This window comes from Nonomuraea sp. NPDC049625 (assembly GCF_040675285.1).
Taxonomy (GTDB): domain Bacteria; phylum Actinomycetota; class Actinomycetes; order Streptosporangiales; family Streptosporangiaceae; genus Nonomuraea; species Nonomuraea angiospora_A.
Genome location: NZ_JBFAOQ010000029.1, coordinates 1 through 107,835 on the forward strand (window position 1 = coordinate 1; position 107,835 = coordinate 107,835).

Sequence of the window (107,835 nt, forward strand, 5' to 3'; positions counted from 1 at the left end):
GGGGCCCGCCGCCGTCCGTTTGAGGCCCAGGTCGTAGGCCCACACCGCACCGGCCAGCAGACCGGCGACGGTGAGGCCGCGGCGTCCACCGGCGACGGCGGCGACGGCCAGGCCCGCACCGGTGAGGGCGGCGGCGACCCCGAGCGCGGCGCCCGGGCGGACCCTGCCGGACGGGATCGGGCGCTCGGGCCGCTCGATGGCGTCGGCCTCGCGGTCGGCCCAATCGTTGAGCGCCATTCCCGACCAGTACATGAGCACCGACGCCACGGCCAGCCCCGGGTTCGGGCTACGTCCAGCGGCGACCGCACCCGCCATGGTGTCGCCGGGCACCGACAGCGCGGCCGGCGCGCGGACCAGCTCCAGCAGCGCCCTCACGACAGCTCCCCGGCGAAGGCGAGCAGGCGGGCGTACTGGGCGGCCAGGGCGTGTTCGCCGGTGCCCAAGGGGTTCTTGAAGAAGTAGCCGAGCTCGGGGAGCACCCCGCTGCGTCCCTTCTCATGCGCCCGCGCAACCAGCCGGGCCAGGTCCAGGACGAGCGGGGCCGCCAGCGCCGAATCGCAGCCCTGCCAGGTGAACTGCAACGCCATCCGCACGCCGAGAAAGCCCTCGAAGGTCACATGGTCCCAGGCGGTCTTCCACTCTCCCAGGTCAGCGACGTAGTCGATGTGCGTCCGCCCCTCGACGGGCTCTCCCACGACCCCGGCGACGACCTGGTCCTTGGAGAGCTCCTTGCTCGACCTGGCAGCCGGATCGGCGAGCGTCGCCCCATCCCCTCCGCCGAGCAGATTGAGCCCTGACCAGGAGCGCACCCGTAACGCCCGATCGGCGAACATGGGCGCGAGCGCGCTCTTGACCAGGGTCTCGCCGGTCTTCCCATCGCGTCCCGCGTACGGCACGCCCCGCCGGGCGGCGAGTTCCGCCAGCGCCGGCAGGGTCGGCCCGGGGGAAGGCGTGAACTCCACATAGCCGCACCCGGCCTGGAACGCCGCATAGGCGTACAGCGAACTCGGCGGCAGGACGTCATCCCCCGTCGCAAGCCGCTCCTCCAGATCGGCCAGCCTCTCGAACTCAGGACGCGGGCCGACGGGAGGCTCGGTCGACGACACGTTGACGACGACCACCCGGGCCAGCCCGTGCCGGGCGCGGAAGCCGGCGATGTCCCCGCTCAGGCGGGCCGCGGCCGCGGCCTGCCCGCCGTCGCCGGGGACGTGGCCGCGCCGGATCTCGGCGTCGGCGGCGTCCAGGTCCGCGGCGATCAGCCGTGGCAGGTCCGGCGGGATCACCCCCGCCCTGCTCAGCTGTTCGGCGCGTTTGCGTAAGGAGACCTCGCTGATGTCGTGGCCGCCGAAGACCAGGCCGGCGAACGGGACGAGCCTCGCGGGAAATCCCGGGGACTCGGTCACGCATCCCTGCGGGGGCGCGAGCCCTGCCCTGATCGCCGCGGCACCGGCGGTCGCGGTGGTCGCCGCGGATCCCCGTGCCCCAATGAGCCACACCCCGACCTTGTCCATACAAGCTCCTACGTGTCGGGCTCCATGCCGGACGAGAAATACGTCCGATATGTCACTAGCCGCGATGCTAAGAGCGACTTTTACCGATGGTCAAGCAGAAGATGACCGGCTCGTGCCCTATCGCCACGTCGATCGGATGCGACCGACACACCCGGCGGGTCGCCACGTAGAGGATCGCGCAGACCTTTGGCCAGATTCTGGCGAAAGTCTTGACATTTGGTCAAAAAAGGCGCGTACTTCCATCGGCGGTCACCCTAACTACCACCCTCGACCCTCTGTGATTCCCACTCTTACACGCTCGCTCCCGAACCACACGAGCAGCCGCATCCCAGCCCTCACGCGAGTGGGGCGCCGTCACCGATTGGGGAACCATGACCGAGGTAGGCAGAGGCATGGCGAAAAGCCTGTTCTCCCGGCGTGCCTTCACCGCCTCCGCGGCGTTCGCCGCGGTCGCACCGTTAGTGGCATCCAGCCAGGCAGAAGCAACGATCGACAAGCCCGCGGACAAGCCCGGCAAGGGCAACGTCCGCCGCATGACCCTCTACGCCGAGCGACTGCCGGACGGCCGGCTGGGCTACGGCCTGGAGCCCGGCAAGCCCACGATCCCCGGCCCTCTCATCGAAATGGTCGAGGGCGACACCCTCGAGATCGAGATGGTCAACAACCTGGACGTGCCGGCCAGCCTGCACGTGCACGGGGTCGACTACGACGCGGCCAGCGACGGCACCCGACTGAACGACAGCGTGGTGGAACCGGGCGGCCGGCGTACCTACACCTGGCGCACCCACGCCCCCGGCCGGCGCCCGGGCGGCAGCATCGAGCCCGGCAGCGCCGGCTACTGGCATTACCACGACCACGTCGTGGGAACCGATCATGGCACAGGGGGGATCCGGCAGGGGCTCTACGGGCCGCTGGTGGTCCGTCGTAGGGGCGACATCAGGCCGGACAAGCAGTTCACCGTCGTCTTCAACGACATGTCGATCAACAACCAGCCGGCCCACCAGGCGCCCGAGTTCGTCGCGAAGCTCGGCGAGCGGGTGGAGTGGATCGTGATCACGCACGGCGAGTTCTACCACACGTTCCACATCCACGGGCACCGCTGGGCCGACAACCGCACCGGCCTGCTGGAACACCCGCAGGACCAGAGCCGGATCATCGACACCAAGATCACCGGACCGGCCGAGTCGTTCGGCTTCCAGGTGATCGCCGGGGAACGCGTCGGCCCGGGAGCGTGGATGTACCACTGCCACGTCCAGAGCCACTCCGACATGGGGATGGCCGGGATCTTCACGGTCACCGACGCGGACGGGAACGTCCCCGATCACTCGGGTGACGGCCATGCGGGCCCCACGACGAGCCCCACGACGAGCCCCACGACGGGCGCGCATCACTGACGCGGCCCAGGACCCGGCCGCGGCAGAACCCTCAGCTCTTCCCCAGCAGGTCCCGAATCACCCTCAACCCGAAGGAGCGAACGATGGGCCGAAAAGCCCTCTTACCGCCCCGACCGACCGCTTGGCGCCGCTTACTGATCACGATGTCGAGCGCCGTCCTGATCCTCGGGCTGGCGACCCCCGCCGCCGTACCCGCCCAGGCACAGGCCGCCGCCCCGAAGCCGCCGGAACACGGCCCCGGAAAGGGCCCTGTCAGCGTGCTGGTCTTCCACGGCCCCGCCGACAAGCAGGACGACCCGGTCAAGCAGGCCACGGCGGCGATCAAGGAACTGGGCGGGAAGAACGGCTTCTCCGTCGACGCCTCGCAGGATCCGGCGGTCTTCACCACCGACAACCTGGCGCGCTACCGCGGCGTGGTGTTCCTGTCCGCCAAGGGCGCGGAGCTGAACGACGGCCAGCTGGCCGCCTTCCAGGCGTACATCAGGGACGGCGGCGGGTTCGTCGGAGTCCACGACGCCGCGCGCGCCCAGGCGGACTCGGCCTGGTTCACCGAACTGATCGGCACCCGCCCCGCCGGCGCCCTGCCCCCTCCGGAGAAGGTGGTGGAGAGCGCCGCCAGCGCTGAGAACCCGCCGAACGAGACGAAGGACAAGCTGTTCGACGGGAGCAACGACACCAAGTGGCTGGCCCGGACGCCGACCGGATGGATCCAGGGGAAGCTCGAGAAGCCGGTCGCGATCGCGCACTACGCGTTGACGTCCGCCAACGACTTCCCCGGGCGTGACCCGAAGGACTGGGCCCTACAAGGCTCCCAGAACGGGACGGACTGGACCGACCTCGACAAGCGGAGCGGGGAGAGCTTTTCCCAGCGGTTCCAGACCAAGGAATACACGTTCGCCAACAGCACGGCGTACCAGTACTACCGGCTCAACATCACCGCGAACAGCGGCGAGCCCCTGATCCAGCTCGCCGAGCTGCGGCTGTTCGGCCCCACCGCCGGAGAGCCGCCGGAGAGCAAGCCGCAGGAGGCCGTCGTCGACCTCGTCGACCGCCAGCACCCGGCGAACAAGGGGCTGCCCTTCACCGTGAAGCGCACCGACACGTGGATGAACTGGAGCCCCAACCCGCTGGGCAAGGTCCACACGGTCGCGCAGGTCGGCGAGCACACGTACGACCAGGGCCTGAACGGCAACGGCGCGTTCCATCCGATCTCGTGGTGCCGCGACTACGACGGTGGCCGGTCGTTCTACACCGGCATGGGCGGCACCAAGGCCGGCTACACCGGCGACGAGCAGTTCCAGAGCCACCTCGGCGGCGCCATCCGGTGGGCGGCCGGCCTGGTGCGCGGTGACTGCCAGGCGACGATCGCCTCGAACTACACCGTCGAGCGGCTGACCGCGCAGAACAAGCCGGGCCAGCTCGACCAGATCGGCGAGCCCCACGGTCTGACCATCGCCCCGGACGGCAAGGTCTTCTACATCGGCAAGGCGGCCTGCACGACCGGCCCGATCGCCGACTGGAACGACCCCAAGGTCGGCCTCGGCTGCGGCACCATCCACCAGTGGGACCCGAAGACCAAGCAGGTCAAGCTCCTGACCACGCTCGCCGTCATGGGCAACCGCGGCAGCGGCGACGAACTGGTCAAGAACGAGGAAGGCCTGATCGGCATCACGCTCGACCCCAAGTTCGAGCAGAACGGCTGGGTCTACGTCTACTGGATGCCGCACGAGTCGATCGACAGGGACAAGCGGATCGGCAAGCGGACGGTCTCCCGGCTCACCTACGACGCCGCCAACCAGACCATGGACCAGGCCACCCGCAAGGACCTGCTGCAGTGGGACACCCAGATCCACAGCTGCTGCCACGCGGGTGGCGGCATGGCCTTCGACAAGGACGGCAACCTCTACGTCGGCAGCGGTGACAGCAACTCCTCCGGCGGCTCGGGCGGCTACTCCGGCAACAACTGGACCGCGGACTACAAGGGCGTCTCATTCCAGGACGCCCGCCGTACCGCGGGCAACACCAACGACCTCAACGGCAAGATCCTCCGTATCCACCCGGAGCCCGACGGCACCTACACCATCCCCAAGGGCAACCTGTTCACCGGCAAGGAGGAGGGCGGCGGCAAGACCCGCCCGGAGATCTGGGTGATGGGCGTCCGCAACATCGCGCGCATCGCCTGGGACAACGTGAACGACTGGCTGACCGCCGGATGGGTCGGTCCCGACGCCGGCGGCCCCAGCGAGACCTGGGGTCCCGCCAAGTACGAGACCGCGACAATCCTCAGGTCCGCCGGCAACCAGGGCTGGCCGTACTGCATGGGCGACAAGCAGCCCTACCGTGACCGCAGCAACGTCGACGCCACCCAGCCCGCCGACTGGTACGACTGCGACCACCTGAAGAACACCTCACCGCGCAACACCGGCCTCGTCGACATCCCGCCGGCGCGCTCCAACATGATCTGGTACTCGCCGCAGGGCGGCGGCCCCGTCTACCCGAAGCGGACCGACGGCAGCGGCCTGCCCACGTACAAGCCGGGCGAGGAGACCCTCACCATTCCCTACCTCAAGGGCGGCGGCCAGGCGGTCATGTCGGGGCCGACCTACCATCGCTCCCAGGTCGACACCGACAGCGGTGTGGCGTGGCCGGCGTACTGGGAGAACAAGTGGTTCATCGGTGACGAGTCCAACGGCAACAACCGCGTCGCCGTGACCGTCGACCCGAAGACCGTGCCCGAGGCGGGCCGGCCCGTGTTCGGCGAGGACCTGCGCCAGATCATCCCGGGCGGCGGCGGCAACACCCAGATGCAGTCGTGGATGGACGCCAAGTTCGGGCCGGACGGCGCGCTCTACATGCTCGACTACGCCGGCGGGTTCTTCAGCCTCCACCCCAACCAGAAGCTGATCCGCGTCGCCTACAAGGGTGGTCCGGCGACGCCGAACCCGAGTTTGGCCGTGGCGCGTCCCGTCCGGCAGAGCGACCCCAGGACGATGGCGTTCTCCAGCACGAAGGCCGGCGGCGTGTCGTGGGAGTGGAACTTCGGCGACGGCGGCAGGCCGTCGAAGGAGGCGAACCCCACGCACTCCTACAAGGACTTCGGCACCTACAAGGCGACGCTGAAGGTCACCTACGCCGACGGCACGACAGCCACCGGCACGATCGACGTCAAGGTCGAATGCACCGCCCCCGACGCCCGGCCGACGGTCCGGCTGCTCGACACCGACACCGGCGTGGCCAACCGCGTGGCCGGCGGCGGCTGCACGCTGAACGACCTGATCGACGACGAGCGCGACTGGAAGAACCACGGCGAGTTCATGAGCCACCTCAACGACGTGGTGAACAAGGCCCGCAAGGACGGCGTCATCGACGACCGCGAGGCGTCCGCGCTCAAGAAGGCGGCCGCCGAGTCCCAGATCGGCAAGACGAACGGATACGAGACCCTCTTCGACGGGACGGCGCAGTCGCTCCAGGGATGGACGCAGGCCCCGTCAGGACAGTTCAACCTGCAGCCGGACGGCACGATCCGCGCTTCCGGCGGTCTCGGAATGCTGTGGTACTCCAAGAAGGCGTACGCCGACTTCTCGCTGAGGCTGCAGTTCCGTGACGTCGCGCCCGACGCGCTCCGCGCCAACAGCGGGGTCTTCGTACGGTTCCCCGACCCGAGAACGCCGCTGGAGCAACGTCCGGCGGGAAGCTGCGGAACGACCGGCTCGGCCCGTACATCGCCCGCCTGGGTCGCGATCTTCTGCGGTCACGAGATCCAGATCTACGACGGCGACACGGGCGAGCCGCAAAAGACCGGCTCCGTCTACAACTTCGCCGCCATGGGCCTGGACAAGGCCGGGGTCACCCCGAAGGGCACGTGGAACGACTACGAGGTCCGGGCGGTCGGGCAGCACTACACGATCACCCGCAACGGCAAGGTGATCAACGAGTTCGACAACACGCCGGGCAAGACGTCGTCCCGCGCCGGCGACCCGCCCACGGACCTGCGCCAGTTCATCAGCGGGTTCGTCGGGTTGCAGAACCACAGCAACAACGACGCGATCGAATTCCGCAACATCCGGGTGCGCGAACTCTAGGCCGGTCCATCGGCCGGGTGCCGGGCCGGGGCGCTAACCCCGCCCGGCACCCCACCCCAGCCGCGCAGACTTTGAGAGGTGCATCGATCCCATGCATGTCCGATTGATCCATGCCTTACGCAGGACGTTCAAAGCCGCTGCCACGGCGCCGGGCCTGGCCGTGGTGCTGCTGGCCGTGGGGCTTCCCGCGCTCTTCCTGTCGTCGGTCCAGGCCGGCGCGCAGCCCCCCATGCGGCTGACGGCCCAGGCGGACCAGGTGCTCACCTGGAACGCCGACAACAGCATGACCGCGTACAAGTCGACGCCGGACACCGCCACCGCGGGGCCCACCACCATCGTCTTCGAGAACAGTGCGGCGACCGGCAACACCACCGGCATGACGCACACCCTGACCTTCGACGTCTCCACCCCCGGCTACAACCACGATGTCAGCCTCAACATCATCGCCAGCCCCTTCGACGCGAACGGCGGCCGGCACCAGGCGCAGGTGAACCTCACTCCGGGCAAGTACCGCTTCTTCTGCGCGATTCCCGGTCACGGCCAGATGGTCGGCGAACTGGTGGTCACCGACGGCGGCGGCACGGACACCACCGCGCCGCAGGTGTCGGCGCAGGTGGCGGGCGACCGGAACGACGACGGCAACTACATCGGCTCCGCGACCGTGACCCTCACGGCGACCGACACCGAGTCGGGGGTGGAAACGGTGGAGTACGCGCTCGACGGCGGGACGTTCACGGCGTACTCGGCTCCGGTGACGGTCAACGAGGTGAGTGCGCACACTGTGCGTTACCGCGCCACCGACAAGGCCGGCAACACCTCCGAGCCGGGCACGACGACGTTCACCGTGGTGGCCCCTCCAGGCCAGGACACCACTCCCCCGCAGGTGACCGCCCAGGTGGCGGGCGACCGGAACGATGACGGCAACTACATCGGCTCCGCGACCGTCACCCTCTCCGCGACCGACGCCGGGTCCGGGGTCGGCACGGTGGAGTACTCCCTCGACGGCCAGCCGTACGCGGTGTACGCGCAGCCTCTCGCCGTCACCCAGCCGGGCGCCCACACCGTGGCCTACCGGGCCACCGACAAGGCGGGCAACACCTCCGACCCGGGCACGACGACGTTCACGGTGGTGGCGGAGCAGGAGAAGGACACCACTCCCCCGCAGGTGACCGCCCAGGTGACCGGTGACCGGAACGACGACGGCAACTACATCGGCTCCGCGACCGTCACCCTCACGGCGACCGACACCCAGTCCGGGGTCGACACCGTGGAGCACTCCCTGGACAACGGCGCCTTCACAGCGTACTCGGCTCCGGTGTCGGTCAACCGGGCGGGCGCGCACATCGTGCGTTACCGGGCCACCGACAAGGCCGGCAACACCTCGCCGGTGGGCTCGGTGACGTTCACCGTGGCGGCTCCTCCGGGAGAGGACACCACCGCGCCGCAGGTGACGGCGCAGATCACCGGCAACATGGACTGGGCCTGGAACTACGTGGGCTCCGCCACGGTGACGCTCACCGCGACCGACGCCGGGTCCGGGGTCGACACGGTGGAGTACTCTCTCGACGGCCAGCCGTACGCGGTGTACGCGAAGCCGCTCGCCGTCACCCAGCCGGGCGCCCACACCGTGACCTACCGGGCCACCGACAAGGCCGGCAACACCTCGGCTGTCGGCACGGCCAGGTTCATGCTGGTCAAGTCCACACCGGGCCCGGGATGCCCGAAGCCGGGCAAGGGCTGCAAGGACACGTGACCCCGGCCGGCGGGCGGCCTCCCTCTTGAACGCCGCCCGCCGGTCTCGGCGCATATCCCTCCCAGACCGTCCTCACAGACCGCCCTCACAGCTTGGTGATACTCGTTGATCGGTCCAGCACCGGGTCCTTCGGCGAGCCAGTCGGTCGCCCCCGCCGCCCACTTGCGGGGAAGCTGTCTTCGCACGACCGCGCAGCGCGCGCTCAGACGAACCCAGGCCCCACGGCCACTGGCAGCCCTGGAAGCAGGCGCCACCTCATCGCTGCGTTGTGTTTCCGGAAGTCACTCCCGGAGACTGCTTCCGGCCGGAAGTAGAGCAGGGTCGGTTACGCCTCCGCACGGCGGTTGACCTCAACTGCGGTTGAGAGATCGGACCCGGGCCGCAGGGCCCCGATGCCTGATCGCCCGATCCCTCCCGGCGGGCGGCTGCACGCCGCCGGGTGGGCCGAACTCGCTCCATCAACCACGATCACCGTGCGGGACGCTCATGAAGCTTGAGATATACGCCGATGTGCTGTGCCCCTGGTGCTACATCGGCAAAAGACGCCTGACGGCCACCTTGGCCCAGCACACCGGCCGCGACAGCATCGCGATCATCTGGCGCGGCTACGAACTCGCACCGGACGAAGGCCGAACCCCCGGCCCGACCGCCGCAGAGGCCATGGCCGGCTGGTGGGGCGAGCAGGCGCCCGCCCGCATCGCCCGGATCCGGTCGCTGGGCGCGGCCGAAGGCCGGGAGCTGAACCTGCAGCTGGCCCGCCCGGTGAACACCTTCGACGCGCACCGGCTGGTCAAGCTCGCCGCTGACCGCGGCCGGGCCGACCAGACGCTGGAGCTGCTGCTGCATGCGTACCACACCGAAGGGCTCAACGTGGCCGACCTGCAGGTCCTGCGGCGCCTGGGCGGCGAGGCCGGGCTGAACGCCGGAGAGGTGCGCGCTGTCCTGGACGGCGACGGTTACGCCGACGAGGTCCACGCCGACCGGCGCCGCGCGACCGAGCACGGCGTCACCGGCGTGCCCAGCCTCGTGATCAACGGCCGCCCGCCGGTCTCCGGAGTCCTGCCCGTCGCCGATCTCCAAGCGCTCCTGCGGTACGACCCGACCGGCTCACACGGCCTCCCGATCAAGCCCGACCAGCCACGCTGACGGGCGATCCGGTCACGCTGGATCGGCTCACCGCAGTCACGGCGTCCAACGGCCCGTGGGCCCGCGACCGGCCGCACCGGGCGGGCCCGCCTTGCTGTTCGGCGGCAACGCGAAGGCGACCCCGCGCCGCATCGCCTCCCACGGAACGGGATGGATCGCCGGTGACGCAACCGTACTTCGCCCCCCCGAATCGAGGACACACGTCGTCGGGTCCTTGAGAGGTCGCGCCGGGCGTCACCGAGGGCGAGCTGGTCCGGCCGCCGCGCGCCGACGCTGCCGAGCGGGTGGCCGGCACGAGGCCGCCCAGCTGACGCTCCCCCGCGTCGGCCGGCTTATGGTCACCGATGCCAGTACCTGATCCGAACCGCCACCCGGTACGCCGCTGATGTGCGGTGGCGCGGTGGGTGCTGGGAGGGCGGTTGGGGGTGGTGGGAAGAAGAAGTGGGCCTGCGACGAAGGATGGATGAAAGCAATGATCACCGTCCGGAAGGCACACTCATGATGGAGACGGGCACGTGACCGCCGACGTGGGCGAGCAGGTGACCGACGCCGACCTCGTCGCCGGTTATCGGCGGAACCCCGAGCTGTTCACCGCCGTGCATGACCGCTATTTCCGCGACATCTACCTGTACGTGGCGGGCCGCCTGGACACGCAGGTGGCCGAGGACATCGCGGCGGAGACGTTCCTGCTGGCGTTCGATCGGCGGGATCGGTTCGACCCGGAGCTGGGGGGATTACGGCCTTGGCTGTTCGGGTTCGCCACGAACCTGGTGGCCAGGCATCGCCGTAAGGAGGCCCGCCACTACAAGGCGCTGGCCCGGCTGGACCCCGCACCGGTCGTGGAAGGGCACGAGAACCGGGTCGTCGCTTCGGTATCCGCCCAGCGCATGCAGCCACAGTTGGCCATGGCGCTCGCCTCGCTGAACGGTGGCGAGCGTGACGTGCTGCTGCTCCTGGCGCTGGGAGGGCTGAGCTACGACGAGATCGCCCAGGCCCTCGGCATCTCCATCGGCACGGTGGGTTCGCGGCTCAGCCGGGCCCGCGCCAAGATCCACGCCCGGATCGACGGCGCCTTTATCGACAGCGCACTCAAAGGCAAGGAGACCCCATGAATGACCTGGAGGAAGTGGCCAGCCTGCTGGCCAAGCCGGAGCCGTCCGAGGAGGTGGCCGCGCGCAGCCGAAGCAGGCTCCAGCACAGGACGCGGGGCCACAGGACGCTGGGCCGGGGGCGCGTCAGGTGGTTCGTACCGAGCGTGGCGCTGGTCGCCGCCGGGGCGGCCGCCGCGGTCGTGATCGCTACGGGGGCGGTCACGAACGGCGGCGCACCGGTGCAGGTGATCGCCGCGGCTCCGGTCTCGGGCAAGGAGGTCCTGCTCATGGCTGCCGTCAGCGCGGAACGTATGCCGCAAAGCTCCGGGACCTACTGGCACGTCACCGCCACGGTGTCACAGAGCGACATTCCCCCCATGGAGAGCTGGACCTCGCGCGACGGCAGGCGCTGGACGAGGAACGGGCCGGGCGACCCTCCGGGCGACGTCGTATCGACCCCGGTCTCGCTCGCGCTCAAGGGCGCCGACGTGAGCTTCGCCGACCTCGAGAAGCTGCCGACGGATCCGGAGGCGCTGAAGGCGTGGATCGTCCAGCGCAAGGGCAACCCGAACGACATGTCCGCGTCCGAGATCCAGGGGGACCCCACCCTCACCCTGCTCGCGCTGATCACGGAGCTGCCCGTGCCCACGGAGGTCCGTTCGGCGGCGTTCCGGGCGCTCGCCGCGACGCCGGGAGTCGAGAACACGGGCGCGGTCGAAGGCGGCCAGGCCCTGCGGATGCCCGACCCCGACGGCGAGGGGAAGCCGATCGAGCTGGTCGTCGATCCCGAGAGCGCCCGGGTCGTCCGTGCCAACCTCCTCCTCGCCGGTGACGGAGGCGTGGCGCGGACCGACGGGTACATCACCGTGACCACCGACTGGACGGACGAGCTCCCCGAGACGCCGGAGGGCCGCCCGTGACCAGAGGCGAGGCATTACTCGCCGCCGTCCTGGTGACGGCGGCGACCACGGGCGCGACGCCGGCCCCCACTCAGCAAGCCACCCAGCAGCCTACCCAGCGGCCGGACAGCGTGACCCTGATCACCGGGGACCGCGTCACGGTCACCGGCCAGAGGTATCGCGTGCAGCCCGGTCCCGGCCGTGAGGTCTCCTTCACGCGGCAGGTCCGGGAAGGCCATCTGTACGTGATCCCGTCCGACGCCCTGCCGCTGCTCGCCCAGGACGTACTGGACCGGCGCCTGTTCGACGTCACCCAGCTCCTCCAGTGGCGCTACGGCGACGCCGACACCCCCGACATCCCCATCATCTCGCAGGGGTTCACCAGCTCCCAGGGCCAGGTACGGCGGCTGTCGGCCCTCGGCATGAGCGCGGCCCGCCTGCCCAAGGCGAACGCCGCCCGGACCTGGCACGACCTCACCCGAGCCCGCACTCTGACGGCCGGCCGTACCAAACTCTGGCTGGACGGCCGCAAGGAGTTCACGCTGGACGAGAGCGTCAAGCAGATCGGCGCTCCGCGGGCGTGGGAGCAGGGGTTCACGGGCAAGGGCGTCACGGTCGCGGTCCTGGACTCGGGGTACGACCCCGACCATCCGGATTTGAAGGGCGCGGTCGCCCAGGAACGGAACTTCACCACCGACCCCGACATCCGCGACGAGAACGGCCACGGCACCCATGTCGCCTCGATCGTGGCGAGCCGCGATGAGAAGTACCGGGGGGTGGCGCCGGAGGCGAACCTGGCCATCGGGAAGGTGGGCGGCCGGAGCGGCATGACGGACTCGACCGTCCTGGCCGGCATGGAATGGGCCGCCACCGAGGTCAAGGCCAAGGTGGTGAACATGAGCCTCGGCGCCCCCGACGGCCCCGACCTGGACCCGATGGAACAGGCGGTGAACACGCTGTCGGAGCGTACGGGCACGCTGTTCGTCGTGGCGGCGGGCAACGACCGGCCCATGGTCTTCACTCCCGGCAGCGCCGACGCGGCGCTCACTGTGGGTGCGGTGGACAAGCAGGGCCGGCTCGCCGACTTCTCCGGTTCGGGCCCGCGAGCGGGCGACCACGCGATCAAACCCGACGTCACCGCGCCTGGCGTGGGCATCATGGCCGCCGTTCCCGGGGGCGGTCACGAGTCGAAGGGCGGCACCTCGATGGCCGCCCCCCACGTGGCGGGGGCGGCGGCGATCCTGGCCCAGCGCCATCCCGACTGGACGGGCGCGCGTCTCAAGGCCGCGCTGATCGGCAGCGCCGCGCCGGTCCAGGGGGCGACGCTCTACCGGCAGGGCGCCGGGCTGATCGACCTGGTACGCGTGCTGCGCCAGGACGTCGTGGCCCAGCAGGCCAACGTGTGGGCGGCGTTCCCGTACAACGGCTCGGACGAGCGTACGGCGACCAGGACGATCACGTACGCCAACGCCGGCGAGACCCCCGTCACCCTGGCCCTGGAGGCGGACGGTGAGACGCTGAAGCTGCCGGCCGGCCAGATCACGGTCCCGGCCGGGGGCGAGGCGTCGCTCACGCTCACGATCGACGCCGCGGGGAAGGCGCCCGGCGACTATCCGGGCACGGTGACCGCCAGGTCGGGCGAGACCGTGATCCGCACGCTGGCCGGCGCGTACGTCGAGCCGGAGTCGTACGACGTCACCGTCAACGTCGTCGGCAGGCAGGGCGCCCCGGTCGACCCCTTGATCTGCGAGATCTACGACGCGAGGACCGGCACCATCCACGCCCTGTTCTTCCAGGACGGCGCGGCCAAGGCCCGGCTGCCCAAGGGCGACTGGAACGTCTACGCCTACATGTACGAGAAGATCAACGGCAAGACCGTCGTGACGATGTCCGACAGCCCGCTGAGGGTGGACGGCGACCAGCGGTTCACGGTGGACGCGCGTCAGGGCCGTCCGGTCAAGATCACAGTGGACGATCCGAGCGCGGAGCTCCAGCCGGGGTTCGACGAGGAAGTGGTCCACGGGGCCTGGAGCAACGGCGGAAGCCAGAGCCGGATAGACGCCAACAGCCAGCTCTTCGTCGTCCCGAGTTCCCAGGCCGGGCTGACGTACTCGCTGAGGACCACCTGGCTCAGCAAGGACCGGACGCCCAGCCCGTACGTCTACGATCTCGTCGACCGGCGTAACGGCGGCCTTCCCGAGGATCCTTCGCGCGCCTTCAGGCAGCGGGACCTGGCCAAGGTGACCGCGACCTACCGGGGTTCGGGGGAGTCGGGCACGCCTATGCTCGGGCTGAGCTCCCCTTACTCGCCCGGCTCGACCCTCAGCGGGCCGGTCGGCGAGATCCCGCTACCGGGGACGCTGGTCCAGTACCTGACGCCCGGGCTGGTGTACGAGAGCGGGCTCCAGGTCGGCGACGCGCTGATGTTCGGCGGAAGCAGAATGGCGAAGCGCGGTGAGAGCCGCAGCGAGGTCTGGAACGCCGCGGTCGTCGGGCCGTCGTTCCTGCTGCCAGCCGGTACGCGTACCGGCGACGAGCTGGTCTTCGCGGGGACGGGAATGTTCGCGGACGGGTTCGAGCGCAGGACGGGCTCGGACACCGCCGCCACCGGCACCGCCACGCTGACCAGGGACGGGGCGGAGGTGGCGCGGGCGGAGTTGTCCACCTGCGACGCCTTCGATCCGGGACGGTGTGAGCTGCGGGCCGCCTTGGCCGCCGGGACGGGCGCGTACACGCTCACCGCGTCGATGCGGCGGTCGTCGTCGGCGCTGTCCACGGCGGTGGAGTCGGTGTGGACGTTCCGCTCCGGGACCACCGCGAAGGAGCAGGCGCTGCCGCTGATGGCGGTCCGCTTCCGGCCCGAGGGCCTGGACGACGCCAACCGCGCCGCCGGCGGGAGCGTGACCCGGCTGCCGCTGTGGATCGAGCGTGACCCCGGCTCGGGGCCGGCGGACGTACGGTCGCTCCGGCTGGAGATGTCCGCCGATGATGGGGCTCACTGGCGGGCGGTTCCGGTGGTCCGGAAGGGGTCCGGCTGGACGGCGGCAGTGCCGAACCCCCGTACCGCCGGGTTCGTCTCCCTCCGAGCAGTCGCGACCGACATGTCGGGCAGCGCGGTGACCCAGACCATCACCCGCGCGTACGCCGTGCGCTGATCGGCTGACGCCTGGCGACACGGAGACCTGTCGCCAGGCATCAGCCCAGGTCGCGGTTGCTCACGCCCCGCACCGACCAGGCATGATCACGGGCGCGGTCGAGATCGCCCAGCTTGCGACAGCGCTCACTCAAGTTCAGGTGCCACGGCCGGCCGCTGAAGCGTCTCCCCAGCTTGGGCCGTACGGCGCGGGCCCGTCCTCATCGGTGGAGCAGCGGCTTGTCAGCCAGGCAGCCTGTGGCCATCGCCGGTGCCGAGCATGACCTTGCCGCGGTTGGCGCGGGACTCCAAGCGCCGGTGTGCTTCCGCTGCGTCCTGCAGGGCGAAGACGGAATCCACCGGCACGCGCAGCTCGCCGCCGGCCACCTTCGCGACCAACTGCTCGAGGTCGGCACGCGGGTCGTATCCGAGCTCGACGAGGTTGGCGGACTGGTAGCCGTGGATACTCACGTTCTTCGGATAGAAGTCGCGTGTGTCGATCACGCTCGGCGCCAGGGCGACGTTGGCCAAGGCCACGACCCGCCCGCCCGGCGCGGCGGCTTTGAGGCTCAGCGGGAAGACGTCGCCGCCGACCGTGTCGAGCACCACCTCGGCCCCGCGTCCGCCTGTCAAGGCTTTGACGTGGTCGAGGAGGTCGTCGCCGGACAACTGCCGGGAGTCGAGCACCTCGTGCGCGCCGAGTTCGGCCACCCACGTGGTCTTCTCCTTGGTGCCGGCCGCCGCGATCACCCGCGCCCCGGCCGCCGCGGCGATCTGCACCGCCGCGCTCCCCACGCCACTGGCCGCCGCGTGGATCAGCACCGTCTGGCCGGGTTGGATCTGTCCGAGGGTGGTGAGGCAGTACCAGGCTGTCAGCCACGCGACCGGCAGCGCCGCCGCGTGGAACGGATCCACGCCGTCCGGCAGCGCCAGCACCCGCTCGGTCGAGATCGCAGCCTGCTCGGCGTAGAAACCAGGTGCGTTGGGCTCCCCCCTCATCAGGACCTTCTGCCCGACGCGGAAGCCGTGCGTGCGCTCGCCCAAGGCGCTGATCGTCCCGGCCGCCTCCAGGCCGAGGATCACGGGTGGCGGGTCGGCCCGGTGGTAACGGCCCGATCGGAGGAGCGCGTCGGCCCGGTTCACTCCCACGGCTTCGATCTGAACCAGCACCTGGCCGGGGCCGGGTGACGGATCGGGCACCTCGACGACGTTGAGGACCTCCGGACCTCCGAATGCCTGCACCACCACAGCGCGCATGACTCTCCTTCGTGACACCGTTTGAACAGGTGTCAGCCTGCAACACTGGTTCAACCGGTGTCAACTGGTAGGGTGCTGCCATGAACCCGCGAACGTCCGAGGCCGAGCCGCTTCCCGCCTTCGTCTTCGTCGGCGGCCGACCGTGCCTGGACCTGGTGGACACGCTCGGCAAGCGCGGCACACTCGACATCGAGCGCCTGCCCACGCCCGAGCGCCTCGGCAGGTGGCTGCGCGAGGTCGGTCTCGCCAACAAGCCACCACTGGTCTCCGAGGACGAGCTGGACCAGGCCCGCAAGCTGCGCGAGGCCATTTACCGGCTGGTGCGCTGCGTGCTCGACGGGACGCGCCCGGACCGGCACGCGCTGGCGGTGATCAACCGGATGGCAGCCGTCGCCGATCTTGCGCCGCGACTGGAGGTCGCCACCGCTTCAGGGACGAGCCCCCTCACCGCGCGATGGCCGACCCCCACGCCGGTCGGCGCGGCGCTGTCCACCCTCGCGCGGGACGGGATCGACCTGCTCAGCGGGCCTCTTGCCGCGAGGGTGAAAGAGTGCGAGAGCCCTGACTGCACGCTGGTGTTCCTCGACGACTCCCAGGCGCGCCGCCGTCGCTGGTGTTCGATGGACCGCTGCGGCAACCTTGCCAAGATCGCCAAGTACCGCTCGCGCGGGCGCGACGCCACCTCGTCCGATGGTGCGGCCGATCGATAAGCGGGTGCCGCGATAGCGCAGGTCATTTGTGCTGTATGGATCTTTGGAGCGCCACTGATGAGCACCGTCGTTGTCGTGCTGTCGATCCTGCTCGGTCTGCTGTTCCTCGGGACCGGCGGGGTCAAGGTGCTGAGTCTGCCGCAGTCGCTGGCGATCCGCGATCATCTCGGACTCCGGCCGAGGTTGTGGCAATTGATCGGCGTGTGCGAGTCAGCCGGGGGTCTGGGGCTGCTCGCCGGGCTCGCGGTGCCGTTGCTCGGCGTGGCCGCGTCGATCGGACTGGTCATGTTGATGGCCGGTGCAGTCATCAGCCGGATCCGGGTGTCCGACTCGGCGGCGACGGTATCCGTCGATGTCCTGGTGCTGGCGTTGGTGGTGGTTCTCGTGGTCGTACGCGCGTCGGCGTGACGGGCAGAACAGCCCAGGTTCCGCCTCCGGCTCAAACAGACGACGACCTGTCACACCGGTGCCCCGACTCGGCCTGCTGACGACGGGCGCCGCCACCGTGCTCCATGGTCTCGAACACCAGCGGCCGCGACCGTCATTTCGGGCCGTGACCCTTTATCTTGATCTTCTTCGTCTTGATCTTCTTAGCCTGTCCATGCGGGACGCCGGCCACGTCGGTGGAGAGGGGTGGTTCCGTACGAGCATGCTCCGGTTCGCTCCTCGCGACCCGGCGCTGGCCCGAGATGAGATGGGCCGGCAGCGCCGTATCCGGCTCGATCGCGGTGGGCGGCGGAGTGGCCTCCGTCAGGGGTGGCGAATGGTGCGTGCTCGGCTCGACGCGCCACCACGAGGTGGTCGCCATGACGCTGACGATCAGGGCCGCGATGACGGCCGCCTGCCGCCAATGCTCGACGGCCCACTGCCGGTACGGCGTCCGTTCCCCAAGCGGGCGGCCGACGGGCGAGCCGCTGATCTGCCCGCTGTCACCGTCAACGGTCGGAGGGTCCGAAGAGATCGGAATGACCGGTTGCTCACACAGGGTGGACAGTTGCTCGTGAAGGCGAGCCGCGTCCGTACGCCGGGCCGGATCCTTGTCCAGCAGCCCGGCGATGATCGAGGTGAGCGGCCCTGCGTGCTCCAACGGCAAGGGGTCCGAGGCCATCACCGCGGACAGGGTGGCCAGCTCACTGCTGAACCCGAACGGGGCACGGCCCTCGACCGCCGCGTACAAGGTGGCGCCCAGCGACCACAGATCGGCCTGCGGCGTGGCGGGGCCACCGCGGGCGCGTTCGGGGGCGATGTAGGCGGGGGTGCCGACGACGACGCTCTCCCGGGTGCGGCGCGCCTGGTCATCCAGGGTGCTGGCCAGCCCGAAGTCGGTGAGGATGGCGTGCTCGTCGTCGGTGATGAGGATGTTGGCGGGCTTGATGTCGCGGTGCACGATGCCGCCGGCGTGGGCGGCGCGCAGGGCGTCCAGCACTTCGAGCCCGATTCGAGCGACCGCGGACGAGGGCAGCGGTCCCCGTTCGTTGATCACCTGGGCGAGGCTGGGGGCGGGGACGAGCTGAAGTACGATCCACGGCCGTTCGTCGGCGACCACGACGTCGTACACGGCTGCTATGCGCGGGTGGCTCAGCCGCGCGGTCAGGCGAGCCTCGCGCAGGGTCCGCCTGAGCAGCGCCTCGCGCTCTGGCCCCGGCTGGTGCGGGATGCGGATCTCCTTGACCGCCACCTGCCGATCCAGCAGCTCGTCATGAGCGCGCCAGACCCTGCCCATGGCCCCTCGGCCCAGCTCGGCCAGTAACCTGTACCGAGCCCCTAATAACCATCCTTCATAGCCTGTAACGGGCATGACGACATGAGTACCCGATCATCGTCCGTACATGCACACCCGCGATCTTCGACTGTTGGTTCCCGGAGAATGTCGGTTTGTCCGGCCGTTCTCGCCGAGGAAGAAGCAGTGCTTCGCATACGGCCGACCGGTTGGCCGCCTGCCGGAACGCCTGAGACACCGGCCCGGCGATCACCGAAGCGATGGCCTCCTCGCCGCAGTGGCCAGGCAGGAGGCCGGCAGCGGGAACCAGCGCAGCCGCTCGAAGTCGTCCGGCAGGCCGGGCGGGCGCAGGTCGATCTCGTCGGGGCGGGCCGCCAGGATGGCCCGCGCCTCCTCCAGGTAGCCGGGCAGGGCGTCCTCGCCGGCCCGGACATGTGGGGCGGGCGGCGCGCCGGGGTCGTCAAAGCGCAAGTCGGAAAGGTGCAGTGGCGGCTCGGCGGAGTCGCGGTGGTGCCGCCACAGCCCGGTACGGGGCTCGAAGCGGTAATCGGGCAACAACCGGTGGCCGTACCGGGCGACCAGTTCGACGGCCTCGATGAGGTAGTCGCAGACCGCGTCCGAGACGAAGTAGTTGAAGTTGATGCGTACCCAGCCCGGTTTGATGCCCTGGCAGCCATGCCCGATCTCCTCCTCGAAGGCCCGCGAGCGCGCGGCGTCGATGGCCAGCAGGCGGTGGCCGTAGGGGCCGGCGCAGGAGCAGCCGCCGCGCGCCTGGATGCCGAGCAGGTCGTTCAGCACCGCCACCACGTAGTTGTGGTGCAGGAACAGCTCCCCGGACCGGATGCGTACCGACACGATGGACAGCCGCCGAGAGTGCCGGTCGCCGAGGATCTCGATGTTCGGGTTGCTCTCCCATCGACGCAGGGCCCGTTGCCAGAAGCGTTCCTCACGAGCCTGGATGAGGTCGGTGCCGATGGCCTGCTTGAGCCGGAAGACCAGCCCGGCGCGGATCGACTCGACGATGGCCGGTGTGCCGCCCTCCTCGCGGGCGACCGCGTCGTCGAGATAGCGGTGCCCGGTGGGGTCCACGAACAGCACGGTGCCGCCGCCCGGCGCGGTGGGCACCCGGTTGCGGACCAGTTCGCGCCTCACCACCAGGGCACCGGGCGTCTGCGGCCCGCCGATGAACTTGTGCGGCGACAGGAAGATCGCATCCTTGTGGTCGTTCGCCCCGGGCGCGCTGGCGGCCATCCGGATCGGCACGTACGGCCCGGCCGCCGCGTAGTCCCAGAACGACAGCGCGCCGTGCTCGTGGAGCAGCGCCGCGATGCGCTCGGTGTCGGACAGGATGCCGGTCACGTTCGAGGCGGCCGAGAAGCTGCCGATCAGCAGCGGCCGGCCGGCGTGGCGCGCCAGCTGGACACGCAGGTCGTCGCAGTCGATGTGGCCGTCGCGGTCCTCGCCGATGGCGACGGTGTCGGCGATGGACTCGCGCCAGGGCAACTCGTTCGAGTGGTGCTCGTACGGACCGACGAACACCACCGGCCGGTCCTCCTCCGGGACCATCGGCGCGTACCGGCCGGGGACCCGCAGCTCCAGGATGCCGACGAGCTTGTTGATCGCCGCGGTCGCGCCCGAACCGCAGAAGATCACCACGTCGTCCGGGCCACCGCCGACGGCGTCGTGGACGGCGCCGCGGGCCTCCTCGCGTAATCGGCTGGTCTGCAGCCCGGTTCCGGAGCTCTCGGTGTGGGTGTTGGCGTAGCGCGGCAGGACGTGGTCGCGGACGAAGTCCTCGATGAAGCCGAGCGACCGGCCCGAGGCGGTGTAGTCGGCGTAGATGATGCGGCGCGGTCCGTACGGGCCCCGCAGCACCTCGTCGTCGCCGATGACGGCGGCGCGGATGCGCTCCAGCAGCGGCGAGGTCGGCGGTTCGGAGGCGGATCGTCGTGTCTGCACGCATCCAGGATCCCCCGCTCGCCGGCCCGGGCAACAGGCCGCCGCGGGGATGCTCGCCCGCACCTGGCCGGCCTTCCGCTGTCTGGAATCCACCTGGTCACAGGCTCCCACCGAACTACGTCCTGTTCCCGTTCATCACGGGATCAGGGCTGTCGGTGCTTCATGTCGCTTGCTTCCTGCTGACGGAGTCGAAGCCCGGGGCCGCAGGAAGGTCACGCCCGCGCATATCGCGGCCAGCAGGAGAATGCAGGCCCACGCGAACCAGTCGCCGAACCTGGTGTACAGGGTCCGCACCGCACGGTCCGGCAGGTCCGCGGTCACCGACACGAAGGAGTCGTCCGTGGTGCGGGCCTCGGCCAGCAGGCGACCGTTGGGGTCGCTCACGGTCAGGGCGCCCTGCCGGGACGCTCGTGCCACCGTCAGGCCGTTCTCGATCCCGCGCGTGATCGCCATCCGGCTGTGCAGCCAGGCGTCGTCGCCGAAATCCCAGGCCGGTACGAACAGCGCGGTCGCCCCGTCGCGCCGGTAGTCGCGGACCAGGTCGGGGAAGTCGAGATCGAAGCAGATCGCGATCGCCCATCGCCCGCCGGACCCGGGTACGAACGCCTGCGCCGTTCCTGCCTGGAACTCGCTCTCCAGGCCCGGGACGAGGTGGCGCTTGACGTACTCGACGGGCCGGCCGCCGTGGGAGGGGAAGTCGATGGCCGCGTTGTACTCGCGGCCGTCCCTGGTGAGGATCAGCCCGACGATGATGTCGAGGCGATGGTCGGAGGCGAGCCGGGACAACGGTCCGGCGAGCGACGGCAGGTCCGCCTCATCCACCCGGAACGCCTTCTCGGGAAGTACGACGACGTCGGCGCCACGCTCGGCCAGGGCCGGGATGCGGCTCATGTAGCCGGCCAGCAGGGTTCGCCCTTCGGGACCGGTCACCGCCGCCGGGTCGATCGACCGGTCGGTGGCCAGCATCGCCGCCTTGACCGCCGTTCCCGCTTCGGCCGGCCGTAGCTGCCAGAATCCGTATCCCGCCGCCACGGCCGCGACCAGCGCGGCGGCCACGGCCACCCGCACCCGGCCGACCGCAGCGTGCGTCAGCAGGGCGGCGGCCGCGGCCGGGGCTCCCATCAGCAGGAACGTCACTCCCCATGGCCCGGTGGCCGAGGCGAGCTGGATGACGGGAAGGACGTCGGCCTGGGTGTAGGCCAGGCTCCACCAGGCGCCGTTCGGTGTGATCAGCGACAGCGCGTACTCGATGACGGCCCACGCCGCCGGGACGACGCCGACGGCCATCAGCGGGCGTCCGCGCAACGTCAGGCCCCGGTAGGCGATCACCACCAGGCCGAACAGCAGCGCCGAACCGACGAGCAGGAGGACGACCATCACCGGCGGTATCTGCACCGTGTTCAGGAAATATCCCCACATGGGGGTCTGGCCTGCGAGCCAGGCGACGGACGCGCTGGCGAGTGCCGCACGCGCCGAGTAGCGCGGCACCAGGACGAGGATCGGGATCGGCGCGATCCACGTACACCAGGGCACCGGCCGCAAGCCGGTTCCGAACCAGAACAGCGTGGCCGACAGCACCGCCGCGGCGATCAGCCACCATCGTTGTGATCTCATCGAGCAGACTCCTCCACCTGGGAACTGCCTCGATACTCCGCACCGGAGCCCTGCCGCCACATCGGCGGGAAGAGTGATCTCCGCACTCCCCCTCACGGACGCTCAGGCGCCACCGGCGACGATGAGTCCCGACTCGTAGGCGAACACGACCGCCTGTACCCGATCGCGCAGTCCCAGTTTCGTCAGGATTCGGCTGACATGGCTCTTGACCGTGTACTCGCTGACGACCATCTCGCCGGCGATCTCCGCGTTGGACAGCCCCCGGGCCACCAGCCGCAGCGTCTCGGCCTCACGGCTGGTCAGCTCGGTGAGGCGGGCGGCCAGCCGGGGCGCCACCCCATGATTCGGCCGCAGGACCAGGTCCTCGATGAGACGTCTGGTCACCGTGGGCGCCAGCAGGGACTCTCCCGCCGCCACCACGCGCACCGCCGCGACCAGTTCGTCGCGACGGATGTCCTTCAGCAGGAATCCGCTGGCCCCCGCGCGCAGCGCGTCGTAGACGTACTCGTCCAGATCGAACATGGTCAACACCAGCACCTTGGCGGACGTCGCCGAGCAGATCCGCTCAGTCGCCTCGATCCCGCCCATGCCGGGCATCCTGATGTCCATCAGCACGACGTCCGGGCGCAGCTCGGTGGCTGCCTGAACGGCCTCGGCGCCGTCGGCCGCCTCGCCGACGACGGTGATGTCGGCCTGAGCGTTCAGGATCATGGCGAAGCCGCCCCGGAACAGATCCTGATCGTCGGCCACGAGCACGCGGAGCATACGCCTATCCAACCGGAAGCGTGGCCACCACCACGAAGCCCTTGTCCCCCGGACCGGCGTGCAGCGTCCCCCCGCAAGCGGTGGCCCGTTCGCGCATCCCGATCAGGCCATGCCCTCCGGGGGCGCCGTCCACGCCGCTGCCGTCGTCGGTCACCTCGACCCGCAGCGCGCTCGGCGTCCAGCACAGTCGTACCCGCGCGGTGCGCGCGTGCGCGTGGCGCAGCACGTTCGTCAGCGCCTCCTGCACGATCCGGTACGCCGCCACGTCTACCTCCGCGGGGATCGGCCGCGACGGGCCGTCGCTGGTCAAGGTCACCCGCAGCCCGGTACGGCCGGTCCGCTCGACCAGGTCCGGCAGGGCCGCGAGCCCGGGTTGCGGCTCCCGGTGACCGTCCTGGCCCGAGCGCATCGCGCCGAGCAGGGCCCGCAGCTGGGCGATCGCGCCCCGGCCGGTGTCGGCGATCGCGTCGAAGGCGGCCTCCGCACGTTCGGGATCGGCCCGGAGCATCAGCGGCCCGGCCTCAGCCTGGACGACGATGAGGCCGACCGAGTGGGTGAGGATGTCATGCATGTCCCGGGCGATGCGAGCCCGCTCGTGAGCTGCGGCGATGGCGCGCTCCCGCTCCATCCGCAGGGCGCGTTCGGCCAGCTCGGCGGCTCGGGCGCGGCGGGCGCGGGTACTGGTGCCCAGCGCGTACGCCGCGACGAACGCCGTACCCACCACCCGATAAGAATCCAGATCTTCCTGCGGCAGGACGAGCGAGACGTACACTCCGGCGCCGATGACCGGGACGGCCACCAGCCGCAGCAGCGGCGGGCTCAGCGCGGCGATGGTGTAGGTGCCGACCAGCGGCCCGTACGGCAGCATCGGCTTCTCCCACATCACCAGCGCCGTCATCGCCAGCCCGACCACACCGGTCACCACGAGTGGCGCCGTCCGCCGCCACAGCACCGGCACCGAAGCCAGCACGGCCAGCGTGACCACCCACCACGGCTGCGGGAAGGGGACCAGCGCGGGACCGACGGTGGCGGCCGACACGACGACAGTGATCGCGATGTCGACCACGCGTGGGGGTACGTTCTGGAACCGGGTGCGCAGCCGCTCAGTGAGTCCGGGCATCTCGCCCAGTATCAGGATTCATGCCGCCCGGCGCATCCCTCTCACGACGGACAGCGTCCCTCACTCTCAGGAGTGGTCCTGGTGCCCGCGTCGCCGAAGAACGCGTCCGCCATCCGCTCAGCGCCCATTGGAGAACATTCTACGTTCACCGTCTATTTAACATGGGACGTTGGACGTAGGATGTCCCCTCGTAACCTTCTCCTGTCAGGAAGGGCGTGGACATGCACGATGGCCATCCCCCGGAGGGCCGTGCCGGACGTCGATCCCGGCGCCGACGGGCGGGCGCCGTAGTGGTGCTCGCCGGCTTACTCGTCAGCGCGTTCGCCGGGCCGGCGACCGCGGCACCGGCACCGGCACCGGCACCGGCACCGGCACCGGCGGAAACGTTCGAGGCCGGCGCGACCGCCGAAGCCGCACCGTTCGTGGACGAGCAGGTGCTCTACAAACAGGGCGACTTCGGATACGGCTGCTTCCGGATCCCCGCCGTGGTGCGGGCCACGAACGGCATGCTCCTGGCGTTCGCCGAGGGACGGGTGAAGGACTGCGGCGACGACGAGGACATCGACCTCGTGGTGCGCCGTTCCGCCGACAGCGGCCGGACCTGGGGCCCGCTGCAGGTGATCTCGGAGGGCAACGGCACGACCCACGGCAACCCGGTGCCGATCGTCGACGAGCGCACCGGGCGGATCGTGCTGGTGAGCACCCACAACGGTCCGGAGCCGTGCCCGAACGGCTGTGACCGCGACCCCTGGGTGCAGTTCAGCGACGATCACGGGGCGACCTGGTCGGCCGCCAGGGAGATGACCGAGGGCAAGCGTCCGGAGTGGAACTTCTGGTACGCCACCGGCCCGATGCACGGCATCCAGCTCAAGCGGGGCCCGCACGCCGGGCGGCTGGTCGTCGGGGCGAGTTTCGAGAGCTGGGACCGGGTCGGCAAGCACGTCTACGGCACACACCTGCTCTACAGCGACGACAGCGGGGCGACGTGGAACATCGGCGCCGAGACGTCCCGCGATGACGGCACGGTCATCGCCCAGGAGGTCACCGTCGTCGAGCTGACCGACGGGCGGATCTACGCCTCGGCCCGTGAGCGCGGCACCGACGAGGGCAGCCGGGCGTACGCGACCAGCAGCGACAGCGGCCAGACGTGGGACGCCCCGTTCCGCACCGTGCCGGCGCTGGCGACGACCGACGTCCAGGCGTCGCTGCTGCGGTTCAGCGACGGGCGCATCCTCTTCTCCTCGCCGATGCACCCGGGCGCCCGGGAAGCGATGGGGATCCGGTCGTCCTACGACGAGGGGCGCCGCTTCGAGACCTGGGACGAGGGCAAGGTCTTCTACTGGGGGCCGACGGCGTACTCGGACATGGTGCGTCTGGACGGCGACGAAGCGGCCCTGATGTACGAGGCCGGCACCATCACGCCGTACGAGCAGATCCGCTTCGCACGGTTCAACGAGGCGTACCTGGAGACGCCGAACGGCACCCCGCCCGGCATCCCCGGCCCTCCGGCGCCCGGCCCGACGACGCCGGACAAGTCGCCGTACCGCAACCAGGCGTATGTCCGCGGCGGCGCTCAGACCACCGACGGGCGGTTCGGCAACGGGCTGGCTCTGGACCGGGTGGACGACCGGGTGGAGGTGCCGTTCAACGACTCCATCGACCTCGGCGCGAAGGACTTCACGCTGACCTCCTGGATCCGGTACTCGGAGCAGACCGGCTCGCACGCGATCCTCTGGTTCCATCGGGTGAACAGGGGCACCAACCCGCCGGCGCTGTGGCTGCGGGCCGAACCGGCCAGCAACCGTATCCGGGCGGTCCTCTCCGTCGGCCGGTTCAACGTGACCGTGCAGTCGCCGAGCGCGTACAACGACGGGCAGTGGCACTTCGTGGCGCTCCAGCGGGTACGTGGCGAGCTCCGGCTCCTGGTGGACGGCGTACAGGTCTCGTCTGCGGCGGCGCCGCCCGGCTCGCTGACCCTCGGCAAGGAGTTCGGGCTCGAGGGAATCCACATCGGGCAGCGGTTGGACGGCGTGGACCGCTTCCGTGGGTCGCTGGACGAGGTACGCGTCTACCGGCGTGCCGTCACCGACGCCGAGCTGGACCTGATCCGGCAGCGGAACCTCCCGGTGGGCGGTCAGCTCGGGCTGCGGCTGCTGTTCGACCACGTCAGCTGAAGCCGTTCGGCGATGGCGCTCGCCGGCCCCGGCGGGCGCCATCGCCGAACCTTGACGGCGAAGGACGTCCTACGTCCTGTGCTGATCGCCGGGGAAGAGCTCGGGCAGTTGTGCCCGGGCCAGTGGCCTGAGCCGTACGGCGAGCGAGGCGTCGACCGACTCGTACGGCCACCGGACTCGAGTGCCGATGTCGGCCCAGCCGCCGAGGTGGGCCAGGAACTTGTCCAGCGCGGGGTTGGCGTACCCGCTGTGCCGGAGCGGCTGGACATGCGCGGCGAAGAACTCGTGGATCCGTCGTTCCACGTCGAGCGCGGCATCGGGTCGCGCGACCATCATCCGCTGCCATGCCATGGCGCCGGCCGGGCTGAGGGCGGCGATGTTCGAGTAGGAGCCGGCGGCGCCGTGCCGCCGTCCGGTCGCCAGGTCGTGGCCGGCGACGAAGACGGCAAGGCCGGCCGCGTGGCGCCGCATCTCCGCGTACCAGCCCGCGTCGCCGCCGGCCACCTTGATCCCGATGACCGCGGGAACCTCACGGCGGATCACCGGGTACAGGTCGGCCGGCACCTGCGTCTTGGCGTGCGGCGGGTTGTACAGCACGAGCGGCACCGGGTCGGCGGCGGCCGCGACGCGGGCCAGGAAGCGCACCACCTCGCCGCGCGACAGCGGCAACCAGTCCGGCAGCGTCACCTGGATCGCACCGGGCCGGAGCACTCGCGCGCGGGCCACTCTGGCCAGGCAGGTCTGCGCGCTCATGTGGCCGGCGCCGATCTGGAACGGGAGCCCGTGCCGTTCGCACCGCTCGGCCATCAGCGCGTTGACGCGGTCGTACTCATCCTCACCGAGCGCGTGGAACTCGCCCGCGGTGCCGTGCGCGTACAGGCCGTCAAGCCCCGCGGCGACGAGCACGTCCAGCGCCGCCTCAAGGCGTGTCCAGTCGATCGACTCGTCGTCCCGGATGGGCAGCAGGACCGTGCCCCAGGTGCCGCCGAGCGACCCCGGCGTCAACGTCTCCACGGCACCCCGCCATCCGTTCGGTACACGTAGAACATCCTATGTCCCGTGATGAGCGCGCGAACAGGCCATGTCCGCCCGGGGGGTCATCTGTGTCGTCGGCGTAAACTTTCCCCTACCGGGCTGGCCTTCCGGGACCAAGAGGCGGGATGTTTGACGCAAGGCCTTCGACGAGCCTGGGGGTGGCATGCGTACACGTGACGATGCGTCACTTCAGGAGCGTATCGTCGCCCTGATTCACGAGCGCGGACTGGCCCCCGGGTCGCCGATGCCGACCGAAGTGCAGTTGATGGAGCTGCTCGGGGCGAGCCGCAACAGCGTCCGCGAGGCCGTGCGGGCGCTGCAGGCGTTGGGCATCGTCGAGATCCGGCACGGACATGGGACGTTCGTCGGGCACGCGTCGCTCGACGCGCTGACTCCGTCGTTCGCCTTCCGGGTGCGTTCGGGGCCGGGTGGGATCCGCGCGCTGCACGATCTGGTCGAGGTCCGCGAGCTGCTCGAGACCGGGCTGATCGGCCAGGTGGCTCGGAGCACCAGCGCCCCCCGGCTGGCCGCGTTGGAGGCCCTGGCCAATGGCATGGATCGGGACCGGGAAGCCGATCGGGCGTTCCACGCGCTGCTGTACGACTCGTGCGGCAACGAGCTGGTGCTGCAGCTGATCGGCCTGTTCTGGGACGTCTACCACGAGGTCGAGCCGACGCTCGGCCCGCCGGAGGAGCGGAGCGCCGAGATCGCGGTCAACCACCGCCGGATCGTGGCGGCGCTTCGCGCTCGGGACGCCGAGGCCGCACGGGAGGCGATGCGGCTGCACTTCCGCGACGTCAAGGCGCGCATCGAGCGGGCGGAGGCCCGGGCCGTACCCGCGCCGACCTGACCTCGGTCACACCCGTCCGACGGCAGTGAGGCCGGCCGTGACGCGCATTCGGCGCGCTTTGCCAGGAAGCCTTAAGGATCAATCGGTTGATCGCCGTATTGAGCGCTATTAGCCTGCATCCCACCCTCATCGTCGGACAATTGTAAAGAAGGCGGTCATGGCCATATCCCGACATATCCGCAGAGCTTTAGCGGTGGCCACCGCGCTTGTTCTCAGCCTGAGCCTGGTTTCGCAAGCAAGCGCGGGGACGGTGACGGTCGCCAAGCCCCAGCGGCCGAACATCATCTTCTTCCTCGTCGACGACATGTCCGCCGACCTGCTCGCGTACATGGACACCGTGCGCGGCCTGGCCGACGACGGCACGACGTTCAGCAACTACTACGTGTCCAACTCGCTGTGCTGCCCGTCACGCGCCTCGATGTTCACCGGCCAGTTCCCGCACAATACCGGCGTGGCCACGAACAAGAACTCCGATCGCGGTGGCTACAAGGCGTTCGCACCGCACGAGCCCAGGACCTACGCCGTCTCGCTGGAACAGGCCGGATACCGCACCGGCTACCTCGGCAAGTACATCAACGAGTATCCGGTGGACGCCGATTACCACGTCCCGCCCGGCTGGGACGAGTGGCATGTGGCGGCCGGCGGCGGTTACAGCGAGTTCAAGTACCAGCTCACCCGCTACGTCAAGGGGGAGGCTCCCGGCCTGGACACCTCCGACGGCACTTACCTGGTGGACGAGCTCGCCAAGCGGGCCACGGACTTCATCGAGCGCTCCCGCGAGCGCGCCCCGGACCGGCCGTTCTTCCTCCAGGTCTCGCCGTTCGCGCCGCACTCCAGGATCGGTGCCAAGCCGGGCGACAAGGAGCCGCGCTTCCCGCCCGCCCGCCGCGACCGGCCGAAGACCCAGTTCCCGGCCGGGGAGTTCCCGCACGGCGACTGCGGCGGGCCCGATTGCAACGACATCGACGTGAGCACGTTGCCGGCGTTCAACGAGGACACCGCCGACAAGCCCTCGTGGGTACGCCGCGCTCCGCTCGCCCCCGCGCTGGTCAAGGAGCTGCGCAAGGACTTCCGCGACCGGATCCGCATGGTGCAGTCGGTGGACGACATGGTGGCGCGTGTCCTTTCCACGCTGACGGACGCTGAAAAGCGCAACACGTACGTGGTGTTCACCAGCGACAACGGCTTCCATCTCGGCCAGCACCGCCTCGTACGCGGCAAGTCCACCGCCTACGACCACGACGTCCGGGTGCCGCTGCTGGTCAAACGTCCTGCGGCGGGACGGCACGGCGACCTGGTGACCGGCGCCATCGCCCAGAACGTCGACCTGTTCGCGACCTTCCTCGACATGGCCGGGGTCGCCGCGGCCACCCGTGACAGCCGCGACGGGCGCAGCCTGCTGCCGCTCATCCAGGGCCACAAGGTGAAGGACTGGCGGAAGACGGCGCTGATCGAGCACGTCAAGCCCAACCCGGCCGCGCCGGGCGAGCCGGACCCCGATGCCGAGCCGCTCGAGGCGGGGAACTCACAGCCGCCCAGCTACGCGGCGGTGCGCACTGCCGGAGAGCTGTACGTGGAGTACGAGGGCGAGGTGCAGCCCGAGTACTACAACACGGTGGCGGATCCGAACCAGGAGTCCAACGACCCCGGCAACGCGAGGACGTCCGACCTGGGCAAGATCCTCGACGCCATGGTGGGATGTGGGAAGCCTGGCGCGCCGGACTGCTGGACCGCGGCCCGACTCTGACTCACCTCACCCCGGTCAGACGCTCGGAGAGCACAGGCGTTGAGGAGCCTTGCCCAGGTCAGTCGTCCTCACCCGCCAGGATCCGCCGTACCTCCTCGGCCATGTAGGGGGCGTCGTCCGGCCAGGAAGCCGCAACGCCTTCCAGGAGTTCGCGGTGGGCGTCCAGCCGGTCGCCGTCGGTCGCCCGCCGCCTCAAGGTGCCCACCACCCACGACGGCGTGGACGGCCTGATCGCCATGGACGGCTTCGCCGACATCGACATCGTCTTCGACGCCACCTCCGCCAAGGCCTACCTCGCCGACGCCGCCAAGCTGGAGCCGTACGGCAAAACCCTCATCGCCCCCGATCGGCCCGTTCGTCGTCCTCCCGGTCAACCTCGACGCCCACCTCGGCGCGGGCAACCTCAACCTGGTCACCTGCGGCGGCCAGGCCACCATCCCCGTCGTGCACGCCGTCTCCTGCGTCGCCCCTGGTCGCATACACCGAGATCGTCGCCTCCATCGCCTCGAAGCCGGCCGGCCCCCTGTTCGCCCTGGACCAGCTCTCCTCTTCCGACCAGCCATACTCCGGTTCTCATCTGTCTCCTCGCTCGATCGTTCACCGGGACGGTGGGCGGCGGCCACTGTGCGGCCGCCGCCCGGCCTGGTGGGTCATTCGGAGGAGAAGGCGGCGTCGAAAGCGGCGGCCGGTGGGGTGATGGCGTTGAGCGAGCGGATGTAGGCGAGGGATTCCGGCGCGCCGTGCAGCCGGTCCATGCCCGCGTCCTCCCACTCGATGGAGATCGGGCCGTCGTAGCCGATGTGGTTGAGCGCGCGGAAGCACGCCTCCCACGGCACGTCGCCCCGGCCTGTGGACACGAAGTCCCAGCCACGCCGGGGGTCGGCCCACGCCAGGTGGGAGGCCAGACGGCCGCGCCGGCCGTCGCGGGTGGCCACCCGGGCGTCCTTGCAGTCCACGTGGTAGATCCGGTCGGCGAAGTCGAGGATGAAGTTCGCCGGGTCCAGGTCCTGCCACACCATGTGCGAGGGGTCCCAGTTCAGCCCGAAGGCCGGCCGGTGCCCGATGGCCTCCAGCGTCCGCACCGTGGTGTGGTAGTCGTAGGCGATCTCGCTCGGGTGCACCTCATGGGCGAAGCGCACCCCGACCTCGTCGAAGACGTCGAGGATCGGGTTCCACCGGTCGGCGAAGTCGGCGTACCCCGCCTCGATCATCGACGGGGGCACCGGCGGGAACATCGCCAGCGTGTGCCAGATTGACGACCCGGTGAAGCCGACGACGGTCGTCACGCCGAGCGCGGCCGCCGCGCGGGCGGTGTTCTTGATCTCTTCGGCGGCGCGCCGCCGTACGCCTTCGGGTTCGCCGTCGCCCCAGATGCGGGCGGGCAGGATGCCCTTGTGGCGCTCGTCGATGGGGTGGTCGCAGACCGCCTGGCCGACCAGGTGGTTGGAGATCGTCCACACACCGAGGTTGTACTTGGCCAGGGTCTCCTTCTTGCGTTCGATGTAGGAGTCGTCCGCGAGGGCCTTGTCGACCTCGAAGTGGTCGCCCCAGCAGGCGATCTCCAGGCCGTCGTAGCCCCACTCCGACGCCAGCCGGCAGACCTCCTCGAACGGCAGGTCCGCCCACTGCCCGGTGAACAACGTGACCGGCCTCGTCATGAACCCTCCACAGTGATGAAGCGGCTGTTCTCAGCCGCGCTCTGCTCGACGGCCGCCAGCACCCGCTGCACCCGCAGGCCGTCCTCGAAGGACGGTGTGGGGTCGGTGCCGGCGGCGATCGCCTCCAGGAAGTCCTTCGTCTCGTGGACGAAGGTGTGCTCGTACCCGAGGCCGTGGCCCGGCGGCCACCACGCCCCGGCGTACGGGTGGTCCGGCTCGGTCACCAGCACCCGCCGGAATCCGTGCTCGGCGCTGTCGATGGTGTGGTCGTGGAACCACAGGTCGTTCATCGACTCGAAGTCGAAGGCCAGGCTGCCCAGGGCGCCGTTGATCTCGATGCGCAGCGCGTTCTTACGCCCGGTCGCGAAGCGGGTGGCCTCGAAGGAGGCCAGCCCGCCGCCGCTGAGCCGTCCGATGAACAGCGCCGCGTCGTCCACGGTGACCGCGCCCCTCCCGGTGCCGCCGCCGGCCGAGAGCCCGGCCGAACTGGCCGCCAGGGGACGCTCCTTGACGAAGGTCTCGGTCAGCGCCGCCACCCCGGTCAGCCGCTCACCGGTGATGAACTCGGCGACGTCGATGATGTGAGCGCCGATGTCGCCGAGGGCCCCGGAGCCGGCCTTGTCCTTCTGGAGCCGCCAGACCAGGGGAAACTCGGGGTCGACGATCCAGTCCTGCAGATACTGCGCCCGTACGTGCCGGATCGCGCCGAGCATGCCCTCTTCGACGAACCGCCGGGCCAGCGCGACGGCGGGCACGCGGCGGTAGTTGAAGGCGACCATGCTGCGCACGCCGCGCGCCGCCGCCTCCTTCGCCACCGCGGCCATGGCCTCGGCCTCGGCGACGGTGTTGGCGAGCGGTTTCTCGCAGATCACGTGCTTGCCTGCCGCCAGCGCCGCGACGGCGATCTCGGCGTGCGAGTCGCCGGGCGTGCAGATGTCGACGATCTGCACGTCGTCGCGGTCGAGGAGGCGCTTCCAGTCGGGCTCCGCGCCGGCCCACCCCAGCTTCTCGGCGGCCTGCGCGGCCGCCTCGGCGGATCTGCCGGCCACGGCCACCATCGAGGGTCTGAACGGCAGGTCGAAGAACGCGTCCACGCTGCGCCACGCCTGGGAGTGGGTACGGCCCATGAACGCGTAGCCGACCATGCCGATCCCGATGACAGGCCTCATGACTCGAACCCGAGGGGCAGGTACTGGGCGGCGTTGTCCTTGGTGATGGTCTCCGAAGCCAGGGTGATCGACTGCGGCACCTGCTGCTCCAGCAGGTCGCTCATGCCCTTGCCCTGGGCGATCAGCCGGGCGATCTTGATCGCCGAGGCGGCCATGGTGGGGGGATAGGTGACGGTGGCCTTCAGCACGCCGCTGTCGGCCTGGATGTCACGCATCGCGTTGGCCGAGCCCGCGCCGCCGACCATGAAGAACTCGTTGCGACCGGCCTCCTTGATCGCCGCCAGCACGCCGATGCCCTGGTCGTCGTCGTGGTTCCAGATCGCGTCGATCTTCTTGTGCGCCTGGAGCAGGTTGGCGGCCACCTGCGTTCCGGACTCCACCGTGAACTTGGCGTCCTGTTGCGCGGTCACCTTGAAGCCGTACGTCTTCAGCGCGTCGGCGAAGCCCTTGCTGCGGTCCTGGGTCAGCGGCAGCGTGGCGATGCCCTGGATCTCCAGGATGACCGGGTTGGAGACGCCCTTGTCCTTCAGCGTCTTGCCGATGTGGTGTCCGGCGGCCACACCCATGCCGTAGTTGTCCCCTCCGATCCAGGCCCGGTACGACAGCTTGTCCGGGAAGACGCGGTCCACGTTGACCACCGGGATGCCCGCGTCCATGGCCTGCCGGGCGACCTGGTTGAGCTGCTGGCCGTCGTTCGGCAGGATCACCAGCACGTTGACCTTCGCCTGGATCAGCGACTCCACCGCCGAGATCTGCTGGTTGATGTCGTTGGTCGGCTCGACCGGCTTGAATTCGACGTCGGTGTACTGCTTGGCCGCGTCCGCCGCGTTCTTGCTGATGGCGGCGATCCAGCCGTGGTCGGCGGCCGGGGCCGAGAAGCCGATGACGACCTTGTCGCCAGGGGCGTCGTTGCCGTCCTTGGCCGCGGGAGCGGCGGCGGGCGCGCTCGCCTGCTGGGTGGCGACCGGCTCGTTGCTGGTGCAGGCGCTGATGAGGGCACCCGCGCCAAGGGCGGCGCCGCTGAAGAGGAAGCCGCGCCGGGCGACGTTCTTGTCCATGTCTTCTCTCCTTGCTGAAGCCGGAAGGCTTGCGATCCGGCCCTGGTGTCAGGTGTGTGTTTTGAGGCTTCGCCGCTGCAGCAGCACGGCGGCGACGATGATCGCGCCCTTGGCGATGAGCTGGTCGGCGGTGTTCAGGCCGTTCAAGATGAACAGGTTGGTGATCACAGTGAAGATCAGCAGACCGAGGATCGATCCGATGATCGTGCCCCGGCCGCCGCTCAGCAGCGTCCCGCCGATGATCACTGCGGCGATCGCGTCCAGCTCGTACAGGTCGCCGTGTGTGGACGATCCGGTCGTGGTCCTGGCCATGATCAGCACCGCGGCGATCCCGCAGCACAACCCCGACAGGGCGTACAACAGCAGCGTGTGCTTGCGCACGTCGATGCCGGCCAGGCGGGCGGCCTCGGGGTTGCCGCCGACCGCGTAGGTGCGCCGGCCGAACGTCGTGCGGTTGAGCACCAGCCAGCCGAACAGCACCACCAGCGCGAACACGTACACCAGCAGCGGCAGCCCGAGCACCCGCGTGGTCGACAGGCTCACGATCATCGAGTTGTCCTGCTGCACGAGCTGTGTGCGCTGGTTGGACATCCGCTGCGCCAGGCCGCGCCCGGCCACCATCATCGCCAGCGTCGCGATGAACGGCACCATCCGGCCGTAGGCGATCAAGATCCCGTTCAGCAGGCCCGCGCCGGTGCCCACCAGCACCGCGCACACGATCATCACGACCGGCCCGTAGGACTGGGTCGCCAGCGTGGTCGCCCATACCGACGCCAACGCCATCAGCGCGCCCACCGACAGATCGATGCCACCACCGATGATCACGAACGTCATGCCAACAGTGATCACCCCGATGGTCGAGGCCAGCGCCAGGATGCTCACCAAGTTGGAGGAGGTGGCGAAGTTCTCCGGCCTCGTCACCAATCCCACGATCGCCAGCAGTGTCAACGCCGCGACCAGCCCCAGATGCCGGACCTCACCCAGCCGGCCGAACGGCCCGCCCGGTCCCGCCGCCTTCAACCGCGGACCTGTCGGCGCGGCCCGATCGACCTCAGTCATGCGATGCTCCTTCGGTGGGAGGATTTGCCACATCGGATCCGGGCCTCTGTCCTGCGGAGACCATCACCAGGTCGAGCACCCGGTGCTCGTCCAGGTCCTCGGCCGGCGCCTCATGGACGATCCGGCCCTCGCGGATGACCAGCACGCGGTCGGCCAGGCCCAGCACCTCGGGCACCTCGCTGGACACCAGCAGCACACCGATGCCGTCGTCGGCCAGCTTGCGCACCAGCGCGTACAGCTCGGCCCGGGCACCGACGTCCACCCCACGCGTGGGCTCGTCCAGCAGCAGCAGCTTGCGGTCCTCGGCCAGCCAGCGTCCCAGCACCGCCTTCTGCTGGTTGCCGCCCGACAAGGTCCTGATCGGCCGGCGCGGATCGGGCGGACGGATGTCCAGCGCCTGCGACAGCCGTTCGGCCTCGGCGAACTCGGTCCGGCGGTCGAGCCAGCCCAGCCACCGCGGCCTGGTGTAGCGGCTCAGGCTCGCCAGCGTGATGTTCTGCGCGACGGGGTGGTCCAGCAGCAACGCCTGCGCCTTGCGCTCCTCGGGGGCCAGGCCCATGCCCATCCGCACCGCGCGGGTCGTGCTGCCCGGCCGCACCGTCCGCCCGTCGAGCACGACCCGGCCACCGGCCCGCCGCGCGCCGTAGATCGCCTCGATGATCTCGCTGCGGCCGGAGCCGACCAGGCCCGCCAGGCCGACGATCTCGCCGGTCCTGATGCTGAACGACACGTCCGCGAACCGGCCGGGCAGCGTCAGGTTCTCCACCCGCAGCACCTCGGGCCGGCCCTCGTGGGCTCCCCTGCCCGGCCGGGGCGGGAAGACGTACTCGACGTTGCGGCCGGTCATCAGCGCCACGATCTTCGAGGTCGCGGTGTCCTTGGCCGCCAGCCCCACCGCGACCGTGCGCCCGTCCTTGAGCACGGTGACCCGGTCGCCGATCTCGCGGATCTCCTCCAGCCGGTGGGAGATGTAGATCACCGCCACGCCCTGGGAGGTGAGGTCACGGATCACCCGGAACAGGTTGCCGACCTCGTCGTGGTCCAGCGCGGCCGACGGCTCGTCCATGATGATCACCCGGGCCGAGTGCGACAGCGCCCTGGCCATGCTGACGATCTGCTTGTGCGCCGGCGACAGCGAGCCCACCTCGGTGCGGGGACGGATCTCGCCGTGCCCCAGCCGATGGAGCAGCTCGGCCGTCGCCCGGTCGGCCTCGGCCCGGCGGGAGAACCCGAAGGTCGCCATCTCGTGGCCGAGGAAGATGTTCTCTGTCACGCTCAACCCGTCCACCAGATCGAGTTCCTGGTAGATGGTGGCGATTCCGTGGCCCATCGCCGCGGTCGGCGGCGCCAGCCGTACGGGCGAGCCGTCGAGCAGCACCTCACCCTCGTCGGGTTCGTGGGCACCGGACAGGATCTTGATGAGCGTGGACTTCCCGGCGCCGTTCTGGCCGAGCAGGCAGTGCACCTCTCCGGCTCTGACCTCAAGGTTCACGTCGTCCAAGGCGCGCACGCCCGGGAACTGCTTGACGATTCCTCGCATCACGAGCAGCGATGACGAGTCGGACGGTGACCGCGGCACAGGGCCTCCCTCGGTTACGGTGTGGCCGTGCCCGCCTGATGGCCCCGCCCGCCTGACGGCGCCGGTTGGCACCGCCGCGACGGCACCGAGGTCGGCGTCAACGGTGCCGGTGCGGCTTCGGGTGACCGATCAGGCAGGCGGGACGTTCTGGGTGGGGAAAGGGCACGGGGAAAAGGGCACAGGGGTTTCCGCCCGCCTGGCCGCATGCCCCATGGCCGCGGCACGCGAGATGGACGGGATGTGCCGAGGCGGTGCGGAACAGGACGGTCAGGCGGACGGGAGGTTCAGGGAGCGGGCGGTAGATCGGGACCGCGTGCCGGCACGCGGGTCAGGCTGACTGTGGCGATCAAGCCATCGGGGTTCCCTCGATAACCCCGATGGTTGGAGGCGTTCGGCTCGAGATGCTTGTGGGGTTGGACAGTGCTCGTTCGACGACGACTCCGGCCGCTCCGCGTGAGGCGGCGCCGAAGCCGAGGTCTGAGGCGACGAACCGGCAGCGCTCGACGGCGTCGCTCATGCCCAGGAGTGCCAGCGTCTGTTGCGCTGCGGGGATGATCAGGTCGGCGAGTCGCGCGAAGTACCCGCCCAGCACGATCACCCGTGGGTTGAAGAGGTTGACCAGCATGGCCGCCCCGATTCCGAGCCACCGGCCCACCTCCGCGGCGGCGGCGTCGACGCGGGGATCTCCTTCGGCCCGTCGGTGCTCGATCTCGGCCAGCCGCTCCTCCGGGTCACGGACGAGTTGCGGGCCCGTGCCGTACGCGCGGTCCGGTGTGGCCATACGGACCAGCGCGGCCAGCCCGACTTTGGTCTCCCAGCAACCGACCCGGCCGCAGCGGCACGACTCGCCGGAGGGATCGATCACGACGTGGCCGACCTCCCCCGCGAATCCGTCCGCTCCGCCCAGCAGCCGGCCGCCGGCGATGACGCCGCCGCCGATGCCCACCTCGCCTGTGAGGTAGACCAGGTCGGAGGTGCCCGCCGCGACGCCCGAGGTGTACTCGGCCAGGGCGGCGAGGTTGGCGTCGTTGTCCACCGCGACGGGGATGTCCGCGGCGATGTTCGCGTGGGACAGCCGCTCCGCCACCGCCACCCCGCGCCAGCCGAGGTTCGGGGCGACGACGACGGTGCCGGTGGTGGCGTCGATCAGGCCGGGGACGGCCACGATGATCCCGGCCGGCGTGATCCCGAGCCGGTCGAGGTCGGCGACGGTCCTCTCGGCCATGCGGGCCAGCTCGTCCAGCGAGCGTTCCGGGCTGGAGCCCATGGCGTCGAAACCGATGCGCCGGTCGATGATCACCCTGCCGGCCAGGTCGGTGGCGATCGCGGCGATGTAGTCGACGTTGACTTCCATGCCGAGGGCGCCGACCCGGGAGCCGTCCAGGGCGAGCGCGACACCCGGACGGCCGACGGAGCCGGCGTGCTGCGGCCCCATCTCCTTGACCAGTCCGCGCGCCTGCAGCTCGCTCACCAGACTGGTGACGGTCGCCTTGTTCAGCCCGGTCGCGGCGGCGACGGCCGATCGGGTGCACGGGCCGCACGCGCTGACGTGACGCAGCACGAGGGCGAGGTTGGAACGGCGCACGGTGGCCTGATCCGCGGGAGCTCCCGCGGACCCGCCGCGACTCATCGAGTCGGTCGCGTGGCCGTCGGCCCGGCTGTGATCCACGCTCCTCCTCGATTAGTTCGGATGGCTAGCCGAATTAAAGGCACGACTTCCGGCGGGCACAAGTATTAAATCGTTCGTAACTTGCGTAACGTTCCGATAACTAGAGCGAGAAACCTGGCCGAAGTGCACAGAAGCGAGCGATGCCAACTCGTTACGGACTTGAGGGGTGCGTGGTCCGACATCGCCGTGTTACAACCCTGATTAATTGATCTCGGAGACAAACAAAGGGGCAGGTGGTGCGGGTGACGTACAGAACGTCCCGCTCCCGCTCCCCTGGCGGCGCCGCGCCGACGGGTCCCGCCACGCTGCGCCGGGCGAACCTCTCGCTCGTGCTGCGCGAGCTGCGCGAGCACACATCCCTGTCCCGTGCCGAGATCGCGCAGGCGACCGGGCTGCACCGGGCCACCGTCTCCAATCTCATGGCCGAACTCCTGGAACGGCGGCTGGTGCGGGAGGTCGGTGTCGAGCACGTGGGCGCGATCGGGCGTCCCAGACGGGCGGTGGCGCTGCACGGCGCGCACGTCGGCGCCCTGGGCATGGAGATCAACGTCGACTACATCGCGGTCCACGGCACCGACCTGAGCGGCCGGAGCCTGGTCGAGCGCCGGGTGGTCCACGACGCGATGGGCAGCGGCCCGGACAGCGCCGTGCGCCGGCTCGGGCTCGTGGCCAAGGAGGCCGTGGAGGCGATGCGGCGGGCCGGATCGGTCCCGACCGGCATCGCGGTGGCCGTCCCCGGGCTCGTGGACGTGACACGCGGCGTCGTGACACTCGCGCCGAACCTCCACTGGCGCGACCTGCCCCTGGCCGAGCAGCTGAGCTCCATACTCGGCCCGCGGAGCGTGCCGGTGTGGGTGGACAACGACGCGAACCTCGCCGCCCTGGCCGAATACACCTCCGGCGTCGCCGCCGGCACGCCCCACCTGGTCTATCTCACCGGAGAGGTGGGCGTGGGCGGCGGCATCATCTCAGGCGGCGAACTTCTGCGCGGAGCGGACGGATTCTCCGGCGAGGTCGGGCATCTGCGGGTCGACCCCAACGGCGACCGATGCGGCTGTGGCCGCATCGGCTGCTGGGAGACCAAAGTCGGCCTGGCCGCGCTCGTACGCGCGGCCATGCCCGAACAGGCGTACGGGTTGCCCGGCATGCCGGTGCCCGATCCCGGCGAACGGGTGGCCGACATCGCCAGGGGCCTGGCCTCGGGCGACCGGCGGATGACGATGGCGGTGGCGCAGGTCGGCGAGTGGCTCGGGCTCGGCGGCTCGATCCTGGCCAACCTGTTCAACCCGCGGGTGATCGTCATCGGCGGCTACTTCGCCTCACTGGCCCAGTGGCTGCTGCCGCACGCACAAGAGCAGCTGCGACGGCTCGTGGTGGCCGCTCCCGCCGCCGAGTGCCGATTCGTCGCCTCCACGCTCGGCTTCGGCGCCGCCTCCCGGGGCGCCGCGAGCATGGTGGTCAACCACATCATCGACGATCCGACGACGATCTTGGATTCACTCCGCAGGCCGGCACCTTACTGACGGCCCCACAGACCTGGAGACGGCACCCTCCAGCAACCCGCACTATCCGCTACCACCAAGTGGCAACAGCGCGGCGGCGCGCGCCTTGCCTGACGTCCCCCCGGTCAGGAAGGGTTTTCCATGTCACCACGTCCTCGAACATGGGCAGAGAGGCTGCTCAACGCGGTCCTGCCAGAAGGCGGACGACGCCCGAGACGTCGAACCGCCACCACGATGGCCTTAGCCCTCGTCGCCCCTTTCCTCATTCCCCTTGCGGCGCCCGCGAGCGCCGAGGCCGCCACGGCGGCGGAGCCCGCCTTCAAGGTGCTCGTCTTCTCGAAGACGACCGGATTCCGGCACGACTCGATCCCCGAGGGCATCGCGGCCGTGCAGAAGCTCGGCCAGGACAACAACTTCGCGGTCGACACGACCGAGGACAGCGCCCTGTTCACGGACCAGAACCTGGCGCAGTACCAGGCCGTGGTCTTCATGTCCACGACCGGTGACCCGCTGGGCACGCAGGAGCAGAAGGACGCCTTCCAGCGCTACATCCAGGGCGGCGGCGGCTTCGTGGGCGTCCACGCCGCCGCCGACAGCGGCTACAACTGGGCCTGGTACGGCAAGCTGGTCGGGGCGTACTTCAAGCAGCACCCGGCGATCCAGCAGGCCACGGTCAAGGTCGAGGACCCGGCGCACCCGGCGACCAAGGATCTCCCGACGACCTGGACCCGTACCGACGAATGGTACGACTACCAGGCGAACCCGCGTGGCACGGTCCACGTGCTGACGTCGATGGACGAGAAGTCCTACACCGGCGCCACGATGGGCGCCGACCACCCGAACACGTGGTGCCAGGACTTCGACGGCGGCCGGTCGTGGTACACCGGGCTCGGCCACCTCAAGGAGAACTACAGCGAGCCCAACTTCCTGAAGCTGCTGCTCGGCGGCATCCAGACCGCCTCCGGCGCGGTCAAGGCCGACTGCTCGGCCTCGCAGAGCTCGAGCTTCGAGAAGGTCACCCTCGACGACAACACGTCGAACCCGATGATGGTGGACGTCGCCAAGGACGGCCGGGTCTTCTACATCGACCGGCTCGGCGAGGTAAAGATCATCAAGCCGGCCGGCGGCACGGTGACGGCGGCCAAGCTGAGCGTCTTCACCGCCAACGAGAGCGGCCTGCTCGGCATGGCGCTCGACCCCGGCTTCGACTCGAACCACTGGGTGTATCTCTACTACTCGCCCACCGGGACGAACGTCGACCGGCTGAGCAGGTTCACCGTCACCGGTGACACCCTGGACCTGTCGAGCGAGAAGAAGATCCTCGACGTCCCGGTGCAGCGGGCCGAGTGCTGCCACCACGGCGGCGGCATGGTGGTGGACCCCAAGACCGGCAATCTGTGGCTGGGCACGGGCGACAACACCAACCCGTTCGCCTCCGACGGCTACGCGCCGCTCGACGAGCAGTCCGGCCGCGCCAGCTGGGACTCCCAGCGCACTGCCGGCAACACCAACAGCCTGAGCGGCAAGCTGCTGCGGATCCACCCCGAGGCCGACGGCACCTACACCATCCCGTCCGGCAACCTGTTCGCGCCGGGCACGGCGAAGACCAAGCCGGAGATCTACGGCATGGGCCTGCGCAACCCGTTCCGCATGGGTCTCGACCCCAAGACGGGCAACATCATGCTCGGTGAGTACGGTCCCGACGCGAACGCGGCGAGCTCCACCCGGGGTCCGCAGAACACGGTCGAGTGGAACCTCATCACGAAGCCCGGCAACCTGGGCTGGCCGTACTGCATCGGCAACAACACCCCGTACGTCGACTACAACTTCGCCACCAAGCAGTCGGGGTCGCCGTTCAACTGTGCCGCGCCGGTCAACGACTCGCCGAACAACGACGGCCTGACCAGCCTGCCGCCGGTGATCCCGGCGACGATCTGGTACCACTACGCGGCCGACCCGCAGAACTTCCCGGAGCTGAGCGGTGGCGCGCCGATGGGCGGCCCGGTCTACCGTTCCGACCCGAACCTGCAGTCGGACGTGAAGTGGCCGGCGTACTGGGACGGCAAGGCCGTCTTCGGTGAGTGGAACAACGACAAGGTGTGGTCGTTCCAGCTCGACGAGAACGGCAGCAAGGTCGTCGAGATGAACCCGATCCTCGGCTCCCTGTCGTTCAAGAAGCCGATGGACATGAAGTTCGGTCCCGACGGCGCGCTGTACATGATCGAGTGGGGCTCCGGCTTCGGCGGCGACAACGCCGACTCCGGCATCTACCGCATCGAGTACACCAAGGGCACCCGACCGCCGATCGCCCGAGCCACGGCGGACAAGACCAACGGGCCCCTGCCGCTGGCGGTCACGTTCTCCAGCGAGGGCAGCCGGGACCCGGAGGGCAAGACGCTCACCTACGCCTGGGACCTCGACGGTGACGGGGACACCGACTCCACCGACCCCAACCCCACCTTCACCTACGAGAAGGGGGGCGATTACAGCGTGGTCCTGACCGTCAAGACCCCCGACGGCAAGACCGCCACCGCCAGCGTGTCGATCAGCGCGGGCAACACCCGTCCCACCGTCACGGTGGACGTTCCGCCGAACGGCGCCTTCTTCGAGTTCGGCGACCAGGTGAAGTTCAAGGTCACCGTCACCGACGCCGAGGACGGCACGATCGACTGCGACAAGGTCAAGATCCAGGCGATCCTCGGCCACGACAGCCACGGCCACCCGCTCGACCAGCTCAAGGGCTGTGAGGGCACCCTGCAGACCCAGCAGGCGGGCCACGGCGAGTACGACAACCTCTTCTACGCCATCGAGGCCAGCTACACCGACGGGGGCGCCAATGGCGCCGGACCGCTGACCGGGCGGGGCCAGATCATCCTGGAGCCCAAGCGCAAGCAGGCCGAGCACTTCGCGCAGACCGGCCGGGTGGCCGGCGGCAAGGGCACCGACGCCGCGGGCGTCCAGGCGGAGACCACGACCGACACCCAGGGCGGCAACCAGCACATCGCGTTCGTCCAGGACGGCGACTGGTGGTCGTTCGACCCGGTGAACCTGTCGAACGTCACCGCGATTCGGCTCCGGGCCTCCTCGGGCGGAGCCGGCGGAACCGTGCAGGTCCGGGCGGGCAACCCCGAGACCGGCGCTCTGGTCGGCTCGGTCGACGTGCCGCCCACCGGCGGCTGGCAGACGTTCACCGACGTCACACTCGACCTGACCAGCCCACCGGCCGAGAGCGGACCGCTGTACTTCGTCGTGCGCAAGCCGGCGAGCGCGGCCGACAACGCCTACCTGGCCAACTTCAACTGGGTCGACTTCGTCGGCAAGGGCGCCACGGACAACGAGCGTCCGGCCGTGACCGCGACGGCGACCCCGGCGACGGGCGTCGCCCCGCTGAAGGTCGGCTTCAAGGCGACGGCCACCGACCCCGAAGGCGACCCGATCACCTACAAGTGGAACTTCGGGGTGACCGGCGCGCCGGAGCCCACCACGGCCGAGGCGAGCTACACCTACACCGCGCCGGGCAACTACACGGTCGTGGTGACCGTGACCGACGACAAGGGCGCTTCGGCCACCGCCCAGGTCCCGGTCAAGGTGGACGCGGCGGCCACGGTGTGCTTCGCCGGCCGTTCCGACAACTTCCTGGGCAGCCAGCTCGACCGTGACCGCTGGTCGGTCATCCGGGAGAACCAGGACCTCGAGGTCGCGGACGGCAAGCTCGTGATCCCGACCTCGACCACCGACATCTACAGCACGGGCGGCAACACGCCGAACATCGTCGTGCAGCCGGCGCCATCGGGTGCGTGGACCGCCACCGCCAAGCTCACGCTGGACGCGCGTGACGCGTACCAGCAGGCGGGCCTGATCATCTACGGCGACGACGACAACTACGCCAAGATGGTGCTGCAGGCGCGGTCGACCTCGGGTTCCAACCACGCCAGCCGTATCTTCCAGTTCATCCGGGAGGAGAACGGCAGCCCGAACGAGGTGTCGCAGAGCAACACGGCCAACCTCGGGGACTCCTACCCCGACACGGTGTACGTGCGGTTCGTCAGCGACGGCACCAACATCACCGCCCACTACTCCTCGGACGGCACCACGTTCACCGCGATGCCGCAGACCAAGCCGCTCGCCGGGATCGCCAACCCCAAGATCGGCCTGATCTCGCTGGCCGGGGCCAACCACCCGGTGGTGGATGCGTCCTTCGACTGGTTCCACATCACGCCGGACGACAAGGCGACGGCGCCGGACCCGGACGACGAGTTCGAGGGCACCGCGCTCGACTCCTGCCGCTGGAACGCGGTCGTGCGCCCCGACGCCACGGCGGCGCGCGTCGGCAACGGCAAGCTGGAGCTCGACACCACGACCGGTGACATCTACGGGACCGGCAACAGCGGCCCGAAGAACTTCATCCTGCAGACGGCGCCGAGCGGCGACTGGACGCTGGAGACCAAGGTGGACGCCTCGGCGCTCACCGAGCAGTACCAGCAGGGCGGCCTCATGGTGTACACCGGCGACGACGACTACGTGAAGCTCGACTTCCTCACCACCAACTCGGCAGGCTCGACGGTGGCGCGGAGCATCGAACTGCGCAGCGAGGCCGGCGGCACCGTGCAGAACCCGCAGCCGCAGGTGAACAACCTCACCGGCGGCGTGTGGTGGCTGCGGCTGAAAAAGGCGGGCACCACCTACACCGGCTCCTACTCCTCCGACGGCCGGACCTGGACGGATCTCTCCGCGACGGTGGAGAACGCCGCGGTGGCCACCGGCGCGAAGGTCGGCGTGTACACCATCGGCACCAACCAGTCGGCGTCGAAGACGGTCACGTTCGACTACTTCCACCTGACCAAGGCAGGCTCGGACGAGGACAAGACCGCGCCCGTGACGACGGCGACGACCGATCCGGAGCAGCCGGCGGGCGGCACGTTCACCGGTCCGGTGTCGGTCACGCTGAAGGCCGCCGACGAGGACGGCGGCAGCGGGGTCGACAAGACCGAGTACCAGCTCGACGGCGGTGGCTGGACCGCCTACACCGGACCGGTCACCGTGACCGGCGACGGGCAGCACGCGCTGAAGTACCGCTCGGCCGACAAGGCGGGCAACGTCGAAGAGGCCAAGACGCTGACGCTGACGATCTCGGCGTCCGCGCCGCAGGTCAAGCTGACGGTCTCCGCCTCGTCCCGCTGCATCGGCACCTCGGCGTACGTGGCGGTCACGGCCGTCAACGGCTCGGACGTGCCGGCGACGGTGACGCTGACCACCCCGTTCGGTTCGAAGACCGTGGCCGACGTGGCCCCGGGCAAGCAGGCGTACCAGTCCTTCAACAGCCGGGCCGGGCAGATCGACGCGGGCACGGTGACCGTGAAGGGGACCGCGACGATCGGCGGCGGGCAGGTCACCTCGTCGTACGACGCCGCCTACCCGGCGCTCAGCTGCCGCTGAGCCCCGATAGCAGAACCCGGGCCGGCCGGCCGAGCGCCGACCGGCCCCACCCCCTCAATGGAGCGAACACATGAAAATGCACAGGACTACACAGATGCTCGCCGCGGCGATGCTCGGTGTCGCGCTCGCCGCCGCCGGCGCCGGCGCGGCCGGTCCCGCGGTGGCGGACGACGATCCCGACAACGGCATCGACGTGTCGGTGACGATCGAGCCGAACACCACTCCCGGTGAGGTGTCCATGACCGTCGCCGACAACGGCGGCGTGGCCCTTCAGGAGGACGGCTCCAACGCCGCCGCCCGCCAGTTCGTCGGCACCCTGCCGACGGTCACGGTGACCGACAGCCGCCGGCCCGAGGAGATCCCGGCCGGTGACTTCTGGGCGGTCGTCGGCCAGGCCAGCGAGTTCACCGCGACGAGCGGTTCGGCGCCGCCCATCGGCCCGCAGTACCTGGGCTGGCGGCCGCGCCTGCTGAGCGACTCCTCCTCCGGGGCGGTGGAGGCCGGTGAGCCCGTCTCCAGCGTCATCTCGGACGGCTCGGGAGCGCCCGCCGTCGGTCTGCAGGGGCAGGAGCTGCTGGTGTCGACGGCGAACTCCGCCGACGAGATCGGCACCTGGCAGGTCAACGCCGGCCTCGCGCTGCGCACTCCCGCCGACGTCGCCGCCGGCGAGTACCACTCGACTCTGACGCTCTCCCTCTTCAACCAGTCCTGAACCCGGAGGCAGGACGCCATCGCCCGCTCTGGGCGTCCGGGACCTGTGCCGGCCTGGCGCAGGTCCCGGACGGCCACGATGAGACTGGAGACACCTCTGTTGACCACAAGCCGTTCGCGAGACGCCCTCGCCCGCCTCGCCGTCTTACCCGCCGTCGGCGTTGCCCTGCTGGTCGCCGTCCTGGCCGCCACGGTCGCGTTCGCGACCCCGTCCGACGCCGACACCACCTGGTCGGTCGTTCCGGCCAACGCCGACGGCCCTGACGGCCGCAGCGTCATCGACCTCGAACTCGCCGGCGGGCAGCAGGTGGTCGAGCATGTGGCGGTCATCAACCGCTCCACTCAACCGGTCGACTTCGCGATCGACGCCAACGACGGCTACCTGACCTCCAAGGGCTACTTCGACATGCGGCCCTCTGACGCGAAACCGACCGACGGCGGCTCCTGGATCGCGGTTCCCGAGAAGGTGACCATCGCCGCGGGGGCCACCTCCGTCGTGCCGGTGACGGTGTCGATCCCCCAGAACGCAACGCCGGGCGATCACCCCGCAGGTGTGACCGCGTCCCTGGAGACCGTCTCCGGTCAGGTACGGGTCCAGAACCGGGTGGGCGTCCGCCTGAACATCCGCGTCACCGGCGACTATGTGGCCAAGGTGGCAGTAACCGACGTGCAAGCCGAGTACACGGGATCGTGGAATCCCTTCGCCGCCGGATCCGTCGAGGTGACCTACACCGTGGCCAACGCCGGCAACGTCCGGCTGGTCGCGGACAACCGGGTCCTGACGTCCACGTTCGTGGGCGAGAACAACTGGAGTGACCCGTCCGCGGCCAAGGCCAGGGAGCTCATGCCGGGCGGCAGCCGCACGTTCGTCGCACGGGTGCCCGGCGCCTGGCCGCTGGGTCCCATCGGCACGACGGTCACGGTGATCCCCTCGCCCGCGGGCCAGCCGATCCCGGGCGTCACCGCCCAGCGGATGGCGATCGACACCACGGTCTGGGCCCTGCCGTGGCCGCAGCTCTCCCTCCTCGTCCTCCTCATCCTCGCCCCCTTCGCCATCCGGCTGGTCGCCGCCTGGCGCCGCAAGCGCATCGAGAAGCTGATCATGCTCCACGGCAAAGGCACGCCTCAGGAGGCGTGAGCGTCATCGACATCCGTCCTCAGGAGGTGGCGACCATCAACCGACCCAGGCAACCGACCCAGGCGGCCGACCCAGGCGGCCCGCGCCGCCGCCATGGATCTGGCCGTACGGCAACGCGCCGACGCGCTCTTCACCTGCTCGATCGGAGCCACCGCTCCCGACGCCGTGAACATCGACGCGGGCCACAGCCACCGGCACGTGTTCCTACCGACATCACCCGGCGAAGGGGCGCTCACCCCCCGACACCGAACCCGAGGGGAGTCACGACTCGTGAACAAGGCACCGGCATACGTCCTCACCGTCCTGCTGGCCGGGCTCATGCTGGTGCTCGGCGCACCGGCGGCCTCCGCCCACGGCGGGCCGATCAAGCTGGAGGTGACGGGAGACGGCGCCGACAACGTCAACGTGCTGGTCACCTACAAAAAGGACGGCCATCCCGTAACGGAGATCGTCCAGGCCACGCTGAAGGCGACCTCGGCAGACGGCCGGTCCTTCGGGCCGGTCCCGCTCAGGTCGGCGCCCGAGGGCCAGAACCTCTACCACTCCGCCGAGCCGCTGCCGGGCGGCGAGTGGCGGGTCACCGTGACCGCGACCGAGCCCTCCAAGGCGAAAGCGACGGTGAAGGTGAAGGCGGGCGTTGTCGCCGCCTCCCCCGTGGCGGCGACGGGTCAGGCGACGGGTCAGGCGACGGCGCCCGCGCGGAACAAGGTCGCCGCGCCGGCGACCGTGATGGACGACCAGGGTGCGATGGGGACTCCCCTCAAGATCGGCATCATCGTCCTCGTGGCGCTCGTCGCCCTCGCGGCCTGGATCGCCCTCGCCTGGCGGCACCGCATGAGCGTCCGGCGCTGAAGTCGGCCGGCCGGGAATTGGCGAATACAACAGGATGGATGGCCCGCAGCGCGCGGCGCAGATCGCCGGCATCGCCGGGTCGGCTCGACCGCGACGACGTCGGCGCCCAGCGTGACCAGGACGGCGGTCAGTTTGCCGGTTCCGGCGCCAAGGCCGAGCACGCGAGGGCCGGGCTCGAGCGCCGAGCGCATCGCAGCGTGCGTGTAGGCCAGTCGGTGCTCGGCGTACACAGCGGTCCGCGGGTGAGGCTGCCGGCGGGGGCTGCCATTTCTGCCCCCTGCAAATTAAGATCCACCGTGGGAGAATAGGAGTGAGTCATGGCCCGAGTGCTTGTTCTGACCGGCGATGCGGCGGAAGAGCTGGACTCCATGTACCCCGTCTTCCGGCTCCGGGAAGGAGGCCATGAGGCGATCGTGGCCGCCCCCACCACGCGTGCGGTGAAGCTGGTGGTCCACGACTTCGAGCCCGGCTGGGACGCCTACACCGAGAGGCCCGGCCATCAACTGCCGGTGGATCTCGCATTCGCCGACGTGCGCCCCGAGGACTACCAGGCGCTGGTGATCCCGGGCGGCCGCGCGCCGGAGTACATCCGCACCGATCCCGACGTCGCCCGTATCGTGCACTACTTCTTCGAGCGCGGCCTGCCGGTGGGCACGATCTGCCACGGCCCGCAGGTGCCGGCGGCGCTTGGCCTGCTGCGCGGCCGTACCACGGCGGCGTTCCCGCCATTGAGGACCGACATGGAGATGGCGGGTGCGACCTTCGTGGACGCCCCCGACGTGGTGGACGGCGCGATGGTCTCCTGTCGTGGCTGGCCGGACCTGCCTGAATGGTCGCGTGCTTTCATGCGCGTGCTGGAGGGCGCGAACGTGTCGCTGTAGGTGGTTCGGTCGTACCCCTTCGCCTGGTCTTGTCCGGTGCCGCGCTCGTACTCGGCCAGGATCTGTCGCAGGTGCGCGTGCTGCCGCTGGTCGTGGAAGATGTGGCGGACGAAGGTGAGCTGGAGGAGCGGTTTGCCGCCTTGGCGCGCGAACTCGACCGCCCGGCGCCGGAACTCGTCGCCGCCGAGCGCGCCGATCTCGGCCTGCGCCTGCCGGAGGTGCTTACGGGAGCGGCCCCGGCCCGAGAGGCCGGGGCGCAGCGACGGCTATGTCGTCTCCAGCAGGACGCGTACATCCCATGGACCGAGACGTAGTTCCGCACCGGCCGCATGGTCAGCGCCGGCGAGCACATCACGCACTGCGGTCGGTGCCGTGACGGCGATCTCCTGCCAGGTCCAGTTGTGCAGGAAGCGCAGCCGCCGCCCGTCCGCCGTGACGGCGCCGGTCGAGGTGACGCCCGCCGGCATGCCGCCCCACGACCCGGCGTCGGGGACGAGCCAGCGGAACAGCGCCGTGGCCATGCCGGGGTTGGGGATGGTGCCGACGCAGGTGATGCGGCCCGCGCCGTACGGGCGGGTGGTCACGGCCGCCCACCGGCCGAAGTGCGGGTGCCGGTAGTCGGCGAGCACCTCGGCGTCCTGCGCGTGCACGCCGTCCGCCCATCGGGTGCCCGCGGCGTCGGACGGCAGCGTCAGCGGCGAGCCGGGCATGGCCCGCACGGGCAGGTCGGCCGGCAGGTTGCTGAACTCGTCGTACGACACGCCCGCGGGCTCGGCGAGCCGGGCCGGCTGGACCTCGCGGCGCGCGCGTGCCTCGTGGTCGGCGTAGGCGGTGCGCGGCCCGAGCACCAGGTGGCCGCCGGCCGAGGCGTAGGCCGCCAGCCAGTCCAGCGTGGCGTCGTCGGCCGCGTACAGTCCGGCGGCGACGAGGACGGGGTGCCGGGCGGCCAGCTCGCCCGGCTCGGCCGCCACCGCCTGAGCCGCGTGCAGCACCCGCACCTGGAGGCCCGCCTCGAACGCGCCACGGTAGAACGGGTCGAAGATGCCCTGGTAGGAATGCCGGTCCGGGCCGCCGTCCGGCAGCGCCAGAGCCGGCTGGGCGGTCAGCGCCCACTTGCTCGGCGTGGAGTAGAGCATCGCGACGTCGGCGTCCGGGGTCAGGCCCGCGACCAGCTCGCCGGCCGTCTCCAGCTCCGCGCCGATCTGGGCGATCTCCCGATAGACGCGGCCCGGGCGGCCGCTGTGCGGCAGGACGCCGCCCCAGTAGGTCTCGGTGCCGGAGACCAGGGTGCGCCACTGCCAGTACTCGATCATGTTCGCGCCCCGCGAGACGAGCGCCCAGGCGGCCTGCCGCCACTGACCGTCGTACGCGGGATGGTTCATCCACGACGGACCGATGGCCTGCGCGTTGGTCTCGGTGACCAGGAAGGGCTCCTGACGTGAGGAGAACATCCGGTCGGCGCCGAGGTAGAACGACCAGGTGTCGTGGGTGTCCCACAGCTGCGGGCCGCTCTGCCCGGCGGGCAGGGCGAGACCGTCCTGCATGGCGTAGTACGGGTTGCCGGCGGTGACGTCGAGACGCCGGGTCAGCTCGTCGTCGGCCACTCCAGGCCGTTCGTAGGAGACGCAGGTGGTGACGAACTGGTCCGGCCTGGCGTATTCGCGCACGATGTCCGCCTGCCAGGCGATGAACTCGGTGACCTGCTCGGCCTGAAAGCGACGCCAGGCCTGCTCGTACTGCGGTTGCGCGTTGCCGTCCGGCGTCCACAGGTCCGCCCAGGTCGACAGGCGATGCGACCAGTAGACCAGGCCCCACTCCTCGTTGAGCGTCTCCACGTCGCCGTAGCGGTCGCGCAAGTGATCAACGAAGCGCTGGAAGACGCCGTGGTTGTGCAGCAGCACCAGGCCGGGCTCGTTGTCCACCTGGAAGCCGATCACCGCCGGGTGGCCGGCGTACCGCTCCACGACGCGCCGGATGATCCGCTCGGCGTGGAAGCGGTAGGCCGGGTGGGTGAAGTCCATCTCCTGGCGGCCGCCCCACGGGATGCGCCGTCCCGCGCCCCGCTCGCCGGCGATCTCGGGGTACTGGCGGGCGAGCCAGGGCGGCACGGCATAGGTCGGGGTGCCGAGGATGACGCCGATGCCGCGCTCGTGCGCGCCGTCGAGCGTGGGCTGGAGCCAGTCCAGGTTGAAGCGCCCGTTCTCGGGCTCCCAGGTCGACCAGACGGACTCGCCGACCCTGATGACGGAGAAGCGCGCCTCGGCCATCAGGTCGAGGTCGGTCTTCAGCAGCTCGCTGGGGTGGTATTCGGGATAGTAGGCGGAGCCGAAGAGTACCCGGGGCACGTGTGTTTCCTTCGTTTCGTTCATTGCTTGACCCCGCCGGCGGTGAGGCCGTTCTGCCAGTAGCGCTGGAGCATCAGGAACGCCGCGACCAGCGGGATGATGGACAACAGCGAGCCGGTGACCACGAGGGGGATGACGTCGCCGGTGCCGCCGCCGCCCACCGACGCCCGCGCCGCCCAGTTGGCCAGGCCGACGGTGACGGGGTAGAGGGAAGGGTTGTTGAGCATGATCAGTGGCAGGAAGTAGTTGTTCCAGGTGGCGACGAGCGTGAAGAGCAGCACGGTGACGAAGCCCGGCGCGAGCAGGCGCAGCACCACCTGGCGGAAGATCCGGAACTCGCCGGCCCCGTCGATGCGGGCCGCTTCGAGGATGCTGTCGGGCACCGCCTCCTCGACGTACACCCGCATGAGGTAGAGCCCGAACGGGTTCGCCAGCGAGGGCAGGATGACCGCCCAGGGCGTGTTCACCAGCCCGGCATTCGAGAAGATCAGGTACGTGGGAATGACCAGGGCGGTGCTGGGCACCATGATCGCGCCGAGGACGGCTCCGAACAGCAGCCTGTTGCCGCGGAAGGCGAACTTGGCGAACCCGTAGCCGCCCAGGGCGGCCAGCAGCGCCGCGCCGCCCGCGCTCACCAGCGCGTACATCGCCGTGTTGAGCAGCCAGTGGACGTACACTCCGCCGTCGGCGGTGAAGACGTTCCGGACGTTGGCCGGCAGCGCGAAGTCCCCGCCGAACCAGAGCCCGAAGCTGGAGAACAGCGCGCCCGTGGTCTTCGTGGCCGCCACCACCAGCCAGAACAGCGGCAGCAGGAAGTAGACCAGGACGGCGAGCATCCCCAGCGTGAGCACCGGGCTACGACGCCGGACCACTGCGGCGGAATGGGCGGCGCCGGCCGCGGCCCGGGGCGGCGCCGTTGCGGTGACGGTCATGTTCTCCTCCGGGCGACGGCGAGCTGGACGGTGTACGACACCACGACGATGACGAGCCCGAGCAGGAAGGAGACGGCCGCCGCGTAGTTGACGTCCTGGCTGATGAAGGCCAGGGAGTAGGTGTACAGGTTGGGGGTGTAGGCGCTGTCGATGACGTTGGGGGCCAGGCGCTGCAGCAACGCCGGCTCGTTGAACAGCTGGAAGCTGCCGATCACCGAGAAGATCAATGCCATCAGAAGGGCGGGACGCAGAGCGGGGATCTTCACGCTCCAGGCGATCCGCCAGGCGCCGGCACCGTCCACGGCCGCGGCCTCGTACAGCTCGGTGGGGATGGCGCGCAGCGCGGCATACAGGATGATCATGTTGTACCCGGTGAACTCCCAGGTCACGATGTTGGCCACCGAGCCCAGCATCAGGTCGCCGCTGAGCAGGTTCGGCGCGGGCAGGCCCAGCGCCTCGACGAGCTGGGTGATCGGCCCGAACTGCGGGCCGTACAGGTAACTCCACATCAGCGCGGCGATCACGCCGGGCACCGCGTACGGGACGAAGATCCCCAGCCGGATCACCCGCGACAGCCACATCACGCCGCTGTCCAGGGCGAGGGCGAACAACAACGCCAGCCCCAGCATGATCGGCACCTGGACGAGGAAGAACCGGCTCACGCGCAGCACGCCGTCGAGCAGCCGCTCGTCGCTCAGCGCCTGGATGTAGTTGTCGAGACCGGAGAACGTGACACCGCCGATCAACTGCTCCCGGAACAGGCTCAGATATCCGGCGTACGCCAGCGGTGCCACGAGCATGGCGACGAACACGAGGAGGAACGGCGCGACGAAGAGGTAACCCACCCGGTTCCGGCGGGCGCTCGCCCGCCGGGACGGCGGCACTGTCATGACGCTCATGGCGCGACCTTGAAGCCCTGCTTCTCGGCGTAGGCGGTGATTGTCTGCTGCCACTTGTCCAACGCGGCGGCCGTGTCGGTCCTGTCGGCGAGCGACTTGCCCACCGTCTCGTTCCAGTCATTGTTGATCTGGTCCATGAACGGCAGCCAGGTGAAGTCGGTGGGGACCGTGCCGCTGATGTCGGCGAACACCTTGTTCACCTGCTGCCCGCCGTAGAAGTCCGATTTCTGCTCGACAAAGCCCGGGTCGCTCAGCAGCGCCTTGATCGGCGGATACAGGAACTGCAGGGTCGTCAGCATCTTGGCCGACTCGGGGTCGGTGTTGAGGAATTGGGCGAACATGGCCGCGGCGATCGGGTTCTTGGTCGTCTTGACGACGGCGCTGGTCGAGCCGCCCCAGTTGCCGGATTTCTGTTCACCGGCCGTCCACTGCGGCAACGGCGCGACACGCCACTTTCCGCGGGTCTCCTTGGCGCTGGTGGACAGGAAGAGCGGGCCCCAGGCGGCGGTCAGCCAGGTCGCGTACCTTCCCTTGTTGAGACCTTGGAACCACTGGTCGCTGAAGTCGGCGTCGGCCGACAGGACCCCCTCCTTGACCAGGCCGCTCCAGTAGGAGGCGAGCTTCTTCGGCGTCGCACCGGCGACGTCGACGGAGATTTGGTCGGCGCCCTTCATCTGGAACGGCTTGACGCCGGCCTGCCACATCAGGCCCGTCCAGATGGAGTTGTGGTTGGTGGGGAAGTTGGTCAGGTACACGCCGGGGTCGGCGGCGTGCAGCTTGCGGGCCGCGGCGGCGAACTCGTCCCAGGTCTTCGGCGGCTGGATGCCGTGCTTGTCGAAGATGTCCTTGCGGTAGAGCATCCCCATCGGCCCGGTGTCCTGGGGGATCGCCCAGACCTCGCCGTTCCTGCCGCTCACCTGCCCCCACGCCCAGTCGACGAACCGGTCCCCGAGCGCCTGCGCGCCGTACGGCCGCAGGTCCAGCAGACCGCCGGTGATGGCGAAGCCGGGAATGTGCTGGTACTCGATCTGCACGACGTCCGGGGCGCCGCTGCCGGCCTTGAGCGCCGTCCGCAGTTTCGTGTACTCCGCCTGGCTGTTACCTGCGTTGACCACCTTGACGCTGATGGCGGGATATTTCTTCTGGAACAGCGCCACTTCCTTCTCGATGTCGGGCAGCCAGGTCCAGAACGTGAGCTCGGTAGGCGTCTTCATCGCCTTGTCGATGTCGGCCTGGCTGATGGCGGCGGCGGGCTTGCCCCCGCCGCCGTCGGTGCTGCCGGTCGTGCCGCCGGCGCATCCGGCGAGGAACAGGGTGGCGGCGGCTCCCACGGCGAGCCGCCTCATCCTTGGCATGGTCATCTCTTACTCCTTGGGGGGGTGGTCGACCGGCGCAGCACGAGCTGCGCCGGCAAGTCGTCGACGGTCGCCGAGCCGGGGGCGTTCTCGATCTGGTGGAGGAGCAGGTCGAGCGCGTGTGCGGCGATCGCCTCGAAGTCCTGGCCGATGGTGGTGAGCGGTGGCGACAGGTACGCCGCGGCCGGGATGTCGTCCATCCCGACGACGCTCACCTCTTCGGGGACGGCACGGCCCGCCTCGGTCATGGCCCGCAGCAGGCCGATCGCCATCTCGTCGTTGGCCACGAACACCGCGGTGACCTCCGGGTCTGCGGCCAGTCGCCGGCCGGCCTCGTAACCCGAGGCGGGCGACCAGTCCCCTTCAATCGGCGGTGGCGCGGCGATCCCGGCGGAGTCGAGCGCGTGCCGCCAGCCGCGGGCCCGGTCGTGCGACGACGGCCACTGACCAGGTCCCGCGACATGCCAGACCGTCGCGTGCCCCAGGCCGAGCAGGTGCTCGGTGGCGACCCGGCCCGCATCGAAGCCGGATGTTCCGGTGACCACCATCCGGGGGCCGTCGAGACCAGGGAACCTGCCGAAGCTGAGCACGGGGATGTCCGGGTCGATGCGCAGCTCCTGCCCATCGTCTACCGGCTCGGACAGCACGATGCCGTCCACACCTTGGTCCAGCAGGGACTCCACCGCGCTCATGATGCTGTCCGGTCCGCCCTCGAACGTGTGGACGACGCTCAACGCGTAGCTCGTCTGCCTGGCCCGCCGCTCCAGCGCGACCAGCAGCGACGAGGGCCCGTACAGCGAGCTGCCGAGCGAGACCACCCCGATGCGCTGGAAGCGGCCCAGATTGAGCGCGCGGGCCGCGGTGTTGGGCCGATACCCGAGCTCGCGAGCCACCGCGAGAACCCGCTCCCGAACGTCGGCGCTGACGTACGGCTCTCCGTTCATGACACGCGAGACGGTCTTCTGCGAGACGCCGGCGCGCCGCGCGACGTCGATGCTGGTAGGGGCGCGGCGCCTGGCCTCCGGCATGAGAGCTCCTCGATACTGACTACGTAGTCATACACGGCGGATCTGTCGCCTGACTACGTAGTCAGACGGGGGATGCCCATTACTCTCGATTCCGGACACACCTCTTGTCAAGGGCTGGTTTCACGCTCGTTTCCCCCCGTGACCCCCCCACATGCGCCGGCCGCGCCGACTGGGGCGCTCACAGGCGGTGGCTTCTCCATGGAAAGCCGCTGCGGGCCACACCCGCGCAGCCGAACAACATCCCGGTGAAGAAGACCGGCCGTATCTCCCCGCACATGCTGCGGCGGTGGCGAGAAGCAGGCTCGCCTACAGCAAGGCGAGGACGGCGAGCCTCCCTTGCTGACTTCCTCGCCCTGCACCGGGTTCCGTCTGCCGACCGCACCGGCAACTACTCGAGCCGTCCCCATCAGTGGGGACATCACCCCGCACGCTCTCCGCCACACCATGATCACCATGCTCCGCGACGGCGGTGTCGCCCCCCGGCGTCATGCAACTCATCGCCGGAGCCCTGGTCGGTCCAGATCAACGCTCCCGTAGGTGACCGGCATGGTCGGCTAGCGTCCGGCCTCCGACGGACGGTCACCGGGCCGCCAACCCTTGGCGTACAGCTCCTTGACCGGCCCGAACTCGGTGAGGTCGCGGCGCGAACCCGCGATCAGCCAGCTCGTCACGAAGATTCCGACCGCGATCAGGACGGTGCCCAGGGCGATGGCGTCCATCAAGAACGCGACGACCGTAACCGCGGCCAAGGGTCCGATCAGCACGGACCCGGCGATTCTCCAGCCGCGCTTCCTCCTGCACCGGCGGCAGCGCGGCACGTGGACCGTAACCGTCCGCCAGGTTATCCGAGTCTGGTAATACGCGGTCTCGCGGTTGACGTCACCGTGCATAGGCAGTTTCAGCGCGCACGCCTTGTCGGCGTCCTGTCCGCAGAAGAAGCAGGAGGCATAGGAGAGGTTGTCGCGAATGATGTCGACGTTCTCCTGCACGCGGTCACGGACCGATTCCGTGTTCGCCAGGGCGAGAGCGGGCTGGAGAAGGTCCAAAGATCGCTGATACCCCTTGGCCGTGTTGACGTAGGCCACGACGCAGCCGAGAACGGTCAGGGCCATGTCGTCACCGGCGTCCCGCACCACCCGGTGATCGTCGGGCAGCACGCTGGTCACCACTCTGAGAAGGGGCTTGGCCTCATCGAGGAACCGCTCGGCCAGCTCGTCCCCACGCCCAGGGGCCGCTCTGATGGCCTGCCCCGCGTTCTCGCACAGCGTCTTGATCCTGGACTTCTCGTGCTCCACCGCGCCGTGCAGGGCCTCGTCGACCAGCTCGGACGCGAATCCGGACGCACGCATGCCGCTGATGTGCCCGCGTGAGTCCTTGAGCTGCCCGTCCCGTGCGGCTGCGACCGCCAGTTGGGCGTTGATCGCCAGCAGGGCAGCAGGCAGATCCTCACGTATCCGGCGGACCGTGCCCGCGGTCAGCCGCGGATCGTCGAGCTCCTTGGCCCGTGCCCGCATCAGGTCCCAGAAGGAGTCGTCGGCGATCACCTCGGCCCAGCACTTGTAAGCCCGCTTCCACAGCCGTATGGCGTCGGCGTCCAGCCTGTCCGCGTCAAGCGCCCAAACGTGTGACAACACCGCGATGTTGTGCACCGCGATGGCCTTGGCGGGCCGCTTCGTCGTGCGCTCCCACACGCGGAGCGCGTCGTACGGCTCGCCCTTGAGCAGGGCGGCCATGGCGGCGTCGGTCTCGCCGTCGGCCATCGGCCACAGCCAGAACAGCTCGTCCACCAGCCGGGACACCGGATCCCTGAGCCGCTGTGCGGCCCGTTGCCGCGCGTCCTCGTCAGGGGGTTGCGCGGGCGGCAGTATCCCCTCGCTCGCGCCGACCCTGCCGAGGCTCTCCATGAGGCGCAGTTTCTCTGTGTGCCTCCGGATGTCGCGTGTCGTCGCGCGCACCGGGAGCCCCGTGATCCGGAAGGCGTTCTCCCGGTACAGGTCCGGCCGCAGCCCCACCAGCTTCATCCGGCGGCTCCGGAGATCCGCAGGGTGACGGTACGATTCCGAGCGTCGTCGCGGTACGGCGGCATGACCCCGCCCAGGGACGACAGCGCGAACCTGGTCGTGGGGATCCGCGACGTGGTGCGGAGGATCTCGCGAACGTAGGTGGCCCTGGCCAGGCCGAGGTCGGTGTTGCTGACGTACTCGCCGCCCGGCAGGAGCGCGTCGCGGTCCGTGTGGCCGACGACGGCCACGTCTATCTCGTTGGCGTACGGGCGCAGGCGCCCGCCCAGGCCGTCGAGCACGGCCTGACCGCGGCGAGTCAGCTCGGTGCCCTGGCTGAACAGGGCCTCTTCGAAGACGATGGAGATCTCCCCCGGCGACCGCCTCACCCGGATTCCCGGCACATCGAGTCTCATGCGGGCGAGCACGTCGGGCTTCTCCGGCGGCGAGATCGTCACGACTGTCGGTGGGGCGGCGACCTCCCGGCCCGTCGGCAGGGCCGCGGGCTGCTGGGACATCCGCAGCCCGGCGGTCTCCAGGCGGATATCGACGAGCAGGACGAGCACCGCACCTGTGACCAGCACCGTGCACGTGGCGAGCAGGCCCTTGCCGAGCCCGCGTCGCCGGGCGGCGGGGCGCATGGCCGCGATCCGCCGCCGCCCGGCGGCGATCTCCGCCCCGCCTGGGGCCAGCCGCTCCGCCTCGGCCCAGCACTGGTCCGCCCGGTCGAGGTCGCCCTGCTGGGCGTGGATGCGAGCCAGCAGGTCCAGCACGGTCACGCTGGGCTTCTCCTGGAGATCTTCCAGCAGCTCCACGGCCTCGCCGTGGCGACCGCTCCGTGCCAGGGTCCTGGCCTGGGCCAGGACCAGCTCGCGGGTGATGGAAAGGGACATGGTCGCCTGCTTCATGACCCGCGTACGACGGTGCTGGACAGATCGAGCGGTGGCGGCGCGGGCAGCATGCTCTCCAGTTCGCGGTTCACGTCGCGTACCGTCCTCATGTCGCCCCGCTCCATCGCCTTCCTGCCCGTGTCGATGAGCTGGGCGGCCTCGTGCCCGTCACGCATGTCAGGCAGCAGGCTCCGGAGATGGTCGAACCGGATGCGGGGGAGCTCGTCCGTTCTCTCCAGCACTTCCGCCGCCAGTCCGTACAGGTCGTCGACACGTCTCCTGAGCAGGTCGGCGTCATGAGCGTTGATCGCCTCCCGCATCGCGGACTCGAGCGTGGTCAGGGTCCGCTGGTCGTTCAGGTCGCCCATGCTCAGCACGATGTCCCGGACGCCGGCCATCGTGTCCTTCGCCTCCTGGACCAGCTTGGGCCACTCCACCATCTCCTCGACCTCGTCGATGGCAACTTGGAGATCGAGCAGACGCTTGCCGCACTCCGTGGCGGCGTTCGGATCGGCGCGGGCCGCGTCGACAAGCCGGTCGAGGTCCTTGGCGGTCCCTTCCGCGTCGATCCTGGCGAGCAGCGTCTCGGCCCTGGCGTCGCCGAGGTCGCCGGCCTCCGTGCGCAGCTCGTGCAGCCGGTGCTTTTCCGCATGCACCTTCCTGTTCAGCTCGTCGTGCGTGGGAGTCGTCTCGGTACGCAGGTTGACGACGTGCTCGAACTCCTCGTCAAGGAGCGGGATGTAGGCACGGGCGACGACCAGCCGGGATTCGTCGACCACCACGGAGAACTCCACCTCGCTGCCCGCCGGCACGTCACGGGTGACCTGGCCAGGATCGATCTGCAACCGGCCGACCCGCCGGTTGCGGTCGGCGCGCGAATGCTCGCCCTCCACGATCGGGATGCGGATGTAGCCCTCGAGACGGCTCCGGCTGAGCGCGATCGTGGTGCGCAGCGTGTGCCTGCGCCTCGCCGGGAGCGGCGTCCCCCTCGGGAGCAGCCAGGCCACGCCTTGGTCCTCCAGCCATACGCCGATCGCGTTGGTGAGCGTGGGTTGGGAGTCGACGGCTCCGACGGTGTAGGTCAGCCGGTCGGGGGTCACCTTGCGCCGGGTTCCCGAGCCGTCGGTGAGCTCGACGCGGAACGTGTTGGCCCGCCCGCGCTCGGCCCACAGTGTGGTGGTGAACGTCCCGTCGGCGTCCAGCGCGATCTTGCCGCTCCGCCACTCCGGCCGGGCCTCCGGGTTGACCAGCTCGATCGCGAACCCCGCTGTGTCCGCCCCCGACACCCGGCCTCCGATGAGCGGCTCGGTGTCCGCCCCCACCGGCTGGTAGGCCAGATCCACTACGTACTCACCGGCGGGCGGGACGGACAGCGGCTCCATGGCGTCCAGGCGTTGGGTTCCGGCGAAGATGGCGGCGCCCGTGGCCACGGCCGTGATGGGGTCCTTGCTGTGGTCGAGCGGGATCCCGAGCCCCTCCCGGGCGTCGGCAAGCCGTTCCCGGAGGTACGGCGACAGTGTGGGGCCGCCCACCAGCAGGACCTTCTCGATGTCGGCCGCGCCGAGCCCGCGCTCCTCCAGGGCCTTCTTGCAGAGGTTCACCGAGCGCACGATGAGCGGCTCGGTGAGCCGCTCCAGCTCCGCCCGCCCCAGGTCGTAGAAGAAGTCGATATCGTCGCCACGGTCGTCCTTCAGCAAGAGGGAGATCGACGCGGAATCGCTCCGCGACAGCTCGATCTTTGCCTCTTCCGCGGCCCGCTTGAGCTGGCTGATGGTCGCGAGTGAGCTCGGGTTGCCCCGGCTGAGATCGGCGAACCGGTACTCCCTCGTCAGGGCCGGGACGAACAGCTCCTCGACGATCTTCCAGTCGACCAGCTTCCCGCCGAGGGTGTTGTCACCCCGGTGGTTGACGACGGTGAACTCGCCGTCCCTGATATTGACCACGGCCGCGTCGAACGTCCCGCCTCCCAGGTCGTACACCAGCCAGAAGGCGTTGTCAGCCGTGCTCTGGAACCCGTACGCCAGCGCGGCCGCGGTGGGCTCCTGCAGCAGCGGCGCGTGCTCCAGCCCGGCGAGCCTGGCGGCCTGCTTGGTCGCCTCGCAAGCGCTCAACTGGAAGGCCGCCGGCACCGTGATGACCGCCGCCCGCAGATCATCGCCGGTCCGCTGCGCCACGTCGCCCTTCAGTGACTTCAGCACTTCAGCGGACATCTCCTCCGGCGTCATCGACCGGCCGCCGTCGGCGAAGACCTTGGGCTGGTCTGTCATGCCCATCCTGGCCTTGAACTCGATGCAGGTGTTCTCGTGATCCAGCTCGCTGCGCTTCTTGGCGACGTCGCCGACGTGGAGCCGTTCCGCTCGGTCGATCCAGATGGCGGAAGGAGTGATCTCTGATTGGCGGTTGTTCTTGACCACCTCGACATCGACGCCGTTCAGCACGGCGATCGAGCTGTTGGTGGTACCGAGGTCGATCCCGTAGCCGATCGTGGTCCTGGTCACGGGGTGGCTTCCTTCGCGACGGGGTCGGGGGTTCCCACGATCACCTCTCCTCGCTGAATCACATGATCGTTCAGGTAAATGCTCGGCCGGATGGTCTCCACCACCCGGTCACGGTCGAGTCCGAGCGCGGGCTGGTAGGACAGCACCTCGATCGCGAGCCCCGGGTCGAACGGATCGTTCAAGTGCTCCTGGATCTTGATGCCGGCCTGGGCGAAGGCATCCCAGGCCATCTCCAGGTAGCGGGTCACGGCCCGCGTCTCCCCCGGGAGCCGCCGCACCCGGCGATCGAGCCGCCAGATACTCGTCACCACCTCGGCCACCGAGCGCCCTGGGAGAGTGTCGTCCGGAGTCTCCGTGGGCCGGTCCGTCACGAGGCGCTCGAACGCCACCAGGGCATCCTCAGGCCAGGCCGCAGCGTGGATGCGGAATTCCCTCGGGTGACGTAGCTGCCGTACCTGCGCCCTTATGGAACTCAGCAGTCCCACGTCCGCACGTCCCTTCCCGCTTGATCGCCGCTGTTCGACGCAAGGTAGCGCCACACATCCGGGACCGGTCCCGTCTTGTGTCCGACTCCTCGACCATGGACGTGTAGCGAAAGCCGTCAAAATGCAATTGAGCCTCTGCGTATCTCGCGCGCATGGTTGAGCTGGGGTTTCCCCGAGCGCACGTGACGCTCGCCATGGATCAGCATGCAGTCGGTTCACTCGACTCCCACCGTCCGGACCCAGCGCTCGGCATGGCAGTTCACCTCGACGTCCGCGGCGGCGTCTTCACCGCCGCGATGCCGGGGCGTCGGTGGCCGCTGTGGCGCAGTTGGTGCAGGTCGAGGCCGGCGTAGCAGTCTGGGCCGTACCGAGCTGACTTCGGGTGACATAGGCCGTCAAAACGGGTGACCAAGACGCTGTGTATTTCCCCGCTCACCCAGTAAATTCGAGGTTCCCGGTGATCGGCGAGGGGAGAACGGACGGTGCGCCAGGGCAGGACGGTCGGCGGGCGCTACCGCCAGGAGACCTGCCTTGTCAGCAGCCGCGCCACAGAGGTCTGGGTGGCCCGCGACCTGCTGCTCAACCGGGATGTCGTGCTCAAACGCATGCTCGTGGACAACGCCGGCTTCAGCCGTTTACAGGCCGAGGCCCGCGCCCTGGCCGCCTTCAACCACCCGCACGTGGTCACCCTGTACGACGCCGTGCAGGACGAGGACGAGGCGGCATCGTGGATGGTGATGGAGCACGTGCCCGGCGGAAGCCTCGACGAACACCCGCCCATGCCGCCGCAGCAGGCGGCTCGGCTCGGCGCGCAGATCGCCGGCGCGCTGACCGCCCTGCACGGCAAGGGCATCGTGCACCTGGACGTGAAGCCGGGCAACATCATCCTTACCGACGACGGTGTGACCAAGCTGGCCGACTTCGGCGCCGCGTACCGGGTCGGCGGCAGGGAGACGATCACGCCCAACGGCGCCATCAGCTACACCGTCGACTACGCCTCGCCCGAGGTGATCCTGGGGCGGCCGGAGCCGGCCTCGGATGTGTTCTCCCTCGGCGCCACCCTGTATGCGCTGGTCGCCGGGCGGCCGCGGCCGGGGGCGGACGAGGAGGAGTCCGACACGTACGTCACTGCGTGGGAGGCCGCGCGTGGCGCCGTCGATATGACGGCCGACGTCGGGCCGCTGGAAAGCCTGCTGGCGGACATGCTGCAGCGTGAGCCGGTGGAGCGGCCGAGCGCCGCTGAGGTCCGGCGGCGGCTGGAGAAGATCGCGGGATCCGCGGCGGCCCGTCCCCGGCGGTGGCCGTTCATCGTGGCGGGCGCGGCGTTGGTCGTCGTCGTCGCTTACGCGGTGTATCACACGGTGAGCGGGCCGCCGGGCAAAAGGAACCCAGACGCGCTCACAGCAAGCTCGGCCAGTTCGGCCAGGCCCTCAGCCGGCCCGGCAGGGCACCCGGCCGGCACGGTCGCTCCATCGGTCAGCCCATCGGCTTCCCTGATCGGTGACCCGCGCACCGCCGACCCGTGCGCCCTGACCGACCCCACCGCGCTCAGCCGGTTCGGCAGGACGGAGCTCGACGTCGGCTACGGCAACTTCGACCGGTGCGACGTCATCGTGCTCCCGCCCGCCAAGGGCGTCGTCGACGTCAAGGTGCTGCTCGACCGCGACCCGCCGCCCGAGCGGGCCCGGCCGGCCAGGACCGTGGGCCCGATCGAGATCGTCCACGACCCCGCCGAGAGCACGGTGTGCTCACGCACGCTCTTGCTGCCCGGCGTCCATGACACCGTCGTGAAGGTCTTCGCGGACATGGTGGAGGTCGGCGAAGCCGACCTGTGCGCCATCGCCGACGCCGCCACCACCACGGCGGCCCAGGTGCTCGCCGGCGGCCCGATCAAACGCCGCTCCCCGCCACCGCCCGCCGGCTCCCTGGCCCAGAAGGACGCCTGCGCGCTGCTGCGCGGCGACGCACACATCGACGCCGCCGGCCTCGATCCCGGGTTCGGTGGATGGCGGTGCTCCTGGGACAGCACCACCGACGACACGTCGGTGTATCTGCAGTTCGACCGCGAGCTTCTGCGAAACACCGAGGACGACGGGACGCCCACCCGCGTCAACGGCTACCGGGCCTTCGTCACGCCGAAGGGCGAGGGCGGCGGGACCTGCCTGCTCCAGGTGGTCTACCGGTCGTACACTGACCAGCGCGGCGAGACCGCCGTGGAGAAGGTGCGGATCGTGGTCGACGGCTCGCTCCCCACGGACCGGCTGTGCCGGATGGCCACCGACCTCGCTCGCTCCGCCGCTGCCCAGCTCCGCGGATCGTGACCTCTGGGACCGGTCCGGACGAACCCTGAGATCCTGCTTGTGCGCACATCCGACCAGCGCCGATGGAGGCGAAACGATGAGTGGCAGCCTCGCGCACGGCGTGGGCTCGGCCCTGCCCGGCACGCTGCACGCCCGTACGATCATGGGTGGTATCAGGGTACGACCTATCCCCGGTCGCAACGTGCGCTTCGGCCGCGCCGAACGCCCCGACGTCGACCTGAGCGTCGGCGTGGACGACCAGTCGGTGAGCCGCCTGCACGCCGAGGTGACCTACCGGGACGAACGGTGGTGGCTGCGTAACGTGGGCTGGCAGCTCCTGCGCCTGCCGCGCGGCCGGCTGGTGCATTCCTCGACCGACCCCATCCCGCTGGCCGACGGCTACACCCCACTGTTCATCAGGGGCTCCGGCTACCGGCAGCACCTGGTGGAGCTCTACGTCACCGGCGAGGACGGCGAGCCCCAGACGAACCGGCACCGGGCCGAGACCATCCCGCCCAGGATCTGGGATCTGAGCGACGCGGAACGCCTGCTCCTGGTCGTCCTGGGTGAGCACTATCTGCTGTACGAGGAGTCGCCCCGGCCGTTGACGTACAAGCAGGCCGCGGAGCGGCTGGCCTACCTCCGCCCGGAGGAGGGCTGGCGGACACGCACCATCGAGAACAGGATCGAGATCGTCCGCCACCGCCTCGACGCCGGCGGCTTCCCGTACCCGCTGCTCCACGACAAGGACGCCGGCCGGCCGTACGACAACCAGCTCCTGCACAACCTCCTCAGGGGCCTGGTGGAGTCGACGACCCTGGTTCCGCCGGACCTGAACCTCCTGGAATCCGACCTATGACTCTGCGCCTGCCGAAAACCACATCCATGCCCGGTCAAACAGGCTCTGCACCACTTTCGAAGCGACTACAAGTTCTGCTGGCAGCTCGCGTGTACACGATACGGCGCGGCATCCTCCGCCACTTCCCGACGCGATGACAGGGCCGGACCGTGTATCGCGGTAGATCGTTTAGGCGGCCATCGCCAACTCGGACCCCGGTGATGAGCAACAAAGATCCGCTGCTTCTCGCGGCGATCCTCTCGGTCCCGTTTACAGCACGGGCTAGGGATCGATCGGCTGCATCACGACAGCGCTGAGGACAAAGACGCAGGCCCGCCGAAGCAACGACGGGCCTGCTGGGTTCGGTGGTTCAGGTTGTGGCGTCGCCGGTGTGGTTCGGCAGGGTGATCAGCCGGGAGGTCTGGGCGACTGCGGCTGCGGTGTTGACGAGGGCGGCGGTGGATTCCGCGGCGGCGCGGGCCACCTCTGGGTAGACGCCGGTGCAGGCGTCACGGGTGAAGGTGGACGGGACATGGCGGAGGGGGCGTTCGGCATCGGGGAGTTCGACGACCGCGGCCGGTCACCGTGGGATTGAGGTCCTGGCGGGTGCCGGACCTTGCGCCGCACCTCCTCCACCGGACAGGGCTCCGCCGGACGCGCCCCAGCCCGTCGTGCCGCTCTCCATGTCGCCGTTGGCCAGCAGGTTCCCGCCGGCAGCAGTACCGCCGCTGAACTGCCACCAGTTGACGTTGAAGAGATTGCCGCTCCCGCCGGTGTACTTGAAGTACAGGTCATGAGTGCCCGTCGCGCCGTTCACCGGGCAGGTGACGGTCGTCCACGTCTGCCAGCCGCCGGTTCCCGGCACGGTGCAGGTCCCCACCAGCGTGCCGTTGACACCGTCGAGGTGGAGCTCGATCCGGCCGCCGCTGGTCGCGGAGGCCACCCGCGCGGTGAAGGACGTCGCGCCGGAGCCGAAGGCGACGCCCTTGACCTTGATGTGGTCGCCGTTCTCGATCCAGCCGACGTTCATGCCACCCTCGCTGGAGGGCTGGGTCTCCACGCCTGACTCCCCGGCGATCGTCTCGGCCTCCTGGCGGACGTAGGGGTTCAGCGTGGCCACCTGGGGTGCTCCGGTCGTGGTCATGTTGATCGTGGGGATGGTGCCGTCGGCGTTGTAGCTGAATTTCTCCACGGCGACCGAGCGGGTGAAGCCGCCGCCGCCCGGCAGGGCGCCGTTGTGGTAGAAGAAGTACGACCCGCCGTTGAAGTCGATGATTCCGGGGTGGTTGGTGAAGCTGCTGCCCTGCGTGGGCATGACCGTCCCGCGGTAGGTCCAGGGCCCGGTGGGGCCGGGGGCCGTCGAGTAACCGATGAACTCTGAGCAGCATTTCGCCGCGAAGACGTTGTAGTACAGGCCGTTGCGCTTGTAGACCCAGGGTCCCTCTTCGTACAGGGTCGGTCGGCTCGTGTTGCCGGTGCGGGTGCCGAAGCCCGCGGTGGTGAGGGGGATCTGCGTGGGACTGCCCGAGTACGAGATCATGTCCGGGTTGAGCCTGACGTACCACAGGTTGGGATTGCCCCAATACAGATAGGCCTGCCCGTTGTCGTCGATGAAGACGGTGGGGTCGATCTCACCGTTCCTGACCAGCGGGCGCCCGATGGCGTCGGTGAAAGGCCCGGTGGGGCTGTTCGAGACCCCGACGCCGATGGCCATCTGACCGCTCGCCCGGTCTTTCACCGGTACGTACCAGTAGAACTTGCCGTTTCTGTAGACGGCCTGGCCGGCCCACGCGTCCGCGCTCGCCCAGCTGAAGGTGGCGACGCTCATCGGCGAGCCGTGGTCGGTCCAGTTCACCATGTCCGCGGACGACCAGACCCGCCACTCCTTCATGGTGAAGTACGTCGAGCCGTCCTCGTCGTGTCCCGTGTAGAGATACACCCGGCCGTTGTGCACCAGCGGAGCGGGGTCGGCGGTGTAGATGGTCTGGACGATCGGGTTGTCCGCCCTGGCCGTGCCAGGGATCATCGTCACGAGGCAGAGCAGCGCCATGATCACAAGCGCGCCGCGCCCGGGTAAGACTTCGAACCGAAGTTTCATGATCACCTTCCGGATTGCGGACCGCGGTGCGTCAGGTACGGGTCCAGCGCTGGTTGACGCCGCCGTGGCAGGTGTAGAGCTGGAGCCGGGTGCCGTTCGCGGTGCCCTGCCCCACGGCGTCCAGGCACAGCCCGGACTGCACGCCGGTGATGGAGCCGTCGGAGTTCACGCGCCACTTCTGGTTGTCTCCGCCCCAGCAGGAGTAGATCTGGATCCTGGCACCGTTGCCGGTCCCGGCCGCGTCGAGGCACTTGTTGCCATAGACCCTGATCTCGCCGGCCGACGTGGCGGTCCATTTCTGGTTGTCCCGACCGTTGCAGTCCCACAACTGCACCGCGGTGCCATCCGCGGTGGCGGCGTTCGGAACGTCCAGGCAACGTCCGGAACCCACTCCCCTGATCGGCCCGGTGCCGTCACCGGGCACGGTGGGCGTCGACGTCGGAGTGGACGAGCCGCCGTCCAGCCCGAAGAAGCGGATGGCGTAGGCGGCCATCCCGGCGTGCGGCAGATCGTGGCCGGCGCCGGTGATGGTGTACGCCTCGACCTGCCCGGAGCCGAAGACTCGCCGAGTCCATCCGGATTGCGGGCTGTCAGTGGAAGCCGGAGTCTGGGTCAGTCCGTGCACGTTGGTCCACTGGTCGACCTCTTCCTGCAGCATCGTGTACGGCAGCACGGAGTCGGCGGTGCCGTGCCAGGCCATCACGCGCGGCCGGGGCCCGGTGTAGCCGGGGTAGGCGTTCCTGACCAGGTCGCCCCACTGCTGCGGCGTCTTGTCCCCGCATCCGGCGGGCCCGAGGCAGCCGTAAGGAACTCCGGAGAACGGCGCGCCGGCCTTGAACACGTCCGGATACGTGGCGAGCAGGTTGTTGGTCTCCATCGCGCCGGAGGAGAACCCGCTGGCGAACACCCGCTCCGGGTCACCGTTGTAGCGCTGCAGCACGTAGGCCGTCATGGAGACGATCGACACCGGGTCACTGCCGCCACCGTGGCGCAGGGCCTCGTTCGACCACACGTCGAAGCAGTTCGACATGCCGTTGGCGCTCTTGTTCGCCTGCGGGTAGATGACGATGAAACCGTACCGGTCGGCGAGCGAGGCGAACTCGGTGCCCTGGTGGAAGCCCGGGGCCCAGCCGTTGCAGCCGTGCATCGCCACCAGCACGCCGGGCCGGGAGGCCACTCTGTCGGGGACGTAGAGGTACATCCGCAGACCGCCGGGGTTGGCTCCGAAGTTCGTCACTTCGGTCAGGGCCGCCGCCGACGCTCGCGGCGCAACGGTGAGGAACATGGACAGTGCGGCGGCCACGACAGCGATCAGAGCCGCCACGCCGGCTCCGATGGTGGCGTACGCCTTAGGACGCGGTTTCATTCGCTGCCCTTCTCTTCAACTATGGGGCTGCCGTCTTGGCGGAGACACGTCGGACGGCCCCTACTTCCGAGTCGCCGACGCTCGCGAGCCGACTGCGCCGATACGGGACGGGGAGCGGCCACGGAGCGTCCGGCGGCCTGGTGTGTGGTGCCTGCGCGGATCTCGCTCGACTGCGGTCGTCAGCGCCCGCTCGGCCAATCCCAGTTGTTAGCGCTAACAAGCAGCTTGCTCGTCGAACTCCTCCTCGGAGGGCCGGTGGGAGGTGGTGGCCTCACGGAGCAAATACGAGACAGAAAGGTAATGTCAAGAGCACCCGAGCCGGCAGCGGATCAAAGGAGACGGAGGCCGAGCGCGCTCACCTGGCGTTTCCCGGGCAAGGCCGCAGTCGATCGACGAGGGCGTCGCCATGAAACTTTCATCTGAGGTCCCGCACGGCCAGTCGGGCCGAAAATTTCAGGTCCACCTGATCGACAGTAGTGCCACTACAAGGGGCATAAGCATCGGACGGCGTCGCCGAAAATTTTCACCGTTCCATTGCCAGGTTTCGGTGAGATTCCCACACTGAGTTCCCGAGGGCGATTTCCCTGTCAGATCGGTGGTGCGCGACAGGGGGCGCTGTAACGACGCCCTTGTGGTGCGGAGCCACGCTCTGCGCGGCAGCCGCGCAGAGCGGCCGTTACTTCGGCACCGCCATCGCCGCGGGCAGCACCGAGAACTGCGGGTTCCCGGTGTTCGCGAACCGCTCAGGGACGAAACTTAACTAAGATCAATTAGGCTGCCGGCCGCGCCGGTAGCGCAGCCACAGGCCGGCAGCATGTTGCCGATGAGCGGCGACCTGAGCGCAGCACCAGGCCCAAGGCTCATCCACGCCTCGACTCCAGGTCAGCAACTTAATTCGCGAGCTGCCGCAAGTTACCCTATTGCCAACGCGTAACTTCTGTGAAACTTTCACATGCACGAGCAGTGCGGCGCGATCTCCCTGGAGGCAAAACTCCAGGCGGGAAGGCATTCCGACGGCAACGCCCAGGTCGGCGAGGGCGCCCCTCGTTGACGCCGGGCCTGACCGTCGGATGTACTCCGCGACAACGCGCTCAACGGAGTAGGCCAAGGATCGACTGTTAGCGCTAACAGGTTGCCCTCTGCGATTCGGTAACGGAGGCCTGGATGTCCCCTCTCGTCCCCCACGACGACACAGGAGCCATGACGGCTACGGTTCGCTCACCAGCGATGTGTTAGCGCTAACACATCGCCAAGAACGGCCTTCGAGGGCCTGACCTGGTGAACACGTGACCGGCGGACGCCGGTCACCGCCCCCCACCTCCAAGGAGCCCCCATGTCCTTGAGCCGTCGCCGGCTCTTACAGGCCGCGGGCGCGACCGTCGCGTTCTCGGCCGCCGGCCAGGTAATCGGCACGTCCTCCGCTCTGGCCGCACTCCCCTGGGCCAGATCCGACATCGGCGTCTCGGCCTACGAGTTCGACCTCGGCCAGGTCCGGCTGACCACCGGCCGGTGGCTGGACAACCAGAACCGCACCCTGAGCTACCTGCGCTTCGTCGATGTCGACCGGCTGCTGTACGTCTTCCGGGCCAACCATCGCCTGTCCACCAACGGCGCGGCGGCCAACGGCGGCTGGGACGCGCCCAGCTTCCCGTTCCGGTCCCACATGCAGGGCCATTTCCTGACGGCGTGGGCGCAGGCCTACGCGGTGCTCGGCGACACCACCTGCCGGGACAAGGCCAACCACATGGTGGCGGAGCTGGCCAAATGCCAGGCCAACAACGGCGCCGCCGGATTCACCAGCGGCTACCTGTCCGGTTTTCCCGAGTCGGACATCACGGCCGTGGAGAACCGCACCCTGACCAACGGCAACGTGCCGTACTACTGCATCCACAAGACCCTGGCCGGGCTGCTGGACGCGTGGCGGCTGATCGGCAACACCCAGGCCCGGACCGTGCTGCTGGCCCTGGCCGCGTGGGTGGACACCCGCACGTCGCGGCTCAGCTCGAGCCAGATGCAGGCCATGCTCGGCACCGAGTTCGGCGGCATGAACGCCGTGCTGACGGACGTGTACCAGATGACCGGCGACTCCCGCTGGCTGACCACGGCCCAGCGGTTCGACCACGCGGCCGTGTTCAACCCGCTGGCCGCCGGCCAGGACCAGCTCAACGGGTTGCACGCCAACACGCAGGTGCCCAAGTGGATCGGGGCGGCCCGCGAGTACAAGGCCACGGGCACGACCCGCTACCGCGACATCGCCGCCAACGCCTGGTCCATCACCGTCGGCGCGCACACGTACGCGAACGGCTCCAACAGCCAGGCCGAGCACTTCCGCGCCCCCAACGCGATCGCCGCCCACCTGACCAGAGACACCGGCGAGGCGTGCAACACCTACAACATGCTCAAGCTCACCCGGGAGCTGTGGCTGCTGTCGCCGACCCGGGCCGACTACTTCGACTACTACGAGAACGCCCTGCTCAACCACCTGATCGGGCAGCAGAACCCGGCTGACGCGCGCGGGCACGTCACCTACTTCACCCCGCTCAACCCGGGCGGACGCCGGGGCGTCGGCCCGGCCTGGGGCGGCGGCACCTGGAGCACGGACTACAACTCCTTCTGGTGCTGTCAGGGCACCGGCATCGAGACCAACACCAAGCTGATGGACTCGATCTACTTCCACAACGGCACCACGCTGTTCGTGAACCTGTTCGCGCCCTCCACGCTCAACTGGAGCCAGCGCGGCATCACGGTCACCCAGACGACTTCCTACCCGGTCGACGACACCACGTCGCTGCAGGTCACCGGCAACGTGAGCGGATCGTGGGCGATGCGCATCCGCATCCCGGCCTGGACCCAGGGCGCGACGATCAGCGTCAACGGAGTCCAGCAGACGATCGCCACCACGCCAGGCACCTACGCCGACCTCACCCGCTCGTGGACGTCGGGCGACACCGTGACCGTGCGGCTGCCCATGCGGGTGGTCACGAAGGCCGCCAACGACAACCCCGGCGTGCAAGCCGTCACCTACGGACCGGTCGTGTTGTCGGGCAACTACGGCAACACCAGCCTTTCGTCGGCCCCGGCCCTGACGTCCTCATCGATCACCCGGACCAGCACCTCGTCCCTGGCCTTCACGGCCACGGCCAACGGGGCGTCGGTGCGGCTGGGGCCGTTCTACGACGCCCATGACCACAACTACGTCGTCTACTGGAACACCGGTGGTCAGGGCGGCACCGGCGCGGCGAGCTTCCGGCTGCTCAACGCGGCCAGCGGGCTGGCCCTCGGCATCCAGAACATGTCCACCGCCGACGGCGGCCCGGCCCTCCAGTGGACCGACAACGGCACCGCCGACCACGACTGGGTCCCGGTCGTCGACGGTGACGGCCTGCGGTTCCGCAACGTGCACAGTGGCAAGGTGCTCGGCGTCGAGAACATGTCGACCGCCGACAATGCCCGGGTGCTCCAGTGGGGTGACACCGGCACGGCCGACCACCGCTGGACGATCAGCGACGTCGGCGACGGCTCCGTCAAGATCCGTAATGTCCACAGCTCCAAGCTGCTCGGCATCCAGAACGGCTCGACCGCCAACGGGGCCCCGGTGGTCCAGGACTCCAACAACGGCAGCGCGGACAACCAGTGGCGGTTCGTGCCGAACGGTGCGCGGCGTATCCAGAACGTGGGCACCGGGATGGTGCTCGGCGTCACCGGCATGTCCACGGCCGACGGCGCGCTCGTCGTCCAGTGGGGCGACACCGGCACCGCCGACCACCTGTGGACGGCGATCGTCGACACCGGCGGCTACCTGCGGCTGCGCAACTCCAACAGCCAGAAGGTGCTGGGTGTGGAGAACGGCGGCACCGCCTCCGGCTCGCGCGTCACGCAGTGGGCCGACAGCGGCACCGACGACCACCGCTGGCGGCTGCGCTACGGGTCGGGTGCCGCCTTCCGCGTCCAGTGCGCCAACGGCGGCCGGGTCCTCGGGCTCGGTGGGACGTCCCAGGGCTCGCAGGTCGTGCTCGCCGACGACAACGGCTCGAACAACAACCTCTGGAGGTTCCTGTGAGGCGCGTGCTCGCGGTGCTCTCGTCCCTGCTTCTCGTGGGCGTGCTCCTCACGCCCACGGCGTCGGCCGCCACGGTCGACACCAACGCGTGGTACGTCCTGGTCAACCGCAACAGCGGCAAGGCCCTGGACGTCTACAACGCATCCACCGCCGACGGCGGCCGGATCACGCAGTGGACCCGTAACAACCAGAACCAGCAGCAATGGCAGTTCGTCGACTCCGGCGGCGGCTACTACCGCCTCAAGTCCCGTAACAGCGGCAAGGTCCTGGACGTCAGCAACTCCTCCACCGCCAACGGCGGCGCGATCGTCCAGTGGGCCGACCACAACGGCACCAACCAGCAGTGGCGCCTGGCCGACTCGGCGGGCGGCTACGTACGCCTGATCAACCGCAACAGCGCCAAGGCCCTGGAGGTCCAGAACGCCTCCACCGCCGACAACGCCAACATCGTCCAGTACGACGACTGGGGCGGCGACAACCAGCAGTGGCAACTCGTCCCGATCGGCAGCGACCCGAACCCGGGCGGCGACTACACCAACCCGGTCGTCTGGCAGGACTTCGCCGACGGCGACATCATCCGGGTCGGCGACGCCTACTACTACTCGGCCTCGACGATGCACTACTCGCCGGGCGCGCCGATCCTGCGCTCCTACAACCTGGTCGACTGGGAGTACGCCGGACATTCGGTCCCGAGGCTCGACTTCAACTCCGGCGCCTACGACCTCAACGGCGGCCGGGCGTACGTGAAGGGCATCTGGGCCTCGACCCTGAACTACCGGCCCAGCAACAGCACCTACTACTGGATCGGCTGCGTCGAGTTCAACCGGACCTACGTCTACACCGCCTCAGCCGTCGACGGCACGTGGACCAAGCGCTCGCAGATCAACAACTGCTACTACGACGCCGGCCTGCTGATCGACACCAACGACACCATGTACGTCGCCTACGGCAACAGCACCATCAGCGTGGCCCAGCTCTCGGCCGACGGGCTCAGCCAGGTGCGCTCCCAGCAGGTGTTCCAGACCCCGAGCAACGTCGGCACCCTGGAGGGCTCCCGCTTCTACAAGCGCAACGGCTACTACTACATCTGGCTGACCCGCCCCGCCAACGGCCAGTACGTGCTCCGCTCCACGTCGCCATGGGGCCCGTACGAGATGCGCCAGGTCCTGCTCAACATGCCCGGGCCCATCTCCGGCGGCGGCGTGCCCCACCAGGGCGGGCTCGTCCAGACCCAGAACGGCGCCTGGTACTACATGTCGTTCGTCGACGCCTACCCCGGCGGCCGGGTCCCGGCGCTCGCGCCGATCACCTGGACCGACGACTGGCCGACCATCCAGACCGTCAACGGCGGTTGGGGCGTCAACTACCCGAAGCCGGACATCCAGACCAGCCGGACCGTGGCCTCCATGATCGGCCCCGACACCTTCACGTCAGGCAGCCTCGGCCACCGCTGGGAGTGGAACCACAACCCTGACACCAGCCGCTTCTCCACCGGCAACGGCCTGCGCCTGCAGACCGCGACGGTCACCAACGACCTCTACAACGCCCGGAATACTTTGACCCACCGCATCCAGGGCCCGTCGTCCACGGCGACGATCGAGCTCGACTACTCGCAGCTGGCCAACGGCGACCGCGCCGGGCTGGCGATGCTGCGCGACCAGTCGGCCTGGATCGGCGTCAAACGCGACAACGGCGTCAACCGGGTCGTGATGACCAACGGGCTGACCATGAACAGCTCCTGGCAGACCACCGGCACCGGCACCGAGGCGGCCGGCGCCAACATCTCAGGCGGCCGGATCTGGTTGCGGGTCAACGCTGACATCAGGCCCGGCTCCGGCAGGCAGGCCCGCTTCTCCTACAGCACCGACGGCAGCAACTTCGTCAGCCTCGGCCCGGCCTTCACCCTGAACAACGCCTGGCAGTTCTTCATGGGCTACCGCTTCGGGATCTTCAACTACGCCACCCAGTCCCTCGGCGGCGCGGTCACCGTACGCCGCTTCGACCTCACCACCCCCTGACGCACACGTCGACACGGGAAGGCACCAACCAGCAATGGCAACTCGCCTAAGTCGGATAAATCGGAGCGCATCATGAAATTTAGATCCCTATCCGTTCTCGCGACGGTGGTCACCTTACTGGCGAGCCTGTTCGTCGCCCTTCAGACTCAGTCCGCCAACGCGGCCACCGTCGACACCAACGCCTGGTACGTCCTGGTCAACCGCAACAGCGGCAAGGCCCTGGACGTCTACAACCTCTCGACCGCCGACGGCGGCCGCATCACCCAGTGGACCCGTAACAACCAGAACCAGCAGCAATGGCAGTTCGTCGACTCCGGCGGCGGCTACTACCGCATCAAGTCCCGCCACTCCGGCAAGGTGCTCGACGTCTACAACTTCTCCACCGCCAACGGCGGCGCGATCGTGCAATGGGCCGACGGCAACGGCACCAACCAGCAGTGGCGACTGGCCGACAGCTCGGACGGCTATGTCAGGTTCATCTCGCGCCACAGCAACAAGGCCCTGGAGGTCCAGGGCGCCTCCACCGCCGACGGCGCCAACATCGTCCAGTACGACGACTGGGGCGGCAACAACCAGCAGTGGCAGCTCGTCCGGGTGGACGGCGGCGGCAACCCCGGTCAGTGCGATCTTCCGTCGACATACCGCTGGACATCGACCGGCGCGCTGGCGAACCCGAAGTCGGGGTGGGTCTCGCTCAAGGACTTCACCGTCGCCCCCTACAACGGCAGGCACCTCGTCTACGCCACGACGCACGACACGGGAACGAGCTGGGGTTCGATGAACTTCGGCCTCTTCACCAACTGGTCCGACATGGCCTCGGCCAGCCAGAACACGATGTCCTCCTCCACAGTGGCGCCCACGCTCTTCTACTTCGCCCCGAAGAACGTCTGGGTGCTCGCCTACCAGTGGGGCGGGACCGCCTTCTCCTACCGGACCTCCAGCGACCCCACCAATCCGAACGGCTGGTCATCGCAGCAGGTGCTCTTCTCCGGAAGCATCTCCGGCTCCGGAACAGGCCCCATCGACCAGACCCTCATCGGTGACAGCACCAACATGTACCTGTTCTTCGCCGGGGACAACGGCAAGATCTACCGGGCCGGCATGCCCATCGGGAACTTCCCGGGCAGTTTCGGCTCGACCTCGACGGTGATCATGAGCGACACGACGAACAACCTGTTCGAGGCCGTTCAGGTCTACAAGCTCCAAGGCCAGAACAAATACCTCATGCTCGTCGAAGCGATCGGCTCGCAGGGCCGCTACTTCCGCTCGTTCACCGCCACCAGTCTGAACGGCTCGTGGACACCCCAGGCCGCCACCGAGAGCAACCCCTTCGCAGGCAAGGCCAACAGCGGCGCCACCTGGACCAACGACATCAGCCACGGCGAGCTGATCCGCGCCGGCGCCGATCAGACCATGACCGTCGATCCCTGCAACCTGCAGCTGCTCTACCAGGGACGCAACCCCAACTCCGGCGGCGACTACGGCCTCCTGCCCTACCGGCCCGGTCTGCTGACGCTGCAACGCTGATGACGTGACAGGGTCCGGCTCGGAGCCGGCGTGGCAGGGCCGCCCTGCTCGCGCCCGTCCGCGAGACGGCCCTCCGGCTCGGAACACCGTTTCGGGGCGGCCCGGCGATCCGGGTCGCCCCTCCGTCAGCGGCTGCCCGTTTCCCCGCACTCCGTGACTAAACTGCCGCCATGCCCACGGAGCCGTCTCCTCTCACCCTCGCTCAGCTCGCCGAGCTGGCCGGAGTTTCCACCGCGACGGTCTCCAAGGTCGTGAACGGCCGTTCCGAGGTGTCGTCCGAAACCCGCGCCGCCGTGGAGGAGCTCATCCGCCGGCACGGCTACCGCCGCCAGCGCCGCCGCTCCATGCCGACGGCCCTGGTGGAGCTCGTCTTCCACGCTCTGGAGGGCGACTATCCCGTCGAGATCACCAAAGGCGTGGCGGAGGTCGCCCGTCAGCACGACCTCCTGGTGGGGATATCGGACCTGCACCGTGACCACGCCGCCGGAGACGCCTGGCTGGAGAGCGTGCTGCGGCGCCGCCCGAGCGGCGTGATCGCGGTGTTCTCCGGCCTGACCGAGACCCAGCACGAACAACTCGCCCGCCGCGAGATCCCGCTGGTCCTGCTGGATCCGGCCGACACTCCCGCGCGGAACATCCCATCGGTCGGCGCCGGCAACTGGAACGGCGGGCTCACGGCCACCCACCACCTCCTGGAGCTCGGGCATCGCCGTATCGCCATCATCACGGGGCCCGACTCCGCGCTGTCCAGCCGGGCCCGTCTCGACGGCTACCGCACCGCCCTCGACATGGCCGGCGTGCCCGTCGACCCGGAGCTGATCGGCCGGGGGGACTTCTTCATCGAGGGCGGTCTGGCCCAAGCGCACCGCATGCTGCGCCTGCCCGACCGGCCAACCGCGATCTTCGCCACGAACGACGGCCAGGCCATCGGCGTCTACCACGCGGCCCATCGGCTCGGCCTGCGCATCCCGGATGATCTCAGCGTGATCGGCTTCGATGACATGCCGTCCGTGCGGTGGGCCGTTCCACCGCTGACCACCATCCGCCAGCCCCTCACCGAGATGGCCGCCGCGGCAACCTCGATGCTGCTGACACTGGCCCAAGGCGAGCAACTGCCGCAGAGCCGCGTCGAGCTGGCCACCGAACTCGTCGTACGCGAGAGCACCGGACCTCCCATGCTCCCGCCCGCCTGAGCCGAAGCGCGGCATCCAAGGGTCAACGGGCCGAGTTCGCCAGCAGGCGCCCCGAGGGCTTCCCCTCGCCGAGCAGGTCGCCCCCGGACGTGGACGCCTTGGTGGATCTGCTCCACCGAAACAGCTCAGTCCCTCGGTGGTGCTGTGCTCTCACGGACCGTGAGAGTTGTCGCGAGCTCCAGCCCCGCTTGGGGGACCGACTCCCCGCGGCCGATGGCCAGCGCCAGTTCGGTGGCGGCGACCGCCATCTCGCTCAGCGGCTGGTGGACCGTGGTCAGAGGCGGATCGACCCAGGCCACGACCGGAACATCGTCGAAGCCCACCACGCTCAGGTCCCCGGGGATGGACAGCCCGAGCTCGCGAGCGGCTTGGTAGACGCCGAGCGCCTGCATGTCGTTCGCGGTGAAGATCGCGGTCGGCCGGTCAGGCCTGGACAGGAGCTCGCGCGCCGCGGCGCAGCCGTCATCGCGGGTGAGAAGGGTCCTGACCAGGAGTTCGGGATCCGCGGGCACGTCGGCTTCAGCCAGCGCGGAGAGGTAGCCGGCCACTCTGGCGCGGCAGAAGGCATGATCCGGGCCGCTGATCATGGCGATGCGGCGGTGCCCCAGTTCGAGCAGGTGCCGGGTCGCCGTCTGGCCACCCCTCCAGTTGGTGGCGCCCACGAAGGGGACGCCGTCCGGCAACTCCTCGATCGGGTCGAAGACGACGAACGGGATGCCTTTCGCCTTCAACTTGTCACGCTCGGACGGCGAGAGCTGGGCCACTGACAAGACGCAGCTAGGCCGCCGGCCGACCGTGTCGTCGATGGACATCGTAGGCGTGCCGTGGAGGCCGAACTCCGAAACCATGACCCCGACGCGGGTCTTTCGCGCCACCTGCTCCACACCGCGGATGATCTCCACGGCCCACATGTGCTCAAGCTCGCGGAACACGAGCTCCACGACATTGCTCCGGCTGGCCGAGGGCCTGCGGTATCCGTGCCGGTTGATCAGCTCTTCGACACGGGCACGGGTCTGCTCCGAGACTCCCGACCGTCCGTTGAGCACTTTCGACACGGTGGGGATCGAGACGCCCGCGGACTCGGCGATGTACGCGATGGTGACCGACGCCGGTCCGTCACCACGCGGGCTCTGCTCGTCGGCCGCCGGTTCGCCCGATCGGTTGTCCGTCACGTGCACCCTTCCTCATCAGCGGCGGGTCCGCCACGGCTTGTCCCCGGCCATTCTCGCACCGGGTGCCAGGGCGGCCGGACCGTAGGCGATGCGTCCTGCCCACGCGGGGCGGCAGGCCACGAATCATCACCTACACCAAGGAAACTATAGAGCAAGTCCGACGAAAACTTTCCTGCTGCCAGGACTCCGTCACTGATGGCAAACGGTGGTTTCGCCTCGCGCCCCATGCGGGCGAACCTCGCAGCGGCCGGCATGCAGAGCCAGGGCATGGCTGTCATCGCTGGTACGGCAGGGCTTTCCGCACGAGATGTTCGATAGTACGGTTTCGCGAGAAACTTTCGCGCTACGCTGAAAAAGGCATGCCCCTTCGCTATTTCGAAGACTTCTCACCCGGCTACGGCAAGCCGGCACCGCGCCGTCCTCGCAGACCGGTGGGCTTCGAGGGGGTGGACTCGTGCGCGGGGGGACGTGTTCGTACAGGCCGACTATGACGTCTCCAGCGTGGGCGACCGGCACCTCGCGGCGGTCCGGTACCAGACCGACCTGGTCCCCGAGCGCCGACTTTGCCTTCATCCTGTCGACGACGTCCTGAACAAAGAGCCACCGCCCCGCGTATGCGCGGGGCGGTGGCGTCAGATCAGAGGAGTCACGACGCGGTGCCGGTGACCGTGTCGCCGGACCTGGTCACCTGGTAGGTGACCTTGGCGCCACTCCAGAAGTGGAAGGTGAGCGTCAGCGGGGCGCCCTCGCGCATGACGCCGAGGAAGTCCTTGAGGAGGCGGATGGAGTTGCCGGCGTAGTCGGGAGAGAAGGTCCTGCCGTACTCCTTGTAGGACGTCCACTCGTGGGGAGCGGCGTTGGTGCCGTCGGCGTACTTGGCCTCCATCGTGGCCACCCGGTCACCCCGGAACTGGGCCGGGACGGTCAGGGACTCGGTGGTGCCGGCCGCGCCCGACAACACCGGCGTCTCGTAACTGATCACGTTGATCTGCCACGGGATGCCCTGGGAGAACCGGGCCTGGATCGTCGCGTTGACGCCGTGGGCGCGATCGCCCGCCAGCCGGGTGAGGGCGGCCGCCGTGAGCGTGAGCTTGTCGCCGGACACCGTGTAGTCCCGGCCCGGGGCGAGCCTGGCATCGCCATGCCAGAGTCCACGGAACGAGGTCCCGTTCAGGTTCAGGGTGAGCGACTGGGCCCCGATCGCACTCGACTTCGGCACGTAGATCGAATCAGCGGAAGCCGTGCCCGAACGCGTGGTCCAGCTCGACTTGATCTGGGCGAACAGCTCGGGGTCCTTCCACTGCTGGGTCTCCCGGTTGAGGTGCTGGCCGTTGTCCCACCACATCGTGGTCAGCTTCTTGATCCGCGCCTGGTAGCCCAGCAGTTCGAAGAACTTCAGCTTCTCACCCCGCTGGACGGCGTTCACGTCCACGTCGAAGCTGAGCAGGCCGTACTCACCGAGGATCGCCGGGATGCCGCGGGAGATGAACGTCTGGGCCGTCCTGTCGTAGTAGCCGATGAGTTCCTGCTGGGACTCTTCGTTGAAGGTGGTGACCCCGGCGATGTTCACGCTGAACGGCCAGTAGCCGTAGTGGTGGATGGTCACGGCCAGGTTCTTGTCGTTCAGCGAGGTGATCTCACCGTACAGAGCGTCCAGGAGGTTCTGGGTCGCGTTGGTGTGGAGGGTCGGCAGCACCAGGATGCGGTCGGCGTTCTGGCCGCCGGAGGCGCGGACGATGCCGTGGAAGGAGCGGTTGAGCTCGGCCAGGAGCTTGGTCGCCTCCCCCTCGGTGGTGTTGTCGAACTGGGGTTCGTTGACGCTCTCGAAGAGCACCTTGCGCGGCGCGTCCCGGAACGCGGCGGCGATCTGGGTCCAGGAGTCGTTGAAGCGGGCGACCACCTGGTCGCGGTCGGTGGCCATCTTGGCGATCCACTGCCACGAGTCGTGGTGGATGTTGATCAGGACATAGAGGTCGGAGGCGAGCGCCAGGTCGACGACCTCCTTGACCCGGTTCATCCACTTCACGTCGATGGTGTACGGCGCGGTGGCGGACTGGTGGTCGGTCCAGGTGACGGGGATGCGGACGCTGCGGAAGCCCTGGGCACGGATGGTTTCGAACAGAGCCTTGGTGGCCCGCGGGTTACCCCATGAGGTCTCGTCGGGGATCGCGTCCAGCGTGTTGCCCAGGTTCCAGCCGGGCTGCATCGCCGCCACGACATCCATCGCGCTGCGGACGCCCTTGTCGGTCGAGGCCGCGGTGGGACTGCTGGCCAGCCCCAGTACGGTGATCAGCGCGATGAGAAGGCTCGCCGCGCGCGAGAGGGGGGTTCTCCTCATTTCTTCCCTTCCATGAGTCGCCACAGCGCCTGCTGCGCCGTGGAGTGGATGCGGTGCGTGAGGATCAGGCGGCCGGCGCCGGCGGAGAGTTCATGGCGTGACCTCGTAGTCGAACCAGTCGAAGTGGACGGTGCCGGTCGCGGCGTACATGCCGATCACCCGGCCGGTGAAGCCGCCCGCCACCTCGGTGGACAGGAAGCGGCCGTCGAGGGAGGCGAGCACGGTGGAGCCCTCGACGCTGAACGAGAGCGTGTCGGGCGCCGAGCGCGGATCACCGGGAGACCGCGGGTCGCCGGCCTGGACCGCGAGCACCAGCGGACCGGCGGGGACGGCCTGTTCCGCGACCACGCTCCGTACCGAGCCGATGCGGGCGATGACCTGGACCCGGCCGTCGCCCGCCTCGATCTCGTAGTGGTGGTGCTCGTCGAGCCGGACCGCCAGGCCGCCGCGCCCCTGCGCGGAGTCGATCAGGGTCCTGGCCCGCCACCTCAGGTGCTGCGCGCGGCGGCCGAGGAAGGTCACGTCGTGCTCGTCCAGGGAGGCGCCGGCGGCGCGGAGCGTCAGCGATCCGGCCCGCTCCTTGGTGGTGTACAGGTCCGCCGGGCGGCTCCGCATCGAGATCCAGCAAGCCTGAAGCTCAGCCAGGTCGAAGTCGTCCATGAACGATCCGGACGGCGAGCCGGAGACGATCCCGCCGACGACCGGCCAGCCCTCCTCCCAGGTCACCGGGGCGAGGAAGGTTTCACGGCCGAGGACATGCCAGCCGGGGGTGCCTCCGCCGGGCCGAACGCCGAGAAAGGCCATCCACCAGGAGCCGTCGGGAGCCTGGACGAGATCCGCGTGGCCGGTGTTCTGGACCGGATGGCCGGTGCTGCGGTGCGTCAGGATCGGGTTGGCCGGGCACGGCTCGAACGGCCCGTCGGGCGCGGGCCCGCGGGCGATCGACACGCCGTGGCCCCGCTCGGTGCCGCCCTCGGCGATGAGCAGGTACCAGTAGTCACCGATCCGGTAGAGATGCGGCGCCTCCGGGGCGGCGGCGCCCGGCGTGCCTGACCAGAGCTTGTGCGGCTCCCCGAACGTCTCTCCCGTCCGCGGGTCGATACGCACCTGCACGATCCCGGCGACCGTACACCAGCAGGTGCCGTCGTCGTCCCAGGCCAGATCGGGGTCGATGCCGGGGACGCCGGGCAGCCGGATCGGGTCGGACCACGGCCCGGCCGGGTCGGTGGCGGTGAACAGCATGTTGCCGCCGCCATCGGCCACGACGGTGACGATCAGCCAGAACCGGCCGTCGTGGTGCCGGAGCGTGGGCGCGTAGACCCCGGCCGACGAGAGGGTGCCGGAGGACAGGCGCAACTGGCTCGGCCGCTCCAGCGCGTTGCCGATCTGCGTCCAGCGCACGAGGTCGCGGCTGTGGAAGACGGGCACGCCGGGGAAGTATTCGAAGCTGGAGCAGACGAGGTAGTAGTCGTCGCCGACGCGGCAGATGCTGGGGTCGGGATGGAATCCGGCGATAACCGGATGAGGGTTGGACACGCCGCGTGGTCCTTTCATCGGAGGCGGAGCAACGCTGCGGACGGAGCGGTGGGCAGGGTCACGGTGAGCTGCCGACCCGCTCTGATCGCGGTCTTGCCGCCGGCGGGATAGAGCAGTTCTGCTCGGTTCGGGTACGGCAGGCGGAGGGTTTCCTCGCCGCCGCGTCGCCAGAGGGTGAGATAGGTGGCGGTCGGGGCGTGCAGGGCCAGCACGATCCACGGGTCGTCCCAGGCCGGCAGGCCGAGCGGCCAGGCGGGTACGGCCTGCGGCAGGTCGGCCCGGAGGTCCTTGTAGACGGTCACGGCCTCGTGGACGAGGTCGCGGGCTTCGGGGCTGAGTTCCGTGATCAGGCCGGACAGGTGGATCCGGCCGAGCAGCGCGCCGACCATGGTGAACGCCACCTCGTCCGGGGAGTCCCCAGGCTGCGGATAGGCCCAGACGGCGCCCTGCTCGGGCGGGACGGCGGTGGGGGCCGAGGCCGCGATGGGCGCGTAGAGCTGGAGGTTCTGCTGGTCGCTGGTGGACTGCAGTTGGAGCCGGGAGAGCAGGGCGTGGTCGGAGCGCATGCCGCCGGAGGCGCAGTTCTCCAGCACCAGGCGCGGGTGGCGGTCCAGGATGCCGTCGAGCCAGTCGAGCTGGGCGCGGTTGTGGCCGAGCAGCCCGGCGGCGGGGGCCTCGCCGTCATGGCTGCTCGTTCCGGAGCCGGGGTCGATGTTGTGGTCCAGCTTGAGGTAGCCGATGCCCCACTCGCTGACCAGGCGGTCCACCACCCGGTCGAGGTGGCCGCGGGCCGCCGGGTGGCGCAGGTCCAGGTGGTGCCGGAGGTTCTCGGTGACACGGACGCCGTCGCGGCGGAAGAACGCCTCGTCGGGCAGGGACTTCGCCAGAGGGCTGCGGACGCCGATCACCTCAGGTTCCAGCCACAGGCCGGGGGTCATGCCGCTTGCCCTGATGCGATCCAGGACCTCGTGGATGCCCCGCTCGCCTGGGAAGCGCGAGGCGGACGGCTCCCACGCCCCGACCGAGCCCCACCAGTCCTCGTCGGCGTCGGCGTACCAGCCGGCGTCGATGACGAAGTACTCCGCCCCGGCTTCCGCCGCCGCGTCGATGAGGGGAAGCAGTTTCTCCGTCGTGGGATCGCCCATCAGGCAGTTCATGTAGTCGTTGAAGATGACGGGCAGCCACTGGTGGTCCGGATGCGGGCGGCGGATGGCCCGGCGATATCGGGTCAGCGCGGCGAAGGCTCCGTCGTGGTCGCCCACGGCGAGCGCGACGGGCACGGAGCGGAACTCTTCGCCGGGCGCCAGCGGGTGACGCCAGCCGTGGTGGGCGTCGCTGGGACCGGACAGCGCCACATAGGCGGTGCCTTCGCGCTCCCCGCACTCCCAGCGCCAGCCACCGCCGTTGTGCTCGATCTGCCACAGCCACGTGCGGCCGGTCTCGCGGTCGGCCAGGCCGCCCATCGGGAGGTTGCCGCAGCTCGACCAGACCCCCTGCCCGGCCAGGGTGAAGCAGCACTTGCCGTTGCCGTACCTGACCCGGCCGCTGAGCCGGGGGGAGGTGACACGCAGCGGCCGGCGCTGCCACCTGTACTCGGCGAGCCAGTCGTTGTCGGCCCACAGCACGTCGGCGCTGTCCACGTCGGCGGTGAGCCCGCCGACCGTCAGGGAGGTGACCGACTCCAGCAGCAGCGTCTCCTCGCCCTCGTTGCGGAGGATCACCTCACTGCGGAGCACGGGCAGGCCCTCCGGCGACCGGTAGATCACCTCCGCGGCGAGCCCCGTTTGCGGGTCGTGAAGTTCGACGGTGAGCTCGTCCGCGGTGGCGTGGTGTCGCCGGTAGCGCATCCGCGCGCCGATGGTGGTGTCGACGAGCCGGTGGGTCGACCAATGGCGGCCGTGCCCGGTCGCGGTCACCTCGACCAGCGGGAGCGCCGCCTGGTACGGCTCGCCGCCGGGCGGGCCGAGGTAGGCCAGGCGAGCGTCGTCACTGATCTCGAGTCGTAGGGCGTCATGGCCCCAGGTGATCATCGGTTCTTCCTCAGAACGACGCAGCCGCCTGGCGGCAGCTCGCTCACGGGAGCGCCGGTCAGCAGATCGTGGGCGCTTTCGGGGAGGCTGATGGTTGTGGCGGTGTGGTTGAGGAGGAACTGCCAGCTGCGACCGTCCGTGGCATGCCGGGTGACGGATTCGACGCCGGGCGGCTCCGCGCCGACCCCGAGGATCCGGGTGATCAGGGCGGCGTAACCGGGGTCGTCGAGCCGCGTCGACAGGTACCAGCCCTCGCCCTGACCGAACCGGTGCCGGGTGAGGGCGGGTTGCCCGGTGAGCATGCCGTGGGTGTAGGTGAGGACCGTTTCGGCGCCCTCGGTGCGCAGCAGTTCGCTCCAGACCGTGGCTCGGGTGCCGTCCGACAGGACGATGTGCTCGCCTCGCCGCAGCGGACGGTGCTCCTCGACACGGATGCCCAGCGCCTCGCGCAGCGGCGTCGCGGGGTAGCCGCCGAGGCGGGCGTGAAGGTACTCGTCGACGGAGCCGGTGAAGTGCTGGACGAGCAGCGTCCCGCCGCCGGAGACGTAGCGGCGCAGGTTCGCCGCCCCGGCGCCGGAGAGCAGGAAAAGGGCCGGAGCGACGATGAATCGGTACCGGCTCAGGTCGTGCTCGGGGTGGGCGAAGTCGACCGTGACTCCGGCCTCCCACAGCGCGCGGTGGGCGCGGCGCAGGCTGCCGTGATAGTCGAGGTCCGCCGAGGGCAGGCCGTCGACCTCCAGCGCCCACCAGGCGTCCGCGTCGTGCAGCACGGCCACCTGCGCGGTGACCGTCGAACCCTCGACCTCGCCGAGCCGCTCGACGGCCTCGCCCACCGCCTGGACCTCGCGGAAGATCCGGCTGTCGGCTCCCGCGTGCGGAACCATCGCCGAGTGCCACTGCTCGGCCCCGGCGCGGGACTGCCGCCACTGGAAGAACAGGGCGCCCTCCGAGCCACGGGCGATGTGGCCGATCGTGTGGCGCAGGATCTCGCCGGGCTCCTTGCCGAGGATCCGGTCGCCGTCGTAGACGGTGTTGGTGCCCTGCTCCATCAGCAGCCAGGGGCGCCCGCCAGCGAAGGAGCGGGCGCGGTCGGCGGCGAAGGCGGTGTCCGCGGCGGCGGCCAGGCCCGGCGCGTCCGGGTAGTGGTCGATGGCGATCACGTCCACCTCGCGGCCCAGGGCCCACAGGTCCACGTTCTGGTAGCCGGGAAGCATCATGTTGGTCGTCACCGGCCGGTCGCTGTGCTCGCGAATCGCGTCGCGCTGCTCCCGGAAGGCCACCAGCACCAGGTCGGACCAGAACCGCCGGAAGTCCAGGTGCTGGCCCGGGTTCTGGTGCCAGTTGGTGGCACGCGGCGGCAGCACCTGCTCCCAGGAGCCGTACCGCTGACTCCAGAACGCCGTCCCCCACGCCTCGTTGAGAGCCTCAAGCGACCCGTGACGGTCACGCAACCAGTCGCGGAACGCGGCGGCGGTGTGGTCGCACCAGCAGAGCGTGACGTACTCGTTGTGCACGTGCCACATCACGACCGCCGGATGCTCGCCGTACCGCTCCGCGAGTGCTTTTGCGATGTTTCGCGCAGCAGTGCGGTAGGCCGGGGAGGCCAGGCAATAGGTGTCCCGGCTGCCGTGAATGTGCCGGGCGCCGTCTCGTGTGACGGGCATGGCGTCGGGATGGGCCAGGGTGAACCACGGTGGCGGGGAGGCCGTGGGAGTCGCCAAGTCCACCGAGACGCCGTTGGCGTGGAGCCGGTCGAGGTGTGCGTCGAGCCAGGCGAAGTCGTAGCGGCCCTCTTCCGGCTCCAGCAGCGCCCAGGAGAAGACGCCGACCGTCGCCAGGTTGACCCTGGCGCGGCGCATCAGCGCGTCGTCTTCCTTCCAGACCGCTTCGTCCCACTGCTCGGGGTTGTAGTCGCCGCCGAAGAACATCACGCTTCCTCCGCCCTGATCGGGAGCCGCGCTCCGTCGCGCAGGAAAGCGTCCTCGATGTGCCAGGCCTCGGGGTCGCGAAAATGGGGGGACATATGGAGTGCTCCTAGATGAGGCTGTGCCGGGGGGCCGGGCCGGTGCTCTCGCGGATGGTCAAGGTGGGGGCGAGCAGCACCAGTTCGTCGGTGGGCTGCTCGCCACGCATAGACGCGGTGATCCGTGACATGACCTGCTCGACGGCGATCCGGCCGAGCTCCTTCGCGGGGCCGGTTACCGCTGTGAGGGCGGGCGCGTACCGTTCGGGCAGATGTTCGGGGCACAGGGCGATCACCGACGCGTCCTCGGGAACCGTCCGCCCGCCGGCGCGCAGGAGGTCGAGCAGCGGCCCGATGGCTCCCTCGTTCTGCACCACGAAGCCGGTGGTATCGGGCCTGTCCGACAGGATCCGTCCGAGCGCACCGGCCGTGCTCTCATAGGTGCCCTCGCATGGACGGTGCAGGAAGCGCAGACCGCGCTCCTCCGCACGCGCGCGGAACCCCGCCAGGGTGCGCTCGGCGTATCCTGCGTGCCGCCGGTAGATGCCGGAGCCGTAGCCGATGAAGGCGATGTCGCGGTGGCCCTGGTCGGCCAGATGATCCGCACACAGCGCGCCGGCGGCGGAGAAGTCGTGGTCGACGCAGGACAGCCCTCGGGGATCGTCGGGCAGGCCGATGAGCGCCGCCTGGGTACGCAGGTCCCCCAGCGTCGGGATGCGCTTGTCGTCCAGCTCGACGTCCATGAGGATGACGCCGTCGGCCAGGCCGCTGGCGGCGAGGCGGCGGATACCGCCGGGGCCCTCGTCATTGGTGATCAGCAGGACGTCGTAACTGTGCTTGCGGGCGGCCACGGTGACCGAGGTGGCGATCTCCATCATGATCGGCACGTACACGTCGCTGCGGAGCGGCACTGCCAGAGCGAGGATGTGCGAGCGCTTGCCCGCCAGCGCCCGGGCGCCCGCGTTCGGGTGGTATCCGAGCTCGATCACGCACCGCTCGACGCGCCGCCGGGTCTCGGCGGAGACGCGGCGCTTGCCGCTGAGCGTATAGCTGACCGTGCTCGGGGAGACGCCCGCCGCCTTGGCCACATCGGCGATGGTCACCATCGGTTCAGCCCTTGATGGCGCCGGTCAGGACGCCGGTCCGGAAGTGCTTCTGAACGAACGGGTAGACGAGCACGAGCGGCACCAGGGTGAGGACCACCACGGCCATCTGCAGCGACAGGGGGGCGGTCTGCGCGTGTGCCATGCCGAAGCCGGCGTTGACCATGCCGGGCATGCCGACTCCGCGGTTGACGTAGGTCAGCAGGACGTACTGCAGCGGCCACTTCTCGCTCTCTGTCGGCATGTAGAGCATGACGTTGAAGAAGGAGTTCCAGTAGCCGACGGCGTAGAAGAGCGCGATCACCGCGGTCACCGCCCGCGAGGTGGGCAGGACGACGGACAGGAGGATCCGCCAGTCCGACGCGCCGTCCATCCGCGCCGCGTCGATCAGCTCGCCCGCGGTGCTGGAGTAGAAGGAGCGGAGCACCAGGATGTTGAAGACCGAGACCGCGCTCGGGAGGATCAGCGCCCACCACTGGCCATAGCCGCCGAGCCCGGTCACCACCAGGAAGGTCGGGATGAGGCCGCCGCCCACGAACATCGTGACGATCAGCAGCACCAAGATGAAGCGGTGCCCGAGCGAACGCGGCCGCGACAGGCCGTACGCGCACAGGACCGACACCACCATGGACAGCGCCGTGCCGACGACGGTGATGCCGAGGCTCACCAGCAGCGCGGTACGTACGGTCGAGTCGGTCAGCATCTCCTCATATGCCTGGAAGGTCAGGCCATCCGGCCAGATCACCAGGCCGCCGGCCCGGCCGATGGCGCCGCGGGTGGACAGGCTGGTCACCACGACGATCCACAGAGGGACCAGCACGACCAGCAGCACACCGCCGAGGGTGATGCCCTTGGCCGACTGACCGGCGACAGTCGGCGGTTCCTGCCAGCTCGGGCGTGTCGCCCGCCGCGCTCGCGGCGCCCGCACCGCGCGCCTGGCGCCTCCGATGGTGAATACCTTGGTCATTTCCGGTACAACCCGTCCTCGCCGAAGGAGTGCGCCAACCTGTTGGCGCCCCAGATGAGCAGGAGCGAGATCACGCTCTTGAAGAGCCCGGCCGCCGCGCCGAAGCTGTAGTTGGCCGTGGCGACGCCGTAATAGAAGGCGTAGGTGTCGAGCACCTCCGCGCTCTCGTGGCCGACCGCGTCCCGCTGGATGAGGAACTGCTCGAACCCGACGGAGAGCGCTCCGCCGAGCCGGAGCACCAGCATCAGCACGATGACTCCCCGCAGGCCCGGCAGGGTGATGTGCCATATCCGCCGGAAGGGCCCGGCGCCGTCCGCGGCCGCCGCCTCATAGAGGCCGGGGTTGATGGCGGCCAGCGCGGCCAGGAAGACGATGATCCCCCAGCCGGCCTCCTTCCACACCCCCTGGAAGGTGACCAGGAGCGCGAAAGTGTCCGGGTTGGTCATCACGTCCCAGGTCTGGAGGTCGTGCGAGCGCAGGAACTGGTTGAGCGCGCCCGCGCCGCCCAGCATCTGCTGGAAGATCGTGATGACCAGCACCCACGAGAAGAAGTGCGGCAGGTAGACGACCGACTGGACGAAGTTGCGCACCCGCTCGCTGAGCACCGAGTTGAGGAGGATCGCCAGCGCGATCGGGACGGGGAAAAACAGGACGAGCTGGACGAAACTCAGGTAGAGCGTGTTCTTCAGCGCGCCCCAGAACAGCGGGTCGGTGAAGAACTGGCGGAACTGGTCGAGTCCTGCCCAGTCACTGCTCCAGATCCCCACCAGCGGGTCGTAGTACTGGAAGGCGGTGATGACCCCGACCATCGGGGCGTAGTTGAAGATCAGGAGCAGGACGACCGCGGGCGTCACCATGATCAACAGTGACCGGTCGCGGCGCAGCCTGCCCCACCAGGTCAGGCCTTCGTTCACTGGCCCGTGCCGTACTTGTTCAGCACGTTCTCGGTCATCCACCCCTTGAGCCGGTCCAGGCTGCTCTTCTTCCAGGTGTCGATGACCTCCTGGACCTCGGAGACCTTCTTCTTGCCGTGGTAGCAGTCCTTGACGGCGTCGTCGATGGACTGCGGCGCGTTGGCCATGGACAGTTGCTGGGGCATGTTGATGTTCATGTTCCAGAACACCGGCTTGTAGAGAGCGTCAACATTTGCGGCCTGCCAGGCGGCGTAGTCCTTTGTGACCTGGCCGGCGCCGGGGTTGCTGATCACGGCGGGCGGCGAGGCCAGGAACGGGAAGGTCTGCGGCTGGACGAACTTCTTGCCGTCCTCGTTCGCGGTCGGCACTCCGTCCTTCATCGTGTAGTGGACGCCCTCCACCCCGAAGTTGACCATCGTGTACTCGGCGGACCCGAACGGGGCGGCCAGATAGTTGGCGACCGCCAGCAACTCCTCGATCTGCTCGGGCTTCAGGTTGGCGTTGAGATAGCTGAAGATGCTCGTGGAGGCGCCCAGGAAGGTCTGCGGCTTGCCCGTGCCGTCGTGGGTGAAGTAGTTGAACGCGGCGCGCCGGTAGTTCTTGTCGGCGGCGGTGCCCGACTCGTGGTCGGTGAGGTTCCAGCCGCCGGTGCCGCCGCCGTGGATCAGCTCCTTGCCCGAGTAGAAGCGGGTGATGCCGTTGGCGTTCTGCCCGGCGATCGCGTCCGGGTGGAGGTAGCCGGCCTTCGCCAGGCGGTAGTGCCAGTCGAGCGCCTCGAGGTATTGCGGCAGCTCGTACTTGTGGACCAGCTTGCCACCCTCGACCTTCCAGTTGTACGGGATGTCCCAGGCGGTGAAGAGGTAGGTGAAGACGTCGCCGAAGGCCCACACGCCGCGCTTGGCGTCGGTCAGCTCCTTGCCCAGGTTCATCATGTCATCGACGGACTTCACCTGGTCAGCGGTGATTCCTCGCGCCTCCAGGATGTCCCGCCGGTAGTAGATGCACCCGTTGACGACGAAGTTGCTGGAGAAGGAGGGGATGCCGTACAGCTTGTCGCCCCACGCGCCGGCCTGCCAGGCGCCGGTGGGGATGGCGGCGAGGTTGGGATACTTCTTGATCTTGTCGCCGGCCAGGTAGGGGGTCAGGTCGGCGAGCTGGGTCCCGACCAGCCCGCCGATGTTGAAGTTGGTGTTCCACCAGGTCGGCAGCTGGATCCAGTCGGGTAGGCGCTTGGCGGCCGTCATCGGCGGGACGATGGTGTTGTAGTTGTTGCCGTCCGCCGGCTTCATGGTGAGGGTGACGCCCAGGGCCTTGTTCATGGCCTCGTAGAAGGAGTTCCCCGGCTTCGGCGCCGTCCCCCAGAGCGGAGTGACGGCGGTGTAGCTACCGCCCTTGCCCGGCACTGCCGAGACGGTCTTGACCGCAGTGGACGGGGATGGGTAGGCCAGAAAGGCGGGGTCGGTCGCCGCTCCGGGCGGCCCTGGCACGGACGGGATGTCGGCCTTGACGGAGGCGCTCGGCACGTACGACGGAAGCGCTGCCTGGAGCCCGGTCTTGGTGTTCGTGCCGATCTTCCGCTGGGGCGCGTTGCTGCAGGCGGCGAGGAGAGGAACCATCGCCGCGGCGCCGATGAAGGCTCTGCGGTTCAACTCGGGGGTCATGGGGGGGTTACCCTTCGAAGTCGTCGAAGCGCTTCTATGTTGCCGCGAGACTAATGACATGTTTCCGACAGCACAAGGGAAGTTTTTAAACGAAAGTTTCTCTCCTGTGAGGCATTGACACTCCAGCAGGCTCGTGACAGCGTCGATGCGCTTCGCTGACCGCCCTCCCATCGAGCCTGCTTAGAGGTCTGACACGTGAGCTTCCCGCCTCCGTCCGCAGCCGTCACGTTTCCCTTCAGGGACCACGCTCTGCCGATGCGCAAGCGCGTCGATGACCTACTCGAACGGTTAACACTCGACGAAAGAATCGCGATGCTGCACCAGTACGCGCCTGCCGTACCGCGTCTGGGCATCGCCTTGTTCCGCACCGGGAGCGAAGCCCTGCACGGCGTGGCGTGGCTGGGGGTGGCGACGGTATTTCCGCAGGCAGTTGGCCTGGGTGCGACGTGGGACGAGGAGTTGGTGCGGCTGGTCGCCGAGGCCGTCTCGGTCGAGCTGCGCGCCTTCCACCGCCACCGCCCGCCCGTGATCGGCTCCGGCGCCAACAGCCTGCAGGCGTGGGCTCCCGTGGTGAACCCGTTGCGCGACCCGCGCTGGGGGCGCAACGAGGAGGGCTACTCCGAGGACCCGGTGCACACCGCACGGCTCGGCGTGGCCTACTGCCAGGGCCTGGCCGGCGATCACCCGGCCTTCCTTCGTGCGGCCCCGGTGCTCAAGCACTTCCTCGCGTACAACAACGAGGACGACCGATGCGTCACCTCCTCCGGCGTCCGTCCCCGGGTGCTGCACGAATACGATCTGGCAGCGTTCCGGCCCGTGGTCGCCTCGGGCCTGGCCACCGGCGCGATGGCCGCGTACAACCTGGTCAACGGCCGTCCCTGCCACGTCAGCCCGCTCATCGAGACGGAGCTGCGGCGCTGGGCCGAGCCGACCGGGCACGAGCTGTTCGTGGTCAGCGACGCGGAGGCGCCGTCCAACCTGGTCGACCTGGAGCATTACTTCGACGATCACGCCGAATCCCATGCCGCCGCGCTCAAGGCCGGGATCGACAGTTTCACCGACCACGGCGAGGACAGCGGGACTCCGGTCGGCAGGCTGCGCGAGGCGCTGGATCGAGGACTGATCGACGAGGACGACATCGACCGCGCGGTGCGACGGCAACTTTCGCTGCGCTTCCGGCTCGGGGAGTTCGATCCGGACCTCGACCCGTACGCCGCCATCGGCCCCGAAGTGATCGACTGCGCCGACCACCGGGCTCTCGCCCTGCGCGCCGCGACCGAGTCGGTGGTGCTGCTCAAGAACGACGGCCTGCTGCCCCTGGAGCGCAACCCGCGAGTCGCCGTCATCGGACCGCTCGCGGACACGTTGTTCGAGGACTGGTACAGCGGCACCATGCCGTACCGGATCAGCGTCGCCGCCGGGCTGGAGGCGGCGCTCGGCGAGGTCGTCCGCGTGGAAGGCGCCGACCGGATCGCCCTGCGTTCACGCTCCACCGGTGACCTGCTGGGCAAGTCCTCCTTCGACGTCGTCGACTGGGGCGGCGGGGCGTCCACGCTGCGTGACGCCGCCAACGGCCGCTACCTCAGCCTCCAGGCGGACGGCTCGCTCGCCGCAGATCGGGAGGTGCTCAAGACCTGGCACATCAACGAAACTTTCTACCTTGAAGCGGTCGCCGATGGCGTGGTGCTGCGCAACGTTCGCACCGGCCGGTACGCCGTCGTCGACCCCGTTGACGGGCGAGTCAGCGTCACCGCCGAAACTCCCGCCGACGCCGAGTGCTGGGAGCGGGAACTGCTCCATGACGGTACGGCAGCGGCCCGGTCCGCGGCCGAGGACGCAGACGTCGCCGTCGTGGTGCTCGGCAACCACCCGCTCATCAACGGCCGCGAGACGGAGGATCGCCGGGACCTCGCGCTGCCCGAGGGGCAGGAAGCGCTGCTGCGCGCGGTCGCCGAGGTGCGCCCCGAAACCGTGCTCGTCACCATGAGCAGCTACCCCTACGCCCTGGACTGGGCCGATGAGCGCCTGCCCGCCGTGGTGTGGACGTCCCACGGCGGGCAGGAAACCGGCCGGGCGGTGGCCGCCGTCCTGCTCGGCGAGGCCGAACCGAGCGGGCGGTTGCCGCAGACCTGGTATCGCGGCGACGACGAGCTGCCGCACCCCCTGGACTACGACATCATCAAGGCGGGCTGGACCTACCAGTACCACCGGGCCGCTCCGCTGTACCCCTTCGGCCACGGGCTCTCCTACACGGAGTTTGCCTACGGCGACCTGCGGCTGTCCTCGGGAACTTTGCCCCAGGACGGTACGGTTGACGTCTCGCTCACGCTGACCAACGCCGGAACCCGGCAGGGATCCGAGGTGGTGCAGCTCTACGTCCGGGCGTTGAACCCCCGCTACGAGGCCCCTTCGCTCCGGCTCGCCGACTTCCGCAAGGTCGCGCTGTCTCCGGGCGACAGGCTGGATCTCACGTTCCGGCTGTCAGCCGAGCACCTCGCCCACTGGGACGTGGCCGGCGGGGCCTTCACCGTTGACCCCGGCGACTATGAGGTGCTGGTGGGCCGCTCCGCGGGTGACATCACCCTGACGGCGCCGATCACAGTGAGCGGTCCCGTCCCCGAGCCGCGCGTCGTCGTCGACAGGCGCACGTCGGCCGTCGACTTCGACGACCACGCGGCCATCACCCTGGTCGACGCCACCCGTACCACCGGCGACGCGGTCGCTCCCGCGAAGCACGAGCAGCCCGCGACCCTGCTGTTCCGCTCCGTCGAGCTGTCCGGCGCGGTCCGGGTCGAGGCCGAGGTCGCCGGTGTGTGTCCAGGGAAGCTGGAGTTCCTGGCAGGTGACCGGCTGCTGGCGGAGATGTCGGTGCCGGTCACCGGGAGCCGCTACGCATGGACGACCGTGGCCGGCGACCTGACGACGTCGCCGGACGGCGTCCATGATCTGCAGGTGAACGTGCACGGCGACGTTCGGCTCGCGACGTTCCGCCTCGGCTCGACCGCCTGAAATGAGCGGCCGTCCAGACCGCTGGAGCCGCCGCAGGAGAGCGGGCCGGCTCCAGGGTCCGGACGTCACATGGCGTTCAGACGCGGGTCCACTTCTGGTTGTTCTGGCCGTTGCACGTCCAGATCTGCACCTTGGTGCCGTTGGCGGTGCCGGCGCCGCTGACGTCCACGCACTTGTTCGCTCCGACGGCGGTGATGCTGCCATCGGCGTTGAACCGCCATTTCTGGTTGTTCCGCCCGTTGCAGTCCCAGATGATCAAGGCGGTGCCGTCCGCCGTGCCGCCCCCGTTCACATCCAGGCACTTGTTGCCGTACACCCGCAGCTCACCCGCGGCGGTCGACGTCCACTGCTGGCCGGGCTGCCCGTTGCAGTCCCAGATCTGCACCTGTGTGCCGTTCGTCTGCGAGGCTCCGTTGACGCATCGGTTCGATCCCACACCCCGCAGCGCGCTGGTGCTGCCAGGGGGCGAGCCGTCGCCCTGCCCGACGCCCTTGCCATTGAAGGTGAACGAGTCCGCGTCGAACGAGTTCGCGGACGGCGCCTTGAACACGACGTAGACATTGTGGGTGCCACCGGGATCGGTGACCTGCACCGCGGGCAGGGACACGTAGGTGTTCCATCCCCCGGTGGCCGGGACGGGGCTGGAGGCGATAAGGGCCCCCGTCGGCGAGTCGGCGTGCAACTCGATGGACGCCCCGGTGTTGGACGGTGCCGAGACGCGGAAGGACACCGTGTCGATCCCGGACAGGTTGATCGGGCTGAAGGAGATCCAGTCGTTGTTGGAGATGTCGCCGATGCGCCTGCCGCCTTCGGCTCCGGACTCGTCGACGATCCGGATTCCGGACGAGCCGGTGAAGTGCTCGGCCTGCTTGTGCTTGGGCTGCAGGGTGACGCCGGCGCTGCCCTTCAGACCGCCCTTGTCCGTGTAGTCGGCGGACAGGGCGTAGTAGACGTTGGCGGCCTCGTCATGGCCGGACGCGGTGGTCGTGACCGTCCCGGAGCAACCGGTGTACTGGCCGGTGTCGTGGGCGTGCTGGTCATGGCCGAGCGCCGTGATCACGTTGACCTTGGTGCAGTCGACGGCGCCGTCCTCGGGGTCGGTGACGTTCACCGTGTAGGCCACCTGGTCGCCGAAGTCGATGAACCCGCCGTCGGGCGGAGCCGAGAAGACGACCTTCGGACGGGTGTTGCCGACGGCGATGGGCAACGTGACGCTGCCCGTCTTCCCGCCGGAGTCCCGTACGGTCAGCTTGGCCGTGTACGTGCCGTTGGCGTTGTAGGTGTGGGACGGGTTGGCGCTGGTGGAGGTCCCGCCGTCACCGAAGTCCCATGCGTAGGTGATCGCGTCGCCGTCGGGGTCGGACGAGCCGGCCGAGGAGAACGCCACCGTCAGCGGCGCCGCGCCCGAGTCGGGGTTGGCGCTCGCCTTGGCCAGGGGCGCGCGGTTCCCGGCTACGTAGTCGACCCGGTAGACGCTGTCATCGGTGTTCGAGTGGCCGAAGCCGTTGCCCCAGTCGGCCATGTACAGGGCGCCGTCCGGGCCGAACTTCATGTCGATCGGCGCATGCGGGGCGAGCTGTGCCACGAAGGGGTTGATCTTCAGGAGGTTGCCCGAGGAGTCCAGGCGGAACTCCTTGACGAAGTTGCGGCTCCATTCGTAGAGGAACGGCGTGCCGTCGAAATACTCGGGGAACTTGCGGTCAGAGGTGCTGGTCGGGTCGTAGCGGTAGAAGGGGCCGCCCATCGGGGCGGCACCGCCGCAGCAGTCGATCTCCGGGAACTCGGCCGAGGCGTGGTAGTTGTACCAGACGGTCGCGGGCTTGGCCGCGGGCAGATTGGTCAGGCCGGTGTTGTTGGGCGAGTCGTTGACCGGTGCCGAGCAGTTGAACTTCGCGCCGGAGGTGTTGGTGGCGAAGTTGAAGTCGTTGAACGGGATGTTGTTGCCGACGCAGTACGGCCAGCCGTAGAAGCCCGGCTGCTTGATCAGGTTCCACTCGACGGTGCCCTCGGGACCGCGGTTGGGGTTCGCGGCGCCGGCGTCGGGACCGTAGTCACCCGCCGAGATCCAGCCCGTGACCTTGTCGACCGAGAAGCGGAACGCGTTGCGGAAGCCCATCGCGTAGATCTCCGGCCGCGTCTTGGCGGTGCCGGGCGCGAACAGGTTGCCGGATGGAACCGTGTAGGTGCCGTCGGCCTCGGGGTGGATGCGCAGGATCTTGCCGCGCAGGTCGTTGGTGTTGGCCGCGGACCGCTGGGCGTCGTAATGCTCCCGGCCCGGCCGCTCGTCGATCGGGGCGTAGCCGCTGGACCCGTTGGGATTGGTGTCGTCACCCGGGCCGATGTACAGGTTCCCGCCCGGCCCGAACGCGAGGTAGCCGCCGGTGTGGCCGGGCTCGTCGACGTTGCGGTACGCCGGAACCTCGATGATCTTCTTCTCGCTCGCCAGGTCGAGGCTGGTGCCGTTGAAGGTGAACCTCGACACCCGGTTCACCTCACCGCCGTTGGACGGCGAATAGTTGACGTAGATCCAGCCGTTGGTGGCGAAGTTCGGATCCAGCGCCAGCCCGACGCCACCGTCCTCGCCGCCGTCGTACACCGACAGGGTGGCGATGACGCGCGTGCCCCCGCCGTTGGCGGGGATCAGATTCACCTTGCCCGAGCGCGAAATGTAGAAGACCCTGCCGTCGCCGGCCACGTCGAGTTCCATCGGCTGGTCCGGTGCGCCGTCGAGGGTCACCTTCTGGAACCGGGCCGCGACGGTGCCGCCGCAGTCACCCGGCGCCGCGCCCGCCGCCCACTTCACCCCGCCCAGCAGGTGCTGCTTGAACGACGACTCCGAATAGGAGGACGCCTGGTGGCCCATCGCGGTGGCCCACACCCGGCCGCCCTCCGGATTGTGACACCAGGAGATCGGGTGGTCGGCACCCATCTTGTTCGGCCCCGCGTCATAGGTGGTCTCGTCCGCGCTCACCAGCACGTGCACCGAGCCCCGCAGGTTCTTGTCGAAGTTGTACCACTCCTCTGTGCGCACCCATCGATCCGGCAGCCCCTTCGTGGAGGGGTGAACCTTGTCGGCCACCTTGGCGGTGCCCTGCAGGATCGCCGAATGCGCGGTCATGTGCGCGCCGGCCAGGGCAACCTGGTCCCACCAGGGAAACTGCGCCTCGATGTTCATGTCGGTGGCGTTGTGGATCGCGACGACGCCGTGGCCGCTGCGTACGTACGCCTGGAAGGCCTGACGCTGGGCGTCGTTGTCCCAGACCATGCCGCTGGTCTGGAACATGATCACCGCGTCGTAGGTGTTCAGGGTCGCGGTCGTGAAGACGGCGGAGTCCTCGCTCTGGTCGAGCTGGAAGTTGTTGTCGGTCGCCAGCTGCTGGAACATCGCGACACCGGCGGGGATGGAGTCGTGCCGGTAGGCGCCGCTCGCGGTCTTGGTGAACAGCAGCACCTTGAACTGCGGGGCGGCCGCGTGCGCCACCAGTGGCACCGCGGACAGCCACAGCCCTAATAAGGCTGCGACGAGGGCGGGAAGCAGGCGTGATGTTCGCATGAAGGATCTCCTGGGGGGTTACCGGCTACGGTCGGAGTCGAAGGGTGGGAAGCAGCAGTGGCTCACCCATCGATCCGGGCGTCGGGGCCTGACCATGCGACCAGATATCGAATCGATTCGGAACGAAAATAGGTCGGGCCAATCTTAAGTGTCAAGCATGCTTATCCAGCGAATCCCAAGACCACCTTTTCGCTTCCGCCGGGCCGGGGTCCTGCTGCTTTTACTGGAAATCTGCAGGTGTAGGCGGCGTCGCCGGTGCCGCTCTGTCTCACCAATACTAGAAAAAGCTCATCAATAAGTATGAAACTTTCAAGCACCACCTTGATCAGAGGGTGCGCAGGTAGGCGAGGCCGTCCACGGCGAGCGCGTCCTGGCTTTGCGCGAGGGGCCGCCAGATGGAGGCCGCGGTGGCGATGGTCTGGTTGTGCGCGGTGAAGGACTCGATGACGAGCGGCCCTTGATAGCCGACGTCGCGCAGGGCCCGGGTGACGCCGGGCCAGTCGAAGCGGTCGGCCCCCGGCGTGCCGCGATCGGTGCCGCACACCTGCACGTGCGCGATCCGGTCCGCCGCGACCCGCACCGCCTGGGCGGGGTCTTTCTCCTCGATGTTCATGTGGTAGGTGTCGAGTGCCAGGTGGCAGTCCTCGGGCAGCGCGTCGAGGGCCTGCTCGACGGTGTTGACGAGGCTGGTCTCGTACCGGTTGAGCGGTTCGACCGCGAGCTTCACCCCGCACTCGGCCGCGTGGTCCAGGACGGGCCGCAGCTGCTCACGCAACTCGGCGTAGACCGCCCGGCGCTCGTCCGGTGACAGCCGCCACGTACGGCCGACCGAGGCGTACGCCGGCCCCCCGATCACGGGGGAACCGACGGTCACCGCCACGTCCACGCAGTGCCGCAGATAGTCCTGGGTGTCGCGGACGGTTTCGGGGGAGGCGGCCACGAGCTCGCGCCCCGGCGGCATGACCAGCACCACGGATGCGGCCAGCCCGTGCTCGGCCAGCACCGCGGCGGCCTTGTCCGGGTTCCAGTCGCCGGGTTGCTCGACGGGCAGCTCGATGACGTCGAAGCCCCACCCGGCGATGCGGGGCGCGAGCCGCGCCAGGTCGTCGTCGGTCAGCGGGGAGACCCAGACCCAGGTGTTCACGCCGATGGAGTACATGCGCCCCTCTTCGCGGTCGGTGTCGATCAGTTCTTCTTCCCGCCCCAGTTCTCGGGGAACCCGGGCAGGGTCTCGCAGCCGCAGAGCGCGTAGTGCAGCGGCGGCATGTTGGGCTGCAGGTAGGTCGACAGGTTCTCGCTGGTGACCTTCGGCTGCGGCAGGTTCCACATCTTGGGCACTTCCTCGCCCTTGAGGATCTTCAGCGCGGCGATGATCGGGGTGCGCCACTGGTAGGTCGGGTACGTGGGCGCGACGGCGGTGAGCTTGGCGTCCTTCCACTTCTGCAGGAAGTCCTGCTGGTCCTCGCCGTTGATCGGCGGCACCGGCACGCCCGCGTCCTCGAACGCCTCGATCGCCGCCACCGCCGTGGCGCCCGCGTCCATCCAGACGCCGTCGATCTTGCCGTACCGCTGGATGTAGTCGCTGACGATGCTCTTGGTCTTGGCGGCGTCGCCGTCGGTGAACTCCACCCCCGCCACCTGGAGCCGGCTCTTGTCGAAGACCACCTTCGCCGCCGACCAGCGGGTCTCCAGCACGTCCACGCCCGGCAGGATGCGCAGCGCCAGCACCTTCCCGCCCGCCGGCACCTTCCCGACCAGGAACTCGGCGGCGTCGGCGCCGAAGGCGTAGCCGCCGATGGGCTTGATGAACGTCACCGGGCAGTCCGTCTGCACGCCCCGGTCGAACACGATGACGGGCACCTTCCCGCAGGCGGCCGTCACGGCGGGGGTGAGCGTGGCCGTGGTGTTCGGCGAGACGATCAGCGCGTCGCAGCCCTTGGCCTGCAGCTCGGCGATGTCGGAGATCTGCTTGTCGTCCTTGCCCTCGGCGTCGAGGGCCGTGAACTTCTCGATCTCCTTGTGCAGGCCGGCCTCTGCCTGCATCGTCTTCCAGCCGACCTGGCGCCAGGGGTTGTTGACCGCGGCGTTGGAGAAGCACAGGTGGTACGGCCCGTCCTTCTTGTACTTCGCCGTGTCGACCATCTTCGGGGCGATGGCCTGCTCCCAGGGCTTGTCCGTGGGACCCTGCGGCGTCTGGGAGCGCATCGCCAGCTGGGCGTCGAAGTCCGCCTGCACGAAGAACTTCGACTGAGCGCCCGTGCCCGAACCCTGAGCGCTCGTGGCGGGCGCCGCGGACTGGGTGGCGGACGTCGGCTTGTCGGTGGTGCAGCCGGCGAGGACAAGCGCGGCGAACACCGCGACTGCGGCCTTATGACGCGGCATGTGCGTCTCCTCTTCGGGGGGTGAACTTCCGGGGAAGCCGGATGGCTCCCGCCGCGACCGCGGCGATGATGATGACGCCCTGCACGGTGAACTCCAGGGCCCCCGAGATTCCGTACAGGTTGAGCAGGGTGAACAGCGCCTCCAGCGTGAAGGCGCCGGCCATGGCGGCCGGCACGGAGCCGCGCCCGCCGCCGAGCGCCACGCCGCCGAGGACGACCGCGGTGATGGCGGAGAACTCGAGTCCCTGGCCGACCTGTGCCGAGACTCCGGCGAAACCGCCGAGCAGGATCGCCGCGACGGCGGCGGCCAGACCGGAGAGCATGAAGGCGAAGATCTTGGCCCGGTCCACCCGGACCCCGGACAGTGCGGCAGCACGCTCGTTGTCGCCGGTGGCGATGAGCGTCTTGCCGAAATCGGCACGCATGAGCCAGATCGCCGCCACGCCCACGGCCAGCAGGATCAGCACCGACCACGGCAACGGCCCGAGGCCGCCGCGGCCGAACACCCGGAAGCCCTCCGACAGCGCGCCACGCGGCGCGCCGCCGGTCCAGAGGAAGACCGCCCCGCTGAGGACGAGCAGCATGCCGAGCGTCACGATGAACGACGGCACCCGCAGCTTGGTGGTGAGCACGCCATTGACCAGCCCGACGAACAGACCGACGACGATCAGGAGGACCAGGACCGGCCAGGTGGCGGACTCGTCGCCGTCGATGAGCCGCGCGGCGATCACCACTTCGGCCGTCACCAGCGAGCCGACCGACAGGTCGAACTCGCCGGAGACGATGACGAAATACTGTCCCGCGGCGAGGATCACCAGTGGCGCGGCCCGTTTGAGGAACGCCAGGAACCCGGCTGGCTCCAGGAATAAGGGGTTGGCGACCGCGATCGCGGCCAGCAGCACCACGAGGACCGCGAGGATGGGAAGTGCCCGTTTCATGCCGACCGCCTTGTTCCGCGCCGGGCGTAGGCGGCCACCGCGATGACGATGACCACGCCGCGGACCACGTCCTTGACGAAGGAGTTGATTTCGAGCTGGTTGAAGATGCTGTCCAGGACGGCCAGCAGCAGGACCCCGCCCACGGTTCCGGCGACCCCGCCCTTGCCGCCGGCCAGCGCGGTCCCGCCGAGCACGACCGCGGCGATGGACTCCAGGTCGTAGCCCCCGTCGGTGCCCACCGTGGGCGCCCCCGCCCCGAGCCTGGCGGCCAGCAGCAGGCCCGCGATGCCGGCGCAGACGGAGCAGACCACGTGGGTGATCACGATGACGCGGCCCGTACGGATCCCGGACAGGCGGGCGACCTCCTCGTTCCCGCCGACCGCGTAGATCCGGTAGCCCAGCCGGGTCCTGCTCAGCAGGAGCCAGGCCACGACGGCCACGCCCGCCCAGAGCAGGGCGGAGACGGGGATCGGCCCGATGCGGGAGTAGCCGAGGATCTGGAACGACTCGGGCACCTTGCCCGCCGGCCCGTCGTACAGGTGGTCGACGACGCCCTTGATGATCAGAGCGACGCCGAGCGTGGCGATGAAGGCGTGCACCTGGAGCCTGGTGATGATCAGCCCGTTGACCAGCCCCACCAGCGCGCTGATGGCCAGCACCGCGGCGACCGCCGGCAGGATGTTCCCGTCCCGGCCCGCCATGATCTCCGCCGCGACCAGCGAGGTCAGGCTGATCAGGTACGCCACGGACAAATCGAGCGAGCCGGCCAGGATCGCCAGCGTCTGACCGACCGCCACGATGCCGAGGGCCGCCGAGCGCTGCTGGATCCCGACGACGCTTTCCATGGTCAGGAACTGACCGCCGTCGAGCGCGACGAGGACCCAGCCGACCGCGACCAGGCCGAGCAGCGCCAGAAACACCACCTGCGTGGGCTCACGTAACCGGGCCGCCAGGCCGCCTTGCGCCTCGCCGCGGCGGGCGGGCACGAGCAGGTTCATTCAGGCCCCTCTCCCGCAGCCAGGCGCATGACGGCCTCCTCCGAGGGGCCGACCGGCAGCGTGCCGGCGATGCGGCCGTCGCGCAGGACGACGACGCGATCGCTCATGCCGATGAGCTCGGGCAGTTCGGAAGAGATCATCATGATGGCCATACCGTCATTCGCCAGTTCGCGCATCAGGTCGTGGATCGCGGCCTTGGCCCCGACGTCGACGCCCCGGGTCGGTTCGTCGAACAGCAGCACGCGCGGCGCCATGGTCATCCATTTGGCGAGCACGACCTTCTGCTGGTTGCCTCCGGACAGGTAGCGGACCTCCTGTTCCTGGCGCGGAGGCGAGAGGCGTACCCGTTCGAGCAGGTCGCGGAGGCCGTTGCGGCCCTTGGCGCCCACCGCGCGGGCGACGAGCAGGGCGTTGTCGCGTACGGACTGGCGCAGCGCGAGCCCTTCGGCCTTGCGGTCCTCGGTCACCAGCCCGATGCCCATGGCCACGCCTTCCCGGACCGAGCGGGGGCGCGACGGGGTCATCTCGCCCGTGGTGAACGGCTCCGCGCCGAAGATCGCTTTGGCGAGTTCCGATCTGCCGGATCCCTGCAGGCCCGCGATGCCGACGATCTCCCCGGCACGCAGTTCCAGATCGATGTCGCGGAGCTTGCGGTTGCCCGCTCCGCGCAGGCTGAGCCGTACCTCGCCGGCGCCGGTCGAGCGGGGCGGGAAGTAGGTGCCGAGGTCGCGGCCCACCATCAGGCGGATCAGCTCGTCGGGGGTCACCTCGCTGATCGGGAGCGTGGTGACGCGCGAGCCGTCCTTGAGCACGGTGACCCGGTCGGCGAGGTCGAACACCTCGCGTAATCGGTGGGAAATGTACACGACGGCGACTCCACGCTCCCGTAGCCGCCCGATCAGCCGGTAGAGCAGCTCGACCTCGTGCTCGGCGAGTGCCGCGCTGGGCTCGTCCATGACGACGAGCCGGGCGTTCACCGATAACGCCTTGACGATCTCGACGACCTGCTGCTGGGCCACCGACAGGCGCTTGACGGCGTCGCGGGGGCCGAAGGAGTGCTCGCCGAGCTCGTCGAGGAGCCGCCCGGTCGCCTGCTCCATGGCGGCCCGATCGACCAGGCCGCGCCTGACGGGCTCGCGCCCGAGGAAGACGTTCTCGGCGACGGTGCGCTCGGGCAGCAGGTTGAACTCCTGGTAGATGATCGCGATACCGGAACGCTGCGCCTCGAGCGGATGGCCGAAGGAGACGGGATGACCGTCGATCTCGATCGTGCCCTCGTCCGGCGGGTGAACGCCGCAAATGATCTTCATCAGGGTGGACTTTCCGGCGCCGTTCTCGCCGACTACGGCGTGGACCTCGCCGGCCGTCACGTCCAGGTCCACTCCGGACAGCACCCGCACGCCCAGGAAGCTCTTGCCGATGCCACGCATGCTCAGCACCCCGCCCACCTCCCCATCTCCCCCGCCATGAGGGTGAGCCTGGGGCCATCGGCAAATTTCGGGCTCATGTCCCTCATGCTGCCGGATGTTAAGCGGGCTTATATCGACGGTCAAGCAAAAGTTCGCACCCGTACGACATAACCGGGAGGCCGTGGCAAGCGAGCTCGCATCACCGGTGCGGCAGCGGACCGGGCGGTGATGGCCGTAAGCGGCGGACGATAAGGACGCCGATTAGCCTGCTTATGGTTGACCATCGACAAAAATAGCTCTTACCATCGCGGAGACTTACCTACCGGATGCCTTCCGCATGCGGGGGTAGTCCCGACACGATGGAGCTTTCATGGACAAGCTCGGTGTGTGGCTTATCGGGGCACGGGGATCCGTGGCGACCACCGTCATCGTGGGCGCCGCGGCCATCAGGGCGGGAGCCGCGACCCCGCAAGGATGCGTGAGCGAGTCCCCCGGCTTTCCCGGGCACCTGGTTCCGCTGACCGACCTGGCCTTCGGCGGCCATGACATCACCGAGACCTCCTTGCGCAAGCGCGCCGAACAGCTGGGCAGAGCAGGGGTCATATCACCGGACCTCCCGGGGCTGCTCGCGTCCGACCTGGACGCCGCCGACGCCGAGATCCGGCCGGGCTACGTCCCCGGCGACGGCGGCCGGACCGCGACCCGGCTGATCGACGACATCTCCGGCTTCCGTGCCCGGCACGGGCTGGCCCGGGTGGTCGTCGTCAACGTGTCGTCGACCGAGCCTCCCGTCGGCCCGCGTCCTGAGTTCGAGAGGCTGGCCGATCTGGAGGAGCGGCTCGCCGCGGGGGACGACGTCCTGCCGCCGAGTTCGCTGTACGCCTATGCGGCGTTCCAGGCCGGGTGCGGCTACGTGGAGTTCACACCCTCCACCGGGCCCACCCTGCCGGCGCTGGCGGAACTCGCCGCCCGGCGGGGCGTGCCGTACGCGGGACGCGACGGCAAGACCGGCGAGACCCTGGTCAAGAGCGCCCTGGCGCCCATGTTCGCCGATCGGGCGTTACGGGTGCGCTCCTGGTCAGGGCTCAATCTGCTCGGCGGAGGGGATGGGGCGACGCTCGCCGATCCGGCCGCCAGGTCGAGCAAGGAGCTCTCCAAGGACCAGGTCGTCGCGAAGGTCCTGGGAGGACCCGTCGAGGGTGAAACGCACATCGACTACGTCCCGGATCTCGGAGAGTGGAAGACCGCCTGGGACCATGTGACCTTCGAGGGCTTTCTCGGCGTGCGGATGGCGCTGCAGTTCACCTGGCAGGGCTGCGATTCGGCGCTGGCCGCTCCGCTCGTCCTGGACCTGGCCCGGCTGGTCGCCCGTGCGCATGAGAAAGGGCGGTGTGGCGTCCTGCCCGAGCTCGGCTACTTCTTCAAGAGCCCGCTGGGAACGGACGAGCACGCGCTGGCCGTCCAGTACGCCCGGCTGCGCGCCTTCGCCGAGGAGCTGTCATGAGAGCGCTGCTCGAGCTGGTGCGCGCACCGGCCGCACTGTCGGTGCCGGGGGACACGATGGCGGGGGCCGCCGCCGCGGGGCGGCGTCCGGCACCCGGTCTGGCCCTGGCGTCGGTGCTCATGTACTGGTCGGGCATGGCGCTCAACGACTGGGCAGATCGTGAGGCGGACGCCGTCGAGCGTCCTGAACGCCCGATCCCGTCAGGCCGGGTCCGCCCGGGCGCCGCGCTCGGGCTCGCGGCCGCCCTGACTGGCGCGGGCCTGGCCACCGCAGCCCTCGCCGGTGGACGCCGCGGCCTCACCGTCGCCGGTCTGCTGGCCGGTGCGGTGTGGGCCTACGACCTGGGCCTCAAACGGACGGCGGCGGGCCCCGCCTCGATGGCCGCCTGCCGCGCCCTGGACGTGCTCCTGGGCGCCGGTTCGGACGGGAGAGCCGCCGTGCCGATGGCGCTGGCGGTCGGCGCGCACACCTACGGGATCAGCATCCTCGGCCGGGCCGAGGTGACAGGGGCGGCACCCGGGACCGCCGAGCGAGCGCTCGTGGCCAGCACCGCGGCGGCCGGGCTCGCGGTTGCCTCCTGCGTGCGCAACCGAGCCGCCGCCCGGGCCGGAGCGGGCGTCCTCATCGCCGGCTATCTCGCCTTCACCCTCCCGGTCCAGGCCGGGTTACGGGCCCGTCCCGACCCCGAGAACGTACGGCAGGCCGTCCGCCTCAGCATCCTCGCCCTGATCCCGCTCCAGGCGGCCGCGGTCGCCGGTGGCGGGCGGTTCGCGACGGCAGGCGCGCTGCTGTGCTCGCTGCCCCTGGGCAGATGGCTCTCATCCCGGATGGCGACATCGTGAAGTGGGCCTACTGCACCAACGGCTTCGCCGACCATCGGCTCCCCGAGGCACTCGCGGTCCTGGCCAATCTGGGGTACACGGGTGCGGCGATCACGCTCGACCACGGTCATCTCGACCCCCACTCCCCCGGCCTGGCCGCGGAGGTGTCGAGGATCGCCGGGCTCCTCGAACGCCTCCGCCTCGATGCCGTGGTCGAGACGGGCGGGCGTTACACCCTCGATCGCCTGCGCAAACACCATCCGACCCTCATCAGCGACGACGCCGAGCGCAGAGTGGAGTTCCTGACCACCGCGATGCGGGTCGCCGCCGATCTGGGCGCTCCCGTGGTGCACCTGTGGAGCGGGGTCCGGCCCGACGGCATGACGGAGGAGGAGGCGTACACGCGGCTGGCCCGCCAGTGCGCACGGCTGCTCGACGAGGCCGACCAGGTGGGTGTCACATTGGGCTTCGAACCCGAACCCGGGATGCTCGTCGCCGACCTGGACGGCTTCGAGCGGCTGCGCCGGATGCTCGGCGACCATCCCCGGTTCGGCCTCACCCTCGACATCGGGCACTGCCATTGCGTGGAGCGGGACGATCTGCCCGCCTGTGTCCGGCGGGCGCTGCCGTACACCGTGCACGTCCAGATCGAGGACATGCGCCGGGGAGTCCACGAGCACCTGGAGTTCGGCGAGGGTGAGATCGACTTCGTCCCGGTGCTCGCCGAGCTGCGCGGCTACTCGGGTCTGGTGGCCGTGGAGCTGGCCAGGCACAGCCACGCGGCCCCGCAGGTCGCCCGCCGATCGATCGAGTTCCTGAGGAGGGCACATGAGGGACGAGTGGCAGACAGAGGCCGTACGGCGGGTCGAGGCTGACCCGGACGCGATCCACCTGCTCTTCCCGCAGGCCGAACGGCGGGGCGGCCCAGGTGCGCGGCGCGCGCTGCTCGGCGCGCTGCACGGTCACCACGCGGTGATCCGCAAACTGTACGAGGCCGGCGACAGCGGCGAGCGGCTGGCGATCCTGACCGTCCTGCACGAGCTCGATTCGGAAGGGACTGCGGTCGGGCTGGTGGAGGACGCGCTGCGCACCAACGACGCCCGGCTGGTCGCCGCGGCCCTGGGCTCCTACGGGTCGGCGTGGCTGGACGACCACTCCTTCCGTCAAGGGGTGCTCAAATGCGTCTTCATGTCGATCCCGCTGGCCTCGGTGACCGGCCTGGAGCGCCGCTTCGACGCCGAGCTGGCCCGGATGCTGTCGGACTACGCGGCGGAGCTGCGGGCGGCCGGCCGGCCCGTCCCGCGCGACGTCCTGGAGAGGATCTGAATGCGTATCTTCGACCCCCACATCCACATGAGCTCCCGGACCACCGACGACTACCAGCGCATGCACGCCGCGGGAGTCCGGGCCGTGGTGGAGCCCGCCTTCTGGCTGGGGCAGCCCCGTACCAACGTGGGCAGCTTCCTCGACTACTTCGACGCGCTGCTCGGCTGGGAGCCGTACCGCGCCGCGCAGTACGGCATCCGCCACCACTGCGCGCTCGCGCTCAACCCGAAAGAGGCGAACGATCCGCGGTGCGCGGGCGTGTTGGCCGAACTGCCGCGATACCTGCTGAAGGACTCCGTCGTCGCCGTCGGCGAAGTCGGCTACGACTCCATGACGGCGGAGGAGGAACGGGCCTTCGAGGCCCAGCTCGCCCTGGCACGGGAGAACGATCTCCCGGTGCTCGTGCACACGCCGCACCGGGACAAGGCCGCGGGCACCCGCCGGACCCTCCACGTGATCCGGGACGCCGGGATACCCCCCGAACGCGTGCTCATCGACCACCTCAACGAGCTGACCGTCGGCATGGTCGCGGACTCGGGCTGCTGGATGGGATTCTCCATCTACCCCGACACCAAGATGGACCCGGACCGGATGGTGGCCCTGCTCAAGGAGCACGGCACGGACAGGATGCTGGTGAACTCGGCCGCCGACTGGGGACGCAGCGACCCGCTCAAGACGCGCGAGGTCGCCGACGCCATGTTCGCGGCCGGCTTCGGCGAGGACGACGTGGACCAGGTGCTCTGGCGCAACCCGGTCGCCTTCTACGGACAGAGCGGCCGCCTCGACCTCGAGCCGGCCTCGCACGCAGGCCCCGACCATGCCGGCAACACGATCAAGCGGGGGTGACCGTGCGGCTACGTCATCCGGACGGCTCGACAGTGCACCTTTCCTACTGCACCAACGTCCACGCCGCCGAGGATCTCCCCGGCATCCACGGTCAGCTGTCCGGCGTCGCCACGCGGGTCAGGCACCTGCTCGGCGTCGAACGGCTCGGACTCGGGCTGTGGCTGTCCCAGCACGCCGCCGCGGACCTCCTCGCCCGGCCCGAGGAGGTCACCGGACTGCGCGAGCGGCTGGCCGCGCTCGGGCTGGAGGTCGTCACCCTGAACGGGTTCCCCTACCGCGGCTTCCACGACGAGATCGTGAAATACCGCGTCTACCAGCCCGACTGGGCCGACGCGGAGCGACTGCGGTACACGCTCGGGCTCGCCGAGATCCTCGCCGCGCTGCTGCCGGACGACGTCACCGAGGGCACGATCTCGACCCTCCCCCTCGCCTGGCGCACCGCATGGACACGGGACAAAGCGGCTGCGGTCATGGCCAACCTCGACGCGCTCGCCCAGGGCCTGCGCACGCTGGCCGGCCGGACCGGCAAGATGATCCGGGTGGGCTTCGAGCCGGAGCCCGGCTGCATCATCGAGATCACACCCCAGGCGACCGCCCTGCTGAACCAGGTGGACCACGACTACCTCGGCCTCTGCCTGGACGCCTGCCACATGGCCGTAGGCTTCGAGGAACCCGGCGCGGGCGCCCACACCGGGCTCCCGATCGTGAAGCTCCAGGCGTCATGCGCCCTGCAAGCCCCGCCCGGAGCACAGCAGGCACTGGCCGCATTCGACGAGGCCCGGTTCCTCCACCAGACGCGCTCCGCCACCGCATACGCCGACGACCTGGGCGAAGCCCTCGCCGGCGGCCTGCCCGCAGACGA

The 107,835-nt window shown here is 69.5% G+C and carries 75 protein-coding genes; 32 read left to right on the plus strand and 43 right to left on the minus strand.

What is annotated here, in order from left to right:
* Positions 1-315 (minus strand): UbiA family prenyltransferase (locus AB0J87_RS59560; protein ID WP_363984326.1); only part of this gene is annotated, 315 nt, incomplete at its 3' end.
* Positions 316-371: 56 nt separating this feature from the next.
* Positions 372-1,511, minus strand: a complete 1,140-nt coding sequence (locus AB0J87_RS59565) for an inositol-3-phosphate synthase (protein ID WP_363984190.1) — start codon at positions 1,509-1,511, stop codon at positions 372-374.
* 392 nt (positions 1,512-1,903) lie between these two features.
* Between AB0J87_RS59565 and AB0J87_RS59570 the strand changes: the two genes are divergently transcribed.
* The 7 genes from AB0J87_RS59570 (at position 1,904) to AB0J87_RS59600 (ending at position 15,031) form a co-directional block, all read left to right on the plus strand.
* Positions 1,904-2,905, plus strand: coding sequence for a multicopper oxidase domain-containing protein (locus AB0J87_RS59570; RefSeq protein ID WP_363984191.1), 1,002 nt, complete (start codon positions 1,904-1,906; stop codon positions 2,903-2,905).
* Between the two features lie 143 nt (positions 2,906-3,048).
* A complete protein-coding gene (locus AB0J87_RS59575) occupies positions 3,049-6,987 on the plus strand; it encodes a ThuA domain-containing protein (RefSeq protein ID WP_363984192.1) in 3,939 nt (1,312 codons plus the stop codon).
* A 91-nt stretch (positions 6,988-7,078) separates the two neighbouring features.
* Positions 7,079-8,740 carry a hypothetical protein gene (locus tag AB0J87_RS59580; protein ID WP_363984194.1) on the plus strand — a complete coding sequence of 554 codons (1,662 nt, stop codon included), beginning with the start codon at positions 7,079-7,081 and terminating at the stop codon, positions 8,738-8,740.
* 486 nt (positions 8,741-9,226) lie between these two features.
* Positions 9,227-9,886: a DsbA family oxidoreductase gene (locus tag AB0J87_RS59585; protein WP_363984195.1), complete on the plus strand. Its 660-nt coding sequence runs from the start codon at positions 9,227-9,229 to the stop codon at positions 9,884-9,886.
* Positions 9,887-10,401: 515 nt separating this feature from the next.
* Positions 10,402-10,998 (plus strand): RNA polymerase sigma factor, encoded by a 597-nt coding sequence (locus tag AB0J87_RS59590; RefSeq protein ID WP_363984197.1) that lies wholly within the window; start codon positions 10,402-10,404, stop codon positions 10,996-10,998.
* A complete protein-coding gene (locus tag AB0J87_RS59595; RefSeq protein WP_363984199.1) occupies positions 10,995-11,897 on the plus strand; it encodes a CU044_5270 family protein in 903 nt (300 codons plus the stop codon). Before AB0J87_RS59590 ends, AB0J87_RS59595 begins: the two co-directional genes overlap by 4 nt.
* Positions 11,894-15,031 carry a S8 family serine peptidase gene (locus tag AB0J87_RS59600; protein ID WP_363984201.1) on the plus strand — a complete coding sequence of 1,046 codons (3,138 nt, stop codon included), beginning with the start codon at positions 11,894-11,896 and terminating at the stop codon, positions 15,029-15,031. Before AB0J87_RS59595 ends, AB0J87_RS59600 begins: the two co-directional genes overlap by 4 nt.
* Positions 15,032-15,252: 221 nt before the next feature.
* Here AB0J87_RS59600 and AB0J87_RS59605 read toward each other — a convergent pair whose 3' ends face one another.
* Positions 15,253-16,266, minus strand: coding sequence for a zinc-binding dehydrogenase (locus AB0J87_RS59605; RefSeq protein WP_363984203.1), 1,014 nt, complete (start codon positions 16,264-16,266; stop codon positions 15,253-15,255).
* An 80-nt stretch (positions 16,267-16,346) separates the two neighbouring features.
* Here AB0J87_RS59605 and AB0J87_RS59610 point away from each other — a divergent pair, with 80 nt between their 5' ends.
* Together AB0J87_RS59610 and AB0J87_RS59615 are read left to right on the plus strand one after the other, a co-directional pair.
* A complete protein-coding gene (locus tag AB0J87_RS59610; protein WP_363984205.1) occupies positions 16,347-16,976 on the plus strand; it encodes a CGNR zinc finger domain-containing protein in 630 nt (209 codons plus the stop codon).
* Between the two features lie 75 nt (positions 16,977-17,051).
* On the plus strand, positions 17,052-17,384 hold the full coding sequence (locus AB0J87_RS59615) for a DoxX family protein (protein ID WP_363984207.1): 333 nt from the start codon (positions 17,052-17,054) through the stop codon (positions 17,382-17,384).
* A 133-nt stretch (positions 17,385-17,517) separates the two neighbouring features.
* Here the strand turns inward: AB0J87_RS59615 and AB0J87_RS59620 are convergent, their stop codons facing one another.
* From AB0J87_RS59620 to AB0J87_RS59640, 5 genes are all read right to left on the minus strand, one after another.
* Complete coding sequence (locus AB0J87_RS59620) at positions 17,518-18,774, minus strand: serine/threonine-protein kinase (RefSeq protein ID WP_363984209.1); 1,257 nt, start codon at positions 18,772-18,774, stop codon at positions 17,518-17,520.
* Positions 18,775-18,945: 171 nt separating this feature from the next.
* Positions 18,946-20,655, minus strand: coding sequence for an aminotransferase class V-fold PLP-dependent enzyme (locus AB0J87_RS59625; protein ID WP_363984211.1), 1,710 nt, complete (start codon positions 20,653-20,655; stop codon positions 18,946-18,948).
* Positions 20,656-20,790: 135 nt separating this feature from the next.
* The gene (locus AB0J87_RS59630; protein WP_363984213.1) at positions 20,791-22,269 is read right to left on the minus strand and encodes a nitrilase-related carbon-nitrogen hydrolase; all 1,479 of its coding nucleotides are present in this window, start codon (positions 22,267-22,269) and stop codon (positions 20,791-20,793) included.
* Positions 22,270-22,371: 102 nt separating this feature from the next.
* The gene (locus AB0J87_RS59635; protein ID WP_363984215.1) at positions 22,372-23,034 is read right to left on the minus strand and encodes a response regulator transcription factor; all 663 of its coding nucleotides are present in this window, start codon (positions 23,032-23,034) and stop codon (positions 22,372-22,374) included.
* Between the two features lie 4 nt (positions 23,035-23,038).
* The gene (locus AB0J87_RS59640; RefSeq protein ID WP_363984217.1) at positions 23,039-24,154 is read right to left on the minus strand and encodes a sensor histidine kinase; all 1,116 of its coding nucleotides are present in this window, start codon (positions 24,152-24,154) and stop codon (positions 23,039-23,041) included.
* Between the two features lie 293 nt (positions 24,155-24,447).
* On the opposite strand from AB0J87_RS59640, the gene AB0J87_RS59645 reads away from it, so the two are divergent.
* Complete coding sequence (locus AB0J87_RS59645; protein ID WP_363984219.1) at positions 24,448-26,328, plus strand: sialidase family protein; 1,881 nt, start codon at positions 24,448-24,450, stop codon at positions 26,326-26,328.
* Between the two features lie 69 nt (positions 26,329-26,397).
* On the opposite strand, the gene AB0J87_RS59650 is transcribed toward AB0J87_RS59645, so the two are convergent.
* Positions 26,398-27,342, minus strand: a complete 945-nt coding sequence (locus AB0J87_RS59650; RefSeq protein ID WP_363984220.1) for a dihydrodipicolinate synthase family protein — start codon at positions 27,340-27,342, stop codon at positions 26,398-26,400.
* A gap of 184 nt (positions 27,343-27,526) precedes the next feature.
* On the opposite strand from AB0J87_RS59650, the gene AB0J87_RS59655 reads away from it, so the two are divergent.
* Together AB0J87_RS59655 and AB0J87_RS59660 are read left to right on the plus strand one after the other, a co-directional pair.
* The gene (locus AB0J87_RS59655) at positions 27,527-28,213 is read left to right on the plus strand and encodes an FCD domain-containing protein (RefSeq protein WP_363984222.1); all 687 of its coding nucleotides are present in this window, start codon (positions 27,527-27,529) and stop codon (positions 28,211-28,213) included.
* Positions 28,214-28,463: 250 nt separating this feature from the next.
* A complete protein-coding gene (locus tag AB0J87_RS59660) occupies positions 28,464-29,960 on the plus strand; it encodes a sulfatase (protein ID WP_363984224.1) in 1,497 nt (498 codons plus the stop codon).
* 58 nt (positions 29,961-30,018) lie between these two features.
* Here AB0J87_RS59660 and AB0J87_RS59665 read toward each other — a convergent pair whose 3' ends face one another.
* The 8 genes from AB0J87_RS59665 to AB0J87_RS59700 form a co-directional block, all read right to left on the minus strand.
* Positions 30,019-30,222 carry a hypothetical protein gene (locus AB0J87_RS59665; protein ID WP_363984226.1) on the minus strand — a complete coding sequence of 68 codons (204 nt, stop codon included), beginning with the start codon at positions 30,220-30,222 and terminating at the stop codon, positions 30,019-30,021.
* A gap of 71 nt (positions 30,223-30,293) precedes the next feature.
* A complete protein-coding gene (locus tag AB0J87_RS59670; RefSeq protein WP_363984228.1) occupies positions 30,294-30,461 on the minus strand; it encodes a hypothetical protein in 168 nt (55 codons plus the stop codon).
* A gap of 149 nt (positions 30,462-30,610) precedes the next feature.
* Complete coding sequence (locus AB0J87_RS59675) at positions 30,611-31,618, minus strand: sugar phosphate isomerase/epimerase family protein (RefSeq protein WP_363984230.1); 1,008 nt, start codon at positions 31,616-31,618, stop codon at positions 30,611-30,613.
* A complete protein-coding gene (locus AB0J87_RS59680; RefSeq protein ID WP_363984232.1) occupies positions 31,615-32,787 on the minus strand; it encodes a Gfo/Idh/MocA family oxidoreductase in 1,173 nt (390 codons plus the stop codon). The genes AB0J87_RS59675 and AB0J87_RS59680 overlap by 4 nt, the downstream gene beginning before the upstream one ends.
* A complete protein-coding gene (locus tag AB0J87_RS59685) occupies positions 32,784-33,845 on the minus strand; it encodes an ABC transporter substrate-binding protein (RefSeq protein ID WP_355205669.1) in 1,062 nt (353 codons plus the stop codon). The genes AB0J87_RS59680 and AB0J87_RS59685 overlap by 4 nt, the downstream gene beginning before the upstream one ends.
* Positions 33,846-33,893: 48 nt before the next feature.
* Positions 33,894-34,904 carry an ABC transporter permease gene (locus AB0J87_RS59690; RefSeq protein WP_363984234.1) on the minus strand — a complete coding sequence of 337 codons (1,011 nt, stop codon included), beginning with the start codon at positions 34,902-34,904 and terminating at the stop codon, positions 33,894-33,896.
* Positions 34,897-36,483 (minus strand): sugar ABC transporter ATP-binding protein, encoded by a 1,587-nt coding sequence (locus AB0J87_RS59695; protein ID WP_363984236.1) that lies wholly within the window; start codon positions 36,481-36,483, stop codon positions 34,897-34,899. Before AB0J87_RS59695 ends, AB0J87_RS59690 begins: the two co-directional genes overlap by 8 nt.
* 346 nt (positions 36,484-36,829) lie before the next feature.
* Positions 36,830-38,152 (minus strand): ROK family transcriptional regulator, encoded by a 1,323-nt coding sequence (locus AB0J87_RS59700; protein WP_363984238.1) that lies wholly within the window; start codon positions 38,150-38,152, stop codon positions 36,830-36,832.
* Positions 38,153-38,394: 242 nt separating this feature from the next.
* Between AB0J87_RS59700 and AB0J87_RS59705 the strand changes: the two genes are divergently transcribed.
* The 7 genes from AB0J87_RS59705 to AB0J87_RS59735 all read left to right on the plus strand — a co-directional run bounded on the left by AB0J87_RS59705 (position 38,395) and on the right by AB0J87_RS59735 (position 48,986).
* The gene (locus tag AB0J87_RS59705) at positions 38,395-39,675 is read left to right on the plus strand and encodes an ROK family transcriptional regulator (protein ID WP_363984240.1); all 1,281 of its coding nucleotides are present in this window, start codon (positions 38,395-38,397) and stop codon (positions 39,673-39,675) included.
* Between the two features lie 213 nt (positions 39,676-39,888).
* Positions 39,889-45,090, plus strand: coding sequence for a ThuA domain-containing protein (locus AB0J87_RS59710; RefSeq protein ID WP_363984242.1), 5,202 nt, complete (start codon positions 39,889-39,891; stop codon positions 45,088-45,090).
* A gap of 70 nt (positions 45,091-45,160) precedes the next feature.
* Positions 45,161-45,802, plus strand: coding sequence for a hypothetical protein (locus AB0J87_RS59715; protein ID WP_363984244.1), 642 nt, complete (start codon positions 45,161-45,163; stop codon positions 45,800-45,802).
* Positions 45,803-45,901: 99 nt separating this feature from the next.
* Positions 45,902-46,939 carry a DUF916 domain-containing protein gene (locus tag AB0J87_RS59720; protein WP_363984246.1) on the plus strand — a complete coding sequence of 346 codons (1,038 nt, stop codon included), beginning with the start codon at positions 45,902-45,904 and terminating at the stop codon, positions 46,937-46,939.
* A gap of 270 nt (positions 46,940-47,209) precedes the next feature.
* Positions 47,210-47,791: a hypothetical protein gene (locus AB0J87_RS59725; RefSeq protein ID WP_363984248.1), complete on the plus strand. Its 582-nt coding sequence runs from the start codon at positions 47,210-47,212 to the stop codon at positions 47,789-47,791.
* 317 nt (positions 47,792-48,108) lie between these two features.
* Positions 48,109-48,672, plus strand: a complete 564-nt coding sequence (locus tag AB0J87_RS59730; protein ID WP_363984249.1) for a DJ-1/PfpI family protein — start codon at positions 48,109-48,111, stop codon at positions 48,670-48,672.
* A gap of 29 nt (positions 48,673-48,701) precedes the next feature.
* Positions 48,702-48,986: a hypothetical protein gene (locus AB0J87_RS59735; protein ID WP_363984251.1), complete on the plus strand. Its 285-nt coding sequence runs from the start codon at positions 48,702-48,704 to the stop codon at positions 48,984-48,986.
* Here AB0J87_RS59735 and AB0J87_RS59740 read toward each other — a convergent pair.
* From AB0J87_RS59740 to AB0J87_RS59780, 9 genes are all read right to left on the minus strand, one after another.
* On the minus strand, positions 48,939-51,017 hold the full coding sequence (locus tag AB0J87_RS59740; RefSeq protein WP_363984253.1) for a beta-galactosidase: 2,079 nt from the start codon (positions 51,015-51,017) through the stop codon (positions 48,939-48,941). The two genes, AB0J87_RS59735 and AB0J87_RS59740, sit on opposite strands and share 48 nt — an antisense overlap.
* A 20-nt stretch (positions 51,018-51,037) precedes the next feature.
* Positions 51,038-51,949, minus strand: coding sequence for a carbohydrate ABC transporter permease (locus tag AB0J87_RS59745; protein WP_363984255.1), 912 nt, complete (start codon positions 51,947-51,949; stop codon positions 51,038-51,040).
* Positions 51,946-52,848: a sugar ABC transporter permease gene (locus AB0J87_RS59750; protein ID WP_363984257.1), complete on the minus strand. Its 903-nt coding sequence runs from the start codon at positions 52,846-52,848 to the stop codon at positions 51,946-51,948. Before AB0J87_RS59750 ends, AB0J87_RS59745 begins: the two co-directional genes overlap by 4 nt.
* The gene (locus AB0J87_RS59755) at positions 52,845-54,209 is read right to left on the minus strand and encodes an extracellular solute-binding protein (protein ID WP_363984259.1); all 1,365 of its coding nucleotides are present in this window, start codon (positions 54,207-54,209) and stop codon (positions 52,845-52,847) included. The genes AB0J87_RS59750 and AB0J87_RS59755 overlap by 4 nt, the downstream gene beginning before the upstream one ends.
* Positions 54,206-55,231, minus strand: a complete 1,026-nt coding sequence (locus AB0J87_RS59760) for a LacI family DNA-binding transcriptional regulator (RefSeq protein WP_363984261.1) — start codon at positions 55,229-55,231, stop codon at positions 54,206-54,208. The genes AB0J87_RS59755 and AB0J87_RS59760 overlap by 4 nt, the downstream gene beginning before the upstream one ends.
* Positions 55,232-55,785: 554 nt before the next feature.
* A complete protein-coding gene (locus AB0J87_RS59765) occupies positions 55,786-57,252 on the minus strand; it encodes a hypothetical protein (protein ID WP_363984263.1) in 1,467 nt (488 codons plus the stop codon).
* A complete protein-coding gene (locus tag AB0J87_RS59770; protein ID WP_363984265.1) occupies positions 57,249-58,124 on the minus strand; it encodes an OmpA family protein in 876 nt (291 codons plus the stop codon). Before AB0J87_RS59770 ends, AB0J87_RS59765 begins: the two co-directional genes overlap by 4 nt.
* 11 nt (positions 58,125-58,135) lie before the next feature.
* Positions 58,136-60,619: an Hsp70 family protein gene (locus AB0J87_RS59775; protein ID WP_363984267.1), complete on the minus strand. Its 2,484-nt coding sequence runs from the start codon at positions 60,617-60,619 to the stop codon at positions 58,136-58,138.
* A complete protein-coding gene (locus tag AB0J87_RS59780; protein ID WP_363984269.1) occupies positions 60,616-60,939 on the minus strand; it encodes a hypothetical protein in 324 nt (107 codons plus the stop codon). Before AB0J87_RS59780 ends, AB0J87_RS59775 begins: the two co-directional genes overlap by 4 nt.
* Positions 60,940-61,586: 647 nt before the next feature.
* Between AB0J87_RS59780 and AB0J87_RS59785 the strand changes: the two genes are divergently transcribed.
* A complete protein-coding gene (locus AB0J87_RS59785; RefSeq protein WP_363984271.1) occupies positions 61,587-63,425 on the plus strand; it encodes a serine/threonine-protein kinase in 1,839 nt (612 codons plus the stop codon).
* A 76-nt stretch (positions 63,426-63,501) separates the two neighbouring features.
* Positions 63,502-64,263, plus strand: coding sequence for an FHA domain-containing protein (locus AB0J87_RS59790; RefSeq protein ID WP_363984273.1), 762 nt, complete (start codon positions 63,502-63,504; stop codon positions 64,261-64,263).
* Positions 64,264-64,822: 559 nt separating this feature from the next.
* Here the strand turns inward: AB0J87_RS59790 and AB0J87_RS59795 are convergent.
* On the minus strand, positions 64,823-66,340 hold the full coding sequence (locus tag AB0J87_RS59795; protein WP_363984275.1) for a glycoside hydrolase family 43 protein: 1,518 nt from the start codon (positions 66,338-66,340) through the stop codon (positions 64,823-64,825).
* A 31-nt stretch (positions 66,341-66,371) separates the two neighbouring features.
* On the minus strand, positions 66,372-67,706 hold the full coding sequence (locus AB0J87_RS59800; protein ID WP_363984277.1) for a PHB depolymerase family esterase: 1,335 nt from the start codon (positions 67,704-67,706) through the stop codon (positions 66,372-66,374).
* A 1,333-nt stretch (positions 67,707-69,039) separates the two neighbouring features.
* On the opposite strand from AB0J87_RS59800, the gene AB0J87_RS59805 reads away from it, so the two are divergent.
* The 4 genes from AB0J87_RS59805 to AB0J87_RS59820 all read left to right on the plus strand — a co-directional run bounded on the left by AB0J87_RS59805 (position 69,040) and on the right by AB0J87_RS59820 (position 76,504).
* A complete protein-coding gene (locus AB0J87_RS59805) occupies positions 69,040-71,766 on the plus strand; it encodes a beta-L-arabinofuranosidase domain-containing protein (protein WP_363984279.1) in 2,727 nt (908 codons plus the stop codon).
* Positions 71,763-73,784 (plus strand): family 43 glycosylhydrolase, encoded by a 2,022-nt coding sequence (locus tag AB0J87_RS59810; protein ID WP_363984281.1) that lies wholly within the window; start codon positions 71,763-71,765, stop codon positions 73,782-73,784. Before AB0J87_RS59805 ends, AB0J87_RS59810 begins: the two co-directional genes overlap by 4 nt.
* Positions 73,785-73,889: 105 nt before the next feature.
* Positions 73,890-75,311, plus strand: coding sequence for a non-reducing end alpha-L-arabinofuranosidase family hydrolase (locus AB0J87_RS59815; RefSeq protein WP_363984283.1), 1,422 nt, complete (start codon positions 73,890-73,892; stop codon positions 75,309-75,311).
* A gap of 170 nt (positions 75,312-75,481) precedes the next feature.
* Complete coding sequence (locus tag AB0J87_RS59820; RefSeq protein WP_363984285.1) at positions 75,482-76,504, plus strand: LacI family DNA-binding transcriptional regulator; 1,023 nt, start codon at positions 75,482-75,484, stop codon at positions 76,502-76,504.
* 125 nt (positions 76,505-76,629) lie between these two features.
* Here the strand turns inward: AB0J87_RS59820 and AB0J87_RS59825 are convergent, their stop codons facing one another.
* The 9 genes from AB0J87_RS59825 to AB0J87_RS59865 form a co-directional block, all read right to left on the minus strand.
* A complete protein-coding gene (locus AB0J87_RS59825) occupies positions 76,630-77,676 on the minus strand; it encodes a LacI family DNA-binding transcriptional regulator (protein ID WP_363984287.1) in 1,047 nt (348 codons plus the stop codon).
* 646 nt (positions 77,677-78,322) lie between these two features.
* Complete coding sequence (locus AB0J87_RS59830) at positions 78,323-80,014, minus strand: cellulase family glycosylhydrolase (RefSeq protein ID WP_363984289.1); 1,692 nt, start codon at positions 80,012-80,014, stop codon at positions 78,323-78,325.
* Positions 80,015-80,104: 90 nt separating this feature from the next.
* A complete protein-coding gene (locus AB0J87_RS59835) occupies positions 80,105-81,550 on the minus strand; it encodes a glycoside hydrolase family 43 protein (protein WP_363984291.1) in 1,446 nt (481 codons plus the stop codon).
* A 14-nt stretch (positions 81,551-81,564) separates the two neighbouring features.
* Positions 81,565-83,580 carry an alpha-galactosidase gene (locus AB0J87_RS59840; protein WP_363984293.1) on the minus strand — a complete coding sequence of 672 codons (2,016 nt, stop codon included), beginning with the start codon at positions 83,578-83,580 and terminating at the stop codon, positions 81,565-81,567.
* The gene (locus tag AB0J87_RS59845) at positions 83,577-85,508 is read right to left on the minus strand and encodes a beta-galactosidase (RefSeq protein WP_363984328.1); all 1,932 of its coding nucleotides are present in this window, start codon (positions 85,506-85,508) and stop codon (positions 83,577-83,579) included. The genes AB0J87_RS59840 and AB0J87_RS59845 overlap by 4 nt, the downstream gene beginning before the upstream one ends.
* Positions 85,509-85,614: 106 nt before the next feature.
* Positions 85,615-86,649, minus strand: coding sequence for a LacI family DNA-binding transcriptional regulator (locus tag AB0J87_RS59850; protein ID WP_363984295.1), 1,035 nt, complete (start codon positions 86,647-86,649; stop codon positions 85,615-85,617).
* Positions 86,650-86,653: 4 nt separating this feature from the next.
* Positions 86,654-87,613: a carbohydrate ABC transporter permease gene (locus tag AB0J87_RS59855; protein ID WP_363984297.1), complete on the minus strand. Its 960-nt coding sequence runs from the start codon at positions 87,611-87,613 to the stop codon at positions 86,654-86,656.
* Complete coding sequence (locus AB0J87_RS59860) at positions 87,610-88,527, minus strand: ABC transporter permease subunit (protein WP_363984299.1); 918 nt, start codon at positions 88,525-88,527, stop codon at positions 87,610-87,612. The genes AB0J87_RS59855 and AB0J87_RS59860 overlap by 4 nt, the downstream gene beginning before the upstream one ends.
* Positions 88,524-90,188: a hypothetical protein gene (locus AB0J87_RS59865; protein ID WP_363984301.1), complete on the minus strand. Its 1,665-nt coding sequence runs from the start codon at positions 90,186-90,188 to the stop codon at positions 88,524-88,526. The genes AB0J87_RS59860 and AB0J87_RS59865 overlap by 4 nt, the downstream gene beginning before the upstream one ends.
* Before the next feature lie 312 nt (positions 90,189-90,500).
* On the opposite strand from AB0J87_RS59865, the gene AB0J87_RS59870 reads away from it, so the two are divergent.
* A complete protein-coding gene (locus AB0J87_RS59870) occupies positions 90,501-93,197 on the plus strand; it encodes a glycoside hydrolase family 3 C-terminal domain-containing protein (protein ID WP_363984303.1) in 2,697 nt (898 codons plus the stop codon).
* Between the two features lie 76 nt (positions 93,198-93,273).
* On the opposite strand, the gene AB0J87_RS59875 is transcribed toward AB0J87_RS59870, so the two are convergent.
* The 6 genes from AB0J87_RS59875 to AB0J87_RS59900 form a co-directional block, all read right to left on the minus strand.
* Positions 93,274-96,678, minus strand: coding sequence for a ThuA domain-containing protein (locus AB0J87_RS59875; RefSeq protein ID WP_363984305.1), 3,405 nt, complete (start codon positions 96,676-96,678; stop codon positions 93,274-93,276).
* A gap of 397 nt (positions 96,679-97,075) precedes the next feature.
* Positions 97,076-97,909: a sugar phosphate isomerase/epimerase family protein gene (locus tag AB0J87_RS59880; protein WP_363984307.1), complete on the minus strand. Its 834-nt coding sequence runs from the start codon at positions 97,907-97,909 to the stop codon at positions 97,076-97,078.
* Positions 97,910-97,935: 26 nt separating this feature from the next.
* Entirely contained in the window at positions 97,936-99,132 is a 1,197-nt protein-coding gene (locus AB0J87_RS59885) for a substrate-binding domain-containing protein (protein WP_363984308.1), read from the minus strand.
* Complete coding sequence (locus AB0J87_RS59890) at positions 99,119-100,069, minus strand: ABC transporter permease (protein ID WP_363984310.1); 951 nt, start codon at positions 100,067-100,069, stop codon at positions 99,119-99,121. Before AB0J87_RS59890 ends, AB0J87_RS59885 begins: the two co-directional genes overlap by 14 nt.
* Positions 100,066-101,067 (minus strand): ABC transporter permease, encoded by a 1,002-nt coding sequence (locus tag AB0J87_RS59895; protein ID WP_363984312.1) that lies wholly within the window; start codon positions 101,065-101,067, stop codon positions 100,066-100,068. The genes AB0J87_RS59890 and AB0J87_RS59895 overlap by 4 nt, the downstream gene beginning before the upstream one ends.
* Positions 101,064-102,497, minus strand: coding sequence for a sugar ABC transporter ATP-binding protein (locus AB0J87_RS59900; RefSeq protein WP_363984330.1), 1,434 nt, complete (start codon positions 102,495-102,497; stop codon positions 101,064-101,066). The genes AB0J87_RS59895 and AB0J87_RS59900 overlap by 4 nt, the downstream gene beginning before the upstream one ends.
* Positions 102,498-102,846: 349 nt before the next feature.
* On the opposite strand from AB0J87_RS59900, the gene AB0J87_RS59905 reads away from it, so the two are divergent.
* The 6 genes from AB0J87_RS59905 to eboE all read left to right on the plus strand — a co-directional run.
* Positions 102,847-103,980, plus strand: a complete 1,134-nt coding sequence (locus AB0J87_RS59905; protein WP_363984314.1) for an inositol-3-phosphate synthase — start codon at positions 102,847-102,849, stop codon at positions 103,978-103,980.
* A complete protein-coding gene (locus AB0J87_RS59910; RefSeq protein WP_363984316.1) occupies positions 103,977-104,822 on the plus strand; it encodes an SCO3242 family prenyltransferase in 846 nt (281 codons plus the stop codon). The genes AB0J87_RS59905 and AB0J87_RS59910 overlap by 4 nt, the downstream gene beginning before the upstream one ends.
* On the plus strand, positions 104,792-105,676 hold the full coding sequence (locus AB0J87_RS59915; protein WP_363984318.1) for a sugar phosphate isomerase/epimerase family protein: 885 nt from the start codon (positions 104,792-104,794) through the stop codon (positions 105,674-105,676). The genes AB0J87_RS59910 and AB0J87_RS59915 overlap by 31 nt, the downstream gene beginning before the upstream one ends.
* Positions 105,630-106,127, plus strand: coding sequence for an EboA domain-containing protein (locus AB0J87_RS59920; RefSeq protein ID WP_363984320.1), 498 nt, complete (start codon positions 105,630-105,632; stop codon positions 106,125-106,127). The genes AB0J87_RS59915 and AB0J87_RS59920 overlap by 47 nt, the downstream gene beginning before the upstream one ends.
* On the plus strand, positions 106,128-106,973 hold the full coding sequence (locus AB0J87_RS59925; protein WP_363984322.1) for a TatD family hydrolase: 846 nt from the start codon (positions 106,128-106,130) through the stop codon (positions 106,971-106,973).
* A gap of 2 nt (positions 106,974-106,975) precedes the next feature.
* On the plus strand, positions 106,976-107,835 hold an 860-nt coding region (eboE, locus tag AB0J87_RS59930; RefSeq protein ID WP_363984324.1), incomplete at its 3' end, for a metabolite traffic protein EboE.

Coding starts and splice junctions, on each gene's coding strand:
- AB0J87_RS59565 (WP_363984190.1), bottom strand. CDS start 1,511: ATGGACAAGGTCGGGGTGTGGCTCATTGGGGCACGGGGATCCGCGGCG.
- AB0J87_RS59570 (WP_363984191.1), top strand. CDS start 1,904: ATGGCGAAAAGCCTGTTCTCCCGGCGTGCCTTCACCGCCTCCGCGGCG.
- AB0J87_RS59575 (WP_363984192.1), top strand. CDS start 3,049: ATGTCGAGCGCCGTCCTGATCCTCGGGCTGGCGACCCCCGCCGCCGTA.
- AB0J87_RS59580 (WP_363984194.1), top strand. CDS start 7,079: ATGCATGTCCGATTGATCCATGCCTTACGCAGGACGTTCAAAGCCGCT.
- AB0J87_RS59585 (WP_363984195.1), top strand. CDS start 9,227: ATGAAGCTTGAGATATACGCCGATGTGCTGTGCCCCTGGTGCTACATC.
- AB0J87_RS59595 (WP_363984199.1), top strand. CDS start 10,995: ATGAATGACCTGGAGGAAGTGGCCAGCCTGCTGGCCAAGCCGGAGCCG.
- AB0J87_RS59605 (WP_363984203.1), bottom strand. CDS start 16,266: ATGCGCGCTGTGGTGGTGCAGGCATTCGGAGGTCCGGAGGTCCTCAAC.
- AB0J87_RS59610 (WP_363984205.1), top strand. CDS start 16,347: ATGAACCCGCGAACGTCCGAGGCCGAGCCGCTTCCCGCCTTCGTCTTC.
- AB0J87_RS59620 (WP_363984209.1), bottom strand. CDS start 18,774: ATGCCCGTTACAGGCTATGAAGGATGGTTATTAGGGGCTCGGTACAGG.
- AB0J87_RS59630 (WP_363984213.1), bottom strand. CDS start 22,269: ATGAGATCACAACGATGGTGGCTGATCGCCGCGGCGGTGCTGTCGGCC.
- AB0J87_RS59635 (WP_363984215.1), bottom strand. CDS start 23,034: ATGCTCCGCGTGCTCGTGGCCGACGATCAGGATCTGTTCCGGGGCGGC.
- AB0J87_RS59640 (WP_363984217.1), bottom strand. CDS start 24,154: ATGCCCGGACTCACTGAGCGGCTGCGCACCCGGTTCCAGAACGTACCC.
- AB0J87_RS59655 (WP_363984222.1), top strand. CDS start 27,527: ATGCGTACACGTGACGATGCGTCACTTCAGGAGCGTATCGTCGCCCTG.
- AB0J87_RS59665 (WP_363984226.1), bottom strand. CDS start 30,222: ATGTCGATGTCGGCGAAGCCGTCCATGGCGATCAGGCCGTCCACGCCG.
- AB0J87_RS59670 (WP_363984228.1), bottom strand. CDS start 30,461: ATGGAGGCGACGATCTCGGTGTATGCGACCAGGGGCGACGCAGGAGAC.
- AB0J87_RS59675 (WP_363984230.1), bottom strand. CDS start 31,618: ATGACGAGGCCGGTCACGTTGTTCACCGGGCAGTGGGCGGACCTGCCG.
- AB0J87_RS59680 (WP_363984232.1), bottom strand. CDS start 32,787: ATGAGGCCTGTCATCGGGATCGGCATGGTCGGCTACGCGTTCATGGGC.
- AB0J87_RS59685 (WP_355205669.1), bottom strand. CDS start 33,845: ATGGACAAGAACGTCGCCCGGCGCGGCTTCCTCTTCAGCGGCGCCGCC.
- AB0J87_RS59690 (WP_363984234.1), bottom strand. CDS start 34,904: ATGACTGAGGTCGATCGGGCCGCGCCGACAGGTCCGCGGTTGAAGGCG.
- AB0J87_RS59710 (WP_363984242.1), top strand. CDS start 39,889: ATGGCCTTAGCCCTCGTCGCCCCTTTCCTCATTCCCCTTGCGGCGCCC.
- AB0J87_RS59715 (WP_363984244.1), top strand. CDS start 45,161: ATGAAAATGCACAGGACTACACAGATGCTCGCCGCGGCGATGCTCGGT.
- AB0J87_RS59730 (WP_363984249.1), top strand. CDS start 48,109: ATGGCCCGAGTGCTTGTTCTGACCGGCGATGCGGCGGAAGAGCTGGAC.
- AB0J87_RS59745 (WP_363984255.1), bottom strand. CDS start 51,949: ATGACCGTCACCGCAACGGCGCCGCCCCGGGCCGCGGCCGGCGCCGCC.
- AB0J87_RS59750 (WP_363984257.1), bottom strand. CDS start 52,848: ATGAGCGTCATGACAGTGCCGCCGTCCCGGCGGGCGAGCGCCCGCCGG.
- AB0J87_RS59755 (WP_363984259.1), bottom strand. CDS start 54,209: ATGACCATGCCAAGGATGAGGCGGCTCGCCGTGGGAGCCGCCGCCACC.
- AB0J87_RS59760 (WP_363984261.1), bottom strand. CDS start 55,231: ATGCCGGAGGCCAGGCGCCGCGCCCCTACCAGCATCGACGTCGCGCGG.
- AB0J87_RS59765 (WP_363984263.1), bottom strand. CDS start 57,252: ATGAAGCTGGTGGGGCTGCGGCCGGACCTGTACCGGGAGAACGCCTTC.
- AB0J87_RS59770 (WP_363984265.1), bottom strand. CDS start 58,124: ATGTCCCTTTCCATCACCCGCGAGCTGGTCCTGGCCCAGGCCAGGACC.
- AB0J87_RS59790 (WP_363984273.1), top strand. CDS start 63,502: ATGAGTGGCAGCCTCGCGCACGGCGTGGGCTCGGCCCTGCCCGGCACG.
- AB0J87_RS59795 (WP_363984275.1), bottom strand. CDS start 66,340: ATGAAACTTCGGTTCGAAGTCTTACCCGGGCGCGGCGCGCTTGTGATC.
- AB0J87_RS59800 (WP_363984277.1), bottom strand. CDS start 67,706: ATGAAACCGCGTCCTAAGGCGTACGCCACCATCGGAGCCGGCGTGGCG.
- AB0J87_RS59805 (WP_363984279.1), top strand. CDS start 69,040: ATGTCCTTGAGCCGTCGCCGGCTCTTACAGGCCGCGGGCGCGACCGTC.
- AB0J87_RS59820 (WP_363984285.1), top strand. CDS start 75,482: ATGCCCACGGAGCCGTCTCCTCTCACCCTCGCTCAGCTCGCCGAGCTG.
- AB0J87_RS59830 (WP_363984289.1), bottom strand. CDS start 80,014: ATGAGGAGAACCCCCCTCTCGCGCGCGGCGAGCCTTCTCATCGCGCTG.
- AB0J87_RS59840 (WP_363984293.1), bottom strand. CDS start 83,580: ATGATCACCTGGGGCCATGACGCCCTACGACTCGAGATCAGTGACGAC.
- AB0J87_RS59845 (WP_363984328.1), bottom strand. CDS start 85,508: ATGTTCTTCGGCGGCGACTACAACCCCGAGCAGTGGGACGAAGCGGTC.
- AB0J87_RS59850 (WP_363984295.1), bottom strand. CDS start 86,649: ATGGTGACCATCGCCGATGTGGCCAAGGCGGCGGGCGTCTCCCCGAGC.
- AB0J87_RS59855 (WP_363984297.1), bottom strand. CDS start 87,613: ATGACCAAGGTATTCACCATCGGAGGCGCCAGGCGCGCGGTGCGGGCG.
- AB0J87_RS59865 (WP_363984301.1), bottom strand. CDS start 90,188: ATGACCCCCGAGTTGAACCGCAGAGCCTTCATCGGCGCCGCGGCGATG.
- AB0J87_RS59870 (WP_363984303.1), top strand. CDS start 90,501: ATGCTGCACCAGTACGCGCCTGCCGTACCGCGTCTGGGCATCGCCTTG.
- AB0J87_RS59880 (WP_363984307.1), bottom strand. CDS start 97,909: ATGTACTCCATCGGCGTGAACACCTGGGTCTGGGTCTCCCCGCTGACC.
- AB0J87_RS59885 (WP_363984308.1), bottom strand. CDS start 99,132: ATGCCGCGTCATAAGGCCGCAGTCGCGGTGTTCGCCGCGCTTGTCCTC.
- AB0J87_RS59890 (WP_363984310.1), bottom strand. CDS start 100,069: ATGAAACGGGCACTTCCCATCCTCGCGGTCCTCGTGGTGCTGCTGGCC.
- AB0J87_RS59895 (WP_363984312.1), bottom strand. CDS start 101,067: ATGAACCTGCTCGTGCCCGCCCGCCGCGGCGAGGCGCAAGGCGGCCTG.
- AB0J87_RS59900 (WP_363984330.1), bottom strand. CDS start 102,497: ATGCGTGGCATCGGCAAGAGCTTCCTGGGCGTGCGGGTGCTGTCCGGA.
- AB0J87_RS59905 (WP_363984314.1), top strand. CDS start 102,847: ATGGACAAGCTCGGTGTGTGGCTTATCGGGGCACGGGGATCCGTGGCG.
- AB0J87_RS59910 (WP_363984316.1), top strand. CDS start 103,977: ATGAGAGCGCTGCTCGAGCTGGTGCGCGCACCGGCCGCACTGTCGGTG.
- AB0J87_RS59915 (WP_363984318.1), top strand. CDS start 104,792: ATGGCTCTCATCCCGGATGGCGACATCGTGAAGTGGGCCTACTGCACC.
- AB0J87_RS59920 (WP_363984320.1), top strand. CDS start 105,630: ATGAGGGACGAGTGGCAGACAGAGGCCGTACGGCGGGTCGAGGCTGAC.
- AB0J87_RS59925 (WP_363984322.1), top strand. CDS start 106,128: ATGCGTATCTTCGACCCCCACATCCACATGAGCTCCCGGACCACCGAC.